Annotated in this window: 93 protein-coding genes, 2 pseudogenes and 2 riboswitches (1 of these 97 running past the window's edge); of the genes and pseudogenes, 37 read left to right on the forward strand and 58 right to left on the reverse strand. The window is 71.8% G+C overall.

The genetic code is table 11. The annotated features are described in order from the left end of the window. The first annotated feature begins 1 nt into the window (after window position 1). A pseudogene (locus Sru02f_RS30355) lies at window positions 2–1242 on the forward strand (PucR family transcriptional regulator). Here the strand turns inward: Sru02f_RS30355 and Sru02f_RS30360 are convergent. Next, window positions 1223–1813 carry a TetR/AcrR family transcriptional regulator gene (locus Sru02f_RS30360; protein WP_109036185.1) on the reverse strand — a complete coding sequence of 197 codons (591 nt, stop codon included), beginning with the start codon at window positions 1811–1813 and terminating at the stop codon, window positions 1223–1225. The pseudogene Sru02f_RS30355 and the gene Sru02f_RS30360 overlap by 20 nt on opposite strands. An 83-nt stretch (window positions 1814–1896) precedes the next feature. Here Sru02f_RS30360 and Sru02f_RS30365 point away from each other — a divergent pair, with 83 nt between their 5' ends. After that, window positions 1897–3459, forward strand: a complete 1563-nt coding sequence (locus Sru02f_RS30365) for an MFS transporter (protein ID WP_174855225.1) — start codon at window positions 1897–1899, stop codon at window positions 3457–3459. Between the two features lie 82 nt (window positions 3460–3541). On the opposite strand, the gene serA is transcribed toward Sru02f_RS30365, so the two are convergent. The 6 genes from serA to Sru02f_RS30395 all read right to left on the reverse strand — a co-directional run bounded on the left by serA (window position 3542) and on the right by Sru02f_RS30395 (window position 13573). After that, window positions 3542–5131 (reverse strand): phosphoglycerate dehydrogenase, encoded by a 1590-nt coding sequence (serA, locus tag Sru02f_RS30370; RefSeq protein WP_109036189.1) that lies wholly within the window; start codon window positions 5129–5131, stop codon window positions 3542–3544. A 218-nt stretch (window positions 5132–5349) separates the two neighbouring features. Then, window positions 5350–6348, reverse strand: a complete 999-nt coding sequence (ilvC, locus tag Sru02f_RS30375; RefSeq protein WP_109036192.1) for a ketol-acid reductoisomerase — start codon at window positions 6346–6348, stop codon at window positions 5350–5352. A gap of 118 nt (window positions 6349–6466) precedes the next feature. Then, window positions 6467–6991 carry an acetolactate synthase small subunit gene (ilvN, locus tag Sru02f_RS30380; protein WP_003973483.1) on the reverse strand — a complete coding sequence of 175 codons (525 nt, stop codon included), beginning with the start codon at window positions 6989–6991 and terminating at the stop codon, window positions 6467–6469. A 21-nt stretch (window positions 6992–7012) separates the two neighbouring features. Next, window positions 7013–8854 (reverse strand): acetolactate synthase large subunit, encoded by a 1842-nt coding sequence (locus tag Sru02f_RS30385; protein WP_109036194.1) that lies wholly within the window; start codon window positions 8852–8854, stop codon window positions 7013–7015. Window positions 8855–9095: 241 nt separating this feature from the next. After that, entirely contained in the window at window positions 9096–12203 is a 3108-nt protein-coding gene (locus Sru02f_RS30390; protein WP_373103616.1) for a putative bifunctional diguanylate cyclase/phosphodiesterase, read from the reverse strand. A gap of 428 nt (window positions 12204–12631) precedes the next feature. Next, the gene (locus Sru02f_RS30395; protein WP_109036198.1) at window positions 12632–13573 is read right to left on the reverse strand and encodes a 2-hydroxyacid dehydrogenase; all 942 of its coding nucleotides are present in this window, start codon (window positions 13571–13573) and stop codon (window positions 12632–12634) included. Between the two features lie 74 nt (window positions 13574–13647). Here Sru02f_RS30395 and Sru02f_RS30400 point away from each other — a divergent pair, with 74 nt between their 5' ends. Next, window positions 13648–14646 carry an aldo/keto reductase gene (locus Sru02f_RS30400; RefSeq protein WP_109036200.1) on the forward strand — a complete coding sequence of 333 codons (999 nt, stop codon included), beginning with the start codon at window positions 13648–13650 and terminating at the stop codon, window positions 14644–14646. 137 nt (window positions 14647–14783) lie between these two features. Beyond that, window positions 14784–15992: a PQQ-dependent sugar dehydrogenase gene (locus Sru02f_RS30405; protein WP_167469826.1), complete on the forward strand. Its 1209-nt coding sequence runs from the start codon at window positions 14784–14786 to the stop codon at window positions 15990–15992. An 8-nt stretch (window positions 15993–16000) separates the two neighbouring features. Here the strand turns inward: Sru02f_RS30405 and Sru02f_RS30410 are convergent, their stop codons facing one another. From Sru02f_RS30410 to Sru02f_RS30490, 17 genes are all read right to left on the reverse strand, one after another. Further along, complete coding sequence (locus Sru02f_RS30410; protein WP_109036202.1) at window positions 16001–16210, reverse strand: DUF6191 domain-containing protein; 210 nt, start codon at window positions 16208–16210, stop codon at window positions 16001–16003. Between the two features lie 38 nt (window positions 16211–16248). After that, window positions 16249–19419: a helix-turn-helix transcriptional regulator gene (locus Sru02f_RS30415; protein WP_174855227.1), complete on the reverse strand. Its 3171-nt coding sequence runs from the start codon at window positions 19417–19419 to the stop codon at window positions 16249–16251. Window positions 19420–19559: 140 nt separating this feature from the next. Next, window positions 19560–19745 (reverse strand): hypothetical protein, encoded by a 186-nt coding sequence (locus Sru02f_RS30420; RefSeq protein ID WP_109036206.1) that lies wholly within the window; start codon window positions 19743–19745, stop codon window positions 19560–19562. Between the two features lie 195 nt (window positions 19746–19940). Then, complete coding sequence (locus tag Sru02f_RS30425) at window positions 19941–20570, reverse strand: hypothetical protein (protein WP_109036208.1); 630 nt, start codon at window positions 20568–20570, stop codon at window positions 19941–19943. Window positions 20571–20605: 35 nt separating this feature from the next. Continuing rightward, window positions 20606–21190, reverse strand: coding sequence for a GNAT family N-acetyltransferase (locus Sru02f_RS30430; protein WP_109036210.1), 585 nt, complete (start codon window positions 21188–21190; stop codon window positions 20606–20608). Then, a complete protein-coding gene (locus Sru02f_RS30435; protein WP_109036212.1) occupies window positions 21168–23414 on the reverse strand; it encodes an MMPL family transporter in 2247 nt (748 codons plus the stop codon). The genes Sru02f_RS30430 and Sru02f_RS30435 overlap by 23 nt, the downstream gene beginning before the upstream one ends. A gap of 240 nt (window positions 23415–23654) precedes the next feature. After that, window positions 23655–25169, reverse strand: a complete 1515-nt coding sequence (gene gatB / locus Sru02f_RS30440) for an Asp-tRNA(Asn)/Glu-tRNA(Gln) amidotransferase subunit GatB (protein ID WP_109036214.1) — start codon at window positions 25167–25169, stop codon at window positions 23655–23657. 15 nt (window positions 25170–25184) lie between these two features. Then, window positions 25185–25424 (reverse strand): hypothetical protein, encoded by a 240-nt coding sequence (locus Sru02f_RS30445; protein WP_030188427.1) that lies wholly within the window; start codon window positions 25422–25424, stop codon window positions 25185–25187. After that, window positions 25421–26914, reverse strand: coding sequence for an Asp-tRNA(Asn)/Glu-tRNA(Gln) amidotransferase subunit GatA (gene gatA / locus Sru02f_RS30450; RefSeq protein ID WP_003973499.1), 1494 nt, complete (start codon window positions 26912–26914; stop codon window positions 25421–25423). The genes Sru02f_RS30445 and gatA overlap by 4 nt, the downstream gene beginning before the upstream one ends. A gap of 3 nt (window positions 26915–26917) precedes the next feature. Continuing rightward, entirely contained in the window at window positions 26918–27214 is a 297-nt protein-coding gene (gatC, locus tag Sru02f_RS30455) for an Asp-tRNA(Asn)/Glu-tRNA(Gln) amidotransferase subunit GatC (protein WP_003973500.1), read from the reverse strand. Window positions 27215–27356: 142 nt separating this feature from the next. Then, window positions 27357–27851 carry a cupin domain-containing protein gene (locus Sru02f_RS30460; protein WP_109036216.1) on the reverse strand — a complete coding sequence of 165 codons (495 nt, stop codon included), beginning with the start codon at window positions 27849–27851 and terminating at the stop codon, window positions 27357–27359. Window positions 27852–27882: 31 nt separating this feature from the next. Next, complete coding sequence (locus Sru02f_RS30465) at window positions 27883–28254, reverse strand: DUF4267 domain-containing protein (protein ID WP_109036218.1); 372 nt, start codon at window positions 28252–28254, stop codon at window positions 27883–27885. Between the two features lie 269 nt (window positions 28255–28523). Then, a complete protein-coding gene (rmdB, locus tag Sru02f_RS30470) occupies window positions 28524–30764 on the reverse strand; it encodes a cyclic Di-GMP phosphodiesterase RmdB (RefSeq protein ID WP_109036221.1) in 2241 nt (746 codons plus the stop codon). A 257-nt stretch (window positions 30765–31021) separates the two neighbouring features. Further along, entirely contained in the window at window positions 31022–33229 is a 2208-nt protein-coding gene (ligA, locus tag Sru02f_RS30475) for an NAD-dependent DNA ligase LigA (RefSeq protein WP_109036223.1), read from the reverse strand. 14 nt (window positions 33230–33243) lie between these two features. Beyond that, window positions 33244–34239, reverse strand: coding sequence for a methionine synthase (locus Sru02f_RS30480; RefSeq protein ID WP_109036225.1), 996 nt, complete (start codon window positions 34237–34239; stop codon window positions 33244–33246). A 64-nt stretch (window positions 34240–34303) separates the two neighbouring features. Continuing rightward, window positions 34304–34993 carry an SDR family oxidoreductase gene (locus tag Sru02f_RS30485; RefSeq protein ID WP_167469827.1) on the reverse strand — a complete coding sequence of 230 codons (690 nt, stop codon included), beginning with the start codon at window positions 34991–34993 and terminating at the stop codon, window positions 34304–34306. 27 nt (window positions 34994–35020) lie between these two features. Beyond that, entirely contained in the window at window positions 35021–35560 is a 540-nt protein-coding gene (locus Sru02f_RS30490; RefSeq protein WP_109036229.1) for an LOG family protein, read from the reverse strand. Window positions 35561–35655: 95 nt separating this feature from the next. Between Sru02f_RS30490 and Sru02f_RS30495 the strand changes: the two genes are divergently transcribed. Then, window positions 35656–35988 (forward strand): DUF427 domain-containing protein, encoded by a 333-nt coding sequence (locus Sru02f_RS30495; RefSeq protein ID WP_109036231.1) that lies wholly within the window; start codon window positions 35656–35658, stop codon window positions 35986–35988. A 37-nt stretch (window positions 35989–36025) separates the two neighbouring features. Further along, window positions 36026–36805 (forward strand): alpha/beta fold hydrolase, encoded by a 780-nt coding sequence (locus Sru02f_RS30500; RefSeq protein WP_109036233.1) that lies wholly within the window; start codon window positions 36026–36028, stop codon window positions 36803–36805. 43 nt (window positions 36806–36848) lie between these two features. Here the strand turns inward: Sru02f_RS30500 and mnmA are convergent, their stop codons facing one another. After that, the gene (gene mnmA, locus Sru02f_RS30505; protein WP_109036235.1) at window positions 36849–37979 is read right to left on the reverse strand and encodes a tRNA 2-thiouridine(34) synthase MnmA; all 1131 of its coding nucleotides are present in this window, start codon (window positions 37977–37979) and stop codon (window positions 36849–36851) included. Window positions 37980–38040: 61 nt separating this feature from the next. Here mnmA and Sru02f_RS30510 point away from each other — a divergent pair, with 61 nt between their 5' ends. Further along, window positions 38041–38769, forward strand: coding sequence for an N-acetylmuramoyl-L-alanine amidase (locus Sru02f_RS30510; protein WP_109036237.1), 729 nt, complete (start codon window positions 38041–38043; stop codon window positions 38767–38769). A 39-nt stretch (window positions 38770–38808) separates the two neighbouring features. Here the strand turns inward: Sru02f_RS30510 and Sru02f_RS30515 are convergent, their stop codons facing one another. The 3 genes from Sru02f_RS30515 to Sru02f_RS30525 form a co-directional block, all read right to left on the reverse strand. Next, a complete protein-coding gene (locus Sru02f_RS30515) occupies window positions 38809–39978 on the reverse strand; it encodes a cysteine desulfurase family protein (protein WP_109036239.1) in 1170 nt (389 codons plus the stop codon). Between the two features lie 90 nt (window positions 39979–40068). Beyond that, window positions 40069–40362, reverse strand: a complete 294-nt coding sequence (locus Sru02f_RS30520; protein ID WP_109036241.1) for a DUF4190 domain-containing protein — start codon at window positions 40360–40362, stop codon at window positions 40069–40071. Window positions 40363–40396: 34 nt separating this feature from the next. Beyond that, window positions 40397–40564: a hypothetical protein gene (locus tag Sru02f_RS30525; RefSeq protein ID WP_109036243.1), complete on the reverse strand. Its 168-nt coding sequence runs from the start codon at window positions 40562–40564 to the stop codon at window positions 40397–40399. Window positions 40565–40691: 127 nt separating this feature from the next. On the opposite strand from Sru02f_RS30525, the gene Sru02f_RS30530 reads away from it, so the two are divergent. Then, window positions 40692–41318 carry a TetR family transcriptional regulator gene (locus Sru02f_RS30530; RefSeq protein ID WP_109036245.1) on the forward strand — a complete coding sequence of 209 codons (627 nt, stop codon included), beginning with the start codon at window positions 40692–40694 and terminating at the stop codon, window positions 41316–41318. Between the two features lie 79 nt (window positions 41319–41397). On the opposite strand, the gene Sru02f_RS30535 is transcribed toward Sru02f_RS30530, so the two are convergent. Then, complete coding sequence (locus Sru02f_RS30535; RefSeq protein WP_109036247.1) at window positions 41398–42258, reverse strand: thioesterase family protein; 861 nt, start codon at window positions 42256–42258, stop codon at window positions 41398–41400. 25 nt (window positions 42259–42283) lie between these two features. Beyond that, a complete protein-coding gene (locus Sru02f_RS30540) occupies window positions 42284–43030 on the reverse strand; it encodes a TioE family transcriptional regulator (RefSeq protein WP_109036249.1) in 747 nt (248 codons plus the stop codon). Between the two features lie 58 nt (window positions 43031–43088). On the opposite strand from Sru02f_RS30540, the gene Sru02f_RS30545 reads away from it, so the two are divergent. Continuing rightward, entirely contained in the window at window positions 43089–44291 is a 1203-nt protein-coding gene (locus Sru02f_RS30545; RefSeq protein ID WP_109036251.1) for an erythromycin esterase family protein, read from the forward strand. 13 nt (window positions 44292–44304) lie between these two features. Here Sru02f_RS30545 and Sru02f_RS30550 read toward each other — a convergent pair whose 3' ends face one another. From Sru02f_RS30550 to Sru02f_RS30590, 9 genes are all read right to left on the reverse strand, one after another. After that, on the reverse strand, window positions 44305–44964 hold the full coding sequence (locus Sru02f_RS30550) for a trimeric intracellular cation channel family protein (RefSeq protein WP_003973517.1): 660 nt from the start codon (window positions 44962–44964) through the stop codon (window positions 44305–44307). A gap of 78 nt (window positions 44965–45042) precedes the next feature. Further along, complete coding sequence (locus Sru02f_RS30555) at window positions 45043–46518, reverse strand: ABC transporter ATP-binding protein (RefSeq protein ID WP_109036253.1); 1476 nt, start codon at window positions 46516–46518, stop codon at window positions 45043–45045. Then, on the reverse strand, window positions 46515–47612 hold the full coding sequence (locus Sru02f_RS30560) for an ABC transporter ATP-binding protein (RefSeq protein WP_003973519.1): 1098 nt from the start codon (window positions 47610–47612) through the stop codon (window positions 46515–46517). The genes Sru02f_RS30555 and Sru02f_RS30560 overlap by 4 nt, the downstream gene beginning before the upstream one ends. Beyond that, window positions 47609–48607 (reverse strand): ABC transporter permease, encoded by a 999-nt coding sequence (locus Sru02f_RS30565; RefSeq protein ID WP_109036255.1) that lies wholly within the window; start codon window positions 48605–48607, stop codon window positions 47609–47611. The genes Sru02f_RS30560 and Sru02f_RS30565 overlap by 4 nt, the downstream gene beginning before the upstream one ends. Before the next feature lie 108 nt (window positions 48608–48715). Next, the gene (locus Sru02f_RS30570; RefSeq protein ID WP_109036257.1) at window positions 48716–50518 is read right to left on the reverse strand and encodes an ABC transporter substrate-binding protein; all 1803 of its coding nucleotides are present in this window, start codon (window positions 50516–50518) and stop codon (window positions 48716–48718) included. A 71-nt stretch (window positions 50519–50589) separates the two neighbouring features. Next, the gene (locus tag Sru02f_RS30575) at window positions 50590–51597 is read right to left on the reverse strand and encodes an ABC transporter permease (RefSeq protein ID WP_109036260.1); all 1008 of its coding nucleotides are present in this window, start codon (window positions 51595–51597) and stop codon (window positions 50590–50592) included. A 314-nt stretch (window positions 51598–51911) separates the two neighbouring features. Next, entirely contained in the window at window positions 51912–52709 is a 798-nt protein-coding gene (locus Sru02f_RS30580) for an enhanced serine sensitivity protein SseB C-terminal domain-containing protein (RefSeq protein ID WP_109036262.1), read from the reverse strand. Window positions 52710–52903: 194 nt separating this feature from the next. Then, window positions 52904–53671 carry an enhanced serine sensitivity protein SseB gene (locus tag Sru02f_RS30585; protein ID WP_109036264.1) on the reverse strand — a complete coding sequence of 256 codons (768 nt, stop codon included), beginning with the start codon at window positions 53669–53671 and terminating at the stop codon, window positions 52904–52906. Window positions 53672–53750: 79 nt separating this feature from the next. Further along, complete coding sequence (locus tag Sru02f_RS30590) at window positions 53751–54419, reverse strand: AAA family ATPase (protein WP_109036266.1); 669 nt, start codon at window positions 54417–54419, stop codon at window positions 53751–53753. Window positions 54420–54596: 177 nt separating this feature from the next. Continuing rightward, a riboswitch (glycine riboswitch) is annotated at window positions 54597–54690 on the forward strand. Next, window positions 54691–54806, forward strand: a riboswitch (glycine riboswitch). It begins immediately after the preceding riboswitch. 39 nt (window positions 54807–54845) lie between these two features. Between Sru02f_RS30590 and gcvT the strand changes: the two genes are divergently transcribed. The 5 genes from gcvT to Sru02f_RS30615 all read left to right on the forward strand — a co-directional run bounded on the left by gcvT (window position 54846) and on the right by Sru02f_RS30615 (window position 60769). Continuing rightward, a complete protein-coding gene (gcvT, locus tag Sru02f_RS30595; protein WP_109036268.1) occupies window positions 54846–55964 on the forward strand; it encodes a glycine cleavage system aminomethyltransferase GcvT in 1119 nt (372 codons plus the stop codon). 147 nt (window positions 55965–56111) lie between these two features. Continuing rightward, window positions 56112–56489: a glycine cleavage system protein GcvH gene (gcvH, locus tag Sru02f_RS30600; RefSeq protein WP_102928483.1), complete on the forward strand. Its 378-nt coding sequence runs from the start codon at window positions 56112–56114 to the stop codon at window positions 56487–56489. A 14-nt stretch (window positions 56490–56503) separates the two neighbouring features. Beyond that, window positions 56504–57766, forward strand: a complete 1263-nt coding sequence (gene glyA, locus Sru02f_RS30605; RefSeq protein WP_109036270.1) for a serine hydroxymethyltransferase — start codon at window positions 56504–56506, stop codon at window positions 57764–57766. A gap of 100 nt (window positions 57767–57866) precedes the next feature. Beyond that, a complete protein-coding gene (locus tag Sru02f_RS30610) occupies window positions 57867–59234 on the forward strand; it encodes an L-serine ammonia-lyase (protein WP_109036272.1) in 1368 nt (455 codons plus the stop codon). A 116-nt stretch (window positions 59235–59350) separates the two neighbouring features. Then, complete coding sequence (locus Sru02f_RS30615; protein ID WP_109036274.1) at window positions 59351–60769, forward strand: MFS transporter; 1419 nt, start codon at window positions 59351–59353, stop codon at window positions 60767–60769. A 42-nt stretch (window positions 60770–60811) separates the two neighbouring features. Here Sru02f_RS30615 and Sru02f_RS30620 read toward each other — a convergent pair whose 3' ends face one another. Continuing rightward, window positions 60812–61546, reverse strand: a complete 735-nt coding sequence (locus tag Sru02f_RS30620; protein WP_016327308.1) for a D-Ala-D-Ala carboxypeptidase family metallohydrolase — start codon at window positions 61544–61546, stop codon at window positions 60812–60814. A 180-nt stretch (window positions 61547–61726) separates the two neighbouring features. On the opposite strand from Sru02f_RS30620, the gene Sru02f_RS30625 reads away from it, so the two are divergent. Beyond that, window positions 61727–62284, forward strand: coding sequence for a glycoside hydrolase family 25 protein (locus Sru02f_RS30625; protein ID WP_109036276.1), 558 nt, complete (start codon window positions 61727–61729; stop codon window positions 62282–62284). Between the two features lie 11 nt (window positions 62285–62295). Here Sru02f_RS30625 and Sru02f_RS30630 read toward each other — a convergent pair. Together Sru02f_RS30630 and Sru02f_RS30635 are read right to left on the reverse strand one after the other, a co-directional pair. Continuing rightward, window positions 62296–62976: pseudogene (locus tag Sru02f_RS30630) on the reverse strand (NADPH-dependent F420 reductase); the annotation flags it as partial. 153 nt (window positions 62977–63129) lie between these two features. Beyond that, entirely contained in the window at window positions 63130–63342 is a 213-nt protein-coding gene (locus Sru02f_RS30635; protein ID WP_109036280.1) for an EF-hand domain-containing protein, read from the reverse strand. 201 nt (window positions 63343–63543) lie between these two features. Between Sru02f_RS30635 and Sru02f_RS30640 the strand changes: the two genes are divergently transcribed. Next, the gene (locus tag Sru02f_RS30640; RefSeq protein ID WP_109036282.1) at window positions 63544–64185 is read left to right on the forward strand and encodes a GNAT family N-acetyltransferase; all 642 of its coding nucleotides are present in this window, start codon (window positions 63544–63546) and stop codon (window positions 64183–64185) included. A gap of 16 nt (window positions 64186–64201) precedes the next feature. Here Sru02f_RS30640 and Sru02f_RS30645 read toward each other — a convergent pair whose 3' ends face one another. The 5 genes from Sru02f_RS30645 to Sru02f_RS30665 all read right to left on the reverse strand — a co-directional run bounded on the left by Sru02f_RS30645 (window position 64202) and on the right by Sru02f_RS30665 (window position 69144). After that, entirely contained in the window at window positions 64202–64816 is a 615-nt protein-coding gene (locus tag Sru02f_RS30645; protein ID WP_109036284.1) for an ADP-ribosyltransferase, read from the reverse strand. A gap of 97 nt (window positions 64817–64913) precedes the next feature. Continuing rightward, window positions 64914–65417 (reverse strand): ATP-binding protein, encoded by a 504-nt coding sequence (locus Sru02f_RS30650; RefSeq protein WP_016327305.1) that lies wholly within the window; start codon window positions 65415–65417, stop codon window positions 64914–64916. Between the two features lie 304 nt (window positions 65418–65721). After that, complete coding sequence (locus Sru02f_RS30655) at window positions 65722–66489, reverse strand: enoyl-CoA hydratase/isomerase family protein (protein WP_109036288.1); 768 nt, start codon at window positions 66487–66489, stop codon at window positions 65722–65724. 45 nt (window positions 66490–66534) lie between these two features. Beyond that, window positions 66535–67737, reverse strand: a complete 1203-nt coding sequence (locus Sru02f_RS30660) for a L,D-transpeptidase (protein WP_109036290.1) — start codon at window positions 67735–67737, stop codon at window positions 66535–66537. 156 nt (window positions 67738–67893) lie between these two features. After that, window positions 67894–69144: a L,D-transpeptidase gene (locus Sru02f_RS30665; RefSeq protein ID WP_109036292.1), complete on the reverse strand. Its 1251-nt coding sequence runs from the start codon at window positions 69142–69144 to the stop codon at window positions 67894–67896. Window positions 69145–69299: 155 nt separating this feature from the next. On the opposite strand from Sru02f_RS30665, the gene glgX reads away from it, so the two are divergent. Continuing rightward, window positions 69300–71558: a glycogen debranching protein GlgX gene (gene glgX, locus Sru02f_RS30670; RefSeq protein WP_109036294.1), complete on the forward strand. Its 2259-nt coding sequence runs from the start codon at window positions 69300–69302 to the stop codon at window positions 71556–71558. A 51-nt stretch (window positions 71559–71609) separates the two neighbouring features. On the opposite strand, the gene Sru02f_RS30675 is transcribed toward glgX, so the two are convergent. The 4 genes from Sru02f_RS30675 to Sru02f_RS30690 form a co-directional block, all read right to left on the reverse strand. Continuing rightward, window positions 71610–72314 carry a response regulator gene (locus tag Sru02f_RS30675; RefSeq protein ID WP_109036296.1) on the reverse strand — a complete coding sequence of 235 codons (705 nt, stop codon included), beginning with the start codon at window positions 72312–72314 and terminating at the stop codon, window positions 71610–71612. Then, the gene (locus tag Sru02f_RS30680) at window positions 72304–73557 is read right to left on the reverse strand and encodes a sensor histidine kinase (protein ID WP_174855231.1); all 1254 of its coding nucleotides are present in this window, start codon (window positions 73555–73557) and stop codon (window positions 72304–72306) included. Before Sru02f_RS30680 ends, Sru02f_RS30675 begins: the two co-directional genes overlap by 11 nt. A 63-nt stretch (window positions 73558–73620) precedes the next feature. Further along, a complete protein-coding gene (locus tag Sru02f_RS30685) occupies window positions 73621–74370 on the reverse strand; it encodes an ABC transporter permease (protein ID WP_109036300.1) in 750 nt (249 codons plus the stop codon). Continuing rightward, the gene (locus Sru02f_RS30690; protein ID WP_167469828.1) at window positions 74367–75269 is read right to left on the reverse strand and encodes an ABC transporter ATP-binding protein; all 903 of its coding nucleotides are present in this window, start codon (window positions 75267–75269) and stop codon (window positions 74367–74369) included. Before Sru02f_RS30690 ends, Sru02f_RS30685 begins: the two co-directional genes overlap by 4 nt. A gap of 193 nt (window positions 75270–75462) precedes the next feature. Between Sru02f_RS30690 and Sru02f_RS30695 the strand changes: the two genes are divergently transcribed. The 7 genes from Sru02f_RS30695 (at window position 75463) to Sru02f_RS30725 (ending at window position 87744) form a co-directional block, all read left to right on the forward strand. Continuing rightward, on the forward strand, window positions 75463–77391 hold the full coding sequence (locus Sru02f_RS30695; RefSeq protein ID WP_109036304.1) for an ABC transporter ATP-binding protein: 1929 nt from the start codon (window positions 75463–75465) through the stop codon (window positions 77389–77391). Further along, complete coding sequence (locus Sru02f_RS30700) at window positions 77388–79271, forward strand: ABC transporter ATP-binding protein (RefSeq protein WP_109036306.1); 1884 nt, start codon at window positions 77388–77390, stop codon at window positions 79269–79271. Before Sru02f_RS30695 ends, Sru02f_RS30700 begins: the two co-directional genes overlap by 4 nt. Then, complete coding sequence (locus Sru02f_RS30705; protein WP_109036308.1) at window positions 79268–81103, forward strand: ABC transporter ATP-binding protein; 1836 nt, start codon at window positions 79268–79270, stop codon at window positions 81101–81103. The genes Sru02f_RS30700 and Sru02f_RS30705 overlap by 4 nt, the downstream gene beginning before the upstream one ends. Next, window positions 81100–82851, forward strand: coding sequence for an ABC transporter ATP-binding protein (locus Sru02f_RS30710; protein ID WP_109036310.1), 1752 nt, complete (start codon window positions 81100–81102; stop codon window positions 82849–82851). Before Sru02f_RS30705 ends, Sru02f_RS30710 begins: the two co-directional genes overlap by 4 nt. A 294-nt stretch (window positions 82852–83145) precedes the next feature. After that, a complete protein-coding gene (locus Sru02f_RS30715; protein ID WP_167469829.1) occupies window positions 83146–85197 on the forward strand; it encodes a M4 family metallopeptidase in 2052 nt (683 codons plus the stop codon). A 326-nt stretch (window positions 85198–85523) separates the two neighbouring features. Then, the gene (locus Sru02f_RS30720; protein ID WP_109036314.1) at window positions 85524–87173 is read left to right on the forward strand and encodes a M4 family metallopeptidase; all 1650 of its coding nucleotides are present in this window, start codon (window positions 85524–85526) and stop codon (window positions 87171–87173) included. A gap of 61 nt (window positions 87174–87234) precedes the next feature. Further along, complete coding sequence (locus Sru02f_RS30725; protein ID WP_109036316.1) at window positions 87235–87744, forward strand: DUF1990 family protein; 510 nt, start codon at window positions 87235–87237, stop codon at window positions 87742–87744. A 46-nt stretch (window positions 87745–87790) separates the two neighbouring features. On the opposite strand, the gene Sru02f_RS30730 is transcribed toward Sru02f_RS30725, so the two are convergent. Next, complete coding sequence (locus Sru02f_RS30730; RefSeq protein ID WP_174855228.1) at window positions 87791–90409, reverse strand: glycosyltransferase family 1 protein; 2619 nt, start codon at window positions 90407–90409, stop codon at window positions 87791–87793. Window positions 90410–90779: 370 nt separating this feature from the next. Between Sru02f_RS30730 and Sru02f_RS30735 the strand changes: the two genes are divergently transcribed. From Sru02f_RS30735 to glgB, 4 genes are read left to right on the forward strand one after another with little or no spacing between them, the layout of a single operon-like run. Next, the gene (locus Sru02f_RS30735; RefSeq protein ID WP_373103619.1) at window positions 90780–92807 is read left to right on the forward strand and encodes an alpha-1,4-glucan--maltose-1-phosphate maltosyltransferase; all 2028 of its coding nucleotides are present in this window, start codon (window positions 90780–90782) and stop codon (window positions 92805–92807) included. Beyond that, the gene (gene treS, locus Sru02f_RS30740) at window positions 92804–94504 is read left to right on the forward strand and encodes a maltose alpha-D-glucosyltransferase (RefSeq protein ID WP_109033494.1); all 1701 of its coding nucleotides are present in this window, start codon (window positions 92804–92806) and stop codon (window positions 94502–94504) included. Before Sru02f_RS30735 ends, treS begins: the two co-directional genes overlap by 4 nt. A gap of 20 nt (window positions 94505–94524) precedes the next feature. After that, window positions 94525–95919, forward strand: coding sequence for a maltokinase N-terminal cap-like domain-containing protein (locus Sru02f_RS30745; protein ID WP_109033493.1), 1395 nt, complete (start codon window positions 94525–94527; stop codon window positions 95917–95919). A gap of 40 nt (window positions 95920–95959) precedes the next feature. Continuing rightward, window positions 95960–98332 carry a 1,4-alpha-glucan branching enzyme gene (glgB, locus tag Sru02f_RS30750; protein ID WP_167469696.1) on the forward strand — a complete coding sequence of 791 codons (2373 nt, stop codon included), beginning with the start codon at window positions 95960–95962 and terminating at the stop codon, window positions 98330–98332. A gap of 16 nt (window positions 98333–98348) precedes the next feature. Here the strand turns inward: glgB and Sru02f_RS30755 are convergent, their stop codons facing one another. The 4 genes from Sru02f_RS30755 to Sru02f_RS30770 all read right to left on the reverse strand — a co-directional run bounded on the left by Sru02f_RS30755 (window position 98349) and on the right by Sru02f_RS30770 (window position 103043). Continuing rightward, a complete protein-coding gene (locus Sru02f_RS30755) occupies window positions 98349–100616 on the reverse strand; it encodes a HelD family protein (RefSeq protein ID WP_109033492.1) in 2268 nt (755 codons plus the stop codon). Window positions 100617–100751: 135 nt separating this feature from the next. After that, window positions 100752–101066, reverse strand: a complete 315-nt coding sequence (locus Sru02f_RS30760; protein WP_109033491.1) for a thioredoxin — start codon at window positions 101064–101066, stop codon at window positions 100752–100754. Window positions 101067–101077: 11 nt separating this feature from the next. Further along, entirely contained in the window at window positions 101078–101476 is a 399-nt protein-coding gene (locus Sru02f_RS30765) for a MerR family transcriptional regulator (RefSeq protein ID WP_003973561.1), read from the reverse strand. Between the two features lie 166 nt (window positions 101477–101642). Further along, window positions 101643–103043 carry a cation:dicarboxylate symporter family transporter gene (locus Sru02f_RS30770; protein WP_109033490.1) on the reverse strand — a complete coding sequence of 467 codons (1401 nt, stop codon included), beginning with the start codon at window positions 103041–103043 and terminating at the stop codon, window positions 101643–101645. Between the two features lie 154 nt (window positions 103044–103197). Here Sru02f_RS30770 and Sru02f_RS30775 point away from each other — a divergent pair, with 154 nt between their 5' ends. After that, window positions 103198–104856, forward strand: a complete 1659-nt coding sequence (locus Sru02f_RS30775) for a sensor histidine kinase (RefSeq protein WP_109033489.1) — start codon at window positions 103198–103200, stop codon at window positions 104854–104856. Continuing rightward, window positions 104853–105545, forward strand: coding sequence for a response regulator (locus tag Sru02f_RS30780; protein ID WP_109033488.1), 693 nt, complete (start codon window positions 104853–104855; stop codon window positions 105543–105545). The genes Sru02f_RS30775 and Sru02f_RS30780 overlap by 4 nt, the downstream gene beginning before the upstream one ends. A gap of 21 nt (window positions 105546–105566) precedes the next feature. On the opposite strand, the gene Sru02f_RS30785 is transcribed toward Sru02f_RS30780, so the two are convergent. Beyond that, on the reverse strand, window positions 105567–106106 hold the full coding sequence (locus Sru02f_RS30785) for a hypothetical protein (RefSeq protein ID WP_109033529.1): 540 nt from the start codon (window positions 106104–106106) through the stop codon (window positions 105567–105569). 170 nt (window positions 106107–106276) lie between these two features. Here Sru02f_RS30785 and Sru02f_RS30790 point away from each other — a divergent pair, with 170 nt between their 5' ends. The 4 genes from Sru02f_RS30790 to Sru02f_RS30805 all read left to right on the forward strand — a co-directional run bounded on the left by Sru02f_RS30790 (window position 106277) and on the right by Sru02f_RS30805 (window position 110273). Further along, window positions 106277–107659: an extracellular solute-binding protein gene (locus Sru02f_RS30790; protein ID WP_167469695.1), complete on the forward strand. Its 1383-nt coding sequence runs from the start codon at window positions 106277–106279 to the stop codon at window positions 107657–107659. Beyond that, on the forward strand, window positions 107656–108597 hold the full coding sequence (locus Sru02f_RS30795) for a carbohydrate ABC transporter permease (RefSeq protein WP_109033487.1): 942 nt from the start codon (window positions 107656–107658) through the stop codon (window positions 108595–108597). Before Sru02f_RS30790 ends, Sru02f_RS30795 begins: the two co-directional genes overlap by 4 nt. Before the next feature lies 1 nt (window position 108598). Continuing rightward, on the forward strand, window positions 108599–109459 hold the full coding sequence (locus Sru02f_RS30800) for a carbohydrate ABC transporter permease (protein WP_109033486.1): 861 nt from the start codon (window positions 108599–108601) through the stop codon (window positions 109457–109459). A 100-nt stretch (window positions 109460–109559) separates the two neighbouring features. Then, window positions 109560–110273, forward strand: a complete 714-nt coding sequence (locus Sru02f_RS30805; protein WP_109033485.1) for a helix-turn-helix domain-containing protein — start codon at window positions 109560–109562, stop codon at window positions 110271–110273. Window positions 110274–110304: 31 nt separating this feature from the next. Here the strand turns inward: Sru02f_RS30805 and Sru02f_RS30810 are convergent, their stop codons facing one another. After that, window positions 110305–111330: an ATP-dependent 6-phosphofructokinase gene (locus Sru02f_RS30810; RefSeq protein ID WP_003973572.1), complete on the reverse strand. Its 1026-nt coding sequence runs from the start codon at window positions 111328–111330 to the stop codon at window positions 110305–110307. Between the two features lie 150 nt (window positions 111331–111480). On the opposite strand from Sru02f_RS30810, the gene pta reads away from it, so the two are divergent. The 3 genes from pta to pyk all read left to right on the forward strand — a co-directional run. Continuing rightward, on the forward strand, window positions 111481–113574 hold the full coding sequence (gene pta / locus Sru02f_RS30815) for a phosphate acetyltransferase (protein ID WP_109033484.1): 2094 nt from the start codon (window positions 111481–111483) through the stop codon (window positions 113572–113574). Continuing rightward, window positions 113571–114794 (forward strand): acetate kinase, encoded by a 1224-nt coding sequence (locus tag Sru02f_RS30820; protein ID WP_109033483.1) that lies wholly within the window; start codon window positions 113571–113573, stop codon window positions 114792–114794. Before pta ends, Sru02f_RS30820 begins: the two co-directional genes overlap by 4 nt. Window positions 114795–114868: 74 nt before the next feature. Continuing rightward, a protein-coding gene (gene pyk / locus Sru02f_RS30825; protein WP_109033482.1) for a pyruvate kinase crosses the window boundary here: on the forward strand, window positions 114869–115343 show its 5' end (the start). 956 nt of this gene lie beyond the right edge of the window; 475 of the gene's 1431 nt are visible here — the first part of the coding sequence; its start codon is at window positions 114869–114871; its stop codon lies beyond the right edge, outside the window.

Genomic DNA, 115343 nt, shown 5'->3' on the forward strand with positions numbered 1-115343 from the left:
TATGCGGCAGAATGCCCGGGTGACGTCCGATTCCAGAGGTTCCGCAGGCACCGGTGGTACGCGTGGTGACTACCAGGAGCTGGTCGACGAGCTGTCCGAGCTGCTGGGCGCCCCCGCCACCCTGGAGAACCGCGACTTCGAGCTGATCGCCTTCGGCGCCTACGACAGCGAGGGCGACCTCGACCCGTCCGCCCTGGACCCGGTGCGCACCCGCTCGATCCTCACCCGGCGCTCCACCGCCGCGGTCCGGGCGTGGTTCGAGAGTTTCGGCATCACCCGCGCGACCGGACCGGTCCGCATCCCGCCGACCCCCGAGGCGGGGGTGTACCGGGGACGCACGTGTCTTCCGGTACGCCATCGGGGTGTGGTCCTCGGCTACGTCTGGCTCCTGGACACCGACCCGGGCCCGACCGAGCGGCAGCTGGCGGCGGCCATGGAGGTCACGGCGCGGATCGGCGCACTGCTCGCCGACGAGGCGCAGCACGGCGCGGACCTGAGCCGGGAGCTGCGGGCGGTGCTGACGGCGGAGCGGGACTGGCAGCGGGACATGGCGGTGGCGGAACTGCGCAGCGCGCTGGGCGCCCGGGCCGAGACCCCGCACGCGGTGGTGTGCGTGGCGCCCTGGCCCTCGGCCGATCCCGACGACGCGCCCTCGGTCCGTACGGTGCCGGGGGCGACGGCACTGTGCACGGTGCCGTGGGGGGTCTCGGCCGTGTCGCTGGCGCTGCTGGTCCGGCTGCGCTCGGCGGAGGTGCAGACCCCGGCGACGTCGGCGGCGGGCCGGCTGCTGGAGCGGGCGGGGACGGCCACGGGCCGGGGCGGCCCGGCGGGGGCGCCGCGGCCGGTGTCTCGGCGCCGCGCACGGGTCTCGCCGACCTGGGGGCGGCCTGGTCGGAGGCGTCGGCGGCGGCCCGGGCGGCGCGGGCGGAGGAGCGGTTCGGGCCGGTCGCGCAGTGGACGTCGATCGGTGCGTTCCGCCTGCTGACCTCGCTGCCCCCGCGCTCCGCCGACGATCCCGCCGTACGCGCCCTGCTCTCCCCCGCCCATCGCGAACTCGCCCGCACGGCGGAGGTGTACCTGGACTGCGCGGGCCAGGCCGGCCGCACCGCCGCCGAGCTGGGCGTGCACCGCCAGACGCTGTACTACCGGCTGTCCCGCGTCGAACAGCTCACGGGCCTGGACCTGGACGACGGCGAGGACCGGCTGCTGCTGCACATGGCGCTCAAGGCGCGTCGCCTGTAGCGGCCCCGATCACCCGGCGCAGGCCCTCGGTCAGCGCGTCGGCGTCGGGTGCGCTCTTCGGGTCGAAGTTCCACTGGGCGATGAGGCCGGTCATCAGGGTGACGTAGAAGGCGCCCAGGGTGTCCGTCGTCTCGTCCGTGACGTCCTCCTCCCTGCCGCCCATGAGCAGGGGGATGATGCCGCGTCCCGCCTCGCGCTGGGCGCGGCCGAGGTGGTCGCGCAGCTCGGGCATCCGGTCGCCCATGACCAGCACTTCCATGCTGAGGCGCCAGACGGAGCCGGGCTCCCGCATGGTGCCGATGATGTTGGACCACACCTGCTGGAACCGCTCGACCGAGCCCGGTTCGGTGCCGTCCAGAGCGGGGCCCTCCCCCTCGAAGGCGCCCCCCATCCCCTCGATCAGCTCGATGTACGCCTGGGCGAGCAGGACGTCCTTCGACCCGTAGTGGTAGCCGATGGACGCCAGGTTGGTCCCCGACTCCTTGACGATGTCCCGCGCGGTCGTGCGCGTGAACCCCTTCTCCAGCAGGCAGCGCTTGGCGCCCTCGAGCAGATCCTCACGGTGTCCCATGCGCCCACCCTACCCGCACCTTCATACGCACGTCTTAAACAATGTTCTAGACAGGCGTATAAGACGTGCGTACAGTCGCCGTCATGACAACGAACCCGCCCCGCGCAGGGCGCCGCGAGTGGATCGCGCTCACCGTGCTGATGCTCCCGCTGCTGCTGGTCTCGATGGACGTCTCCGTCCTGTTCTTCGCGATCCCGGAGATCAGCGCCGATCTGGAACCGAGCGGCACCCAGCAGCTGTGGATCTTCGACATCTACGGCTTCGTACTGGCCGGCCTCCTGATGACGATGGGGTCCCTGGGCGACCGCATCGGCCGTCGCAGGCTGCTCCTCGTCGGCGCGGCGGCCTTCGGCGCGGCCTCCCTGCTCGCGGCCTACGCGCACACCGCCGAGACCCTGATCGCGGCCCGCGCGGTCCTCGGCATCGGCGGCGCCACCCTGATGCCGTCCACGATGGCGCTGGTCCGCACGATGTTCACCGACCCCGCCCAGCGGGCGAAGGCGATCGGGCTGTGGTCCGGGGTGATGACGGCCGGGATCGCGCTCGGCTCGGTGATGAGCGGCGTCCTCGTGGAGCACTTCTGGTGGGGCTCGGTCTTCCTGGTGAACCTGCCCGCGATGGCGCTGCTGCTGATCCTCGGCCCGGTGCTGCTCCCGGAGTCCAAGAACCCCTCACCCGGCCGCTTCGACCTGCTGAGCGTCCCGCTGTCGATGGCGGCGGTCCTGCCCGTGGTCTACGGCCTCAAGGAGCTGCCCTCCGAGGGCTGGAACGTCCGCTACGTCGTCTCGATCACCGTCGGTCTGCTCTTCGCGGCGCTGTTCGTGCACCGCCAGCGCACGGCGGCCTCGCCGATGATCTCGCCCGCCCTCTTCCGCGGGCACGGCTTCACCCCGGCCGTCGTCCTCAACCTGGTGTCGGCCTTCGGGATGATGGGGTCCTCCTACTTCACCACCCAGTACCTCCAGTCCGTGCTGGACAAGAGCGCGCTGGAGGCCGCGCTGTGGGCCCTGCTGCCGTCGGTCTTCATCGGCTTCGCCGCGCCGCTCGCCATGCGGCTGGTCCAGCTGGGTGTGGAGCGGGCGCACGTGGTGGCGGGCGGGTTCGTGGTCGCGGCGTGCGGTTACGCGCTCCTGGCCTGCGCCGGCACCGACTCCCTGTGGCTGGTGCTGGCGGCCTGCGGCGTCATGGCGGGCGGCATTGTCGCGGTGATGTCCCAGCTCACCGACCTGGCGCTCAGCTCCGCCCCGGTGGAGAAGGCGGGCGCGGCGTCCTCCCTGATGGAGACCGGCACCGAGTTCGGCGGCGCGTTGAGCATGGCGGTCCTGGGCTCCGTCGGTACGGCCGTCTACCACCACGAGATGCCGGCCTCGGCACCGGACGCGGCGCAGGAAACCCTGGGCGGCGCGCTGTCGGTCGCCGCACGGCTGCCGGGGTCCGCGGGAGAGGCCCTGGCGACGGCGGCGCGGGAGGCCTTCACCGACGGCATGCGGGGCGCCGCGATCGCGGGCGCGGTGCTGCTGTTGGCGGCGGCGCTCCCGGCGGCGCGCGCACTGCGCGGCATCCGGGTGCGCGAGAACGCGGCCACGGAAAACGCCGGACAGGCTGACTCACTCAGCCCGTCCGGGGGTACCTCCCACGCCCTTTAGGCAGTGGGGGAGTTTGAGGACGAGGCCCGCTCAGGGCCGTGAGCGGGGGTCCCGGGGGCGGCGGCCCCCGGGTACGGCCGCCTCAGACGAGGTTGACAGACCGGGCGGACGTGGCGCCGATCTCCGCCGCGACCTCCGCCAGAACCCCGGAGGGCACCGTGTCGTCGACGGTGAGGACGGCCAGCGCCTCGCCGCCGACCGTCGCGCGGGCGACCTGCATGCCGGCGATGTTGAGACCCGCCTCGCCGATGATCCGGCCTACGGTGCCGACGACGCCGGGACGGTCCTCGTAGCGCAGGACGACCATGTGGTCGGCGAGGGCGAGATCCACGTCGTACTCGCCGATGGCGACGATCTTCTGCAGGTGCTTCGGGCCGGCCAGCGTGCCGGAGACCGACACCTCCTCGCCGTCCGAGAGGGTGCCGCGCACGATGACGACGTTGCGGTGCTCCGGGGACTCCGAGCTGGTGGTCAGCCGGACCTCGACGCCGCGCTCCTGGGCGAACAGCGGGGCGTTGACGTACGACACCGTCTCGTCGACGACGTCCTCGAAGACGCCCTTGAGGGCGGACAGCTCCAGCACCTTCACGTCGTGCTGGGTGATCTCGCCGTAGACCTCGACGTCGAGGCGGACGGCGACCTCACCGGCGAGCGCGGTGAAGATGCGGCCGAGGCGCTCGGCGAGCGGCAGACCCGGCTTGACGTCCTCGGCGATGACGCCGCCCTGGACGTTGACCGCGTCGGGGACCAGCTCACCGGCGAGGGCGAGGCGGACCGACTTGGCGACGGCGATGCCGGCCTTCTCCTGGGCCTCGTCGGTGGAGGCGCCGAGGTGCGGGGTGGCGACGACCTGGTCGAACTCGAACAGCGGCGAGTCGGTGCAGGGCTCCTTGGCGTACACGTCGAGGCCCGCGCCGGCGACGCGGCCCTCCTTGAGCGCCGAGTACAGCGCCTCCTCGTCGACGATGCCGCCGCGCGCGGCGTTGACGATGCGGACGCTCGGCTTGACCTTGCGCAGCGCCTCGTCGCCGATCAGGCCGAGGGTCTCGGGGGTCTTGGGCAGGTGGACGGTGATGAAGTCGGAGACCTCCAGCAGCTCGTCCAGCGACAGCACCTTGACGCCCATCTGCGCGGCCCGCGCGGGCTGCACGTAGGGGTCGTAGGCGACGACCTTCATGCCGAAGGCCGACATGCGCTGCGCGACGAGCGCGCCGATGCGGCCGAGGCCGACGACGCCGAGGGTCTTCTCGGCCAGCTCCACGCCGGTGTACTTGCTGCGCTTCCACTCGCCGTTCTTGAGCGCGGCGTTGGCCTGCGGGATGTTGCGGGCGGTGGCGACGATCAGGCCGCAGGCCAGCTCGGCGGCGGTGACGATGTTGGAGGTCGGGGCGTTGACCACCATCACGCCGGCCTTGGTGGCGGCGGAGACGTCGACGTTGTCCAGGCCGACCCCGGCGCGGGCGACGACCTTGAGCTTCTTGGCGGCGGCCACGGCCTCGGCGTCGACCTTGGTGGCGGAGCGGACCAGGATCGCGTCCACGTCGGCGATGGCGGGGAGCAGTTCGGCCCGGTCCGCGCCGTTGCACTGGCGGATCTCGAAGTCGGGGCCGAGCGCGTCCACGGTCGCGGGCGACAGCTCTTCAGCGATGAGTACGACGGGTTTCGAGCTCACGTGAGTCCTCACAAGTCCAATGCGGACGGCCGTCCCGACGGCCGCATGCGGAGGGTTGCTAGCCGCGTGGAAGACGCACGACGCTGTGGGCCTGACGCGTATGTGTTCAGCAGTCTAGTGGCGTGGCGGGCAGTGTCCTGCGCCGCTGCGGAAGCATCACCCGGAAGTGGATCCCGCGGGGCTGCCCGGCGCGCCGGGCAGCCCCGCGGGGCAAAGACCTACGCCTCTTCGTCGACCCAGCTCATGAGCTTGCGCAGCTCCTTGCCGGTGGTCTCCAGGAGGTGCTCGGAGTCCTGCTTCTTGTACTCGTTGTACTTCTTCAGACCGCCGTGGTACTCGTCCATCCAGTTCTTGGCGAAGGTGCCGTCCTGGATCTCGGCGAGGACCTTCTTCATCTCGGCCTTGGTGGCGTCGGTGATGATCCGCGGGCCGGTGACGTAGTCGCCCCACTCGGCGGTCTCGGAGATCGACCAGCGCATCTTCTCCAGGCCGCCCTCGTACATGAGGTCCACGATCAGCTTCAGCTCGTGCAGGCACTCGAAGTAGGCGATCTCCGGCTGGTAGCCGGCCTCGGTCAGCGTCTCGAAGCCCGCCTTGACCAGCGCGGCGGTGCCACCGCACAGGACGGCCTGCTCGCCGAAGAGGTCGGTCTCGGTCTCCTCGGTGAACGTCGTCTTGATGACGCCGGCCCGGGTGCCGCCGATGCCCTTGGCGTACGACAGGGCCAGCGCGAAGCCGTTGCCCGTGGCGTCCTGCTCGACGGCGGCGATGCAGGGAACGCCGCGGCCCTCCTCGTACTGACGGCGCACCAGGTGGCCCGGGCCCTTGGGGGCGACCATGCAGACGTCCACGCCGGCCGGGGGCTTGATGAAGCCGTAGCGGATGTTCAGGCCGTGGCCGAAGAACAGCGCGTCGCCGTCCTTCAGGTTTTCCTTGATGTCCTTCTCGTAGACCTCGGCCTGGATCGGGTCCGGGACCAGGATCATGATGACGTCGGCCTCGGCGGCGGCCTCGGACGGGCTCACCACGCGCAGGCCCTGCTCCTCGGCCTTGGCCTTGGACTTGGAGCCCTCGTGCAGACCGACGCGCACGTCGACACCGGAGTCGCGCAGCGACAGGGCGTGGGCGTGGCCCTGGCTGCCGTACCCGATGACCGCGACCTTGCGGCCCTGGATGATGGACAGGTCGGCGTCGGCGTCGTAGAACAGCTCGGCCACTGGGTTCTCTCCTTGTGTGCAGGTGTTGCGTCCCACCGTATGCCGGTGGGGGGAGGCGAAGTTTCGGGGTCTCGGAATGCGGGCGGCCGGCGGTGTCCCCGGCCGCCCGTTTCCGTCGTTATGCGGACCGGTCGAGTGCGCGCAGCGAACGGTCCGTGATCGAACGGGCGCCGCGGCCGATGGCGATCGTGCCGGACTGGACGAGTTCCTTGATGCCGTACGGTTCCAGCATCCGGAGCATGGCGGTCAGCTTGTCGCTGCTGCCGGTGGCCTCGATGGTGACGGCCTCCGGGGAGACGTCGACCGTCTTGGCGCGGAACAGCTGGACGATCTCGACGATCTGGGAGCGCGTCTCGTTGTCCGAGCGCACCTTCACCAGAACGAGTTCGCGCTGGACGGCCTGGGTGGGCTCCAGCTCGACGATCTTGAGCACGTTCACCAGCTTGTTGAGCTGCTTGGTGACCTGCTCCAGCGGGAAGTCCTCGACGCTCACCACGATGGTGATGCGGGAGATGTCGGGGTGCTCGGTGACGCCGACGGCGAGCGAGTCGATGTTGAAGCCGCGGCGGGAGAAGAGGGCGGTGATCCGCGCCAGGACGCCGGGGGTGTTCTCCACCAGGACGGAGAGCGTGTGCTTGGACATGGTCTCTTCGGTCTCTCTCGCTCAGTCGTCTTCGTTGTCGCCGAAGTCGGGGCGGACGTCCCGGGCGGCCATGATCTCGTCGTTGGAGGTGCCGGCGGCGACCATCGGCCAGACCATGGCGTCCTCGTGGACGATGAAGTCGACGACGACGGGGCGGTCGTTGATGGAGTTGGCCTCCTCGATCACCTTGTCGAGGTCGGCGGGGTCCTCGCAGCGGATGGCGTAACAGCCCATGGCCTCCGACAGCTTCACGAAGTCCGGGACGCGGGTGCCGCGGGCCTGAGGGTTGACGTCGTCCGGGCCGGAGTGCAGCACCGTGTTGGAGTACCGCTGGTTGTAGAACAGGGTCTGCCACTGGCGGACCATCCCGAGGGCGCCGTTGTTGATGACGGCGACCTTGATCGGGATGTTGTTCAGGGCGCAGGTGGTCAGTTCCTGGTTGGTCATCTGGAAGCAGCCGTCGCCGTCGATCGCCCAGACGGTGCGGTCGGGCATGCCGGCCTGGGCGCCCATGGCGGCCGGGACGGCGTAGCCCATCGTGCCGGCGCCGCCGGAGTTCAGCCAGGTGGCGGGCTTGTCGTACTGCACGAAGTGCGCGGCCCACATCTGGTGCTGGCCGACGCCGGCCGCGAAGATGGTGCCCTCGGGCGCCAGCTGCCCGACTCGCTCGATGACCTGCTGCGGGGAGAGCGAACCGTCCTCTGGCTGGTCGTAGCCGAGGGGGTAGGTGTCGCGCCAGCGGCTCAGGTCCTTCCACCAGGCGCTGTAGTCGCCCTTGTTGCCCTCGTCGTGCTCCTTCTGGACGGCCTGCACGAGGTCGGCGATGACCTCGCGGGCGTCGCCGACGATCGGCACGTCGGCGGCGCGGTTCTTGCCGATCTCGGCCGGGTCGATGTCGGCGTGGACGATCTTGGCGTACGGGGCGAAGCTGTCCAGCTTGCCGGTGACGCGGTCGTCGAAGCGGGCTCCGAGGGCGACGATCAGGTCGGCCTTCTGCAGCGCGGTGACGGCGGTGACCGCACCGTGCATGCCCGGCATTCCCACGTGCAGCGGGTGGCTGTCGGGGAACGCGCCGAGCGCCATCAGGGTGGTGGTGACGGGCGCTCCGGTGAGTTCGGCGAGGACCTTCAGCTCGGCGGTGGCCTTCGCCTTGAGGACGCCGCCGCCGACGTAGAGCACGGGCCGCTTCGCCGCGGAGATCAGCTTGGCCGCCTCGCGGATCTGCTTGGCGTGCGGCTTGGTGACCGGGCGGTAGCCGGGCAGGTCCATGACCGGCGGCCAGGAGAAGGTGGTCTTCTTCTGGAGGATGTCCTTGGGGATGTCGACCAGCACGGGGCCGGGGCGGCCGGTGGAGGCGATGTGGAACGCCTGCGCGATCACCCGGGGGATGTCCTCGGCCTTGGTGACCAGGAAGCTGTGCTTGGTGATCGGCATGGTGATGCCGACGATGTCCGCCTCCTGGAAGGCGTCCGTGCCGATCGCGGAGGAGACCACCTGCCCGGTGATCGCGACCAGCGGCACGGAGTCCAGGTTGGCGTCGGCGATCGGGGTGACCAGGTTGGTGGCACCGGGGCCCGAGGTCGCCATGCAGACGCCGACCTTGCCGGTGGCCTGCGCGTAGCCGGTGGCCGCGTGGCCGGCGCCCTGCTCGTGGCGGACCAGGACGTGGCGCACCCTGGTGGAATCCATCAGCGGGTCGTAGGCCGGAAGGATCGTGCCACCCGGGATGCCGAATACGGTGTCGGCGCCGACCTCCTCGAGAGAGCGAATGAGGGACTGCGCACCCGTGACGTGCTCGGGGGCGGACTGTCCTCCGGATCGGGGCCGGGGCTGCGGGTGAGCCCCGGTGGCCTGCTCGGTCATCGGCGTTCTCTTCTCGATGCTGAGGGTTTTTGCGAGATTCGGGCGATCTGAGCTGCTGCTCGGCAGGTGCCTGTGCAACAAAAAACCCCTCGTGCCGTAAGGCAAGCGAGGGGAGCGCGTCGGTGTGGGTCGCGGGGAGTCCGGGTCGGTACGGACGTCACCAGCTTCAGCCGACGCGCTTTCCAAGTACGAGAATTCGGGTGCGCATGGCACTGACCTTCCCTCCGGCGCGCACTCACTGTCAAGTGGGTGGGACGGGAGTCTCATTATGTGAGCGAAGGGCCGTGCCACCACTCAGAACGGCCGGCAGCCCGGAGGGGACACCGCCCGTCACCTGACCCGGGCCCGGGCCGCCGACGCCCTTGGCGTAGACCCCGGCACCGCCGCCCGCGAAGGCCGGTTCGGCCGGCCCGTGGGGCACCGGGTAGCGACCGGCCGCGAGCGCTCTGCGCAGCCGGTACTCGTCCAGGGCCCCGGAGAACGCCATGCCCTGTCCGTGCGTACAGCCCATCGCGCGCAGGGCGACGATCTGCTCCGGCAGGTCGACACCGTCGGCCACCGACTTCAGCCCGAGGTCGGTGGCGATGCGCAGCAGACCACTGGTGATCTTGTGCAGCCGTGCGGACTCCACGACGCCCTCGACCAGGCCCCGGTCGAGCTTGAGGACGTCCACGGGCAGGCGCCGCAGCGCCGTGATCGCCGCGTAGCCGCTGCCGAAGCCGTCCAGGGCGATCCGGACACCGACCCTGCGCAGGGCGTTCAGCCGGCGGTCCAGCTCGTCGAGGCCGACCCGTGGGTCGATGTCCGACAGCTCGATCACAAGGGAGCCCGGGGGCAGTCCATGGCGGGTCAGCAGGGCCTCCACGGAGCCCAGCGGCATGGAACGGTCCAGCAGGCGGCGGGCGCCGATGCGTATGGCCACGGTCACGGACAGCCCTGCCGCCGCGCGCTCGGCGGCCTGCTCTACGGCCTCGCGCAGCACCCAGCGGTCGAGTTCGGCGGTTCTGTCGCCCTCCTCGGTCACCCGCAGGAACTCGGCGGGGGTGAACAGCACGCCCTGCGAGGAGCGCCAGCGCGCCTGGGCGCACACCGACGTGATCCGGCCGTCCGTCAGCGAGACCACGGGCTGGTGCAGCAGGGCGAACTCCCCGTCGTGCAACGCGGCCCGCAGCCGGGTGGCCAGCTCGGCCTTGCGTACGACGTCCTGCTGCATCTGCGGTCGGTACAGCTCGACGCGCCCCTTGCCGCCCGCCTTGGCCCGGTACATGGCGAGGTCGGCGTTGCGCAGCAACTCACCGGCTCCCAGACCCGGTTCGGCGAAGGCGACGCCGATGGAGGCGTTGACCCTGACTTCGTTGCCGTCGATGAGGTAGGGCTGGGAGAGCGTCAGTCTGAGCCGGTCGGCCAGCTCGCGGATGTGGCCCTCGCGGGCGGCCCGGTCCCGGGCCCCGTCCCCGACGATGAGGGCCGCGAACTCGTCACCGCCCAGCCGGGAGGCGGTGTCGCCCTTGCGGACGGCCTCGTGGAGTCTGCGGGCGGCCTGGACGAGCAGCTCGTCCCCGGCCTGGTGTCCGATGGTGTCGTTGACGCCCTTGAAGCCGTCGAGGTCGATGAAGAGCACCGCCGTCCCGCGCAGGGCGGCACCCCGGTCCGAGGCGCGGCGGCCGGAGAGGGCCTGCTGGACGCGCCGGGTGAACAGGGCGCGGTTGGGCAGGTCGGTGAGCGGGTCGTGTTCGGCGTTGTGCTGGAGCTGCGCCTGGAGGCGCACTCTCTCGGTCACGTCCCGGCTGTTGAAGATGAGGCCGCCGTGGTGCCGGTTGACGGTGGACTCGACGTTGAGCCACCCTCCCCCGCCCCCGGAACGGAAGCGGCACTCGATGCGTGTGGTGGGTTCCTCGGCCGGGTTGGCGGCCAGGAACCGGCGCACCTCGTGCACCACGCAGCCGAGGTCCTCGGGGTGGATGAGCCCGGCCAGTTCGGTGCCCACCAGCTCCTCCGCGGGTCGTCCGTAGACCCCGGCGGCGGCCGGGGAGACGTAGCGGAGGATGCCGTTGGGCGCGGCGATCATGATGACGTCGCTGGAGCCCTGGACCAGGGAGCGGAAGTGGTTCTCCTTCTGGGCCAGTTCCTGGGTGAGGACGATGTTGTCGAGCAGCATGATGCCCTGCCGGACGACGAGCGCGAGCACGACGGTGCCGCCGGTCAGCAGGACCACGCGGTCGACGCTGCGGCCGTTGAGCACGTTGTAGAGGATGCCCAGGGTGCAGACGGCGGCCGCGAGGTACGGCGTGAGCGCGGCCAGGGACCCGGCGATGGGGCGGGCGGCCGGATAGCGGCCCCGTTCGCCGCCCTGCCCGGGTCCCGGCAGGGCGGGTGGCGTGGCGGGCGGTACCGACGGGGGCGTGGCGGGCGGTACCGAGGGGGGCGTGGGCTGGTGACCGCTGCCGCGCTGGCCGGGCACGTGCTCGCGCACCACGCGGGTGTGGCCGCCGGTGCCCGTCCCGTCCGGCGTCGCCCGGCCGCGCCGGGACGCGGCCCAGGGGGCGTACGCGAGCAGCAGGGAGCCGGCGAACCAGCCCGCGTCGAGCAACTGTCCGGAGCGGTAGCTGTTGTGCAGCAGCGGCGAGGTGAACAGGGCGTCGCACACCACGGTCAGGGCGAGCGCGCCGATGGCGGTGTTGACGGCGGATCTGCAGACGGGCGACCGGCGGAAGTGCAACGCCAGCACCATGCTGACGAGGGCGATGTCGAGCAGCGGGTAGGCCACCGAGAGCGCGGCGTGCGCGACGCTCGACCCACCCTCGGCCTTGGCCGCCTGGGCGAGCGCCAGGCTCCAGGCCAGGGTCAGCAGCGAACCGCCGATCAGCCAGGCGTCCAGGCCCAGGCAGATCCAGCCGGCCTTGGTCACCGGCCGCTTGGCCAGCACGAGGAGCCCCACGATGGCGGGCGGGGCGAAGCACAGGAAGAACAGATCCGCGTAACTGGGGCTGGGCACCGGCACCCGCAGCACGACCTCGTACCACCCCCAGACCAGGTTGCCCAGGGACGCCATCGCCGAGGAGAGGGCGAAGAGCAGCCAGGCCGGTCGAAAGCGGACCCGGCGTCCGCGGGCGTAGAGGAAGCAGGAGACGGCGGCGGCGGCCGCGGCGGCGCTCAGCCCGAAGTCGCCCATGATCTTGGCGACGTACTGCGAACCCCAGCCGAGCGCGGCACCGACGGCGTAGGCCGCGCAGACCAGGGCGAGCACGAGCTGGCGGACGAGGGGTGGCCCGCCGGCGGCGGCCGACGGCCGGGGCAGCAGCGGTCCGGGCGCGGCCTGTCCGCGCAGCGCTCCGTCCAGCGTGGGCACGGGGGCGGACTCACCGGAGCCTCCGGGTCCGCACCGCTCCCGCGTCCCGCGCGCACCGGTGGGCCGACCGGACCTGCCTTCTGCGGTCGCCCGGTCGGTGCGGGTGGGGGCAGCGTGGAGCGGGCCTGCCGCCGTGCCGGCCGTGCCGGCCGCGTCGGTGCGCGGTCGTGGTCGTGGCCGTGCGCCAGGGTCGCCGGCGGCGGCTCCGCCGCGTCGGATCGTCGGTCCATAGGCCGTGCATCGCCCGTCGCCCCCCTCCACAGTCTGAGATGTCCATCCCCGGCGCCGTACGGTGCGCGGCGCGTCCCCTGTCGGACGATACACCAGTCTCGTCACTCAGGGACATAGGTTCTCTACGCTCCGTGACGACCAGCGGATATGCGGGCACCCACTGCATCCGGGGAGTCGCGGAGGGTGCCCGAAACGGATTACGACCCCGTCGTCAGGATCACGTTGCGCAGCGGCTCCCGGTTCACGAACCGGGTCAACTGGTCCACCAGCAGCCGCTCGGCGCGCGGCAGGAAGGCGGAGGTCGGACCGCCCGCGTGCGGGCTGACGACTATGCCGGGAGCATGCCACAGGGGGTGGCCCGGCGGCAGCGGTTCGGGGTCGGTCACGTCGAGGGCCGCGGTGAGGCGTCCGCTCTCCAGTTCGGCGAGCAACGCCTTCGTGTCCACGACCGGTCCGCGCGCCACGTTGACGAGCAGGGCGCCGTCCTTCATCCGGGCCAGGAACTCGGCGTCGGCCAGTCCGCGGGTGGCCTCGGTGAGCGGTGTGGACAGGATGACGACGTCGGCCTGCGGGAGCAGACGGGGAAGCTCGGTGAGCGGGTGCACGGGGCCGCGCTCCGTGGCGCGGGCGGAGCGCGCGACGCGCACGACCGGCGCGACCTCGAACGGCACGAGCCGGTCCTCGATCGCGGCGCCGATCGACCCGTACCCGACGATGAGGACCGTCCGGTCCGCGAGCGCGGGCCGGAACCCGCCGAGCCACTCGCCGCGGTCCTGCGCCCGCACGAAGTCCGGGATGCCGCGCAGCGAGGCCAGGATCAGGGCCAGGGTCAGCTCCGCGGTACTGGCCTCGTGCACGCCGCGCGCGTTGCACAGCCGTACGCCGGCGGGCAGGTGCCCGAGGCCGGGTTCGACGTGGTCGATGCCCGCGGAGAGGGTCTGGACGACCTGGACGGAGCGCATCTCGGGCAGCGGGCGTACCCCCACCGTGCTGGGCTTCATGTAGGGCACGACGTAGAAGGCGCAGTCGGCCGGGTCGGCGGGGAAGGTCTCCTCGCCGTCCCAGTGGCGGTAGGCGGGACCTTCGGGAAGGCCCTCGATCTCGTCCGGCGGGATGGGCAGCCACACGTCAGCAGTCATGGTCAGGAGGCTATGTCAGGGGGCGGAGAGGCAAAGGTTAGGTTGGGTGGTCCGACAAGGGAGGGTCACGACCGGTGGAGCGCAGGACGATCGGCGCGACGGCACTCGCGGTGGGGGCCGTCGGACTGGGGTGCATGCCGATGAACTGGGCGTACAGCGCCTCGCGGCAGCGGGGCGACGAGTCGCTCAGGGCCGTGCACCGGGCCCTCGACCTCGGTGTCTCCCTGCTGGACACGGCGGACATGTACGGCCCGTTCACCAACGAGCTGCTGCTGGGGCGGGTGTTGAGGGAGCGGCGGTCCGAGGCCTTGGTGTCGACCAAGGTCGGTCTGCTGGTGGGTGAGCAGCACATCGTGGCCAACGGCCGTCCCGGCTATGTGCGGCGTGCCTGCGACGCGTCCCTGCGCCGGCTCCAGACGGACGTCATCGACCTGTACCAACTGCACCGCGCCGACCCGGAGATACCCGTCGAGGAGACCTGGGGCGCGATGGCGGAGCTGGTGCGGGCCGGGAAGGTGCGGGCGCTCGGCCTCTGCGCGGTCGGGGCGCGCTCGGCCCGGCGACCGGGGGCACGGCTGCACGACGCGACGATCCGCCAACTGGAGCGGGTGCAGCAGGTCTTCCCGGTGAGCGCGGTGGAGGCCGAGCTGTCGGTGTGGTCCCCGGAGGCGTTGCGGACCCTGCTGCCGTGGTGCGTCTCGCGCGGCGTCGGTTTCCTGGCCGCGATGCCGCTGGGCAACGGCTACCTGACCGGCACGCTGACGCCCGGCCAGGGCTTCGAACCGGAGGACCTGCGGGCCCGGCACCCCCGCTTCACCGCCGAGATGATGGCCGCCAACCAGCCGATCGTGGCCGCGCTGCGCCGGATCGCGGCCCGGCACGGCGACGGGGTCACCGCCGCGCAGGTGGCGCTGGCCTGGGTGCTGGCGCAGGGGCGGCACGTGATACCGGTGCCGGGCACCAAGCAGGAGCGCTGGGTGACGCAGAACGCGGGAGCGTCCCGGGTGCGGCTGACCGAGCGGGACCTGGCGGAGGTGCGGGCGCTGCCGCCGGCGCAGGGTTCCTGGGACTGAGGCCCACCGCAGCCGGCCGGCCGCCGCCGGATTCGGGGGTCGGGATTCGCGGTTCGGGGGTCGAGGGTCGGCGTTCGCGGTTCGGCGGTCGAGGTTCGGGATTCGGCGATCGGGAACTTGGGGAGCCCCTGCGGTGTATGACAGGGAAAACCCGCCGCGTCGAAGGGACCAAGATCGTGCAACGTCGAGCCGTGCCGGCCGTGCTGACCGCCGCTCTCCTGCTGACGGCCGGCTGCTCCGCCGACTCCTCCGACGGCGCGGACCCGTCCGGAACGGACCGCGGCGCCTCCCCCGCCAGTACGGCGACGCAGTCCTCGCCCGCCGGATCGCCCACCGAGCAGGCACCGCCCGCGAAGGGCTCGGTCAAGGTGCTCCGCACGGTCGCCACGGGGCTGAACAGCCCCTGGGGCCTGGCCCCGCTGCCGGGCGGCGACCTGCTGGTGTCCTCGCGCGACGAGGCCACGATCACCCGCGTCGACGCGAAGACGGGCAAGAAGACCGAGCTGGGCGAGGTGCCCGGGGTGTCCCCGTCCGGCGAGGGCGGCCTGCTCGGCATCGCGCTCTCCCCCGACTACGCCTCGGACCACATGGTCTACGCGTACTTCACCTCCGCCTCGGACAACCGCGTCGTGCGCATGCTGTACGACGAGAAGAAGCCGTCGGGCGAGCAGCTGGGCGCGCCGGACACGGTCTTCCGGGGCATCCCCAAGGGTGTGATCCACAACGGCGGGCGGATCGCCTTCGGCCCGGACAAGATGCTCTACGCGGGCACGGGCGAGAGCGGTGACACCGGTCTGTCGCAGGACAAGAAGTCCCTCGGCGGCAAGATCCTGCGGATGACCCCGGACGGCGAACCGGCGCCCGGCAACCCCTTCCCCGACTCCCCCGTGTACTCGTTGGGCCACCGGAACGTGCAGGGGCTGGCCTGGGACGGCAAGCAACGGCTGTTCGCCTCGGAGTTCGGTCAGGACACCTGGGACGAGCTGAACGCGATCGAGCCGGGTGGCAACTACGGCTGGCCCGAGGCGGAGGGCAAGGGCGGCGGCTCCGGATTCCGCGACCCCCTCGCGCAGTGGAGCACCGACGAGGCATCCCCCAGCGGCATCGCGTATGCCGAGGGCTCCGTGTGGATGGCGGGGCTGCGCGGTGAGCGGCTGTGGCGGATCCCACTGAAGGGGACACGGGCCGCGGCCGACCCGCAGGCGTTCCTGGAGGGCGAGTACGGCCGGCTGCGTACGGTGGCCCCGGCGGGCGGCGACAAGCTGTGGCTGGTGACCAGCAACACGGACGGCCGCGGCGACGCGAAGGGCGACGACGACCGGATCCTGGAGCTGGAGGTGGAGTAGGCGGCCGGCTACTCGTCTTCCGGGGACGGGGTCCCGGCGTCCTCCGCCTCCTCGTCGGCGCGCGGCCGGTGGACGACGACCTTGCCCGACGTGAGGTCTATGGGGCCGCGGGCGGGGTCGCCGTCGCCCACGTCCTCGCGGGTCAGTTCGAGGCGGTTCTGCTCGTCGTTGGTGTGTTTGCGGCCGGGCGAGAACAGTTCCTCGAATGCGTTGAACATCGGGCCTCCGTCGGTCGGCGTCCCCTACAGCGTATGCCTCACTCCGACGAACGGGACGTGAGCCGTTCGGCGGGGAACAGCGCCAGCCGGTGGGCCACCGCCGCCGCCTCGCCGCGACCGGAGACGCCGAGCTTGGCCAGGATGTTGGAGACGTGGACGCTGGCCGTCTTGGGGGAGATGAAGAGCTCCTCGGCTATCTGCCGGTTGGTGCGGCCGTCGGAGACCAGCCGCAGGACGTCCCGCTCCCGGCCGGTGAGCCCGAGGGCGTCGGCCGGGTCGGCGGGCCCGGCCGCGGGTGCCCGGTCGGCGGCGCGGCCGAGGGTGAGACGGGCACGCCGGCCGAGCACGGCGACCGCGTCGGACAGCGGGCGCGCGCCGAGGTGCTCGGCGACGGTGCGGGCCAGGCGCAGCAGCTCCGTGGCACGGGCGCGCTCGTCGTCGCCGCCGGTGGCCAGGAGGACATCGGCCAGCCGGTACCGGACGCGGGCGAGGTCGTAGGGACGCTCCAGGCATTCGAAGGCGGTGACCGCCTCCGACCAGAGCCGTGGGGTGTCGCGGCCCCGGGCGCGGTGGAGTTCGGCGCGGACCCAGCGCTCGTGGGCGACCCAGACCGGGGCGCCCGTCGTCAGGTGCTTCGCGGCCTCGGCGAGGCGGTCGAGGAGGTCGTCGCGGCCCTCCTCGGCGGCCGGCAGGGCGCGCGCGTCGGCCTCCGCCGCGGCGGCGGACAGCAGCAGGGGCCAGCCGAAGCGCTGGGTGCCGGGCGGGAAGCCCGCGTCCAGGACGCGGACCAGTTCGGCGCGGGCGTCCGGGAGGCGTCCCTCGGCCGCGGCGACGCCGATGGTGAGGGCCGCCAGCGGCAGGCGGTGCTGCGGCATCGGGTCGTGGGTGCCGTAGGCGGCGCGGGCCTCGGCGAGCAGTCCGGCGGCCTCGGCCCGCTCGCCGCGGGCGAGGGCGACGACGGCGCGTTTGAGTGCGGCGCCGCCGCGTGGCGCGGGACTGCGGCCCGGTGCTCCGGCCCGGTCCGCCGCTTCGAGGGCCTCGTCCCAGCGGCCCAGGGAGATGAGCGACTCGGCGAGGTTGCCCCAGACCCAGGCCTCGGACTCCAGCAGCCCCCTGCGCCGGGTGAGGTCGATGCCCTCGCGCAGGATGCCGAGGGCGTCCCGCGAGCGGCCGACGCCTTCCAGGGACGAGGGCAGGTTGACGTGGCTGCGGGCCACCACGGCGGACCGGTCCTGGGCCACCACCAGGTCCCTGACCTGGAACATCTCGGCGAGTCCGGCGTCGATCTGCCCGGCGTCCACCATCAGGCCGCCGAGGGTGAGCCGGGCGTTCAGCTCGATCTCCTCGGCGCCCACCATGCGCGCGTACTCGACGGCCCGTTCGGCCGCCGTCATCGCGTCGGGGCCGGGGCTGTGGAGCATCGACCAGTTGGCGGACATGGCCAGCACCTCGGCGTGCACCTGGGACGGCGGCAGGCCGCGGACCAGTTCCTGGGCGATGCCCAGCTCGCGCCAGCCGTCGCCCCGGCCCTGGGCCTGGACCAGCAGCGAGCGCTGGGTCCAGAACCAGGCCGCGCGCTGCGGGTCGCGGCCGCTCGCCCCCGCCCCGGTGCCCGTGTCCCGTTCGTCCTCCAGGAGGCGCAGCGCCCGCTTGGTGATCTTCATGGCGCGTTCGCGCTCACCGCACAGCCGCCCGGCGACCGCGGCCTCGGCCATCAGGTCCAGGTAGCGCAGGGGCGTGGCGGCGGGGTCGCGGCCGCAGGGAGGGTAGACCTCGGCGCAGTCGACGGGGCGCAGGCTGGCGCGTACGTCGTCGGGGGCGGAGTCCCACAGTTCCATCGCGCGCTCCAGCAGCCGCAGCTGTTCGGAGTAGGCATGCCGGCGGCGGGCCTCGACCGAGGCGTCCAGGACGGCCGGCAGGGCCTTGGCGGGAACGTGGGCGTGGTACCAGTAGCTGGCCAGGCGCATCACGCGCTCGGCGGCGGGCACCAGCGTGGGATCGGCGTCCAGGGCTTCGGCGTAGCGCCGGTTGAGGCGGGAGCGTTCGCCGGGGAGCAGGTCGTCGCCGACGGCCTCGCGGACCAGGGAGTGCCGGAAGCGGTAGCCGTCGCCGTCGGGCGCGGGGAGCAGGATGTTGGCGTTCACCGCGGAGCGCAGCGCCTCGATGAGGTCGTCCTCGGCGAGCCGGGCGACGGCGGCGAGCAGCCGGTACTCGACGGTGGAGCCGCCCTCGGCGACGATCCGGGCGACCCGCTGGGCGCTCTCGGGCAGGGCTTCGACGCGGACCAGGAGCAGGTCGCGCAGGGAGTCGGTGAGGCCGGTGCAGCTGCCCTCGTGGGCGGCGACGGCGAGTTCCTCGACGAAGAAGGCGTTGCCGTCGGAACGTTCGAAGATCTCGTCGACCTGGAGCTGGTCGGGCTCGTGGGCGAGGATCCCGGCGATCTGGCGGCCCACCTCGTCGCGGGTGAAGCGGCCGAGTTCGAGGCGGCGGACGGTGCGCAGCCGGTCGAGTTCGGCGAGCAGGGGGCGCAGCGGGTGGCGGCGGTGGATGTCGTCGGAGCGGTAGGTGGCGAGGACGACGAGGCGGCCGGTGCGCAGGGTGCGGAAGAGGTAGGCGATCAGGTGGCGGGTGGAGGCGTCGGCCCAGTGCAGGTCCTCCAGGACGAGGACTACGGTGTGCCTGGCGGCGACGCGCTCCAGCAGACGGGCGGTGAGTTCGAAGAGCCGGGCCATGCTCTCCTCGTCGTGCCGGCCGCCGCCGGTGACCGGGGTGCCCTCGCCCAGTTCGGGCAGCAGCCGGGCCAGTTCCTCCTCCTGGCCGGCGGCCGCGGCGGCCAGCTCCTCGGGCAGGTGGCGGCGCAGGGCGCGCAGCGCGGTGGAGAAGGGTGCGAAGGGCAGCCCGTCGGCGCCGATCTCCACGCAGCCGCCCAGCGCGACGACGGCGCCGCGCCGGGCCGCCGCGGCGGCGAACTCCTCGACGAGGCGGGTCTTGCCGACGCCGGCCTCGCCGCCGAGCAGCAGTGCCTGCGGCTCTCCGCCGGTGGCTGACGCCCTGGTGGCTGACGCCCCGGTGGCGGTCGCCCCGGCGGCGGTCGCCCCGGCGGCGTCGCTGCCCGTGGCGCGGGCGAGCGCGTCGTTCAACGCGTCCAGTTCGCCGGTGCGGCCGACGAACACGGGACTGACGGACCTGGTCTCCACGGAAGCGAGCATCGCACGCGGGTACGACAGCGGGTCACCGGTTTTCGGCAGGTGGACAACCCCCGGAACGGCGCCCGGATCGACGCCCGGAACGGTGCCGGGAACGACGGCGGGGAGGGAGGCCGTGCGGCCCCCCTCCCCGACTCCCCCGTTCACGCGGTCCGGGCGAACCGGTGCCCGCGTCGGCGCGGTGTATGGCTCTCGGCTACGGCACCGCCGTGCCGGGCCCGGCGGCGGGCGGCGCGGCGGGCCCGGATCACCTCGCGGGCCAGCCGGGCCTCGTCGGCGCGGCGGATCAGTTCGGCGGAGCGGTACTGCTGGAACTCGTACTCGTACATGGTGTGCCCCTCGGCTTCGCTTCGGTTTCGGCTTCGCTCGCTTGCGATGCCTCAACCTTCGTCTCCCAGGGGGGTGGGCCACATCGGGTAAGTTCCGCATCTTCGGCGCCGCGCGGGGCCTTAGACGCGGGTGACGGGTCTTAGGGCGCGCGCCACAGGCGGGCAACCGTCCTAAGACCCCTCGGAAATGCCTGGTCAGCCGGTGGCGGGCAGCCCCAGCAGGACGTCCGTGTACTTCAGGACGGCCAGCAGCAGGCCGATGACGCCGAGGGCGACGCCCGCCCAGGCGACCGACTTGATCCACGGGGCCTGCGGGCGGCCGGGCGCACCGAACGCGGGACGGGCCAGCACGACGACGCCGACGATCAGCGCGACCAGGGCGAAGATGCCGCCCCACATCGCGGTGGCCTGCCAGGCGTTGCCGTAGCCCTTCTCGATCAGCGTGCCGACGTCCGACGACGAGGACGTCTGCAGCTGGCCCATCAGCGACTCGCGCGCGGAGGCCACGGTGCCGACCCAGCTGCCGGTCAGGGAGACGATGCCGAGACCGGCGGAGACCACGGCGCCCGCGCCCTGGCCGACGCCGGTGGGGGCTCCCTCGGTCACTTCGGTGCCGTCCGGGTCGTCGTCCGTGTCCTCGTCCGTCGCCGCGTCGGCGTCCTCGGGGGTGTCGGTCCCGGTCGCCCCAGGGGCCTCGGCCGCCTTGGTGACGTCAATGGACTCGGCGGCCTCGGTCGCCTCGGTCGCCTCGGCCGCGTCGGCCGTCTCGTCCGTCTTGTGCTCGTCGGTCTTCACGCCGGTCTCGTCCACTGTCTTCGTTCCCATGCCTCGCACCGTACGGACGCTGTCTGAGAGGTCCCTTAATGATCCCTTTGAGCGGCACGCGCGCGTGCTTCCCGTGCGGCCCGCCACTCGGGTGCGAGCACCGCCCACACCTCCATGTCCTGGCGCGTGCCCCGGTGGGGAAAGCTTTCGCGCAGCACGCCCTCACGCATCATGCCGAGTCGGCGCGCGGCGTCGACACTCGGGGTGTTCGCCGTCGAGGCGTACCACTCCACGCGGTGCATGCCGCGCTCGTCGACGGCCCAGTCGATCAGTACGCGGGCACCGCGGGTGACCAGGCCGCGGCCGGTTCCGGCGGGCTCCAGCCAGCAGCCGATCTCGCAGACGCCGGTGGCGGCGTCGAAGACGCGGTAGAGCAGACCGCCGACCAGCGTGCCGTCCAGCCACAGCCCGTGCAGGAAGCCGCTGTCGGCGGCGTGCCGGTCGGCGTAGGCCTGGAGCACCTCGCGCGCGGAGTCGACGTCGGTCGCCTTCGCCCCGAAGGGTATGTGCTCGGTGATGAAGTCCCGGCCGCGGTCCAGGTGGGCCAGGAACTCCTCGGCGTGCCAGGTCTCCAAGGGGCGCAGTTCGGCTCCGTCGTCACCCAGTGGTATCGCGTACATCCCGTTGCCGTTCCTCCTCCGCGAGGACGTCCGCCACCTCGGCGTCCGTCGCCGCGGCCAGCCTCTCATGGGCGGCCCGGCACTCGGGCGGCTCGATGCTGATGCGCGGCAGGAGGGCGTCCAGGCGGCGCGGCAGCCACCAGTTGGCGCGGCCGAGCAGGTGCATCAGGGCGGGCACCAGGAGGGTGCGCAGCACGAAGGCGTCCAGGGCGACGGCGGCGGCCAGCGCGATGCCGAACATGGCGATCACCCGGTCGCCGCTGAGGACGAAGGCGAGGAAGACCGAGATCATGATGACGGCGGCGGAGTTGATCACGCGGCCGGTCTCGGCGAGCCCGACCCGGACGGCCCGGCGGTTGTCGCCGGTCTCCAGCCACTCCTCGTACATCCGGCTGACCAGGAAGACCTGGTAGTCCATGGAGAGCCCGAAGAGCACCGAGACCATGATCACGGGAAGGAAGGGTTCGATCGGCCCCGCGCTGCCGAGGCCGAGCAGCTCGCTTCCCCAGCCCCACTGGAAGATCGCCACGACCACGCCGAAGGCGGCGGCCACGGCGGCGACGTTCATGGCAGCGGCCTTGAGGGGGATGCCGACGGACCGGAAGGCCAGCAGGAGCAGCAGGCAGCCGAGGCCGATGACGACGCCGACGAAGAGGGGCAGCTTGCCGACGATGACGTCGGCGAAGTCGTCGTAGCCCGCCGTCACGCCGCCGACGTGCACGTCGAGCGCGGTACCGGCCTCGGCGCGCGGCAGCACCTCGGAGCGCAGCCGCTCGACCAGGTCGCTGGTGTCCTCGGACTGCGGCGCCGACTCGGGTACGACGGTGAGGTACGCGGCGTCGCCACCGGAGTTGTACATCACCGGTGTCACCGAGGAGACGCCCTCGGTGGTGCGCAGGGTGGCGTCCAGGTTGTCCAGGGCGAGGCGGTCCTCGGCGCCGCGGACCTCGGTGACCAGGGTCAGCGGGCCGTTGACGCCGGGGCCGAAGCCGTCGGCGAGGAGGTCGTAGGCCTGGCGGGTGGTGGTGCCCTTGGGGTCGTTGCCCTGGTCGGAGGTGCCGAGGCGCAGCCCGAGGGTGGGCAGGGCGATGACGGTGATGACGACGAGGGCGAGCGCGCCGAGCAGTTTCGGATGGCGCTCGACGAAGGCCGACCAGCGGGCGGCGAACCCGGTCGGCACCTCGGGCTCGGGGCCGTGCTCGGCGAGCCGGCGCCGCTCGCGCCGGCTCAGGGCGCGCGGGCCGATGTACGACAGCAGGGCGGGCAGCAGCGTCACGGAGGCGGCGACGGTCAGGAGCACGGTCAGCGAGGCGGCGACGGCGACGCCGTTGAGGAAGCTCAGCCGGAGGATCAGCATGCCCAGCAGGGCGATGCAGACGGTGGCACCCGCGAACACCACGGCTCGTCCGGTGGTCGCCACGGCGTCGGCGGCGGCGTCCGCCACGGACAGGCCCCGCTTCAGCCCGCGCCGGTGTCTGGTGACGATGAACAGGGCGTAGTCGATGCCGACGCCGAGTCCGACGAGGGTGCCCAGCATGGGCGCGAAGTCGGCGGCGGTCATGGCGTGGCCGAGGAGCGTGATGGCGGCGTAGGCGGTGCCGACGGAGACCAGTGCGGTGGCGATGGGCAGCAGCGCCGCGGCGACGGACCCGAAGGCCACGAAGAGGACGACCGCGGCCACGGCCACGCCGACGGCCTCGGCGAGGTGGCTGCCGCCGGACTCGGTGAGCGCTATGGCGCCGCCGCCCAGTTCGATCCGGAGCCCGTCGGTCTCGGCGGCCTCGGCGGTGTCGACGACGGCCCGTGCCTGGCCCGGGTCGAGGTGCTGGGAGGCGTCCACGAAGGTGACGGTGGCGTACGCGGTGTCGGCGTTCTCGCTGATCAGGGGCGAGTCGGCGTCGTGGTACGGGTTGCTGACCGCGGCCACCCCGGGCAGGTCCGCGATGCGGTCCAGGGTGCGGGTCATGGCCTGTTCGACGTCGGCCGCGCGGACGGTGCCGGACGTGGTGTGCCAGACGATCGTGTCGCTGTCGCCGCCGAGGTCGGGGAAGCGGGATTCGAGCAGCCGGGAGGCGCGGTCGGAGCCGGTGCCGGGGATGCCGTAGTCGTTGGAGTACGCGGAGCCGGCGACCGTGGCTGCCGTGGCGACGCCGCCGAGGGCGAGCAGCCAGAGCAGGACGGTGACGAGACGACGTTGAACACACCAGCGTGCGAGGGCTGCCACGAACGTGCTCCCAGGGTGTCTGATTGTGGATCTTTGACCGGGAACACCCGTGAAGCGGGGAAGACCGGGAATGGCCGTCCATGGTGTGAACAGACCGCAAAGAACGCATGAGCAATGCGGAATCACTCTTGCAGGCAGAAATGATCCTTTGCGGACTTAGTGTCCTTATTCACAACAACGGCCCTGGGGGAACCCGCCGTGTTCGGCGCGTCCCCCCAGGGCTCGTTGGGTGTACGGGTGTCAGCCTTCGGCCACGCCCAGCTTCTCCAGGATCAGCTCCTTGACGCGGGCCGCGTCCGCCTGGCCCCGGGTCGCCTTCATGACCGCGCCGACCAGGGCGCCGGCCGCGGCCACCTTGCCGCCGCGGATCTTGTCCGCGACGCCCGGGTTGCCGGCGATGGCCTCGTCGACGGCGGCGGTCAGCGCACCCTCGTCGGAGACGACCTTCAGGCCGCGCTTGTCGACGACCTCGTCCGGCGTGCCCTCACCTTCGAGGACGCCCAGGATGACCTGGCGGGCCAGCTTGTCGTTCAGCTCGCCCTTGGTCACCAGCTCGGCGACGCGGGCGACCTGGACCGGCGTGATCGCCAGCTCGTCGAGCGCCTTGCCCGACTCGTTGGCGCTGCGGGCCAGCTCGCCCATCCACCACTTGCGGGCGGAGGCCGCGTCGGCACCGGCGTCGATGGTGGCGACGATCGGGTCCAGGGCTCCGGCGTTGAGGATGGACTGCATGTCGTTGCCGGAGATGCCCCACTCCTCGCGGAGCCGGTTGCGGCGCACCAGCGGCAGCTCGGGCAGCCCGGAGCGGATCTCCTCGACCCACTCGCGGGAGGGAGCGACGGGCACCAGGTCGGGCTCCGGGAAGTACCGGTAGTCCTCGGCCTCCTCCTTCACGCGGCCCGAGGTGGTGGACCCCGTGTCCTCGTGGAAGTGGCGGGTCTCCTGGATGATCGTGCCGCCGTCGTTCAGCACGGCGGCGTGCCGCTGGATCTCGAAGCGGGCGGCGCGCTCGACGGAGCGCAGCGAGTTGACGTTCTTGGTCTCGCTGCGGGTGCCGAACTTCTCCCGGCCGTGCGGGCGCAGCGACAGGTTGACGTCGCAGCGCATCTGGCCCATCTCCATGCGGGCCTCGGACACGCCGAGGGCACGGATGAGTTCGCGCAGCTCACGGACGTACGCCCGGGCGACCTCGGGGGCGCGCTCGCCCGCTCCCTCGATCGGCTTGGTGACGATCTCGATGAGCGGGATGCCGGCCCGGTTGTAGTCGAGCAGGGAGTGCGAGGCGCCGTGGATGCGGCCCGTCGCGCCGCCGACGTGCAGCGACTTGCCGGTGTCCTCCTCCATGTGGGCGCGCTCGATCTGGACGCGGAAGGTCTCCCCGTCCTCCAGCTGCACGTCGAGGTAGCCGTCGAAGGCGATGGGCTCGTCGTACTGGGAGGTCTGGAAGTTCTTCGGCATGTCCGGATAGAAGTAGTTCTTCCGGGCGAAGCGGCACCATTCGGCGATCTCGCAGTTCAGCGCGAGGCCGATCCTGATCGCCGACTCGACGCCGGTCGCGTTGACGGCCGGGAGCGCGCCGGGCATGCCGAGGCAGACGGGGCAGGTCTGGGTGTTGGGGTCGGCACCGAGCGCGGTCGAACAGCCGCAGAACATCTTGGTCTTGGTGCCGAGTTCGACATGGACCTCGAGGCCCATGACGGGGTCGTACGACGCGAGTGCGTCCTCGTACGACACCAGGTCGGTCGTGGTGGTCACGGTGAAACTTCCCTCTCAGCCCAGCAGGACGTCGTCGTCGCCGAGGCGCTTCAGCTCGCGGTAGAGGATGGCGAGGTTGGTGACGACCGCGGCGCCGGTCACGACGGCGTCGAGCAGCCGCAGCGTGTCACTCTCGCCACGCGCCTTCTTGATCTGCTTGTAGACCCCCACGGCGCCGAACGCCGAGGTGGCCATCGAGACGTACAGACCGGACTTGGACTTCTTGAAGCCCTTGGCCTTGGACAGTGCGCTCACAGCGACGGTGCCTCCTCGATCAGCGGGTGGCCCCACTTTTCCACGAAGGCGGCCTCGACGGCGGCGCCGACCTTGTAGAGCCGGTCGTCCTTCATGGCGGGGGCGATGATCTGCAGACCCACCGGCAGGTTGTCCTCGGGCGCGAGGCCGCAGGGCAGCGACATGGCCGCGTTGCCCGCCAGGTTGGTGGGGATGGTGCACAGGTCGGCCAGGTACATCGCCATCGGGTCGTCGGCGCGCTCGCCGATCGCGAAGGCGGTGGTCGGGGTCGTCGGGGAGACGATCACGTCGACCTGCTCGAAGGCCCGCTCGAACTCCTGCTTGATGAGGGTGCGGACCTTCTGGGCGCTGCCGTAGTACGCGTCGTAGTACCCGCTCGACAGGGCGTACGTGCCGAGCATGATGCGGCGCTTGACCTCGGGGCCGAAGCCGGCCTCGCGGGTCAGGGAGGTGACCTCCTCGGCGGAGTGCGTGCCGTCGTCGCCGACGCGCGCGCCGTAGCGCAGGCCGTCGAAGCGGGCGAGGTTGGAGGAGCACTCGGACGGGGCGATCAGGTAGTACGCGGAGAGCGCGAGGTCGAAGGACGGGCAGTCCAGCTCGACGATCTCGGCGCCCAGCGACTTCAGCAGCTCGACGGACTCGTCGAAGCGCTGGACGACACCGGCCTGGTAGCCCTCGCCGCGGAACTGCTTGACGACGCCGACGCGCATGCCGTCGACGCTGCCGTTACGGGCGGCCTCGACGACCGCGGGGACGGGGGCGTCGATGGAGGTGGAGTCCATCGGGTCGTGCCCGGCGATCACCTCGTGCAGCAGGGCCGCGTCCAGGACCGTGCGGGCGCAGGGGCCGCCCTGGTCGAGGGAGGAGGAGAAGGCCACCATGCCGTAGCGGGAGACGCCGCCGTACGTCGGCTTGACGCCGACCGTGCCGGTGACGGACGCCGGCTGGCGGATGGAACCGCCGGTGTCGGTACCGATGGCGAGCGGCGCCTGGAAGGCGGCGAGGGCCGCGGAGGAACCGCCGCCGGAGCCGCCGGGGATCTTGGTCAGGTCCCAGGGGTTGCCGGTCGGGCCGTAGGCGCTGTTCTCGGTGGAGGACCCCATGGCGAACTCGTCCATGTTGGTCTTGCCGAGGATGACGACGTCGGCGGCCTTGAGGCGCTTGGTGACGGTCGCGTCGTACGGCGGGATCCAGCCCTCGAGGATCTTGGAGCCGACGGTGGTGGGGATGCCCTCGGTGGTGAAGATGTCCTTGAGCGCGAGGGGGACGCCGGCCAGCGGGCCGAGCTTCTCCCCGCGCTCGCGCTTCTCGTCGACGGCGCGGGCCTGGGCCAGCGCGCCCTCGCGGTCCACGTGCAGGAAGGCGTGCACCTTCTCGTCGACGGCCTCGATGCGGGCCAGGTGGGCCTCGGTGACCTGGACGGCGGTCAGCTCGCCGGAGGCGATCTTCGCGGCGATCTCGGCCGCGGTGAGCTTGATGATGTCGCTCATGGCTTACTCCTCCCCCAGGATCTGCGGCACCTTGAAACGCTGCTGCTCCTGGGCCGGGGCGCCGGAGAGCGCCTGCTCGGGCGTGAGCGACGGACGGACCTCGTCCGGCCGCATGACGTTCGTCAGCGGGAGCGGGTGCGAGGTCGGCGGTACGTCTTGGTCGGCGACCTCGCTGACGCGGGCGACCGCGCCGATGATGTCGTCCAGCTGTCCCGCGAAGTGCTCGAGCTCTTCGGGCTTCAGCTCCAGACGCGCCAGCCGGGCGAGGTGGGCGACCTCCTCGCGCGTGATGCCAGGCATGCAGCGTTCCTCTGGGTGAGTGTGTGGTCGGGGCACTTCGGCCGGGACAAGTCGCTTGTCCCCGTCGATTCGGCCCAATCGGTTTGGCCCAATCCTATGGGGCCGGGCCCCGTGGCCGTTAAACGGTTTCCCCCGGGGCGCCTCACCCGCGCCGCGCGTCCCAGGCCGCACTGCTCAGGAAGTGATTGTCGTACAGCTCCTGGACCTCCAGCAGGCTCTCCCGGGTGGCCTCGCCGAGGGCGATGCGCTGGAGGTGGCGGAAGTACTCGAAGCGTTCGACGCCCGGGGTGAGGACGATGAGCAGGTCGGCGTCGGCGCCCGGCACGGCGGCGAAGGCGTGCGGCTTGCCGGGCGGGACGACGATCAGGTCGCCGGGCCCCGCGGTGACGACCTCGTCGCCGGAGAGGACGTCGGCGGCGCCGTCGATCAGGAAGAACATCTCGGCGGAGTTGTCGTGCCAGTGCGGCTTGGCGCCGTCCGCGCCCGCGGTGAGGGTGACGCGCTGGGTGGACAGGGCGCCGCCGGTGGAGCTGCTGTCGGCCAGCAGGCGCACGGTGGTGGGCGCGCGGCCGACGACCTCGGCCTCGGCCTCGCGGACGACCACGGACTCGTCGAACTTCGGAACGAACAGCGACATTCTCGAACCCCCTGAAGACGATTGGGCGCGCTCAGAGCGCGAAGAGCAGTCCGGCACTGATCAGGACAACGATCGCGGTGGCGAAGTGGATCCCGAAGGCCACCGCCTTCGTACCCCCGTGGCGCAGCACTATGAGCGTGTCGGCGAGCGGGACGAGGGCGACGCAGAGCATGAACCACGCCTCGGGGCGGGCACCGGCGAAGGCCAGCAGCGCCAGCCCCACCACACCGAGCGTGCCGTCCCTGACGCCCTTGATCGTCAGGTAGGCGGCGGCGTCACCGCCGGCGTCGGCCGCCACGCCGTAGCCGGTGGCGGCGGAGGCGGGCTGGAACAGGAAGCGGTACCCCAGGAACAGGCAGAACAGGTTGAGCACGACGGCCAGGGTGTATGCGGTGACGGTCACGGCTTCTCCTTGCTAGCAGCGCTAGGGACAAGAGTGACGCTAACAGAACGACGACAGGATGGCTAGCGTTGCTAGAATCGGGTTGCGACGGTCCACCCGCGCCGGGAGCGCGGTCGGGGTACGGGCTGGTACGGGCTGCGAGGAGCTGCCGGTCGGCCCTGCGGGCGGCTGGGGGCGCGCACGGGATACCGCCGGCGCCCGGCTCACGCGCGCCCGCACGCCGCGGCGGCGTGCGGGGCGGGTCGGGTGGCGCGGTCGTTGCGGTCAGGTCACTCGTCGCTCGCCGCCGCGGGCAGGGCGGCGGCGGCCCGGACCCAGCCGCGGGAGCCTCTGGCGAGCAGCCAGGCGGTGGTCTCCTCCGGCGGCATCGCGGCCGCGACCAGCCAGCCCTGTACGGCGTCGCAGCCGAGGTCCCGCAGGCGCTCCCAGGTCTCGTCGTCCTCCACGCCCTCGGCGACGACCAGCAGGCCGAGCGAGTGGGCGAGGTCGACGGTGCAGCGCACGATCTCGGCGTCCTCGTTGTCGATGGCCAGCCGGGCCACGAAGGAGCGGTCGATCTTCAGCTCGCTGACGGGCAGCCTGCGCAGGTGGACGAGGGAGGAGTAACCGGTGCCGAAGTCGTCCAGGGACATCTTGACGCCGTGTCCGGTCAGCGCGTTGAGGGTGTCGGCCGCGCGCTGCGGGTCCTCCAGGAGGACGTGCTCCGTGATCTCGAGTTGGAGCGCTCCCGCGGGCACTCCGTGCCGGGCGAGCCGGGCGGCCACCGAGCCCGCGAAGCCGGGGGTGTGGACGTCGCGCGGGGAGACGTTGACCGCGACCGGCACGAACAGCCCCTGGGCGCGCCACCGGGCGACCTGGCCGAGCGCCGTCTCCAGTACGTACTCGGTGAGGTGGGGCATCAGCCCGGAGGACTCGGCGATCGCTATGAACTCGTCCGGCGGCACCTTGCCCCGCTCGGGGTGCACCCAGCGCACCAGGGCCTCCAGGCCCGCGACCTGGCCGTCGAAGCGGACCTTGGGCTGGTAGTGCAGCTGGACCTCGTGGGCGTCCAGGGCCCGGCGCAGGTCGCCGAGGAGGCCGAGCCGGTCCGGGGTGTTGGAGTCCCGCTTGGACTCGTAGACCTCCACGCCGGTGCGGTCCCGCTTCGCCTGGTACATCGCCACGTCGGCGCGGCGCAGCAGTCCCTCGGCGTCCAGCGCGTGGTCGGGGAAGACGGCGACGCCCGCGCTGGCCTCCAGGACCAGGGTGAGCCCGTCCAGGTCCATGGGGGAACTGAGGGCGCCCACCAGGCTCCGGGCGATCCGGGTCGCCGACGTGGTGGAGTCGGCGACGGGCAGTAAGACGGCGAACTCGTCACCGCCGAGCCGCGCGGCCTCCGCCCCGCGCGGCAGGGCCTGCCGCAGCCGGTCGGCGGTCTGCAGCAGCAGCCGGTCGCCGGCGAGGTGCCCGAGTGTGTCGTTGACCGACCGGAAACGGTCGAGGTCGATCAGCATCAGGGCGGCGCGGGCGCCGATGCGCTCGGCGTCGTCCAGCGCGGTCCAGGTGCGCTCCAGGAGCCACTGCCGGTTGGGCAGGCCGGTGAGCGGGTCGCGCAACTGCTCCTCGGCGCGGGCGCGGGCGATCCACAGCGTGGAGTCGAGGGCGATGAGCGGGATGGCGAACAGCGGCAGAAGCAGCGGCTTGGCGACGGCGACGACGCAGACCAGCGGGGCGATGCCGAGCAGCGCGACCGCGACCAGTCCCTGTCTGACCAGGGCGGTGCGGGCGACGGTGGGCAGACCGGGGCGCGGGGTCTGGAGGTACCACAGCAGGGCCCGGGTGACGGCGAGGTAGGCGACGGCGACGAGCGCCACCTTGGGGGCCGCGTACACCCCCCAGGTGGCCGGGTCCCAGGGGTGCTCCACGGACGGTACGGAGCCGCAGACGCCGAGGACCAGGGCACCCGCGGCGATGCCGAGGATGTCCACCGCGCCGTGCAGGACACCCTGCCGCCAGCGGCCCCGCCGGGCTATCCCGACCAGGACGACGACGGTGAGGCTGACCATGCCGGCCGGGACCCAGCCGTACAGCAGCAGGACGGCGAGGGTGAGGGCGGCGCCCGAGCCGGTGCCGCCCCACCAGCGGGAGCGGCCGAGCATGACCAGGTGGCCGACGACGATGCCGGCCAGCACGGCCAGGGACCAGCCGACGGTGCCGGACGGGAAGAGGGCGTGTCCGTCGCTGAACGCCCGGTAGAAACCGGCGCCCAGGACGAAGGCGGCGGTCGCGACGACGGCCGCGGGCAACGCGGGCCAGGACAGGTGCCGTTCGCCGTCCGGATCGGCGAGGCCGTGGGGGTGTCCTTGCGGGTGGCCGTGGGGGTGGCCGACGGCCTGCGGCACGCGGGTGCCCGTCGCGGAAGGCGGGGCGCCACCATCGCGTTGCCCGAGCCACCGGCTCACGTGCCACGCGCCCGCCATGCGACGCAGGCGCAGCCGTGAGCCCGCGGCGGCGCTCTCGGTCGGTTCCATTCCCGTCCCTCTCACAGCCGGCGGTGCCCACGCCACGCGGCCCCCGCCTCGACCACCTTCAACGGCTCCGCGTCGGAGACCCCTCCCCCTGTCACTCGGGGCAGGGGGGTGCCCCGACCGCAGCTGGGCACGGCGGGCGCACACCTCAACAGTAGGCCGCGGAAGGCTTCCAGGGGCACTGGTCGTCGACGGTTGCCCGAATGCCACCCGGCCACCCGTATGCATCTGATATGCGCCGATCGGGTGGCCTTCAACCGCTATTCCTCAGCCGAAAGCGCGACATCCGCCGCCGCTTCGGGTCCTTGTTCGAGCAGAACGGCGAAACCGTCCTCGTTCAGAACCGGCACCTTCAGCTGCATCGCCTTGTCGTACTTCGAACCGGGGTTGTCACCGACCACGACGAACGACGTCTTCTTGGACACCGATCCGGTCACTTTCGCGCCCCGGCTCTGGAGGGCTTCCTTGGCGCCGTCCCGGGTGAAGTTCTCCAGGGTGCCGGTGACGACGACGGTGAGTCCTTCGAGCGGGCGCGGACCTTCGTCCTCCCCCGTCGAGCGGTCCTCCAACGGGACCCCGGCCGCCTTCCACTTGCGCACGATCTCGCGGTGCCAGTCCACCGCGAACCACTCCTTGACGGCGGTGGCGATGGTGCCACCCACGCCGTCCGTGCTCGCCAGCTCCTCCTCGGTGGCCTGCTCGATGCGGTCGATGGAGCGGAACTCGCGGGCGAGGGCCTGGGCGGCGACCGGCCCGACGTACCGGATGGAGAGGCCGTTGATGAACCGGGCCAGCGGGCGGGCCTTGGCCTCCTCGATGTGCTGGAGCAGCGCGAGGGTGTTCTTCTTCGGCTCGCCCGCCTTGTTGGCGAAGACCATGGCGGTCTTCTCCTCGCCGGTCTCCGGGTCGCGCTTGGGCAGCCCGCTGTCCGGGTCGAGGACGTACGCCTTGATGGGCAGCAGCTTCTCGACGGTGAGGTCGAAGAGGTCGCCCTCGTCCACCAGCGGCGGCTCGGCCGGCTCCAGCGGCCCGGTCAGCGCGGCCGCCACGACCCCGCCGAAGTGCTCGATGTCCAGGCACTCCCGGCCCGCGAGGTAGGCGACCCGCTCGCGCAACTGGGCGGGGCAGGCGCGGGCGTTGGGGCAGCGGAGGTCGATGTCGCCCTCCTTCATCGCCTTCAGCGGCGTCCCGCACTCGGGGCACTCGGCCGGCATCACGAACTCCCGCTCGCTGCCGTCCCTCAGGTCGGCGACCGGACCGAGGATCTCCGGGATCACGTCACCGGCCTTGCGCAGCACCACGGTGTCGCCGATGAGCACGCCCTTGGCCTTGACGACCTCCTGGTTGTGCAGGGTGGCGAACTCCACCTCGCTGCCGGCCACCGTGACCGGCTCGACCTGCGCGTACGGCGTGACGCGGCCGGTGCGCCCGACGCCCACCTTGATGTCGAGGAGCTTGGTGTTGACCTCCTCCGGCGCGTACTTGTAGGCGATGGCCCAGCGGGGCGCGCGGGCGGTGGAGCCGAGCCGCCCCTGGAGGCGGATCTCGTCGAGCTTGACGACGACGCCGTCGATCTCGTGCGCGACGGAGTGCCGGTTCTCGCCGTAGTACGCGATGAACTCGCGTACGCCGTCCAGGCCGTCGACCACCCGGTTGTGCGGGGAGGTGGGCAGGCCCCAGGTCTTCAGCAGGTCGTACGCCTGTGAGAGGCGGGTCAGACCCGCGTAGCCCTCGAGGATGCCGATGCCGTGGACCACCATGTGCAGCGGACGGGAGGCGGTGACGCGCGGGTCCTTCTGGCGCAGCGAACCGGCCGCGGCGTTGCGCGCGTTGGCGAAGGGCTTGTCCCCCGCCTCGTTCAACCGGGCGTTGAGCTCCTGGAACTTCTCCATCGGGAAGTAGACCTCGCCGCGGATCTCCACCAGGTCGGGGACCTCGTCGCCGGCCAGGCGCTCGGGGATCTCGGCGATGGTGCGGACGTTGGGCGTGATGTCCTCGCCGGTGCGGCCGTCGCCGCGGGTGGCGGCGCGGACGAGGCGCCCGTGCTCGTAGGTGAGGTTGACGGCGAGTCCGTCGACCTTCAGCTCGCACAGGAAGTGGTACTCCTGCTCGCCCAGCTCCCGGGCGATGCGGTCGAACCAGGCGGCCAGCTCGTCGTCGTTGAAGGTGTTGTCCAGGGAGAGCATCCGCGTGGGGTGCTGCACGGCCGTGAACTCGGTCGCGTAGGCGCCGGCGACCTTCTGGGTCGGGGACTCGGGGGTGCGCAGCTCCGGGTGCCGCTCCTCCAGCTCCTCCAGGGTGCGCAGCAGCCGGTCGAACTCGGCGTCGCTGACGACGGGCGCGTCGTTCACGTAGTACCGGAAGCGGTGCTCCTCGATCTGCTCGGCGAGCTGCGCGTGCCGCTCCCGCGCCTCGGCGGGCACGCTCGTCGTCTCCGCCTGCTTGTCGCCCTGCTTGTCGCCGGCCACCGTATGTCCTCCCGTTACTCTGGGTTGTCCGCGAGAGATCTTGCCGCCCGGACGCAGTGGGCGAGCGCGCGCCGGGCGTAGTCCGGGGAGGCACCCGCGAGTCCGCACGCCGGAGTGACGGTGACCGCCTCCGCGAGCAGCTCCGGACGCAGCCCCAGCCTGCGCCACAGCGTTCTGACACCGGAAACGCTACCGGCAGGGTCTGACAATGCGGTGTCCGTGCCCGGCACGACACCGGTGAAGAGCCGGGTGCCGCCCTCGACGGCCTCGCCGATCGCGTCGTCGTCACGCTCGGTGAGGAGCGCGAAGTCGAAGGAGACGCCCGCGACGCCCGCCCGGCGCAGCAGGGCGAACGGCACGTCCGGCGCGCAGGAGTGGACCACGACGGGGCCTCCGTCGTGCACCCCGGCGACCTCGCGGAGGGATGCCTCCACGACCTGGCGGTCGACGGCGCGGTGGGTGCGGTAGCCGCTGGCGGTGCGCACCTGGCCGCGCAGGACGGCGGTGAGGGACGGCTCGTCGAGCTGGAGGACGGGGCGGGCTCCCGGGACGCGGCGCCGGATCTCCGCCAGGTGCAGGCGCAGGCCCTCGGCGAGCGAGGCGGCGAGGTCGCGGCAGGCGCCGGGGTCGGAGAGGACCGCCTCGCCGCCCCGGAGTTCCAGGGCGGCGGCGAGGGTCCACGGGCCGACGGCCTGGACCTTGAGCGGGCCCTCGTAGCCCTGGGTGAACTCCTCCAGGGCGTCGAGGTCCTCCCCGAGCCAGGCCCGGGCGCGTTTGGTGTCCCGGCCCGGACGGTCGCCGAGCCGCCAGCCGCTGGGCTCCACGCGCGCGTACAGCTCGACGAGCATCCCGGCGGTGCGGCCGATCATGTCGGCGCCGGGGCCGCGGGCGGGCAGCTCGGGGAGGAAGGGGAAGTCCTCGAAGCTGCCGGTGGCGGTTTTGGCGGCCTCTCGGGCGTCGTGGCCCGGGAGGCTGCCGATGCCGGTGGCGGGGGCGAAGGTGTCGTTCACGGGGCAAGCGTACGCAGGGGCTCGGGGCTTGATTCCGCCCCCGCCGCCCCCGCCGGCAGGGCGCTCACCTTCCGGGGCGCACCGTCAGGTCGTTGACCTCCGCGTCCCTCGGGAGGTCCAGGGCCATCAGGATCGTGGTGGCGACGGACTCGGGGTCGATCCACTTCGCGGGGTCGTACTCCTTGCCCTCCTGCTGGTGGACCTTGGCCTGCATGGGGCTGGCGGTGCGGCCGGGGTAGACCGAGGTGACGCGGACGCCGTTGGCGTGCTCCTCCTGGCGCAGGGCGTCGGCGAGCGCCTTCAGGCCGTGCTTGGAGGCGCCGTACGCGGCCCAGCCGGCGTGGGCGTTGAGCCCGGAGCCGGAGTTGACGAAGATCACCTGGCCCTGCGCGACGCGGAGCTGTGGCAGCAGGAGGCGGGTCAGCTCGGCGGGGGCGACCAGGTTGACGTTGAGCTGGTTGGTCCAGGTCTTCGGGGTGAGGTCGCCGACCGGGCCGAGGTCGACGACCCCGGCGATGTGCAGCAGCGAGTCCACCCGGTCGGGCAGGCTCTGGTGGGAGAGGGCCCAGGACAGCTTGCCGGGGTCGGACAGATCGCCGACCAGGGTCTTCGCACCGGGGAGCGCGGCGGCCAGTTCCTTGGCGCGGCCCGCGTCGCGCGCGTGCAGCACGACCTCGTCACCGCGTTCGTGCAGGCGGCGGGCGACGGCCGCGCCGATGCCGGAGCCCGCTCCGGTGATCACATGTGTAGCCATGCCCGCCATGCTCGCACCACCGGCGTCCTACTCGATGCCCTGGCTCTCCTCCAGATAGGCGAGCGCGCCCACCGGCTCCTCGGCGAAGAAGACCAGCTCGGTGAGGGGTCGGGGCAGGAAGCCCTCGTCCTCCATGCGGCGGAACTGCTCCTTGAGGCCGTCGTAGAAGCCCGCGGTGTTGAGCAGGACGACCGGCATGTCGGTGTGCCCGTGCTTCTTCAGCTCCAGGATCTCGGTGGCCTCGTCGAGCGTGCCGGTGCCGCCCACCATGATGACCACGGCGTCGGCCTTCTCCAGCAGCAGCCGCTTGCGCTCGGCCAGGTCCTTCGCGATCACCATCTCGTCGGCGCCCTCGCGGGCCTTGGCCGCCAGGAAGTCCACCGAGACCCCGAGCAGCCGTCCGCCGGACTCCTGCACGCCGTCGGCGACCACCTTCATCAGACCGACGTCGGAGCCGCCCCAGACGAGGGTGTGCCCGCCCTTGCCGAGCAGCTCGGCGAACTCCTTCGCGGGGCGCGTGTAGCGCTCGTCGAGGTCGGCGGCGGAGAGGAAGACGCAGATGTTCATGGCCTCCACCGTACGGCCCGGTCCGGAGGGGAAGAACCCGGCCTGCGGAGACGCTGTAGTACGTGACGCAGACCACTGCCACCAGGAGGACGACCGTGACCAAGGGACTCAAGGGACACGTCATCACCGTCGAGCCGAGCGACCGGCACGTGCGCGTGGTGCACGACGGGCAGGTACTGGCGGAGAGCGACGGGGCGTTGGTGCTGCACGAGACGGGCTGTCCCGACCGGTACTACATCCCGCCCCGGGACGTACGCCTGGATCTGCTGTCCCCGTCCGACACGCACACGCACTGCCCCTTCAAGGGCGACGCGTCCTACTGGTCGCTGCCCGGCGCGGCGGACCTGGTGTGGGCGTACCCGGATCCGAAGCCGGAGGTCGCGGAGATCAGGGACCACCTCTGTTTCTACGAAGTCGAGGTGTCCTGAGCGATGAAACACCTGCCGTAGGGCAGTCTGCACAGGCATGGAGATGACGACTGTTTCGCGTGACGGCACCCGCATCGCCTACGAACGCTCCGGGCGCGGACCGGCGGTCGTGCTCGTCAGCGGCGCCATGTCGACCGGCGCCACGATGGCGCCGCTGGCCGCCGAGCTGTCGGGCCGCTTCGACGTCACCGTGTACGACCGCCGGGGGCGCGGCGAGAGCGGCGACACCGCGCCCTACGCGGTGGAACGCGAGATCGAGGACCTGGCGGCGCTGATCGAGGTTCTGGGCGGCGAGGCGTCGTTGTACGGGATGTCGTCGGGCGGCGCGCTGGTGCTCCGGGCGGCGGCGAGCGGTCTGCCGGTGCGCCGGGTCGCCGTGTACGAGGTGCCGTACGCCATGGACGACGCCGCCGCGCGGGCCGCGGCCCAGTACACCGGGCGGCTGACCGAGGCCCTGGGGCAGGGGCGGCGCGGGGACGCGGTGGAGCTGTTCCTCCGCCACACGGGGCTGGGCGAGGAGATGATCCGGGGTGCCCGGCAGTCCCCCATGTGGGCCGGGATGGAGTCGGTGGCGCCGAGCCTCGCGTACGACGACGCCGTGCTGGGCGACAGCCGGGTGCCCCGCTCCGAGATCGCCGCGATCACCGTGCCGCTGCTGGTCCTCGCGGGCGGCGCGAGCGACGCGTGGTGGCACGAGGCGGCCCGGACGATCGCGGAGGCGGCTCCCGAGGGCAGCTACGGCACCGTGGAGCGGCAGACCCACATGGTGGAGCCGGGCGTACTGGCGCCGGTGCTGACGGAGTTCCTCGCGGGCTGAACCGGCGCCGTCGAGGTCGCCCTCGTGGGTCCGGGCGGACGGCTCAGGCGGCTCCGGCCGTCGCGCGCGTGGTGGACGCGATGGTCGCCGAGCCCACCACGCGGGTGCCGTCGTACAGCACGATCGCCTGGCCGGGGGCGACGCCGCGGACCGGCTCGGTGAAGGTGACCTCCAGGGTGCCGTCGACGAGTTCGGCGCGGACCTCGGTCTCGCCGCCGTGGGCGCGGAGCTGGGCGGTGTAGGTGCCGGGGCCGGTGGGGGCGGCGCCGCACCAGCGGGGCTTGATCGCGCGGAGGGCGTCGACGTCGAGGGCCTCGGCCGGGCCGACCGTGACGGTGTTGTTCACCGGGGAGATGTCCAGGACGTAGCGCGGCTTGCCGTCGGGCGCCGGGGTGCCGATCCGGAGGCCCTTGCGCTGGCCGATGGTGTAGCCGTAGGCGCCCTCGTGGGTGCCGAGCCGGTTGCCCGCCTCGTCGACGATGTCACCCTCCGCCCTGCCCAGGCGGTTGGCGAGGAAGCCCTGGGTGTCGCCGTCGGCGATGAAGCAGATGTCGTGCGAGTCGGGCTTCTTGGCCACCGCGAGGCCCCGGCGCTCGGCCTCCGCGCGGATCTCGTCCTTGGTGGTGACCGTGTCGCCGAGCGGGAACATGGCGTGGGCGAGCTGCCGGTCGTCGAGCACCCCGAGGACGTAGCTCTGGTCCTTGGCCATGTCGGAGGCGCGGTGCAGCTCGCGGACGCCGTCCTCGCGCAGGATCACCTGGGCGTAGTGGCCGGTGCAGACGGCGTCGAAGCCGAGCGCGAGGGCCTTGTCCAGGAGGGCCGCGAACTTGATCTTCTCGTTGCAGCGCAGGCACGGGTTGGGGGTGCGCCCCGCCTCGTACTCGGCGACGAAGTCCTCGACCACGTCCTCCCGGAAGCGGTCGGCGAGGTCCCACACGTAGAACGGGATGCCGATGACGTCGGCGGCGCGGCGGGCGTCCCGTGAGTCCTCGATGGTGCAACAGCCGCGGGCGCCCGTGCGGAAGGACTGCGGGTTGGCGGAGAGCGCCAGGTGGACGCCGGTCACGTCGTGCCCCGCCTCGGCCGCGCGGGCGGCGGCGACGGCGGAGTCGACTCCGCCCGACATGGCGGCGAGGACGCGGAGGGGACGGGTGCGCTGCGGGGTCTCAGTCATAACTCCACCAGAGTACGGGGGAAGCGGGAACCGGAGCGCGCGAGTATGCGTTGAAGATCGCATGGGGGCGAAGCAGGGATCCACGAGCGGGTCCACACCGGGCGGGCCGGCCGGCGGCGGGTCCGCGGACGGCGACCGCCGCATCGGCCGCCGGGCGCTGATCGTCGGCGGGGCGGCGGCGGCCGTGGGGACCGGTGTGCTGGCCCGCGACGAGCTGTCCCGGCTGTGGTGGCGGATACCGGGCGTCGAGCGGCCCCGCGAGGACGGCGTGGTCGACTACGCGGGCGCGCGCTGGGTGGCGGCGTCGGACGCGAACTGGCGGCGGGCGGACCGGCCGGACGACTTCGGCATCGACATGGTGATCGTCCATGTCACCCAGGGCAGCTTCGACAGCGCGGTGCGGGCCTTCCAGGACCCGGGGCACAAGGCGGCCGCGCACTACATCGTCGGGCAGGACGGGCGGGTCACCCAGATGATCCGCGAGCTGGACGTGGCCTACCACGCGGGCAACCGCGACTACAACGAACGCAGTGTCGGCATCGAGCACGAGGGCTTCGTGGACCGCCCGCAGGACTTCACCGACGCGATGTACGCCGCCTCCGCGCGGCTGACGGCGGGGATCTGCGCGCGGTACGACATACCCGTGGACCGCAAGCACATCCTGGGCCACGTGGAGGTGCCGGGCACCGACCACACCGACCCGGGGCCGCACTGGGACTGGGACCGGTATCTGAAGCTCGTGCGGCGCGCGGCCACGAGCACGCCGTCGAAGCCGCCGACCAAGGCCTGAGCCCCCGGCAGGCCCGGCCCTCGGCAGGGCGGCCCGGTCTTACGACAGCCCCGCCGCCCGGGCGCGTTCCACCGCCGGACCGATCGCCTTGGCGACCGCCTCCACGTCGGCCTCGGTCGAGGTGTGCCCCAGGGAGAAGCGCAGGGTGCCGCGGGCCAGGTCGGGGTCGGTTCCGGCGGCCAGCAGGACGTGGCTGGGCTGGGCGACGCCCGCGGTGCAGGCGGAGCCGGTGGAGCACTCGATGCCCTGGGCGTCGAGCAGCAGGAGGAGGGAGTCGCCCTCGCAGCCCGGGAAGGTGAAGTGGGCGTTGGCCGGCAGGCGTCCCCCGGGTGACGGGTCGCCGCCGAGGATCGCGTCCGGGACGGCCGCACGGACGGCGTCGACCAGGTGGTCGCGCAGGGCGCCGATCTCGCGGGCGAACCACTCGCGCCGCTCGGCGGCGAGGCGCCCGGCGACCGCGAAGGAGGCGACGGCGGGGACGTCGAGGGTGCCGGAGCGCACGTGGCGTTCCTGGCCGCCGCCGTGCAGGACGGGGACCGGGGTGTACTCCCGGCCGAGCAGCAGCGCGCCGATGCCGTAGGGGCCGCCGATCTTGTGGCCGGAAACGGTCATGGCGGCGAGCCCTGAGTCGGCGAAGCCGATCGGGAGCTGACCGAAGGCCTGGACCGCGTCGGCGTGCAGCGGCACGTCGAACTCGGTGGCCACGTCGGCGAGTTCCCGGACCGGCATGACGGTGCCGATCTCGTTGTTGGCCCACATGACGGTGGCGAGGGCGACGTCCCCGGGGTCGCGGGCGATGGCCTCGCGGAGCGCCTCGGGGTGGACCCGGCCCTGGGCGTCGACCGGCAGGTACTCGACGGTGGCGCCCTCGTGCTCGCCGAGCCAGTGGACGGCGTCGAGGACCGCGTGGTGCTCGACGGGGCTGGCCAGGACCCGGGTGCGGGCCGGGTCGGCGTCGCGTCGGGCCCAGTACAGGCCCTTGACGGCGAGGTTGTCGGCCTCGGTGCCGCCGGAGGTGAGGACCACCTCGCTGGGGCGGGCGCCGAGCGCCTCGGCGAGGGTCTCGCGGGCCTCCTCGACGGTGCGCCGCGCCCGGCGGCCGGACGCGTGCAGGGAGGAGGCGTTGCCGGTGGCGCTCAGGTGCGCGGTGAGCGCCTCGACCGCCTCGGGAAGCATCGGGGTGGTCGCGGCGTGGTCGAGGTAAGCCATGGTGCGGCCGATTCTACGGGGCGGTTCCGCCCGGTCTCAGACCAAGGTTGGCCTCGTCGGGCAGCGGCCGGGACGAGACGGTGAGGTGGTTCACAGGCTCCAGGACATGGTGCTGTCGGCGGCCATGAAGGCGACCAGGACCAGCAGGTCGGCGACGCCCAGGGCGAGACCGAGGAGGGCCCGGCCGCGGCGGGCGGTGCCGCGCCACAGGGCGATGCCGGCCAGGGCGATGGCGACCGGGCCGAGGAAGACGTTGAGGACCAGCAGTCCGAGGAGTCCGAGGACGAAGGAGGCGACGGCCATGCCGTCGGTGTCGTGGATGCCGGTACGACGGGTGGTGCGGGGGCTCTCGGTGGTGCGGTCGGCCGGTGCGGTGAGCTGCATGGTGTTCTCCCTGCCGTGCGTCGGTGGAGGTGGGTCAGTGGGCGGAGGTGCTCCGCCGGCGGCCGTGCCGCTCACGGACCGCGAAGATGCCGAGCCAGAGGGCGATGACCAGGCCGGCCGCGACGGAGACGGTCAGCGGTGCGTGGGCGACGGCGCCCAGGACCACTCCGAGGAGCAGAAGTGCGACGACGAGAAACAGCATGGAACGGGTCCCCCAACCTTGTGCGGACGCTTCGGTGAACGGTTGTGGTTACAGTTGTTCACTGACTTCCCAGTCTAGCGCGCCGTACTGCTTTTCAATTCCGGAGAACAGTTGTTAACTGCATGGCATGAGTCACACGCCCGGCGTTCGGCAGGCGCAGAAGCAGAAGACCCGGCAGGCGCTCCTGGACGCGGCGCTCGGCCTGCTGGAGGAGCAGAGCCTGAGCAGCCTGGGGCTGCGCGAGGTCACCCGTGCCGTGGGGGTCGCTCCGACCGCCTTCTACCGGCACTTCCAGTCCACGGCGGATCTCGGCGTGGCGCTGGTCGAGGAGGCGCTGGGCAGCCTGCACCCGATGATCCGGACCACCATGTCACCGGCCGAGGACGACGACGAACGCATCGCCCGCGCGGTCGAGTTGATCGCCGGTCATGTGGCCGCACACCCGGCCCACGTCCGTTTCGTCGCGCGGGAGCGGCACGGCGGCGTGCAGCCGGTGCGCCGGGCGATACGCGAGCAGTTGGCGCGGTTCGCCGAGGAGGTGCGGGCCGAGCTGGCCACGGACGCGTCGGCGGCGGGCTGGAGCGAGACCGACCTGCGCATGCTGGCGGGCCTCTACGTCGACCAGATGCTGATCACGGCCTCCCTCTTCCTGGAGACTCTGGACGCCCCGGAAGAGGAGCGCCGCCGGGCCGTCGAGACGGCACGGCGGCAACTGCGGCTGATCAGCGTCGGCCGCAGGCACTGGCTGGACTGAGTACTGGCTGGACCGAGTACTGGCTGGACTGAGTGCTGGCTGGACTGCCGAGTACTGGCCGGCCCGAGGAGCCGCCGGGTCAGCCGAGCCGGACCCGGGCCAGCTGGCGGGACTGGGCGACCAGGCGGTCGGCGCTGTCCCAGACCTCGGCGTCCTCCTCCAGGAAGCCGCCGGCGAGGTTGCGGGTGGTGATGGAGACCCGCAGCGGGCCCGGCGCGGGGCGGCACCGCACGTGCGCGGTCAGCTCGACCGTCGGCACCCAGCCCTTGAGACCCAGCTCGAAGGCGGTCGGCGGCAGCGCGTCCACCGCGAGGAGCAGCGACAGCGGGTCGGCGTCGCGGCCGTCGGCGAGGCCGAACCAGGCCCGCATCTCCCCGCGGCCCGAGGGCTGCCCCAGCGCCCAGCCCAGGGTGGCGGGGTCCAGTTTGAGCATCAGCCGGTCGGCGATGGCCGAGCTGCCCTCGACCGGGGCGGGGCCGTCCTCCGGGCCGAAGCACTGGTCCATCGACGGCATCGCGGGCGGCTTCGCCGAGGTGCGGACGTCGTCCGGCAGTGCGTCGAGGTCGCCGTAGGTGGCGAGGACGCGGATGCGCTCGACCTCGTTGCCCTCGTCGTCGTACTGGAGGAGGGAGGCCTGGCCGGTGGAGAGGGAGCGCCCCGTGCGGACGGTCTCGGTGCGCACGACCGCCGGGCCCGGCTGGGAGGCGGTGAGGTAGTGCGCCGAGATGGTGAAGGGGTCGGGGTGCGGGAGCGCGTCGCCGAGGGCCCGGCCCAGGACGGCCAGCAGATAGCCGCCGTTGACGGCGTTGATGATCGTCCAGCCGGCCGACAGGTCGATGTCGTAGACGCCGGGGGCGCGTCGGGTGACGGCGGTGTCCCGGTCGAACTCGCTGTCGCCGATGGTGGCCCGTACGGCCGCTGCGGAGGCTGCTTCTGGCATGACTGCACGGTACAACAGGGCGCTACTAAGCGGTAGCTTTCTCTTCGTCGCGCTCCCGCGCCCGCAGATACGTCTCCAGCTCCGCCGCCCCGGCCACCATCGCCCGGCCACGGGCCGACACCCGGTCGTGCCACTCGCGCAGGGCGGCCTCCAACGGCTCCACTCCCCCGGCCGAACGCACCTGGGCGATCACGGACGCGATCCGCTCCAGCGGGTAGCCGCCGCGCCTGAGCTGGTGGGCGAGGCGGGCGTCCCGGACGTCGGCCTCGTCGTAGCGGCGGTACCCGGTCACCGGGTCGCGCCGTGGGCGCACCAGGCCGGCCCGCTCCCACTTGCGCAGGGTCGCGGGCCGGATCCCCAGTTCCGCCGCGAGCGCCCCGACGAACCCACCCGTCGGTCCCGGCGGACCCTCGGGGGGCTCGGGCACCAGGTCCCGCAGCGCACCCGTCACGGCCTCCAGCGTCCGCCGGTCGTCGAGCAACTGGGCGTGGCTCTCGTCGATCAGCCGGAACGCCTCGTCGAGCGCACCCTCGTCCACTCTTCGCATCACCGCGGCCGCCGTCCCGTGGCCGTGGCCCGCCACCAGGGCGAGGAACGCGGCCAGGGCCCGCGCGTGCAGCGGGGTGTAGACGCGGTAGCCACTGGCCGTCCGGGCGGCGGGCGGGAGGATGCCGGCCGCCTCGTAGTTCCTGACCGCCTGCGCCGACAGGCCGTGCGCACGTGCCAGGTCGACGGGCCTGAGCCCGCCCCTGCTTTGAGGGTTTACGGCCATCTCTCCCATGCTCCCGCAGCAAATTTTCAACCGAAAGTTCAACGATACCGTTGAAGCCATGGCTGAACGCATCCAGGACATCGCCCTGCCCCTCGACGCCGCCGCAGTCATGCGGCTGTTCCCCGCCCCGCCCCGGCTGCTCGCCCTGGGCGAGCCCACCCACGGCGAGGACCTCTTGCTCGACGTGCGCAACGACGTCTTCCGCCAACTCGTCGAGCGGCACGGCTACCGGACGATCACGATCGAGAGCGACTGCCTGAAAGGGCTGGCCGTGGACGACTACGTCACCTGGGGCACCGGCACCCTCGACGAGGTGATGGCGCACGGGTTCAGCCACGGTTTCGGCGCCAGTGCGGCCAACCGGGAGCTGGTGCGCTGGATGCGCGCGTACAACGAGGACCGGCCCGCGCACGAGCGGATCCGCTTCGCCGGTTTCGACGGCCCGCTGGAGATCACCGGTGCCGCGAGCCCCCGGCAGGCCCTCACCGCCCTGTACGGGTACCTCTCGTCCGCGGTGGACCCGGCCCTGCTCCCCTGCACCACCGAGACACTCGACCGTCTGCTCGGCGCCGACGACCGGTGGACCGAGCCCGCGGCGATGACGGACGCCGCGCGGTCCGTGGGGCGGTCGGCCGAGGCCGGGGAGCTGCGGACGCTCGCCGCCGACCTGGTGTCGCTGCTGGACGAGCAGACGCCCCACCTGCTCGCCTCCTCCGCACGGGAAGACTGGGAGCGGGCGCGACTGTACGGACGTACCGCCACCGGACTGCTGACCTACCACTACTGGATGGCCGAGGCCTCCCCGGCCCGCATGACCCGGATGCTGGGCGTGCGGGACCGGATGATGGCCGCCAATCTCCTCGCACTCGCCGAGCGGGGGCCGGCCTTCGTGCACGCCCACAACTCCCACCTCCAGCGCGAGAAGAGCTCGATGCGGATGTGGCAGGGCCGGCTGGAGTGGTGGAGCGCGGGTGCCCTGGTCGGCGCCCGGCTCGGCGAGGAGTACGCCTTCGTGGCCACGGCGCTCGGCACCATCCGGCACGAGGGGGTGGACACCCCGCCGCCGGACACCGTCGAGGGGCTGCTGTACGACCTCCCGGACGACCCCTGCGTCCTCGACCCCGCGCTGCTGGCCGGCGCCCTCGGCGACCCGCGGCCCGCGCCCCGGGTGTCGCCCTGGTTCGGCTACGCCCCGCTCGACCCCGGCCACCTGGACTCGGTCGACGGCCTCGTCTTCGTCAGGGACATGCCGCACCCGTGAGCGGAGCCGGCGGTCAGTCCCCCTCCACCACCGTCGACCGGCGGTTCCAGGCGCGCGGCGCCCGCCAGTGGAAGCGCAGGGCGAGCAGCCGCAGGACGAAGGCCGTGACGACCGCGAGCCCGCTGGTGAACGGGGTGAGCGCCTCGTAGCGGATGCACAGGGCGACCATCGCGGAGCCGACGATCGCCGGGACGGCGTACAGGTCGCGGTCCCAGCGCAGCAGTGAGGGCACCTCGTTGGCGAGCACGTCGCGCAGGACGCCGCCGCCCACCGCGGTGGTCAGGCCCAGACAGGCGGAGGCGGTCAGACCGAGGCCGTAGTCGTACGCCTTGGTGGTGCCGGCGACGCAGAACAGGCCGAGCCCGGCCGCGTCGAAGATGTTCACGCCGGTCTGGAGGCGCTCCACGTGGGGGTGGAGGAAGAAGACCAGCAGCGTCGCCAGCAGCGGCGTGAGGAAGTACCCGAGGTCGGTGAAGGCGGCGGGCGGCACCGCGCCGATCACCAGGTCCCGGAACAGCCCGCCGCCCAGCGCGGTGACCTCGGCGAGGACGGCGATGCCGAAGACGTCGAAGTTCTTGCGTACGGCCAGCAGCGCGCCGGAGATGGCGAAGACGAAGATGCCGACCAGGTCGAGGGTGTGCTGGACGGTGGGGCTGAAGAGTTGCTCGTACACCCTTCCATTCTTACCTGCCGAAGAGCCCCCGCCTTACAAACAAAGGCGGGGGCTCTGGGCAGGGCACAGTGAACGAGGTCACTTCTCCTTGGCGGGAGGCTCCTCGTCGGTGCTCCCGGCGCTCTCGGCGGCGGGCTCGTCGCCGTCCGACGCGGCATCGTCCGAGGCGGCATCGCTCGACGCGGCATCGTCCGAGGCGGCATCGTCCGAGGCGGCATCGTCCGAGGCGGCATCGTCCGAGGCGGCATCGTCCGAAGCCACTTCCTTCGACGCGGCACCGTCCGACGCGGCGTCCTCCGACGCGGTCTCCTCCGAAGCGGTCTCCCCCGAAGCGGTCTCCCCCGCGGCCTCGACCTCCGCGGCCACCGCCGCCGAGGTCGCCGCCGACTCGGCCAGCGCGTCCTCCGACACCAGCTCCGCCGCCTCCTTGGCGGCGGTGAGCAGGACGACGTCCTGCGGGGCCTGGTCCTCGAAGTTCTCCGGGTGGTGGCAGGCCACCCGCTGGCCCGGCCGCAGCTCCTTGAGCGGGGGCTCGGTGGTCGTGCAGATCTGCGTCGCCTTCCAGCACCGGGTGTGGAAGCGGCAGCCGCTCGGCGGGGCGATCGGCGAGGGCACGTCGCCCTTGAGCAGGATGCGCTCGCTCTTCGCGCCGCGCCGCGCCGGGTCCGGGATCGGGACGGCCGACATCAGCGCCTTGGTGTACGGGTGCATCGGCGACTTGTAGAGCAGGTCGCGGTCGGCCAGCTCCATGATCTTGCCGAGGTACATCACCGCGATGCGGTCCGAGACGTGCCGGACCACCGAGAGGTCGTGCGCGATGATCACGTACGTCAGGCCCAGCTCCTGCTGGAGGTCGTCGAGCAGGTTGACGACCTGGGCCTGGATCGACACGTCGAGCGCGGAGACCGGCTCGTCGGCCACGACCAGCCTCGGGTTGAGCGCGAGCGCGCGGGCGATGCCGATGCGCTGGCGCTGTCCGCCGGAGAACTCGTGCGGGTAGCGGTTGTAGTGCTCGGGGTTGAGTCCGACCACCGACAGCAGCCGCTGGACCTCCTTCTTGACCCCGCCCTCGGGCTGGACGCCCTGGAGCTTGAAGGGGGCGCTGACGATCGTGCCGATGGTGTGGCGCGGGTTCAGCGAGGAGTACGGGTCCTGGAAGATCATCTGCACGTCGCGGCGCAGCGGACGCATGCCGCCGACCCCGAGGTGGGTGATGTCCTTGCCCTGGAACTCGACCTTGCCGGCGGTCGGTTCGAGGAGTCGGGTGATCAGCCGGCCCATGGTCGACTTGCCGCAGCCGGACTCGCCCACGACGCCGAGGGTTTCCCCCGAGCGGACCTCGAAGTCGATGCCGTCGACGGCGCGGACGGCGCCGACCTGGCGCTGCAGCAGGCCCTTCTTGATGGGGAAGTGCTTCTGCAGCCCGGTCACCTTGAGCAGGGTTTCGCCGGGGGCCGCACCCTTGGTGAGGGTGGCGGTCCCGACGGACTTGCCCTCGGTGCCGTCGCTCTGCGCGGGGATGGCCACCGCTTCGTCCTTGGCTTCGTCGCTCACAGCTTCGGCGCAATCTCTTCGGTCCAGATACGCTCCCGCTGCTCCTGCGACATGTGGCAGGCGGCCCAGTGCTTGCTGCCGACCTCGGTCAGCTCGGGGCGGACCGTGCGGGTGACGTCGTCCTTGGGCACGTCGGCGTACGGGCAGCGCGGGTTGAAGGCGCAGCCGGACGGGAGGTTGATGAGGGAGGGCGGCGAGCCCTTGACCGGGATGAGGCGTTCCTGCTGGTCGCGGTCGAGCCGCGGCATCGAGCCGAGCAGGCCCCAGGTGTAGGGGTGCCGGGGCTCGTAGAACACCTTCTCGGCCGGACCGCGCTCCACGCACCGGCCGCCGTACATCACCAGGAGGTCGTCGGCCAGCTCGGCGACGACGCCCAGGTCGTGGGTGATGACGATGACCGCGGAGCCGAACTCCTTCTGCAGGTCCCGGATCAGGTCCAGGATCTGTGCCTGGACGGTGACGTCCAGGGCGGTGGTCGGCTCGTCCGCGATGAGCAGCTCGGGGTTGTTCACCAGCGACATCGCGATCATCGCGCGCTGGCGCATACCGCCGGAGAACTCGTGCGGGTAGCTGTCCACCCGCTTGTCCGGCTGCGGGATGCCGACCCGGTCGAGCATCTCGACCGCGCGCCGCTTGGCGGTCTTCTTGTCCACCTTGTGGTGGATGCGGTAGGCCTCCACGATCTGCTGGCCGATCGTGTAGTACGGGTGCAGCGCGGACAGCGGATCCTGGAAGATCATCGCCATCTCGCGGCCGCGCAGCTTGCGCACGTGGTCGGGGTCGGCGGACAGCAGCTCGGTGCCGTCCAGCCAGATCTCGCCCGAGATCCGCGCCTTGCGCTTGCCGTACTGGCCGGCGGTGTGCAGGCCCATGATGCCGAGCGAGGTCACCGACTTGCCGGAGCCGGACTCGCCCACGATGCCGAGGGTCTTGCCCTTCTCCAGCTGGAAGGAGAGCCCGTCCACGGACTTGACCAGGCCGTCGTCGGTCGGGAAGTGGACCTTCAGGTCGCGTACTTCCAGGAAGGCGGTCGGCGCGGGCGAGCTGCCGGTGGGCTCGCCCACCGCTGCCCCGCTCTTGCTCAGTTCGGTCATGCGAGCCTCACTCGGGGGTCGATCACGGCGTACAGGATGTCCACCACGAGGTTGGCGATCAGCACCGCGAGAGAAGTGATCAGGACGACGCCCAGGATGAAGGGCAGGTCGTGGTTCTTGATCGCGTCCAGCACCTTCTGGCCGAGGCCGGGGAGGCTGAACGTGGTCTCGGTCAGGATGGCGCCGCCCATCAGGGCGCCGAGGTCCATGCCGAGCATGGTGAGCAGGGGGGTCAGGGTAGACCGCATCGCGTGCTTGCTGATGACGACCTGTTCCTTGAGTCCCTTGGCCCGCGCGGTGCGGATGTAGTCCTCGCCGAGGATCTCCAGCATGGTGGCGCGGGTGATCCGGGCGTACATCGCGGCGTACAGGAAGGCCAGGGTGATCCAGGGCAGGATCATGCCGCCGAGCCATCCGGTGAGGCTGTCCTCGAGCGGTACGAACTCGCCGTCGATCCAGCCGAGGCCGTAGGAGAAGATCGCCAGGCTCAGCAGACCGGTGAAGTAGATGGGGAGGGAGACACCCGCCAGGGCGACGACCATGGCGCCGCGGTCCCACAGCGTGCCGCGCTTGAGGGCGGAGAGCACACCGGCGGCCACGCCGAAGATCAGCCACAGCACGGCGGCACCGAGCGCGAGAGCCAGGGTCACCGGGAAACGCTCGGTCAGCACCGGCCAGACCGACTGCTCGGTCTTGAAGGAGTAGCCGAAGCAGGGCGCGGCGCATTGGGTCACGTCGCCGCCGGCCGCGTAGGTGCGACCCGCGAAGATGCCCTTGAAGAACTCCCAGGCCTGGACGAAGACCGGGTCGCCCAGACCCAGCTTCTCCCGCACACCCTCGACGGCGGCGGGGTCCGCCTGCTTGCCGACGAAGTTCAGGGCGATGTCGACCCCGGCCCACTTGGGGACGAGGAAGAAGATGCAGAAGACCACCAGGATGATGACCACGAGCATCACTGCGGCGGCGAACAGCCGCCTGATGAGGTAAGCGAGCACGGGTTGCGGCCCGCTGCGTCCCGCGGGCCGCCGGAGGTCGTCCGACGGCCCGCGGTCACGCCGCGCCGGCCTTCACCTGCCTTTCGTGCCGTACGGCGGGTGTACCGGTTACTTCTTGGGGTTCTTCAGACCGATGTTCACGAAGTCGTACATACCGCTGTAGGCGTCGGTGGTGTACACGTTCGCGATGTTGCTGGAGCGCCAGTTGATGAACTTCTCGAAGACGAAGGGCAGGTAGTACGCGCCCTCCATCACCTTGTGGTTGATCTCCGTGGCGATCTGCTTCTTGCCCGCGTCGTCCTTGGCCGTCAGGTAGTCGGCGAAGAGACCGTCGATCTTCGGGTCGTCGATCATCGCGAAGTTGTTGTTCGCGCTGTCGAGGATGTAGTCGCTGTGCCACAGCGGCAGACCGTAGCCCTGCACGGACGGGAAGTCCGGGCCCCAGCCCATGATGATGATGCCGTAGCCCTTCTTCTGCACGTTCGAGGGGCTGCCGATGACGCTGGCGTACTGCGAGCCGTCGTACTGGTCGATCTCGACGTCGATGCCGACCTTCTTCAGCGAGGCCTGGAGGGACTCGGCGGTGGCGACCTCGACCGGCTTGTTGTTGCGGACCGCGATGGTGGTCTTGAAGCCGTTCGGCTGGTTGCAGGCCTTCAGCTCTTCCTTGGCCTTCTCGACGTTGCCCTTCTTGTTGGCACCGGACATCTCGTACGGGTCGTACTTCTGACCCTCGGAGCCCGGGACGGCGGGCGGCAGCATGTTGGTGCCGATGTCACCGCCGGCGACCGGGCCGCCGCGCGCGGTCTGCAGGGAGACGTGGTCGGCCCCGTAGAGCACGGCCTTGCGGCAGTGGATGTTGTCGAACGGCTTCACGTTCTGCGGGAACGCCGCGTACCGGATGTAACCCGAGACCGGGTTGTCCAGGTTGGCCTTGTGCTCCTTCAGGGCGGTGGTGCGGCCCTGCGGGGACAGACCGGTCTGCGCCAGGTCGATGTCGTAGTCGCCGGCGATGAGGCGGGCGTCCATGTCGTTGGCGTTGGTGAAGAACTTGATCGTGATCTTGTCCGGGTACGCCTTGCGGACCGGGTCCGACGCCTGCTTCCACTCGGTGTTGCGGACCAGGGTCAGGTCCTTGCCGGGGTTGTAGGACTCGAACTTGTACGGGCCCGAGGAGAACGGGTGCAGGCCGTACTTGGACTTGGTGTCCTTGTCCTGGCGGACCGGGGACGCCGAGGTCAGCGCGAGCATCTCCTCGAAGTCCGAGTTGGCCTGCGGCAGGTGGAAGACGATGGTCTTGTCGTCCGGCGTCTCGATCGCCTTCAGACCGAGCTTGTCCTTGGACGTGTCCTTGTACGGGCCCTGGTACTCGCCCTTGGGGTCGAGCACCTCCTTGAGGTACGTCGGGCCGCCGGACAGCACGTCCTGCGCCCAGACGCGCTCGATGCCGTACTTGACGTCCTTGGAGGTGATCGGCTTGCCGTCCTCCCAGGTGACGCCGTCACGCAGGGTGTACGTGTAGGTCTTGCCGTCGGCCGAGACCTTGGCGACGTCGGTGGCGAGGTCGGGGGTGGTCTCGGCGCCGGCGGCACCCGGCTCGGTCTTGTTCGTGACCAGCTGGCGGCTGTAGTAGCGGGAGAAGTCCCACATGAAGCCGTAGTAGCCGCGCGTGGTGTCCCACGAGTCGGCGTCCTGGGTGCTGGCGAACTTCAGCGTGCCGCCCTTCTTGGCCTCGGAGGCCTGGGCGACCTTGTTGTTGGCCGCGTCGTAGCCGGCCGCGCCGTTCTTCGAACCGCCGCCGCTGTCGTCGTCGCCGCCTCCGCCGCACGCCGCCGTGGTCAGCAGCGCGGCGACCACTGCGGCAGCGGCCAAAGCCTGCTTGCGCCGCCCTGAGGTGCGTTGGGTAGTCACGATCTCGGATCCTCCGGATTAGATGAGAGACCCCGTGCAGGTGCCACGGGTCGCTTTGCGGTACGGCAGGGTCAGCGGGACCCCTTCGGGTCCAGCGCGTCGCGCACGCCGTCACCGAAGAGGTTGAAGGCAAGAACGGTGATGAAGATCGCCACACCGGGGACCACCATGTACATGGGGTCCGACTTGTAGTAGTCGATCGCGCTCGAGAGCATCTGCCCCCACGACGACGTGGGCGGCTTGACGCCCACACCCAGGAAGCTGAGCGCCGCCTCGGTGAGGATGTTGGTGGGGATCATCATCGTCGTGTACACGATGATCGGCGCCACCAGGTTGGGCAGCAGTTCCTTGAAGAGGATGTAGAACCGTCCGGCCCCCAGCGACCTGGCCGCCTCGACGTACTCCCGTTCACGCATCGAGAGTGTCTGACCGCGGACCACGCGACCGATGTAGGGCCAGCCGAAGAAGCCGATGACCACGATCATCATGAGCAGGCGCACGCCCGTGCCGCTCAGTCCGAGCATGTTGTCCGGCATGACGGAGACCAGGGCGATGATGAAGAGCAGCTGCGGGAAGGCCAGCAGGCCGTCCATGATGCGGCAGATGAGGGAGTCGACCCAGCCGCCGAAGAAGCCCGCGAGGACACCGAGGACGGTGCCGAGGACCACGGCGACCATCGCGGACAGGAAGCCGACCAGCAGCGAGATCCGGGCGCCGTGGACGATGCGGGCGAAGATGTCGCGGCCGTTGACCGGCTCCACGCCGAGCCAGTGCTCGCCGCCGAGGCCGCCCAGGGAACCCGTGGGGGTACCGAACAGCGGGTCGATCATGTCCTCGTTGTACGCGTTGGGGTCCTGCCCGTAGAGCGAGGTGATCAAGGGCGCGAACACGGCGACCACGACGAGGACCAGCACGACGATGCCGCCCGCGAGGGCCAGCTTGTCCCGCTTCAGGCGCTCCCAGGCGATCCGGCCCAGGGAGCGCCCTTGTACCGACTTGGCCTCGGCGCCGGCGACCGCCGCTTCCTCTGCCGCACTCGGGGCCGCTTCCGCGGTCGGCTCGTGCAATGGTGCCGTCATCTGGCAGGGACCCCTCTCAACCGGCGGTAGCCGGCCCGCACTTGCCGCTGTAGCGGCGTGATCAGTCCGTCGTACAAAGAGGCGAGCATCCACCCCTTGTTGCGGGAGTCTTCAACGCTTTGGCGATCTGTAGCCAGACTTGACGGGGAATGGATGCGCAACCGTGATGCTGTTTGAGGTGTTCCGTTATCCGGACAGTGGGTAACGGGGGCCGGACGCGGGCGAGTTGGGACATCGGGGACAAGGCGGCGCTTTGCGTCGTCATCTACGCGCGAAGATCGCCTCTTCCGACGGGGCGAAGGACCCCGTCGCCGTCAGTACCGGCTACCGGCCGGAGGGTATCCGTACCCGCCCGCCGGCGCCTGGGCGGGGGCCGGCGCGTGGGCCTCGCGGTCGTAGAACGGGCGCACGTTGGCGCGCAGCCACAGGGCGACCGGGTCGTGGGCGTCGGTCATCGCCACCGTCGACACCGGCAGCCCGTCCGGCACCGCGCCGACGGACTGCTGCATCATGGCGCGCACCGCGTCGACGGCCGGCGGGGAGGTGTCGTACACGTCCAGGCCGATGGCGAGGTACGGCGCCCCCAGCGCCGGCTGCACCCAGGCGCGGCGCAGCGCGCGGACCGCCGGGGTGCGGTGGGCGTTCTGTGCGAGCAGGGCGTAGAACTGGGGGATCTCGATGGCCGGTTCGGACAGCCGCAGGGGCCCGGCGGGCTGGCGGTCCAGGCCGGAGGCGATGCGGCGCAGGTCGAGCCAGGGGATGCCGACGCCGCCGCCGGGGGCGTGCGGGTTGAGCCACAGGCCGTAGTGGTCCGGGTACAGGGCGCGGGCCGCCTCCAGGCCGTCGACCACTTCGTACGACCGGTTCCAGCCGCTGGCCGAGAGCTCCTGGGCGGAGGTCACGCAGGGCGCGTAGCCGTAGCCCTCGACCTCCATGTTCCCGTACTGGGCGTCCGGGGAGCCGGCCTGGCCGTGCCACAGCAGCATCCAGACCTGGCCGGAAGTGGGGGTGGCGAGGGCGCGCAGCAGGGCCTCGTAGGCGTCGTAGCGCCCGGGCGTCACCTGGCGCAGCATGTGCTCGACCTGTCCGGTCGTGGTGCCGCTGGCGCTCACGCGTATCGCCCCTTCGAGAAGTTCCCCCGGTGTGGGGACCAGCTTAAGGCTCCGCGGGGTGCGGGGTGCCTAGGAGCTCGGGGCTCCTTGCCGTCCGGCGGGTGCGGGTTTCGTCGTGGTTGATCGCGCCCACGCGGCGGAGCCGCACATGTCACAGCCCCGGGCCCCTTCAGGGCGTTGTCCTTGCCCGGCGCCTACAAGTCCCGGTCGTAGAACGGCCTGACCCTCTCCCGCATCCAGTCGCAGACCGGGTCCTGGGCCGCTTCCAGGAGGACCAGGTTGACCTGGTACTTCAGGGGGGACTTGGTGAGGGCCCGGCCCAGGGCGTCCAGCGGGAGGGTTCGGGCGTCGCCCTCCCAGTGGGTGAGTTCGACGCCGACGAACAGGACCGGGTCGGCGGTCTCGACGGCGGCCATGCAGCGGCGCGCGCTGCGTACGACGCCGGTGGCGGCGAACTCGGCGGAGGCCGCGGCCAGGAAGTCCACCGGGTCGTCCTGCCAGTCCGGCTCGAAGAGACGGACCCGGCCGCCGGAGGAGGGCCCGTCCAGCGGGGTGCGCCCGGCCCGGCACAGCTCGGCCACGGCGGGCGGCGGCAGCGGGATGCCGACCACGCCCTCCGGGTTCACCGCGATGCCGACCTGCGGGGGCAGGCCGCGGGCGAACTCCGCGGCGGGGGCGATGGTGTACGCCATGTGCGCGCCCGCGACCTGGCGGAGCTGCTCCTCCGAGCTGAACACCGGCACGTAGGCCTGGCCGTCGATCTCCAGCGAGGGCAGGTCGAGGGGGCCGCTGTGCGGGCCGCCGCCGTTCGGCAGGGGTATCCACAGGAAGCTGCGGCCGAGGACCTCCACGATCCGGCCGCCGGCCGACGGGATGCCGAGGGAGGCCGACAGCACCTCCTCCAGCTCGTTGCCTGGCCACCCGCCGTGCGGGTGGGGGTGCGCCTGTGCCGGGAAGTCCATCTGCCTACCTACCGCCTGCCTGGTACCGCCGTTCGTGGCTGAAAGGCTAACCCGTTCGGCCCCGGAGCCCTACCGTGCGTCACCCCGTGAAGGCGATCCGGCGCAGGGTGTCGGCTGCCGCCCGGTCGAGGACGACCGCCGAGGAGCAGCCCGCGGGCAGGGTGCCCTCGGTCACCGCGCGCAGCAGGCGGGAGTTGGCCGTGCGGTGCCGCAGGAACGCGTACCGCGAGACGCCCCGGCCGCGCTCGCGCTGGCCGGCCAGGGCCTCGCCGGGAGCGACGTCGAGGAGCAGCAGGTGCAGGGTGCCGTCCCGGCGGCGGGCCTCGCGGGCCAGCCAGCCGCGCACCCAGGCCTGGGTGCCGCAGTCGTGCACGACGACGCCCTCGCCGGAGCGCAGCGCGCGGCGCAGTCCGGCGTAGTGGGCGAGGCGGACGAGGGGCCGGTAGAGCGTGTAGGGCAGGAGGCGCGGCATGCGGCGGTCCCAGCGGTCGCGGGTGTCCTGGGAGTCGATGCGGCCGCCGCGCACGGTGCGCCGCATCAGCGTGGACTTGCCGCTGCCGGGCAGGCCGGTGATCACCACCAGGTCCCGGGGTCCGAAGAGCAGGGCGTGCGGGCTGCGGCCGTCGCGGTCCCTCAGGTCGCGGACGACGGGTGCGGTCAGTGGGGCGCATGCCTCGGGGGCCGGGGCGGCCGGCTGCTTGGGCAGCGCGAGTCCCGAGGTGGTGGCGTACGCCGTGGTCCTGTTCACCGTGATCGTCCTCCCCTGGGGCGGTACACGAGTACCTCCCCGTCGAGTGTAAAGAGAAGGTAATGCGCGGGTCTCGCGTTTTCGTTCGCTTACTGCCACAAGCCGGTTACAGATCACGGTCTGCCACGGATCGCCCGGGCGTGCAATGATGGCGGCGCCAACTGCATACCGGCCGTTTGAATCCGCGCGGGAGAGTCCCCGGCCGCGCCGGGGCGCCGAAGGAGCAAGTCCCTCCCTTGAATCTCTCAGGCCCCGTTACCGCGCGGGCGAGGCACATCTGAAAAGCGGACCGCCCCCGACGGCGGTCCCACCCAAGGTGCAAGCCCTGTTCGCCGTACTCCGGTGGCCGTGGCGAACCTCTCAGGTTCCGATGACAGATGGGGAGGACCGACCTCGCCACGTCCTGTCCTGGGAGACGACCGACCGATGAGCAGTACCGAACTGCGCCGTACCGCGCTCGATGCCACGCATCGCGCGCTGGGCGCGACGATGACCGACTTCGCCGGCTGGGACATGCCGCTTCGCTACGGCTCCGAGCGCGAGGAGCACGTCGCGGTGCGCACCCGCGCCGGTCTCTTCGACCTGTCGCACATGGGTGAGATCACCGTCACCGGGCCGCAGGCGGCCGAGCTGCTGAACTTCGCGCTGGTCGGCAACATCGGCACCGTGAAGCCGGGCCGGGCGCGCTACACCATGATCTGCCGCGAGGACGGCGGCATCCTGGACGACCTGATCGTCTACCGGCTCGAAGAGGCCGAGTACATGGTCGTCGCCAACGCCTCCAACGCCCAGGTCGTCCTGGACGCGCTGACCGAGCGGGCGGCCGGGTTCGACGCCGAGGTGCGCGACGACCGCGACGCCTACGCGCTGCTCGCCGTGCAGGGCCCGGAGTCCCCGGGCATCCTCGCGTCGCTCACCGACGCCGACCTGGACGGCCTGAAGTACTACGCCGGGCTGCCCGGCACGGTCGCGGGCGTCCCGGCGCTGATCGCGCGCACCGGCTACACCGGCGAGGACGGCTTCGAGCTGTTCGTGAAGCCGGAGCACGCCGTCGGGCTGTGGCAGGCGCTGACCAAGGCGGGCGAGGGCGCGGGGCTGATCCCGTGCGGCCTGTCCTGCCGGGACACGCTCCGCCTGGAGGCGGGCATGCCGCTGTACGGCAACGAGCTGTCGACCGCGCTGACGCCGTTCGACGCCGGTCTGGGCCGGGTGGTGAAGTTCGAGAAGGAGGGCGACTTCGTCGGGCGCGCCGCGCTGACCGAGGCCGCCGAGCGCGCCGCTTCCCGGCCGCCCCGCGTCCTGGTCGGCCTGGTCGCCGAGGGCCGCCGGGTCCCGCGCTCCGGGTACCAGGTCGTCGCGGGCGGCGAGGTGATCGGCGAGGTCACCTCCGGCGCTCCGTCCCCGACGCTGGGCAAGCCGATCGCCATGGCGTACGTCGACCCCGCGCACGCGGCTCCGGGCACCGAGGGCGTGGGCGTGGACATCCGGGGCAGCCACGAGCCGTACGAGGTCGTGGCGCTGCCGTTCTACAAGCGCCAGAAGTAGACAGAAGCAGACAGAAGCAGCCAGCGGACACGGGGTGCCGCCCCTCCGCGGCTGCCCCCCTGAGTCACCCTTGTCACTCAGCGCTCCCTCGTCACCCCCTTCACCCCCTTCACCAGCCACTTCCTCGCGTACAGGAGAATTCAGGCCATGAGCAACCCCCAGCAGCTGCGCTACAGCAAGGAGCACGAGTGGCTGTCGGGCGCCGAGGACGGCGTCTCGACGGTCGGCATCACGGAGCACGCGGCCAACGCGCTCGGTGACGTCGTCTTCGTCCAGCTCCCCGAGGTCGGCGACTCGGTGACCGCGGGCGAGACCTGCGGCGAACTGGAGTCGACCAAGTCCGTCTCCGACCTGTACTCCCCCGTCTCCGGTGAGATCGCCGAGGTCAACGAGGACGTCGTCAACGACCCGTCGCTGGTGAACAGCGCCCCCTTCGAGGGCGGCTGGCTGTTCAAGGTGAAGGTCACGGACGAGCCCGCCGACCTGCTCTCCGCCGACGAGTACACCGCCTTCGCCGGCGCCTGAGGAGTCACGATCGCATGTCGCTTCTGAACACACCCCTGCACGAGCTGGACCCGGACGTCGCCGCCGCCGTCGACGCCGAGCTGGACCGCCAGCAGTCCACCCTCGAGATGATCGCGTCGGAGAACTTCGCGCCGGTCGCGGTCATGGAGGCCCAGGGCTCGGTCCTCACCAACAAGTACGCCGAGGGCTACCCGGGCCGCCGCTACTACGGCGGCTGCGAGCACGTCGACGTGGTCGAGCAGATCGCCATCGACCGGGTCAAGGCCCTCTTCGGCGCCGAGCACGCCAACGTGCAGCCGCACTCGGGCGCCCAGGCCAACGCGGCCGCGATGTTCGCGCTGCTCAAGCCCGGCGACACGATCATGGGTCTGAACCTCGCCCACGGCGGGCACCTGACCCACGGCATGAAGATCAACTTCTCCGGCAAGCTCTACAACGTGGTCCCCTACCACGTCGGCGACGACGGCCAGGTCGACATGGCCGAGGTGGAGCGCCTGGCCAAGGAGACCAAGCCGAAGCTGATCGTGGCGGGCTGGTCGGCCTACCCGCGTCAGCTGGACTTCGCCGCGTTCCGCAAGGTCGCGGACGAGGTCGGCGCGTACCTGATGGTCGACATGGCGCACTTCGCCGGTCTGGTCGCGGCGGGCCTGCACCCGAACCCGGTGCCGCACGCCCACGTCGTCACCACGACCACCCACAAGACGCTGGGCGGCCCGCGCGGCGGTGTGATCCTCTCCACGGCCGAGCTGGCCAAGAAGATCAACTCCGCCGTCTTCCCCGGTCAGCAGGGTGGCCCGCTGGAGCACGTGGTGGCCGCCAAGGCCGTCGCCTTCAAGGTCGCCGCGAGCGAGGACTTCAAGGAGCGCCAGGGCCGTACGCTGGAGGGTGCCCGCATCCTGGCCGAGCGCCTGGTGCGGGACGACGCGAAGGCCGCGGGCGTCTCCGTCCTGACCGGCGGCACGGACGTCCACCTGGTCCTGGTCGACCTGCGCGACTCCGAGCTGGACGGGCAGCAGGCCGAGGACCGCCTCCACGAGGTCGGCATCACGGTCAACCGCAACGCCGTCCCGAACGACCCGCGCCCGCCGATGGTGACCTCCGGTCTGCGCATCGGTACGCCGGCCCTGGCGACCCGCGGCTTCACCGCCGAGGACTTCGCCGAGGTCGCGGACGTGATCGCCGAGGCGCTGAAGCCGTCCTACGACGCCCAGGCCCTCAAGGCCCGGGTGAAGACCCTGGCCGACAAGCACCCGCTGTACCCGGGTCTGAACAAGTAGACACCGCACCCGAGGGGTGGGACGCCGCATCCGCCACAAGCGGCCGGGCGCCCCGCCCCTCGGCACCCCCTCCGCACCACCCCCGTTCTGAGGAGTCCCCGTGGCCATCTCGGTCTTCGACCTGTTCTCGATCGGCATCGGCCCGTCGAGCTCGCACACGGTCGGCCCGATGCGCGCGGCCCGCATGTTCGCCCGCCGCCTGCGCAACGAGGAGCTGCTGGACTCCGTCGCCTCGGTCCGCGCCGAGCTGTACGGCTCGCTCGGCGCCACCGGACACGGCCACGGCACCCCCAAGGCGGTGCTGCTCGGCCTGGAGGGCGACTCACCGCGCACGGTGGACGTGGAGACGGCCGACGACCGCGTCGAGAAGATCAAGTCCTCCGGCCGCATCAGCCTCCTCGGCGAGCACGAGATCGCCTTCGCCTACGACGACGACATGGTCCTGCACCGCCGCAAGGCCCTCCCCTACCACGCCAACGGCATGACGCTGTGGGCGTACGACGCCGAGGGCGCCGAAGTGCTGACCAAGACCTACTACTCGGTCGGCGGCGGCTTCGTCGTCGACGAGGACGCGGTGGGCGCGGACCGCATAGTCCTGGACGACACCGTCCTGAAGTACCCCTTCCGCACCGGCGACGAGCTGCTGCGCCTGGCCCGCGAGACGGGCCTGTCCATCTCCGCGCTGATGCTGGAGAACGAGCGGGCCTGGCGCGACGAGGACGAGATCCGCGAGGGCCTGCTGGAGATCTGGCGCGTGATGCGGGCGTGCGTGGACCGCGGCATGACCCGCGAGGGCATCCTGCCGGGCGGCCTGAAGGTCCGCCGCCGCGCCGCGAACACCGCGCGCAAGCTGCGCTCCGAGGGCGACCCGCAGGCCCTGGCGATGGAGTGGATCACGCTCTACGCGATGGCCGTGAACGAGGAGAACGCGGCCGGCGGCCGGGTCGTCACCGCCCCCACCAACGGCGCGGCCGGAATCATCCCGGCGGTACTGCACTACTACGTGAACTTCGTCCCCGGCGCCGACGAGGACGGCGTGGTCCGCTTCCTCCTCGCGGCCGGCGCCATCGGCATGCTCTTCAAGGAGAACGCCTCCATCTCCGGCGCCGAGGTCGGCTGCCAGGGCGAGGTCGGCTCGGCCTGCTCGATGGCGGCCGGCGCCCTCGCCGAGGTGCTCGGCGGCTCCCCGGAGCAGGTGGAGAACGCCGCCGAGATCGGCATGGAGCACAACCTCGGCCTCACCTGCGACCCGGTCGGCGGCCTGGTCCAGATCCCCTGCATCGAGCGCAACGGCATGGCCGCGGTCAAGGCGGTCACCGCGGCCCGGATGGCGATGCGCGGCGACGGCTCGCACAAGGTCTCCCTCGACAAGGTCATCAAGACCATGAAGGAAACCGGCGCCGACATGTCGGTCAAGTACAAGGAGACGGCGCGCGGCGGGCTCGCGGTGAACATCATCGAGTGCTGAGCGGCGCCCCGGGTCGGAGAGGAGGCGGGCGTCTCACATCGTGACACCCGCTTTCCGAAAAACAAGACGGCTGAGATCGTTGCGGAATACATGTTTCGCACGTGAAAGATCCAGCCATGCCCGCACCAGCTTCCGTCCCCGCACCGCAGACGCCGGTCAATCCCCGGTCGCGGGTCCTCGTCGCCAGCCTCATGGGGACGACGATCGAGTTCTACGACTTCTACATCTACGCGACCGCCGCCGTCCTCGTCTTCCCGAAGCTCTTCTTCCCGAGCAGCGACCCCACCACCGCGCTGCTGTCGTCGTTCGCGGTCTTCGGCGCCGCGATGGTCGCCCGGCCGATCGGCGCCGTCTTCTTCGGGCATCTCGGTGACCGGCTCGGCCGCAAGAAGACGCTGGTCGTCTCGCTCCTCACCATGGGCATCGCCACCTTCCTCATCGGCGCGCTGCCCACCTACGCGCAGGCCGGCTGGGTCGCCACCGCGCTGCTCGTGCTGATGCGGCTCGCCCAGGGCTTCGCGCTCGGCGGCGAGTGGAGCGGGGCCGCGCTGGTCGCGACCGAGAACGCGCCCCGCGGCAAGCGGGCCCTGTGGGGGACCTTCCCCCAACTCGGCGCGCCGCTCGGCTTCATCATCGGCAACGGCCTGTTCCTGATCATCGGGGCGCTGCTGCCCTCCGAGGGCGGCGCCGACCCCACGCAGCCGTCCGAGGCCTTCGCGAGCTGGGGCTGGCGCATCCCGTTCCTGTTCTCCGCCGTGATGGTCGCGATCGGCCTGTGGGTGCGCTCCCGGCTCGTCGAGTCGACGGTGTTCACCCAGACCCGCGAGGCCGGGAAGGTGCGGAAGCTGCCGCTGGCCACCGTGGTCCAGGGGCACTGGAAGCAGCTGGTCCTGGGCACGTTCATCATGCTGGCGACGTACGTGCTCTTCTACCTCATGACCACGTTCTCGCTGAGCTACGGGCGCGCCGCGAAGGACGCCGACGTGCCGGGACTCGGGTACAGCTACACCACGTTCGTCCTGATGATGATCTTCGGGGTGCTGTTCTTCGCCGTGTTCACCCTGGTCTCCGGCCCGCTCGCCGACCGGTACGGACGCCGCGCCACCCTGCTCTGGATCACCGTCGCCATCGTGGTCTTCGGTCTGGTCTGGGTGCCGCTGATCGACATGGGCACGCTCGGCGTGGTGCTGTGGCTGGTGCTCGGCTTCACACTGATGGGCATGACCTTCGGCCCGATGGGCGCCCTGCTGCCGGAGCTGTTCCCGACGAGTGTGCGCTACACCGGATCCGGCATCTCGTACAACGTCAGCTCGATCCTCGGCGCGGCCGTCGCCCCCTTCATAGCGGTGGCCCTGTGGGAGGCCGGTGACGGGTCGCCGCGGCTGGTCGGCGTGTACCTCTCGGCGATGGCCGTGCTGACGCTGGCCGCCCTCCTGCTCTCCAAGGAGACCAAGGACGTCTCCCTGGAGGAGCAGGGGTCCGCACCCGCCGGCGAGGACCCCCGGACGGCCCCGGCGGCGTCGTCCGCGTCCTGATCCGGGGCCGCACGGGGTCCGCGCAGGACTGGCTCCGGCGGCTCAGATGCCGCAGTTGGGGGCCGACCAGTACGGCGACGGGTCGAAGGCCACGTGGGTGTGGTCGTTGTGGCCGGGGTAGCCCGGGCCGAGGATCTCCGAGAAGCCGTGGGTCCTGGCCTGCTGGGCGAGCCGGCAGAAGCTGGGCGAGCCGGTGAGGTCGGCGGCGTCGCCGTAGAGGTGGCGGCTGGTGGACGAGCCGCCGACCGCGCTGTTGCAGGCCCGGGAGCGGAAGCCGCTGGAGATGGTGATCGGCACGTCGCCGAGGGCGTGCCGCATGGCCTCCAGCTTCCACATGGTCTTCAGCGCGTTCGACTTGGCGGTGGCGGCGGAGACCGCGCCGCCCGACCAGTCCGAGTTGCACTTGTTGAGCTCGGCGTAGGTGAAGTGGACGGGCGTGCAGTCCGCGTCCTGGAGCGCGTAGATCTTGCTGAAGGTCGCCGGGCCCGCGACGCCGTCCGCGCCCAGGCCGTAGGCGGCCTGGAACTTCTTGACCGCGGCGGCGGTCCGGGCGCCGTACTGGCCGTCGTAGGAGAGCCGTTCGCCGGAGGTGACCCAGCCCGCGACGCGGATCTGGAGCTGGGTCACGTCGCTGCCGGAGGATCCCTGGGAGAGGGTGCGGTTCCAGGTGTAGCAGGAGTCGGCGTGGGCGGCGCCGGCGGTGGCGCCCACCCCGACCACCGCTCCGGCCATGAGCATGACAAATGAGAGAAGGAGACGTGACACGCGTCTGAACATCCCGGCCTCCCGACCGTCGAGTCGTCCTTCGAACCGGAGCCCAGCGTGCGGCACCGCGCTACGCGCGTCAATGGCGCCCCGGCGAAGGGAAGTCGACGTTTCCGCCTCCGACGCGGATCACCCGTGCCATCGTGGGGAATAACCAACTCCCGTCCCCCCACAGCCTTTCAGGGAGGCCCCATGCTGCGTGGCATCGACGTCAGCGCCTACCAGTCCTCCAGCTACGACACGGACGGCCTCTCCTTCGTCTTCGTGAAGGCGACGGAGGGCCGTTCGTACGTCAACCCCAAGCTCTCGGCCCAGACGAAGCGGGCCCGCGACGCCGGACTCGTCGTCGGCTTCTACCACTTCCTGTGGCCGGGCAACCTGGCCGCCCAGGCCGAGTACTTCGTCTCCAAGGCCCCGGACCGCAAGGGCGACGTCCTCGCCGTCGACTGGGAGACGAACGGCGAGGGCACCCACCCGAGCAACGCGGAGAAGGACAGCTTCATCCGGAGACTGAAGACGCTGCGGCCGGACAACCGGGTCGTCCTCTACTGCAACCGGAACTTCTGGCTGAACGTCGACACCACCTCGTACGCCGGTGACGGGCTCTGGATCGCCGACTACGTCTCGGCGGGCAAGCCGCGCATCCAGGCCAAGTGGCGCTTCCACCAGTACACCGACGACCCGGTCGACACCAACGTGGCGGACTTCGCGAGCAAGGCCGCGCTGAAGGAGTGGGCCCAGGGCGCCTGAGGGCGGGGTCGTCAGCCCCGGAAGGCCGCGGGCCGCTCCGGGGACGCCTCCGCCAACGCCTTGGTCACACCGTCGACGCCCTCGCGCAGACCGTAGACCGGGGTCTCCGGCTGCTGGCGCCAGGAGTCGTCGATGCCGCCGGCGTCGACGGTGTCGAAGCCCAGCTCGTCGATCAGGGTGCGGACCTTCGCCTTGGCCGCCTCGTCGTCGCCGGCCACCGGGAGCGCCAGGCGGTCGGGAGCGCCGGCCGGACGGGGCCGGTCGAGGATGTCCTGGGCGTAGGTGCCGTTGAAGGCCTTGATCACCGGGTGACCGAGGTGGCGTTCGGTCCAGCGGCTCTCGGTGAGGCCCTCGTCCTCGATGCCCGCGATCCTGCCGTCCCGCTGCTGCGGGTAGTAGTTGCCGGTGTCGACGACCGCGACGCCCTCGGCCGCGCCGTCCAGGACGCCGGACGGCAGGTCCGGGACCCGCTTCAGCGGGATGGTGACGACCACGATCTCGGCGCCCCGCGCCGCCTCCTCCACCGGTACGGGGGTGGCGCCGGTCTCCTCGGCCAGTGCGCCGAGCGTGTGCGGCCCGCGCGAGTTCGCGACGGAGACGTCGTGTCCGAGTGCGGTGAGCCTCCGGGTGAGGTTGCCGCCGATTTCGCCCGCGCCGATGATGCCGATCTTCATGATGCCGACTCGCCTGGCCCTTCGGAGGTCGTGTCCTGCCGTTGAGCACCAGCAACCTCCGAGCCCGGCAGGCTATTCCGCCGTCGCCCCGCTTTCACTCGCCCGCAGCAATGTGCCCGGACGGCGAAGGGGCGCCCGCCGGGTGACCGCCGGGCGCCCCTCACCGTGTCGTCACTTGTTCAGGTGGGCCCAGAACTCGTCGAACGACAGCTGCTTGTCGCCGTCGACGTCGCGGCCGGCGATGATCGCCTCGGCCACCGACTCGGTGACGTTCCAGTCGCCGCCCTGGGCGAGCGCGGTCTTGAACTCGGCCGCGGTGATGAGGCCGTCACCGTCCGTGTCGATCCGCTCGAACTGCTTGCGTGCTTCCTCGATGTCGGCCACCGGTCCGCCCCTCGTTCCGTGCATTGGGTCCATCTGACGCAGGTCAGATTAACCGGCCGTCCGAGAGCCCGGCGCGGCGACCACCCACAGCGGTCAGGCGTTGGCGGACGGCGGCCGGACCGGCGTCGCGGACCGGCGCACCGTGGGGGCCGGTGGTGGGAGTGTGTGCCTTCCAGTGGCTGGAGACTCGAGGAGCGCGGTGTGGCGGAGAGCCTGCGGGACATTCTGGACGCGGCGGCGCGGGGGGTGTTCCCCGCGGCGGACGGCGGCACGAGCGTCGTGCCGCAGTTCGGCGACCGGGACGCGGGGGTCATCGCCTTCACCGCCCACTCGGTGGTCTTCACCGACGAGGCGGACGAGGGCTGGGTGCGGGGGACCTTGGCGTCGCTGGGCTGCGATCCGCTCGCCGCGACGATGAACTCCCGGTTCCTGGCGGCGTTCGCGGAGCGCACGGGCCGGGCGACGGACACGATCGACGTGCTGCTGACCGGGGCGCCGCTGCCCGGGCGCCCCGACCTGGCGCTGGAGGAGGTCGCCGATCCCGGGCACCCCCGGGTGGTCGCCGCCCGGCGGCGGCGCGACGGGGTGCGGGTGTGGGCGGCGGACGGCGGGGTGCTGGTGCTGGGCCGCGGGGTCGGCGGGCGGCTCGAGGTGGCCGTGGAGGTGGCGGAGGGCGCCCGGCACCGGGGGCTCGGGCGGCTGCTGGTGACGGCGGCGCGGCAGCTGGCCGGGGGTGAGGTGGTCTGGGCGCAGGTTTCGGCGGGGAACGCCCGCAGTCTGCGGGCGTTCCAGGCGGCGGGTTACCGGCCGGTGGGCTCGGAGGCGCTGTTCCTGCGCCCCTGAGCCGGGGCGGCCGGTGTCAGTGCCAGGGCTGGTAGTGCGGGTTGCTCTCGCAGTCGCTCATGATCTCGGTCTTGGTCTGCCGGTCGACCGGACAGACGCCGATGATGTACTTCCGCTGGATGCCGCCGGGGAAGGCGACCTCGACCTGGTCGGCCCACTTGTGGGTGTCGCCGATGGTCTTGTTGACGTCGATGCCGCCGGGGGCGTCGATGTAGTAGTTGTAGCCGGACTTGTACCAGGTCTTGTAGAGGTCGTGGTCGTAGCTCGTCGAGACGTACGGCGAGGGCTGGTTGACCAGGACGTACTTCTCGACGTCGTACTGCCCGTTCTGGACGTCCTTGGCGTGGAAGCCCTCTTCGAAGACGACCTGCGGGCCGCGGCTGTCACTGCGGTAGAGGGTGCCGCAGGTGGTGCGCCAGACCGGCTCGGGCGTGATGCGGTCGACGTCGACGCCGCGGTCGGCGGCGGCCTTGGTCCTGTCGTCGAACTGGGGGCAGGCCGGGGCGGCCTTGGCGGGGGCCGCCGCCGGGACCGTGGCGGCACCGGGGGCGGTGGCCGCGGTGGTGGCGAGGACGGCGGAGATCGACAGGACCGCGGCGGCGGTCCGGCGGCGCAGACGAGTGGTGATCATGCGGATACGATCCCGGCTGCGGAGCGACGCGTTCCGGATTCTCACCCGTAGGTGGCGTGTCCGGTGAACGGGGTTGCTTTCCGGGGCAGATGGGCTCTCAGCGGTCCAGGACCCGCATCTCGAACCAGGTGGTCTTCCCGCGCGGCAGCAGATCGACGCCCCACCGGTCGGAGAGCTTGTCGACGAGGAAGAGGCCGCGCCCGCTGATGTCCGTCTCCTGCACCGGCATCAGACAGGGCAGCCCCCGGGAGGGGTCTCGGACCTCGACCCGGATCCAGCCGGGGCGGCGCCGCATGCGGAGGCCGAAGACCCGGGCACCGGTGTGGCGTACGGCGTTGCCGACCAGTTCGGAGACGAGGAGGACGGCGTCCTCCGTGACCTTGGGGCCGAGCTGCCACTGACGCAGGGCGACGACCTGGGCCAGCCGGCGGGCGGTGGCGGCGGACTCGGGCCGGGAGGGTAACGGAACTTCGTGCTCCGTGGGGTTGCCGAACAGGTCCAGCGCCTTGAGCGCCCGCTCGTCCTCGACCGCCGGCGACCAGCGCGCCGCGGTCGCACGTCCGGCTCCCCGCGGCTGTTCCGTACCATCCAGCCCCGCCATGCCCCCATCATGGCCGCCCTCGGGGGCCTCCGGGGCCGTTCCCGGGGAATACGCCTCCGCCGGAGCCCGGTCGGACGACGGTCGATCGGCATATGCCACAGGCAGTTCGGGGCCGGAAACAGCCCCGGTGACCTGCGCGAACGGCTCGGCCGGAGACAAGCGACGGACTCCCTCGACAAGGCGCGCTTAATGGTGCGTTAAGGCTGCCATAAACCGCCCCATCGAGGGACGCGGATCAGACATCGCGTCAATTGCAAGTGGTACAACGTGACTTCGGATGAAACTTGTACTTCTTGCGGGGTCTTCAGAGGAACTTGGCCTTGCCCGGGCCCTCTTCCACGAAGCTGCGGATCCCGCGCTCGCGGTCCTCGGTGGCGAACAGCCCCGCGAACCAGTTGCGCTCGACGGCGAGGCCGGTCTCGATGTCCGTCTCCAGGCCCGTGTCGATCGCCTCCTTCGCCGCGCGCAGTGCGATGGCCGGGCCCTTGGCGAGCCGCGCGGCCCAGGCGTGCGCCTGCTCGTAGACCTCGGCGGCCGGGACCACCCGGTCCACCAGGCCGAGCGCCAGGGCCTCGTCGGCCTTCACCTGACGGCCGGTGAAGATCAGGTCCTTGGCCTTGGAGGGGCCGATCAGCCGGGACAGCCGCTGGGTGCCGCCCGCGCCGGGGATCAGGCCGAGCAGGATCTCGGGCTGGCCGAGCTTGGCGTTCTCCCCCGCGATGCGGAAGTCGGCGCACAGGGCGAGTTCGCAGCCGCCGCCCAGCGCGTAGCCGGTCACCGCCGCGACCACCGGCTTGGGGATGCGGGCCACCGCGGTGAAGGAGTCCTGCAGGGCACGGGACCGCGCGATCATCGCCGCGTGGTCCATCACCTGCATCTCCTTGATGTCCGCGCCCGCCGCGAACACCTTCTCGCCGCCGTGGATCACCACGGCGCGCACGTCCTCGCGCCGGGTGATCTCCTCGGCCAGCTCCTTCAACCGGTCCTGGGTGGCGACGTCCAACGCGTTCATCGGCGGACGGTCCAGGCGCAGCGTTCCGACGCCTTCGGCGACTTCGAGATGTACGGTCATGCTCCGCAGGTTAGCGGGCGTTCACCCGCCGCGGCAGCCGCCCCCTCAGGCCTTCCACTTCTCCCAGGACATGTTCCAGCCGTTGAGGCCGTTGTCGGGGGCGATGGTGGCGTCCTCGGAGTTCTTGACCACGACCACGTCGCCGATGATCGAGTTCTCGAAGAACCAGCGGGCCGGCGCACCCTTGTCCCAGCCGCCGCGTACGTCGCGCAGGCCGATGCAGCCGTGGCTGGAGTTGCGGTTGCCGAAGGCGTCGCCGCCCCAGTAGTTGCCGTGGATGAAGGTGCCTGAGGTGGACAGGCGCATGGCGTGCGGGACGTCCTTGATGTCGTACTCGCCGCCGTAGCCGACGGTCTCGCCGTTCATGCGGGTCACCGCGAGCCGCTCGGTGATGACCATCTGGCCGTTCCAGGTCTCGTAGCCGGGCGCGCCGGTGGTGACGGGAATGGTCTTGACGGTCTTGCCGTCCCGCACGACCTCCATCGTGTGCTTCTTGGCGTCCACGACGGAGACCTGGCTGCGGCCGACGGTGAAGGAGACGGTCTTGGCCTGCTTGCCGTAGACGTCGTCGCGGCCCTCGACGCCGTCGAGGTTGAGGTCGACGGTGACCTTGGTGCCGGCCTTCCAGTACTTCTCCGGCCGGAAGTCGAGGCGGTCGTTGCCGAACCAGTGGCCCTCGACCTCGACGGCCGGCTCGGTCTTGACGGTGATGGCCTTCTCGACGTCCTCCGGGTTGGTGATGCCCCGGGTGAAGCGGACCGAGAACGGCATGCCGACGCCGACCTTCGAGCCGTCCTCCGGTGTGAAGGTGCCGACGAAGGTGTTCTTCGGCGTCAGGGTGGTGAAGCGGGAGTCCTCGGCGGCCGTGCGGCCCTCGGAGTCCTTGGCCACCGCGTGCACGCTGTACGTGGTGGAGGCGGCCAGGTGGGTGGACGGCGTCCAGGTGGCGCCGTCCCCGGTTATCTTCCCGTCGACCTTCGTGCCCTTGCCGTCCTTGACGACGACCTCGGTGAGCCTGCCCTTCGCGGCGGCCACCTTCAGGGCGCCGCTGGTGTCGACGGCCTTGGCCCCGTTGGCGGGAGCGATGGTGACGACGGCCTCGGACTGTTCGCTCTGTGCCGCGGTGGCGTCCTTGGCCTTGTCCCCCTTGCCGTCCCCGGCCCCCGAGCCCGAGCCGCCCCCACCGCATGCGGTGACGGTCAGCATCAGCAGCCCGAGTACCGCCCCCGCTATCGGACGCACGTTCACCTTGTTCTCCCCTCGCCGGGCCTGGTCGGGCCCGCGCCCCAGTGCGCCCGCGCGCGCACCGGCGCATCGTAACCGCAGGCCAGGGGGTTGAGGGACAGGTGAATTGTCACCGTTCCGTACCGAGTTGGTGGCCGGGTGCCGGAGGACGTCCCGGCGTCACTTCACCGCGCTGCCCGCCTTCCACTCCTTCCACTTCATGTTCCAGCCACCCAGCCCGTTGTCGGGGGCCACGGTCCTGTCCTTGCTGTGGACCACCTCGACGACGTCGCCGATGAGGCTGCGGTCGAAGAACCAGCCCGCCGGGGTGTCGGAGCCGCCGCCCTTGTCGTCGCGCAGTCCGACGCAGCCGTGGCTGACGTTGGCCCGGCCGAAGGTGTCGGCGGGCGCCCAGTAGTTGCCGTGCAGGAAGGTGCCCGAGCTGGTCAGCCGGATGGCGTGCGGGACGTCGGGGATGTCGTACTCGCCGCCGAAGCCGACCGTGCGGCTGTTCATGCGGGTGACCTCGAGCATCTCGGTGATCACCATCCGGCCGTTGTAGGTGGGGGTCGTCGGCGCCCCCGCGGTGATCGGCACGGTGGCCAGCAGGGTGCCGTCCCGGCGCACCTGCATGGTCCGCTCGACGGCGTCTACACGGGAGACCTGGCTGCGGCCGACGGTGAAGGCGACCTTCTTGTGCTGGAGCCCGTAGACCCCCTTCGCGCCCTCCACGTCCCGCAGGCGCAGGTCGACGGTGACCTCGGTGCCGGGCTTCCAGTACTCCTTCGGGCGGAAGTCGAGGCGGTCCTTGCCGAACCAGTGGGGGCGGATCTCGGTGGCGGGCTCCGCGGTGACCGTCACGGCGCGTTCGACGGCGGCGCGGTCGGTGATCTCCCGGTTGAACTCCAGTGAAACGATCATGCCGGTGCCGACGACCGAGCGGTTCTCGGGGGCGACGTAGGCGATGAAGCGCTCCTCGGGGACCTGCGTGGTGAACGTGGTGTGCCGGGCCGAGCGGTGTCCGCCGCCGTCCAGGGCGACGGCGTCGACGGTGTACTTGGCGGCGAGGGCGAGCCGGCCGTCGTCGGGCCGCCAGGACAGGCCGTCCTCGGAGATCCGGCCGGGCACCGGGGTGTCCTGCGCGTCCTGCGACCGGACGACCTTCACCGACTCCAGGCGCCCGTCGGGCACCCGCACCGACAGCTTCCCGTCCGGCCGGACGGCCTTGCTCCCGTCGTCGGGGGTGACGCGGATGACGTCCTCGGCGGCGGGTTGCTTGCCGAACATCTCGCCGATGCCCGAGCCGATGCCGGAACCGACGCCGCCGCCGTCCGAGGTGCATCCGGTGGCCCCGGCCAGCAGTCCTGCCCATGTCAGAAGGGCGGCCAGAGCGGCGCCCGCGCGCGGTGCGCGCTCGTGTACGTGCCTCACATCCACCCGTAACGACCGGTCGGCCCTGGGGAAACGTGAGTGCGAGCCACCCGGTGGGCAGAACTGTGGGGAGGACGACGCGACGGGGAGCAGCGGCCGGGACGCCGTGCGCCCTCCTGCCGGACGTCGTTCCACGAGCCGTGGGAGGCTGACAGGTGTCCAGCGCAGCCGAGCGGGAGGCGGTGCCCGGGGAGCGGGCCGCCGCGGACGGGCGCCCCGCCGTCGTGGTCAATGGCACGCGGCGCGCCGCTCCGCCGCCCGCCGTGCCGGCCCGGCCGGGCACCCCGGTGCCGCTGGGCGCCCGGTTCCGGACCGGTCCGGACCAGGTGGCGGGGACCAACTTCGCGCTGTGGGCGGGCGGGGCGGAGGCGGTCGAGCTGTGCCTGTTCGACGGGCCGGGCCCCGGTGCCAGGGAGAGCCGGGTGCGGCTGGCCGAGCTGACGCACGAGATCTGGCACGGTTTCGTGCCGGGTGTCCGGCCCGGGCAGCGCTACGGCTACCGGGTGCACGGCCGCTGGGACCCGTGGACCGGCGCCCGCTGGAACCCGGCGAAGCTGCTCCTCGACCCCTACGCCCGCGCCGTGGACGGCGACTTCGGCCTGCCGCCCGAGGTGTACGGCCACGTGCGGGACTGGCCGGAGCAGCGGGTCGCGGACACCGTGCGCGACGACCGCGACTCGGCGCCGCACGTCCCCAAGGGCATCGTGGTCCACGACGACGACGACTGGTCGGACGACCGGCGGCCCAAGACGCCGTGGGCGGACTCGGTCATCTACGAGCTGCACGTGCGCGGCTTCACCAAGCTCCACCCGGAGATCCCGCCCGAGCTGCGCGGCACCTACGCGGGCCTCGCCCACCCGGCGGCGATCGCGCACCTGACGCGGCTGGGCGTGACGGCGGTGGAACTGCTGCCGGTGCACCAGTTCGCGCACGAGAGCCATCTGCTGGACCGCGGCCTGAGGAACTACTGGGGCTACAACTCGGTCGGCTACTTCGCCCCGCACGCCGCCTACGCCGCCTCCGGCACCACCGGCGAGCAGGTCGGCGAGTTCAAGCGGATGGTGCGCGCGCTGCACGCGGCCGGCATCGAGGTGATCCTCGACGTGGTCTACAACCACACGGCGGAGGCGGGCGAGCTGGGCCCGACGCTCTCCCTGAAGGGCATCGACAACCGCGGCTACTACCGTCTCCAGCCCGACGCCCGCCGGTACGCCGACTACACCGGCTGCGGCAACACCCTGCACGTGGTCCAGCCGCACGTGCTGCGCCTGATCACCGACTCGCTGCGGTACTGGGTCACCGAGATGGGCGTGGACGGGTTCCGCTTCGACCTGGCGGCGGCGCTGGCCCGGTCGATGCACGACGTCGACATGCTCTCCCCGTTCCTCGCGGTGATCGCGCAGGACCCGGTGCTGCGCCGGGTGAAGCTGATCGCCGAGCCGTGGGACGTGGGCTCGGGCGGCTACCAGGTCGGCGCCTTCCCGCCGCTGTGGACGGAGTGGAACGACCGCTACCGGGGCGCGGTCCGGGACTTCTGGCGGCACGCGCTGCCGGACGTCCGGGAGATGGGCTACCGCCTGTCGGGCTCCAGCGACCTGTACGCGTGGGGCGGACGCAGGCCCTACGCCTCGGTCAACTTCGTCACCGCGCACGACGGCTTCACGCTGCGCGACCTGGTGTCGTACGAGCGCAAGCACAACGAGGCCAACGGCGAGGGCAACCGGGACGGCACGGACGACAACCGGTCCTGGAACTGCGGCACGGAGGGCGAGACGGACGACGCGGAGGTCCGCGCGCTGCGGCGGCGCCAGCTCCGCAACCTGCTGACCACGCTGCTGCTGTCGACTGGGGTGCCGATGCTGGTGGCGGGCGACGAGATGGGGCGCACCCAGCGCGGCAGCAACAACGCCTACTGCCAGGACAACGAGACCGGCTGGGTGGACTGGAGCCTGCGGGACGACCCGGAGTGGGCCCCCCTGTTCGCGCTGGCCTCCCGGCTGATCGGCCTGCGCCACCGGCACCCGGTGCTGCGCCGCCGGGCCTTCTTCTCCGGCCGCGCGCACTCCGCGGACGGCCTGCGCGACCTGGCCTGGTTCACCGCGGGCGGCACGGAGATGACGGAGCGGGACTGGTACGCCCCCGCCGCCACTCTCGGCATGTACCTGTCCGGGCGGGACATCCCGGGCCGCGACGAGCACGGCGACCCGGTCGTCGACGACAGCTTCCTGGCCGTGCTGCACGCGGGCGGGGAGCCGGCCGGCTTCGTCCTGCCGGGCGCCCCGTGGGCGGAGCGGTACGAGGTGGTCGTCGACACCGGGCAGGAGGAACAGGGCGAGGCACCGGGCACCGCACACCCCGCGGGAGCGGAGATCACGGTCCCGGCGCGGACGGTGCTGCTGCTGAGGGCGGGGTGAGGGCGCGGGCCCGGCCGGCCGGGGCGGGTCGGCCGCCGCGGCGCGGGCCCTTCAGCCGAGGATGCCCCGGTCGTACGCCGTCGCGACGGCCGCCGCCCGGTCGTTGACGCCCAGCTTGGCGTAGAGGTGGGTGAGGTGGGTCTTCACGGTCGCCTCGCTGATGAACAGCTCCCGGGCGATCTCCTTGTTGGAGGTGCCGCGCGCCACCAGGGCGAGCACCTCGCGCTCCCGGGCGGAGAGGGGCTCGGCACCGGGGGTCTTCGGGGCGCGGACGGCGGAGACCAGGCGGGAGGCGACCGCCGGGGACAGCACCGTGCGGCCCTGGGCCGCCGCGCGGACCGCGGTGAACAGGTCGTCGCGGGGCGCGTCCTTGAGGAGGTAGCCGGTCGCGCCGGCCTCGATCGCGGGCAGGGTGTCGGAGTCGGTGTCGTACGTGGTGAGCACGAGCACCCTCGCGCGGGCGCCGCGCCTCGTCAGCTCCCGGATGGCGTCCACGCCCGAACCGCCCGGCATCCGCAGGTCCATGAGGATCACGTCGGGGTCGAGCGCGGCGGCCCGTTCCACCGCCTCGGCGCCGCCCGCAGCCTCGCCGAGGACGCGGAAGCCGGGCGCCGACTCGAACATGCCGCGCAGGCCGTCGCGGACCACGGGGTGGTCGTCGACGACGAGCAGGGAGATCACGGCGTCATCGGTCACGGCGTCATCCGTCACGGGGTCGTCGGCCACCGCGGCGGCGGTCACTTCGTCATCGGTCATGGCGGACCAACGGTACGCGAGCCGAGACGGCGGTGCCGTGCCCCGGTTCCGCCTCGACGGTGAGCGAACCGGCGATGCGCTCGGCGCGGGCCCGCATGCCGTCGAGACCGAAACCGCCGCCGGGGGTGCGCTCCCGCGCGGTCAGCGGGTCGAAGCCCCGGCCGTCGTCGCGGATGTCGAGGGTGACCTCGTCGCCCATGTAGGAGAGGGTGACGCCCACCCGGTCGGCGGCCGCGTGCCGTGCCGTGTTGGACAGGGCCTCCTGGGCGATGCGCAGCAGCGTGGCGGCGACCTCGTCGTGGAGGTGCTCGGCGGTGCCGGTGACGGTGAACCGGGCCTGGACGCCGGTGCGTCCGCCCCACTCCGTCACCGTCTTCTTCAGCGCGTCCGGCAGTCCGTCGTCGGCCAGCGCGACCGGCGAGAGGTTGTGCACGGAGCGGCGGGCCTCGCCCAGGCTGTGCCGGGCCAGGGCGAGGGCCCGGTCCAGGTGCTCCCGGCCCAGCGCCGGTTCCGGGGCGGCCGCCACGACCTGGAGCTGGGCGATGATGCCGGTCAGGCCCTGGGCCAGGGTGTCGTGGATCTCGGCGGCCAGCCGCCTGCGCTCGTCGGCGACCCCGGCCTCGCGGGCCTGCACCAGGAGCTGGGCGTGCAGGGCGGCGTTCTCGTCGAGGGCCTGCTGGAGGGCGGCGTTGGTGCGCTCCAGTTCGGCGATGGTCTCGACGCGGGCGCGGCTGCGGGCCTCCTCCAGCGCGGCGAAGTGCGCGAAGAGGGCCACCAGCATGCTGTTGACGGTGAGGATCGCGCCGAAGAGCACCCAGCCCATGACCCCGTTCGGCGGCAGCCCGCCGGACTGCGAACCCGCGAGGGTGACGGCGGTGGCGAACAGTCCGGCCCGGCACAGCCTGCGGGGCAGCAGGTACTGGGCGCCGAAGTAGCCGACGACCGCGTAGAAGGCGAACAGCGGGTTCAGCCAGGTGAGGGCGAAGCCGATGGCCCAGCGGACGGCGTAGTAGCAGGTGCCGGCCCGGGACGGCTCGGGGCGGGTGCGCGCCGCCCGGTTCCACCACAGTTGCAGCACGACGGCCGCACCGATCAGTGCGCCGCTCGCCCGCCGCTCGCCGGTCGTCATGCCGATGGCGTCGGCGGCCGACCAGGCGACCAGCGTCCCGACGGCCAGCAGCGCGTACGGGCCCCAGCGGTGGAACGCCGCCCACCGCTCGTCGACCGCCGCCGTCCGCGTCATGGCGTCATTGTCGGACACGCGGCCGCCTTCCTCGCCCACTCCCCCTCACCGCGGTCACTCCGGTCACTCCCAGCGGAACCAGCGCGCGGCCGCCGCGGTGAGCAGCACCGTCCAGCCCACCAGGACCGCCAGGTGGGACCAGTCCGGCCAGTCGCCCGCCGCGGCCTCGTTGAGGGCCTGGGCGGCCGCGCCGAACGGGGTCCAGCCCACGATCCGGGCCAGCAGGTCCGGCATGGCCTGGACCGGCAGCCACACGCCCGCGCAGAACATCGCCGGGAACAGCGCGGCCGACCCGATCGCACCGGCGATCTTCGTGGTGCGGGAGAGCGCCGAGAGCACGGCGCCCAGGGAGAGCGCGGCCGGCACGGCGAGCAGCAGCGCCAGGAGGTAGCCGAGGGGCTGCTCGGGCAGGCTCACGTCGAAGGCGAGCCGTCCGACGGCGAGCGCGAGCAGCGCCGAGACCAGGGCGGCTCCGCCGCACACCACCATCTGTGCGGACAGCAGCGCCGCCGGGCGCACGGGGGTGGCGGACATCCGGCGCAGGATGCCCCGCTCGCGGTAGCCGGTGAGGACCTGCGGCATGCCCTGGAGGCCGCCGACGGTCAGGCCGAGCAGCACGGCCACCGGCACGTAGGCGTCGACCGGGCGCAGTCCGCCGAAGGAGGGGTCGGCCTCGCGGAAGGACGGGATGGAACCGAGGATCGCCAGCAGCAGGGTCGGGAACACCAGCATCCAGAACAGGGCGCCGGGTTCGCGCCGGAACAGGCGCAGCTCGGTCCTCAGTACGGCGGTGTCGAAGACGTCGGTGGTCATGCGGTGGCCTCCGTCAGGTCCAGGAAGGCGTCGTCCAGCGTGGTGTCGGTGACCCGGAGCTGGTGCGCGGTGACGCGGGTGCGGGCGAGCAGGGTGATGACGGCGTTGACCGTCTCGTCCGTGCCGGACAGGGTGACGCGGCCGTCCCTGAACTCGGCGGAGGCCAGCTCCGGCAGCGCGCGCAGGTCCGCCTCGTCCAGCGGCGCGGACGGGGTGAAGCTGATGACGGTGGCGCCGGTCGAGCGCCGGATCAGTCCGGCAGGGGTGTCCAGCGCGGCGATACGGCCCCGGTCGATCACCGCGATCCGGTCGCACAGCCGCTGGGCCTCCTCCATGAAGTGCGTGACCAGCAGGACGGTGACGCCGCCAGCGCGGATGTCCTCGATGAGCTGCCAGGTCTCCCGGCGGGCGCGCGGGTCGAGACCGGTGGTCAGCTCGTCCAGGACGACGACGCGCGGGTCGCCGACCAGGGCCAGCGCGATGAACAGGCGCTGCTTCTGACCGCCGGAGAGCTTGGCGAACCGGGTGTCCAGCATCGGGACGAGGTCGAGCCGCTCGGCGAGCGGGCGCCAGTCGGCGGGCTTCGGGTAGAAGGCGGCGTACAGCTCCAGGGCCTCGCGGACGGTGAGTTTGGGCTGGAGTTCGCTCTGCTGGAGCTGGGCGCCGAGGACCTCGGCGACCCGCCGGTGGTCGGCGACGGGGTCGAGCCCGGTGACCCGGACCCGGCCGGCGTCGGGGACGCGCAGTCCCTCGACGCACTCGACGGTGGTGGTCTTGCCGGCGCCGTTGGGGCCGAGGACGCCGAAGATCTCACCCTCCTCGACGGTGAAGGACACACCGTCGACGACGGGGCGGCCGCCGTAGGACTTGCGCAGGTCGGTGACTTCGATGACGGGCATGGCACCAGCGTCCCGGCGGACCGGGGTCCGGCACATCGGCCGACGCGCTCGAAGGCGCATCAGCCGATCGGTTGATGCGCCGGTACGACCCCCGCGGGGCTCCCGCACGACCCCGGCGAGGCTTCCGTACGACCCCGGTCGGGCCCGAAAACTCGGTGGGCAGTGTCAGTGGCAAACCGTAGGCTCGCTGCTGATGCCCACGAAACCTGCCCCCGCCACGGATCTCGCCCCGGACGCCGCCCCGGACGCCGCCGAGAAGCGTTCCACCGTACGTGCCCTGCTGCGGCTGTGGCCCTATGTACGACCGGTGCGCGCGCGGTTGGGCGCGGCCGCGGTGATAGCGATCCTCGCCTCCTGCGTGGGGCTGGTGATCCCGCTGGTCCTGAAGTGGATGGTGGACGGGCCGGTGGCCGACGGTGATCCGGCGGGCGTGTGGCTCGGGGCGCTGTACCTGCTGCTCCTCGGGCTGGCGGAGGCGCTGCTGTTCGGTCTGCGGCGGTGGCTGGTGGCCAGGCCGCTGGCGGGTGTCGAGGCGGGCATGCGGGCGGATCTCTACCGGCGTCTGCAGCGCCTGCCGGTGGCCTTCCACGACCGCTGGGCCTCGGGGCAGTTGCTGTCACGCGGGACGACCGATCTGATGCTGCTCCGCATGTTCCTCGCCTTCCCGCTGACGTTCCTGCTGGTCAACGGCGTGACGATCCTGGTCGGCGTGGGCATCATGCTGGTCCAGGACTGGACGCTCGGGCTGGTCATCCTGGGCCCCGCCATCCCGGTGATGATCACCTGCGGGATCTTCGAGAAGAAGTACTCCGCGGTGGCGCGGCGCGCGCAGGACCAGGTCGGGGATCTGACGACCGTGGTCGAGGAGAGCGTGCTCGGCATCCGGATCATCAAGGGCTTCGGCCGGCACCGCAGCCAGGCCCGCGCCTTCCACGAGCTGTCGCACACCCTGCGGGGCACCGAGCTGCGCAAGGCGCGGCTGCTCGCGGCCATCTGGGCGGTCATCGTGACGCTGCCCGAGGTGGCGATCGGGGCGGCGCTGGTGGTCGGGGCGGTCCAGGTGGCGGACGGGGCGCTGTCGGCGGGGACGCTGGTGGCGTTCCTGTCCACGGCGCTGGCGCTGCGGTGGCCGGTGGAGTCCATCGGCTTCCTGCTGGCGATGAGTCAGGAGGCGGCGACGGCCACGGACCGCTACTTCGAGGTGATGGACGCGGAAGTCGAGTCTCCGGGGGGTGCTGGTGGCCCTGCGTCGGTGCCGCGGGGTGGGGAGCGCGGCCCGGCGTTGGGGGGTGCCTCCCAGGCCGTTCAGGCACTGGGGGAGGCACGACTGCCCGCAGCGGCGGGGGCCGACGGCCTCCGGTTCGAGCACGTCCTGTTCCGTTATCCCGACGCCGCCCCCGACTCCCCGCCCCTCCTGACGGACGTCGACCTGCACATCCGCCCCGGCGAGTCCATGGCCCTGGTCGGTGCCACCGGCAGTGGCAAGACGACGCTGACCGCGCTCGTCCCGCGCCTGCACGAGGTGACCGGGGGTCGGATCACGCTGGACGGCGAGGACATCACCGCCCTGTCCCGCGAGGAGCTGCGCTCGATGGTCGCCGTGGCCTTCGAGGAGCCCACCCTCTTCTCGGCCACCGTCGGGGAGAACGTGCTGATGGGTGCGGGTGAGGGCGCCGACGACGAGGCGCTGGACCGCGCGCTCGCCGTCGCGCAGGCCGACTTCGCGCACGCGCTGCCCCAGGGCACCGGCACCCAGGTCGGTGAGCAGGGACTCAGCCTCTCCGGCGGCCAGCGTCAGCGCCTCGCGCTCGCGCGCGCCGTGGTGGGCAGACCGAGGTTCCTGGTCCTGGACGACCCGCTGTCCGCGCTGGACGTGCACACGGAGGCCGCCGTCGAGGCCGCCCTGCGGCGGGTCCTCGCGGACACCACCGCGCTGATCGTGGCCCACCGCCCCTCCACCGTCCTGCTCGCCGACCGCGTCGCCCTGCTGTCCGAGGGCCGCATCGCCGCCGTCGGTACCCATCACGAACTGCTGCGCACCAGCCCCGAGTACGCCCATCTGATGTCCGGGCCCGACGGGCACGAGAGCGACGAGGGACCCCAGGAAGGAGACGGCCGATGACCGCGCCCACGGCCACCGCGCCGGACCGGGAACAGCCGGAGGGCCCCGAGCCCGGGGACCCGGCCGAGAAGAGGACCGACACCGCCGCCGCCGACGCCTTCGACGAGGACGTCCTGCCCAGCCCGCCGGGTGCGACCGGCGCCCTGCTGCGCTCCCTGCTGATGCCCATGAAGGCCCGGGTCGCCGTCACCGTCCTCCTGCTGCTGCTCCAGCAGGCGGCCGTGCAGGCGGGGCCGCTGCTGGTGGCGTACGCCATCGACCACGCCGTGCCGGCCCTGCGGGACGACGACCACGGTCCGCTGATCGCGGTGGGCGCCGGCTACCTGCTGTGCTCGCTGGCGGCGGGCGGTCTCCAGTACGCCTTCGTCGCGGCGGCGGCCCGCGTCAGCCAGGACGTGCTGCTCGACCTGCGCGGGCGCATCTTCCGGCACGCACAGGCGCTGAGCGTCGACTTCCACGAGCGCTACACCTCGGGCCGCCTCATCTCGCGCTCCACCACGGACGTGGAGTCCCTGCGCGAACTGCTCGACGAGGGGCTCCAGGAGCTGGTGACGGTCATCCTGTCCTTCGTCTACATCGCCGCGCTGCTGCTCTGGCTGGACCTGGGCCTCGGCGCCGTGGCGGTGGCGTCGTTCGTGCCGCTGTACGCGCTGGTGCGGCTCTACCAGCGGCGCGCGGGGCGGGTGTACCGGCAGCGGTCCACGGCGATCGCGGCGGTGATCGTGAAGTTCGTGGAGACGATGAACGGCATCCGGCCGGTGCGCGCCTTCCGCCGGGAGGCCGTCAACGACGCCGACTTCGCGGTGCTGAACCACCGCCACGAACGGACCAACGGCGACGCGCTGCTGGAGATGGCCCGTTACGTGGTGGGTTCCCGCCTGGTGGCGAACACGGCCGTCGCGGGGATCGTGCTGTGGGGCGCCTACCGGGTCGCGGACGGCACGCTGGCGCTCGGTGTGCTGGCGGCGGCGGTGCTGTACCTGCGCCGCCTGTACGACCCGATCGACCGGCTGGGCATGTTCCTGAACTCGTACCAGTCGGCGGCCGCCTCGCTGGAGAAGATCGCCGGGCTGCTGGCCCAGACGCCGTCGGTGCCGGAGCCGACCGCGCCGAAGGAGCTGCCGCCGTTGGAGTCGGAGCACCCCGGCCGCGAGGTCGTCTTCGACTCGGTGAGCTTCGGCTACCGCACCGGCGGTGAGGTCCTGCCGCGCTTCGAACTGACGCTCCCGGCCGGTCAGACGGTCGCCGTCGTGGGCTCGACCGGCGCCGGCAAGTCGACGCTGGCCAAGCTGCTCGCCCGGTTCTACGACCCCTCCGCCGGGCGGGTCCTGCTGGACGGCACCGACCTGCGCGACCTGGCCGTGCCCGAACTGCGGCGCGGGGTGGTGATGGTGACGCAGGAGGCGTTCCTGTTCTCCGGCACGGTCGCCGACAACATCGCCATCGGCCGTCCGGAGGCTACGCGGGAGGAGATCGAGCGGGCCGCGAAGGCGATCGGCGCCCACGACTTCATCGCCGCGCTGCCGGACGGCTACGACACCGACGTGCGCAAGCGGGGCGGCCGTATCTCCGCCGGTCAGCGGCAGCTCGTGGCCTTCGCGCGGGCGCTGCTCGCCGACCCGGCGGTGCTGATCCTGGACGAGGCGACCAGTTCGCTGGACATCCCCGGGGAACGGGCGGTGCAGCGGGCGATGACGACGGTGCTGAAGGGCCGTACGGCGGTCGTGATCGCGCACCGGCTCTCCACCGTGGAGATCGCCGACCGGGTGCTGGTGATGGAGCACGGCCGGATCGTCGAGGACGGCGCGCCGGACGAACTCATCGCCGGTACGGGCCGGTTCGCGGATCTGCACCGGGCCTGGCGGGACAGTCTGGCGTGAGGATCGACGCGTACGAGGACCCGGGCACCCCGGGTCGCGGGGGCGGCTGGCGGTACCTGGGCTGGCTGGTCGGGCGGCAGTGGCCCCGGTGCCTGGCGGGGGCGGTGCTCGCCAGTGTCTGGATGGTGCTGCTGGCGGCGACGCCGTACCTGATGGCCCGGGCCGTCGACCAGGGCCTGGAGCCCGGTGACATGGGCGCGCTGGCGGGCTGGACGGGCGCCATGGTCGCCGTCGGCGGGGTCAACGCGTGGCTGGGCATGATGCGGCACCGCACGATGACGAAGGTGCGGATGGACGCCAACTTCCGCACGGTCAAGGTGGTCGTCGGGCACGCCACGCGGCTCGGCGCGGCGCTGCGCGGACAGGTGGGGACCGGCGAGGTCGTCACCATCGGGGTGGGCGACGTGCAGACCATCAGCACGTCCCTGACGGCCGTGGGGCCGGGCGTCGGCGCGGTCGTCGCCTACGCGGCGGTCGGCGGACTGATGCTGTCGGTGTCGGCCCGGCTGGCCCTGGTGGTGCTGCTCGGGGTCCCGGCGCTCGGGGTGCTCCTCGGTCCGCTCATGGGACGGCTTCAGGGCAGGGAGGCGGAGTACCGGGAGCGGCAGTCCGTGCTGACCGCGCGGATCGGCGACCTCGCGGGCGGGCTGCGGGTGCTGAACGGGCTGGGCGGCAAGGGCCTGGTCGCGGACGCCTTCCGGCAGGACTCGGGCCGGCTGCGCGAGCAGGGCTACCGGGTCGGCGCGGTGACCAGCTGGATCCAGGCCCTCGGGGTGGGGCTGCCGATGCTGTTCCTGGCCCTGGTGACCTGGCTGGGCGCCCGGCAGGCCGCGCAGGGGCACATCAGTGTGGGCGAACTGGTGTCGGTGTACGGCTACGTCGTCGCGCTGGGCTGGCCGGTGGCGTTCCTCATCGAGATGGGCCACCAGCTCAGCCGCGGCGTGGTGGCCGCCCGCCGCGTCGTCGCCTTCCTGGACCTGGAACCGGCCCCGGACGAAGGCAGCCGGGACGCCCCCGCGGAACCCTCGGCGCTCCACGACCCGGCCTCGGGCGTCCGGATCGCCCCCGGCCGCCTGACCGCCCTGGTCACGGCCCACCCGTCCGACGCCACCGACATCCTGGACCGCCTGGGCCGCTACACCCCGTCGGACGCGACCTGGGGAGGCGTCCCCCTGACCGAGATCCCGCTGACACAGGTACGGGCGCGCATCCTGGTCGCCGACCCGGAAGCCGACCTCTTCGCAGGCCCCCTGAGCACTGTAGTTGGCGCTCAGGACATGCCGAGCGGGGGCGCGGGCAGTGTCGATCTGCGGCTCCGCCGCGTGGGCGCGACAAGCCACGACGAATCCGCAGACGCGAAACAACGGCCCGGGGCAGACGAGACCGCGCGACTGACCGCAGCCCTCCACGCCGCCTCCGCCGAAGACATCGTCCGCGCTCTCCCCGACGGCCTGAAGACCCAGGTCGCGGCCCAGGCCCGAGACCTGTCCGGAGGACAACGCCAACGCATCCGCCTCGCCCGCGCCCTCCTGACCGACCCCGAAGTCCTCCTCGCCGCGGAACCCACCTCCGCCCTGGACGCCCACACGGAGGCCACCGTGGCCGACCGCCTCAAGCACGCCCGCCGGGGCCGCACCACCGTCCTCGCCGCCACCTCACCCCTGCTCCTCGACCGCGCGGACGTCGTGCACCACCTGGTCGACGGCAAGGTCGCGGCCACCGGCACGCACCGCGAACTCCTGGACTCCGAACCGGCGTACCGCGCCCTGGTCGCACGGGACGCCGAGGGCGCCGAGGGCGCCGAGGAAGAGGAAGGGGAACCGGCCCGATGACACAGCTGCCCGTCGCCGAGCGCACCGACGTCCGCCGCGCGGCGGCCGGCCTGGTGCGCGCCGACCGGAGGTCCTTCGCGGTCGTCCTATGTCTCAACGCGCTGGCCGCGCTGGCCGGCCTCGCCGGTCCGTGGCTGCTGGGCCGGATCGTCGACGAGGTCCGCGGCGGGGGCGGGGTCGGCGCCGTGGACCGGATGGCCCTCGCCATCCTGCTGTGCTCGCTGGCGCAGTTGCTGCTGGCCCGCTGGGCGCGGTACGTGGGGCACCGGTTCGGGGAGCGGACGCTCGCCCGGGTGCGGGAGCGGTACGTGGAACGGGCGCTGGCGCTGCCCGCGTCGGTCGTGGAACGGGCGGGGTCCGGGGACCTGACGACGCGCGGCACCGCCGACGTGACCGCCGTCGGCACGACGCTGCGCGACGCCGGTCCCGAGCTGCTGGTCAACGCGGTGCAGGCGCTGTTCCTCACCGCCGCGGTGTTCGTGCTCGACCCGCTGCTCGGCCTGGTCGGGGTGCTGGGGCTGACACCGGCCTGGCTCGCGCTGCGCTGGTACCTGCGCCGGGCGCGGGCGGCCTACCTCGCCGAGGGCGCGGCCAACTCCGACGTCGCGGAGAGCCTGGCGGCCACCGTGGCGGGGGCCCGCACGGTCGAGGCGTTCGGGCTGGCCGAGCGGCGCGTCGCGACCAACCGCGGGGCGCTGGAGGTCTCGCTGCGCACCCGGTTGCGGACGCTGTTCCTGCGCAGTGTGTTCTTCCCGGCGGTGGACATCTCCTACGTCCTTCCCGTGGCGGGCGTGCTGCTGCTCGGCGGGGTGCTGCACGCGCACGGGTCGGCGAGCCTCGGCGCGGTGGTGTCCTGCGCCGTGTATCTCCAGCAGTTGGCGGGGCCGCTCGACGAGGTGCTGATGCGGGTCGAGCAACTGCAGGCCGGTGCCGCCTCGTTCGCCCGGGTGGAGGGGCTGGCGCGGGCCCCGCGGGCGACGGCGGACGAGTCGGCGGTGCCGGACGGCGACCGTATCGACGTGTCCGGGGTGCGGTACGCCTACGACCGGGGCGGGGAGGTGCTGCGCGGGGTGGACCTCACCGTGCGGCCGGGCGAGCGGCTGGCGGTCGTCGGGCCGTCGGGGGCGGGCAAGACGACGCTGAGCCGGCTCCTGGCGGGCGTCGACGCGCCGACGGAGGGTTCGGTGACGGTGGGCGGGGTGCCCGTGGTCGCCCTGGGCCCGGAGCGGCTGCGCCGTCAGGTGGTGCTGGTCACCCAGGAGCACCACGTGTTCCTGGGGACGGTCCGCGACAATCTCCTGATCGCCGAACCGGCGGCCGCCGACGAGGAGTTGTGGTCCGCGCTCGCCGCGGTGGGCGCCGAGGGCTGGGTGCGGGAGCTGCCCGGGGGCCTCGGCGCCGAGCTGGGCGCGAAGGGGCACTCCACGGACGGCTCGCAGGCCCAGCAACTCGCCCTGGCCCGGGTGGTGCTGGCCGACCCGCACACCCTGATCCTGGACGAGGCCACGGCCCTGCTGGACCCGACCACGGCCCGGCACACGGAGCAGGCGCTGGCCGCCGTACTGAAGGGCCGTACGGTCATCGCCATCGCACACCGCCTGCACACCGCGCACGACGCCGACCGGGTGGCGGTGATGGAGGACGGTCTGCTGACCGAGCTGGGCACGCACGGCGAGCTGGTGGCGGCGGGCGGGGCGTACGCGGCCCTGTGGGGCTCCTGGCACGGCGAGCCGTCCGCCGGTTACTGACTGACCGGACAGTAACCGGGCCCCGACAGCAACGATTCCGTTTATCGAACGTGAACGCCCGGTCAACGAACCATTTCCAGCCAACTTACTGACGCGCTCCTGACAAGTAGCGCTTTCTCCTGCCACTCTTCCGTCGGCCCCTTCACAGTGCCCCCACAGCTTCCCCACGAGCGCTGTGCCGCGGCCAGCTCCTAGCACCAGGTTTCTGCGTACCGCACAGTTCCGCCCGGCCGGCCACCCGCCGACCGGTCTCCCCTGGCCGCGCAACCCGTGGCCACGCAGAAGGAGTCAGTGTTGAGCAGCAGCACTCCCCACAGACGCACCTCCCACACCACCTCCCACACCTCGCGCCGTACCGCGCACCGTCGTGCCGCGGCCGTCGCGCTGGCCGGTGTCGCCGCGCTGATCGCCACGGCGGTCCAGTCCGGCACCGCCACCGCGGCCCCCGACCCGTCGCCCGCGAAGGGCAACGAGCTGGTCAAGCTCAGCCCGGCCCAGCGCGCCGAGCTGATCCGCGACGCCGACGCCGCCAAGGCGAAGACCGCCGACGAGCTGGGTCTGGGCGCCAAGGAGAAGCTGGTCGTCCGGGACGTGGCCAAGGACCGCGACGGCACCCTGCACACCCGCTACGAGCGCACCTACGACGGCCTGCCCGTCCTCGGCGGCGACCTCGTGGTGGCCACCGACGCGGGGAAGACCGAGCAGGTCGTGAAGGCCACGGCGAAGGCGCTCAGGCCGGCCACCGTGACGCCGAAGATCTCCGCCGCCAAGGCGGAGTCCCAGGCGGTGTCGGCCGCGAAGGCCGCCGGTGCCGAGCGGCCGGACGCGAACCGTGCCCCGCGCAAGGTGATCTGGGCGGCGAACGGCACTCCGGTCCTGGCGTACGAGACGGTCGTGGGCGGCCTCCAGGAGGACGGCACCCCGAACGAGCTGCACGTCATCACCGACGCCGCCACCGGCGCCAAGCTGTACGAGTACCAGGGCGTCGAGAACGGCACCGGCAACACCCTCTACAGCGGCACGGTCACGCTGGGCACCGCGCAGTCGGGTTCGTCGTACACGCTGACCGACACGGCCCGCGGCAACCACAAGACGTACAACCTCAACCGCGGCACCTCCGGCACCGGGACGCTCTTCTCCGGCTCCGACGACGTGTGGGGCAACGGCAGTGCCTCCAACGCGGAGACCGCCGCCGCCGACGCCCACTACGGCGCCGCGCTGACCTGGGACTACTACAAGAACGTGCACGGCCGCTCGGGCATCCGCGGCGACGGTGTGGGCGCCTACTCCCGGGTCCACTACGGCAACAACTACGTCAACGCCTTCTGGCAGGACAGCTGCTTCTGCATGACGTACGGCGACGGCTCCGGCAACGCCAACCCGCTGACGTCCATCGACGTGGCCGCGCACGAGATGAGCCACGGCGTCACCTCCGTCACCGCGGGGCTCAACTACAGCGGCGAGTCCGGCGGTCTGAACGAGGCCACGTCCGACATCTTCGCGACCGCGGTCGAGTTCTACGCCAACAACTCCTCCGACGTCGGTGACTACCTCATCGGCGAGGAGATCGACATCAACGGCGACGGCACCCCGCTGCGCTACATGGACAAGCCGAGCAAGGACGGCGCGTCCAAGGACTACTGGTACTCGGGGATCGGCGGGGTGGACGTCCACTACTCGTCCGGCCCGGCCAACCACTTCTTCTACCTGCTGAGCGAGGGCAGCGGCACCAAGACCATCAACGGTGTCACCTACAACTCGCCCACCTCGGACGGCCTCCCGGTCACCGGCATCGGCCGCGCCAAGGCGGAGAAGATCTGGTTCCGCGCGCTGACCACCAAGTTCACCTCGACCACCAACTACGCGGGCGCCCGCACCGGCACCCTCGCGGCCGCCGGTGAGCTGTACGGCACCGACAGCGCCGAGTACACCGCGGTGGCGAACGCGTGGGCGGGCATCAACGTCGGCGCCCGGCCCGGTGGCGGCGACCCCGGGGACGGCACCACGTTCGAGAGCAGCACGAACGTGAACATCCCCGACTACGGCTCCGCGGTCACCTCGTCCCTCACGGTCTCCGGACGCACCGGCAACGCGCCGAGCAACCTCCAGGTGGGCGTGGACATCGTGCACAGCTGGCGCGGTGACCTCCAGATCGACCTGGTCGCGCCCGACGGGTCGACGTACCGCCTGAAGAACAGCGGCTACGACCCGGCGGCGGACGTGCACGAGACGTACACGGTGAACGCCTCCTCCGAATCGGCCAACGGCACCTGGAAGCTGCGTGTCCAGGACCAGGGCCCGGCGGACACCGGCTACATCGACGGCTGGCGGCTCACCTTCCCGTAGGCCGGCCGGCCCGCGGACGCACCACCCCCAAGTCAGGGCGTCGCCTCGGAGGTTCGAATCCTCCGGGGCGGCGCCCTCTCCACGTCCGCCCCGACTGCCGGTTTTTGCCAAGCACTTACGCCGGCCTTGTTGCCACTTGACCGAGGTCACACGGCCTTCACATTCCCGCAACAGGCACCCAGCCGTCGGTTTTCGGCCAACATCATCGCGCCCTCCTGACATGTACGCGCCTTCGGTGTCAGTCTTCCGTCACCCACAGCACAACTTCGCAGTAACCGGCCGGACACCCCACGCCGTCCGGAGATCCCCCCACCGAAGGAGCTTGTGTGTCTTCCCTCTTCGCGTGCCACAAGCGCACCACTCTGGCCCTCGCCACCGCGGTCGCCGCCGGAGCGATGCTCACCACCGGCCTGACCGCGGGCAACGCCGCCGCCGACAGCGCCGCGCCGTCGGCACTCCCGGGCGCGCCCGTCCTGCTGTCGGGCAGCGCCCGCAGCGCGCTCATACAGGAGCAGCAGGCCGGCGCGGCCGGTACGGCCCGGGCGATGGGCCTCGGCGCCAAGGAGAAGCTGGTCGTCAAGGACGTGGTGAAGGACCGCGACGGCTCCGTGCACACCCGCTACGAGCGCACCTACGACGGTCTGCCCGTCCTCGGCGGCGACCTCGTCGTGCACCAGTCCGAGTCCGGCGCCACCAGAGGCGTCACCAAGGCGACCGAGGCCGCCGTCGAGGTCGCCACCGTCACCCCGAAGGTGAAGGCGGCCAAGGCCGAGCAGCAGGCGCTGTCCGCCGCCAAGGACGCCGGGTCGTCGAGGACCGCGGCCGACTCCGCGCCCCGCAAGGTGGTCTGGGCCGCCCAGGGCAAGCCCGTGCTCGCCTACGAGACCGTGGTCGGCGGCCTCCAGGACGACGGCACCCCGAACGAGCTGCACGTCATCACCGACGCCGCCACCGGCGCCAAGCTGTACGAGTACCAGGGCATCCAGACCGGCTCCGGCAAGAGCCTCTACTCGGGCACGGTCGAACTCGGCACCACCAAGTCGGGCTCGTCGTACCAGCTGTACGACACCGGGCGCGGCGGCCACAAGACGTACAACCTGGCCCGCAAGACCTCCGGCACCGGCACGCTGTTCACCGACGCCGACGACACCTGGGGCACCGGCGCCGCCTCCAGCGACCCGCAGGACCAGACCGCCGCCGTCGACGCCGCCTACGGCGCCCAGGTCACCTGGGACTTCTACAAGGAGAGCTTCGGCCGCAGCGGCATCAAGAACGACGGCAAGGCGGCCTACTCCCGCGTCCACTACGGCAGCAACTACGTCAACGCCTTCTGGTCGGACAGCTGCTTCTGCATGACCTACGGCGACGGCACGGGCAACACCAACCCGCTGACCTCCCTGGACGTGGCCGGGCACGAGATGAGCCACGGCGTCACCTCCAACACCGCGGGCCTCGAGTACAGCGGCGAGTCCGGCGGCCTCAACGAGGCGACCAGCGACATCTTCGGCACCGGCGTGGAGTACTTCGCGAACAGCTCGACCGACAAGGGCGACTACCTCATCGGCGAGGCCATCGACATCAACGGCGACGGCACCCCGCTGCGCTACATGGACAAGCCCAGCAAGGACGGCGCGTCCAAGGACTACTGGGACTCCGGTCTCGGCGGCGTCGACGTGCACTACTCGTCGGGTCCGGCCAACCACTTCTTCTTCCTGCTGTCGGAGGGCAGCGGGGCGCGCACGGTCGACGGGGTGGACTACGACTCCCCGACCTCCGACGGCTCCACGGTCACCGGCATCGGCCGCGACAAGGCCCTGCAGATCTGGTACAAGGCGCTGACCGAGTACATGACGTCGACGACCGACTACGCCGACGCCCGCACGGCCACCCTGAGCGCGGCGTCCGACCTGTACGGCGCCGACAGCACGGAGTACAAGACGGTGGGCGCGGCCTGGACCGCGATCAACGTGAACTGACCGACACGACCGCGGCACCCGGAACCAGTGGTTCCCGGGTGCCGCCCTAGTCTTGGTGCCCATGTCCTTCACGTACGACGACGTCGGCGCCACCCGCGAGCAGGGCGCCTGCCCGCCCGGCTTCCGCCCCATGCACGTACGCACCCGCCTCGGGGAGGGCGAACCGGTGTTCCGGCGGGCGGTCGAGGCCGTGCTCACCTGGGAGATGCACCGGGAGATGGGCGTCGGCATCGAGGCGGGCGCGGAGCGCGCCGCGCCCGGCGTCGACGTCACCGTCACCCTCGCCGGCCTGATCAAGGCGCCCTGCCGGGTGGTGTGGACCCTGGAGGAGCCGCGCCGGGCCGGCTGGGCCTACGGCACGCTGCCCGGCCACCCGGAGTCCGGCGAGGAGGCCTTCGTGGTGGACCGCACGGGTGACGGGACGGTCTGGCTGACCGTGCACGCCTTCAGCCGCCCGGCCAAGTGGTACGCCAAGGCCGGCGGACCGGCGGCCCGCGCCTTCCAGCACGCCTACGCCCGCCGCTGCGGCACCGTCCTCAGGCGGCTGAGCGGTGGCGACGAGGAGGACTGAGCCCTCCTCGTCGCCACCGCCCGCCGCCGCCCGGCTGCTCCGGGGGTCACCGCATCAGCAGGCCCGCCGCCTCCACCAGGTCGCCCGAGGGCACCGCGACCAGGCCGGTCTCCACTCCGGACGCCAGCAGCCGGTGCGCGGGCAGGACCCGGACCGTGTAGCCGAAGGGGCCGGTGCGGTCCAGGGCGAGCGGGCCCTCGTAGGCCCAGCGGCCCTCCAGGTCGGGTCCGCCCACCGGTTTCAGCGGTGTCCTCGCCGCGTCGGTGATCCGGTCCTCGGAGTCCACCCGGCCGGAGACCGCCTGCACCTCCACGTCCTCCGGCGCGAGGTCGCCGAGCTTCACCCGCACCCGCAGCGCGAGCGTGGTGCCGAGTTCGGCACTGGCGGACGCGGCGGAGGTCTCCACGTGGTCGACGCTCACCCCGGGCCAGGCCGCCCGCACCCGCGCCTTCCACTCGGCGAGCCCCCGCGCGGAGTCCGGGTCCATCGCGCGGTGCGCCTCGGCGGCGGGGGTGTAGAGCCGCTCGACGTACTCGCGGACCATGCGGCCGGCCAGCACCTTCGGGCCGAGCAGGCTGAGGGTCCTGCGCACCATCTCCAGCCACCGGTCGGGCAGCCCGCTCGCGCCCCGCTCGTAGAAGCGCGGGGTGATCCGCTGCTCCAGCAGGTCGTAGAGGGCGTCGGCCTCTATGGCGTCGCGCCGGTCCGGGTCGGTGCCGACACCGTCGGCGGTGGGGATCGCCCAGCCGAAGTCGGGCTGGTACCACTCGTCCCACCAGCCGTCGAGGACCGACAGGTTGAGGCAGCCGTTGAGCGCCGCCTTCATGCCGGAGGTGCCGCAGGCCTCCAGTGGCCGCAGCGGGTTGTTCAGCCAGATGTCGCAGCCCGGGTAGAGCTTCTGCGCCATCGCCATGCCGTAGTCCGGCAGGAACACGATGCGGTGCCGCACCCGTGCGTCGTCCGCGAACCGCACCAGCTCCTGCACCAGCCGCTTGCCGCCGTCGTCCGCCGGGTGCGCCTTGCCCGCGACGACGATCTGGATCGGCCGCTCGGGATGCAGCAGCAGCTCCGTCAGCCGCTCCCGGTCCCGCAGCATCAGCGTGAGGCGCTTGTACGACGGGACGCGCCGCGCGAAGCCGATGGTGAGCACGTCCGGGTCGAGGGCGTCGTCGATCCAGCCCAGCTCGGCCGTCCCGGCGCCGCGCTGCCGCCAGGAGGCCCGCAGCCGCTCGCGCACCTCCTCCACGAGCTGGGCGCGCAGGGTGCGGCGCAGCTCCCAGATGTCCTGGTCGGGGATGTCGGCGACCGAGTCCCAGCGGTCCGAACCGCCGACGGCCAGCGCGTCCTCGGCCCGCTGCACGCCGATCTGCCGGGCGCCGAGCCGGAACACCTCGGGGGCCACCCAGGTCGGTGCGTGCACGCCGTTGGTGACGGAGGTGATCGGCACCTCGTCGGCGTCGAAGCCCGGCCACAGCCCGGCGAACATGCCCCGGCTGACCCCGCCGTGCAGCACGGAGACGCCGTTGGCGCGCTGGGCGAGCCGCAGACCCATCACGGCCATGTTGAACAGGTTCGGCTCGCCGCCCGGGTAGGTCTCCATGCCGAGCCTGAGGACGCGTTCGACGTCGATGCGCGGGAGTTCGGCGTCGGGGCCGAAGTGGCGGGCGACCAGCTCGCGGTCGAAGCGGTCGATGCCGGCCGGGACCGGGGTGTGCGTGGTGAAGACGGTGCCGGCCCGCACCGCCTCCAGCGCCGAGCCGAAGTCCGACCCCGCGTCGCACAGTTCGGCGATGCGCTCAAGGCCGAGGAAGCCGGCGTGGCCCTCGTTGGTGTGGAACACCTCCGGCGCGGCGTGCCCGGTGAGCCGGCAGTACGTCCGTACCGCCCGGACACCTCCTATGCCGAGCAGCATCTCCTGGAGGAGCCGGTGCTCACTGCCGCCGCCGTAGAGCCGGTCGGTGACGCCGCGTTCGCCGGGGTCGTTCTCCTCGACGTCGGAGTCGAGCAGCAGCAGCGGCACCCGGCCGACCTGGGCCAGCCAGACGCGGGCCCGCAGCTCCCGGCCGCCGGGCAGCGCGAGGGCGACGTGCGCCGGGGTGCCGTCGCGCTCCTTCAGGGGCGCGAGGGGCAACTCGTGGGGGTCGAGGACGGGATAGTGCTCCTGCTGCCAGCCGTCCCGGGAGAGGGACTGGCGGAAGTAGCCGTGCCGGTACAGCAGGCCCACGCCGACGAGCGGCACCCCCAGGTCGCTGGCCGCCTTGAGGTGGTCGCCGGCGAGGATGCCGAGACCGCCGGAGTACTGGGGCAGGGCGGCGGTGATGCCGAACTCGGGCGAGAAGTAGGCCACGGCGGCGGGGAGTCGGCCGGACTGGGCCTGGTACCAGCGGTCGCCGCTCATGTAGTGGTCGAGGTCGTCGGCCACCGCAGTCAGCCGGCGCAGGAAGCGCCGGTCCTCGGCCAGCTCCGCGAGGCGCGCGGGCGGCACGGTGCCGAGCAGCCGTACCGGGTCGCGGCCGGACGCGGTCCAGCACTCGGGATCGACGGACTGGAAGAGGTCGCGGGTCTCCGGGTGCCAGGACCAGCGCAGATTGCGGGCCAGATCACTGAGCGGCCGGAGGGGGTCGGGGAGAACGGGACGGACGGTCAGTCGACGGATCGCCTTCACCCTCACGACGTTACCGCGCGATGTGTCCCTTGTTGGGGCCTTCGCCCTGATGCGCCGGACGGGAACTGACGCGCACGGCGTGTCGATATGGCCGGATCTTTCCCCCTCGGCCTTCTTGTGGCGCTTCGGCCCGCAAGGAAAGCTGCACATGTCGCGACGAACGCTGATTGCGGGAGCGGCATCCGGGAAAGCGACGGTCAGATCGCGCGGTGTGTCGTGATGTCGACATACGCGCGAGTAGTTAACAAAGTGCCGGATTGCCCACCGGAAGAGTGTGGGAAGGCTCCTGCGGTACGCCCCGCACGCACCTCGCAGGACCCACCTCCCCAGCAGTCATCCGCCCACCCAGTTGACGCGGACAGGAGCGGTCATGCCCGCCACGCACCACTCGTCAGCCACCTCCGCGAAGCGCGCCACGGTCGTCGGGCGCATCCCCGTCCTGGACGTCCGTCCGGTCGTCCAGCGGGGGCGCAGGCCGGCCAAGGCCGTCACCGGTGAGTCGTTCGAGGTCTCCGCCACCGTGTTCCGGGAAGGGCACGACGCGGTGGGGGCCAACGTCGTCCTGCGAGATCCGCGGGGCCGGCCGGGCCCCTGGACGCCGATGCGGGAACTGGCCCCGGGCAGCGACCGCTGGGGCGCCACCGTCACCGCGGGCGAGACCGGGATGTGGTCGTACACCGTGGAGGCGTGGGGCGATCCGGTCACCACCTGGCGGCACCACGCCCGGATCAAGATCCCGGCCGGCATGGACACGGACCTGGTCCTGGAGGAGGGCGCCCGGCTGTACGAGCGGGCCGCAGCCGACGTGCCCGGACGCGAGGACCGGCGTGAACTGCTGGCCGCCGTGGAAGCGCTGCGGGACGAGAGCAGGCCGGCCGCGTCCAGGCTGGCGGCGGCGTTGACGCCTCAGGTGGACGCGGTCCTGGCCCGCCACCCGCTGCGCGACCTGGTCACCTCCTCCGACCCCCTCCCCCTGCTCGTCGAGCGCGAACGCGCCCTGTACGGCGCCTGGTACGAGTTCTTCCCCCGCTCCGAAGGCACCCCCGACACCCCCCACGGCACCTTCCGCACCGCCGCCCGCCGCCTGCCCGCCATCGCCGCCATGGGCTTCGACGTCGTCTACCTCCCCCCGATCCACCCCATCGGCACCACCCACCGCAAAGGCCGCAACAACACCCTCTCCGCCACCCGTGACGACGTCGGCGTCCCCTGGGCCATCGGCTCCCCCGAAGGCGGCCACGACACCGTCCACCCCGCCCTGGGCACCCTCGACGACTTCGACCACTTCGTGAGCGAAGCCACCCGCCTCGGCCTGGAAATCGCCCTGGACTTCGCCCTCCAGTGCTCCCCCGACCACCCCTGGGTCCACAAACACCCCGAGTGGTTCCACCACCGCCCCGACGGCACCATCGCCCACGCCGAGAACCCGCCCAAGAAATACCAGGACATCTACCCCATCGCCTTCGACGCCGACCCCGACGGACTCACCACCGAAACCGTCCGCGTCCTGCGGCACTGGATGGACCACGGCGTCCGCATCTTCCGCGTCGACAACCCCCACACCAAACCCGTCGCCTTCTGGGAACGCGTCATCGCCGACATCAACACCACCGACCCCGACGTCATCTTCCTCGCCGAGGCCTTCACCCGCCCCGCCATGATGGCCACCCTCGCCCAGATCGGCTTCCAGCAGTCCTACACCTACTTCACCTGGCGCAACACCAAACAGGAACTCACCGAATACCTGGAGGAACTGTCCGGCGAGGCGGCCTCCTACATGCGGCCCAACCTCTTCGCCAACACCCCCGACATCCTGCACGCCTACCTCCAGCACGGCGGCCGCCCCGCCTTCGAGGTCCGCGCCGTCCTCGCCGCCACCCTCTCCCCCACCTGGGGCATCTACAGCGGCTACGAACTCTGCGAGAACACCCCCCTGCGCGAGGGCAGCGAGGAATACCTCGACAGCGAGAAGTACCAGCTCACCCCCCGCGACTGGACCCGCGCCGCCCGCGAGGGCACCACCATCGCCCCCCTCGTCACCCGCCTCAACACCATCCGGCGCGAGAACCCGGCCCTCCGCCAACTGCGTGATCTGCACTTCCACCCCACGGACAAGGAAGAGGTGATCGCCTACTCGAAGCGGCAGGGGTCGAACACGGTTCTGGTGGTCGTGAACCTCGACCCCCGCCACACCCAGGAGGCGACGGTCTCGTTGGACATGCCGCAACTCGGCCTGGACTGGCACGAGTCGGTGCCGGTACGCGACGAGCTGACCGGCGAGACCTACCACTGGGGCAGGGCCAACTATGTGCGCCTGGAGCCGGGCCGTACGCCCGCGCACGTCTGCACGGTTCTGCGACCGTCCCACCCGCAGATCGGAGGGTCACACACCACATGATCGTCAACGAGCCCGTGCCGGACACCTTCGAGGACACCCCCGCCAAGGACCGGGACCCGGACTGGTTCAAACGAGCCGTCTTCTACGAGGTCCTCGTCCGCTCCTTCCAGGACAGCAACGGCGACGGCATCGGTGACCTCAAGGGCCTGACCGCCAAGCTGGACTACCTGCAATGGCTGGGCGTGGACTGCCTGTGGCTCCCGCCCTTCTTCAAGTCGCCGCTGCGCGACGGCGGTTACGACGTCTCCGACTACACCGCCGTCCTGCCGGAGTTCGGCGACCTGGCCGACTTCGTGGAGTTCGTGGACGCGGCCCACCAGCGCGGCATGCGCGTGATCATCGACTTCGTCATGAACCACACCAGCGACCAGCACCCGTGGTTCCAGGAGTCCCGCAGGAACCCGGACGGGCCCTACGGCGACTACTACGTCTGGGCCGACGACGACAAGCAGTTCCAGGACGCGCGGATCATCTTCGTCGACACCGAGGCGTCCAACTGGACCTACGACCCGGTGCGCAAGCAGTACTACTGGCACCGGTTCTTCTCCCACCAGCCGGACCTCAACTACGAGAACCCGGTCGTGCAGGAGGAGATGATCTCCGCGCTGAAGTTCTGGCTGGACCTGGGCATCGACGGGTTCCGGCTGGACGCGGTGCCGTACCTCTACCAGGAGGAGGGCACCAACTGCGAGAACCTCCCGCGCACGCACGACTTCCTGAAGCGGGTGCGCAAGGAGATCGACGCGCAGTACCCGGACACGGTGGTACTGGCCGAGGCCAACCAGTGGCCGGAGGACGTGGTCGACTACTTCGGCGACTACGCGGCGGGCGGCGACGAGTGCCACATGGCCTTCCACTTCCCCGTCATGCCCCGCATCTTCATGGCGGTCAGAAGGGAGTCCCGCTACCCGGTCTCCGAAATCCTCGCCAAGACCCCCGCCATCCCGTCCGGCTGCCAGTGGGGCATCTTCCTGCGCAACCACGACGAGCTGACCCTGGAGATGGTCACCGACGAGGAACGCGACTACATGTACGCGGAGTACGCCAAGGACCCGCGCATGCGCGCCAACATCGGCATCCGGCGCAGGCTCGCCCCGCTCCTCGACAACGACCGCAACCAGATCGAGCTGTTCACGGCCCTGCTGCTCTCCCTGCCCGGCTCGCCGATCCTCTACTACGGCGACGAGATCGGCATGGGCGACAACATCTGGCTCGGCGACCGCGACGCCGTGCGCACGCCCATGCAGTGGACGCCCGACCGCAACGCCGGCTTCTCGTCGTCCGACCCGGGCCGCCTGTTCCTGCCCACGATCATGGACCCGGTCCACGGTTACCAGGTGACGAACGTCGAGGCGTCCATGGCCTCGCCGTCCTCCCTGCTGCACTGGACCCGCCGCATGATCGAGATCCGCAAGCAGAACCCGGCCTTCGGCCTCGGCACCTACACCGAACTGCCGTCATCCAACCCGGCCGTCCTGGCCTTCCTGCGCGAACACGAGGACGACCTGGTGCTGTGCGTCCACAACTTCTCCCGGTTCGCGCAGCCGACGGAGCTGGACCTCAGCGCCTTCGACGGACGCCATCCGGTCGAGCTGTTCGGCGGGGTCCGCTTCCCGGCGGTCGGTGACCTGCCGTACCTGCTGACCCTGGGCGGTCACGGCTTCTACTGGTTCCGCCTGCGCAAGGACGCCGCCTGAGGGAAAGGACGCGACACGCCATGCCGGAAGCCGTCATACGCACCGACACCAGCCCGCCGGGACTCCTCGCGTCCCTCGATCCCCTGTTGCGGGAGTGGCTGCCGCGGCAACGCTGGTTCGCCGGCAAGGGTCGCCCGGTCACCGGCTTCTCCCTGGTCGCCGCGACCGAACTGCTCCCCGCCGACTCCCGCCTCGGCCTCCACCACATGCTGGTCCGCGCCCACCAGCGGCACACCCCGGCCGGAGGCGGGGCTCGGGAACCGGGCGACTGCTACCAGCTCCTGATCGGCACCCGCGAGGCGCTGCCGCCCCGGCTCGCCCCCGCCCTGATCGGTCATGTGACCGAGGGCCCGGCGGCCGGACGCACCGCCTACGACGCCCTGTACGACACCCGTCCCGCCGAGGTGCTGCTCGAGGCGCTGCGCACGCGGGCCCGCATCGGCGGGCTGCGCTTCGAGCGGGCACCGGACGACGGCATACGCGCGGGGCTGGTGCCGCGGCTGATGACCGCCGAGCAGTCGAACTCGTCGGTCGTGTACGGAGATACGTTCATCCTGAAGTTGCTGCGGCGGATCGTGCCCGGCGTCAACCCCGACCTGGAACTGCCGCTGGCCCTGGCCCGCGAGGGCTGCCCCCGGGTGCCCGCACCGGCGGGGTGGATGGTGGCGGACCTGGCCGGCCGGTCCTGGGTGCTGGGCGTGCTCCAGCCCTATCTGCAGGGCGCGACCGACGGCTGGGAGCTGGCGCTGCGCGAGCTGGCCAAGGGCGAGGACTTCGCCGCCGAGGCCCGGGCGCTCGGGCGGGCCACCGCCGAGGTGCACACCGCGCTGGCCCGCGCGCTGCCGACCGTCACCCTCGGCCACGCCCAGGCGCGGCAGCTCGCCGACGGCATGATCGAGCGGCTGGAGGCGGCGGCGCGGGCGGTGCCCCTGCTCCGGTCGTACGCGCCCGGGTTGCGGACGGCGTTCACGGCGTTGGCGGACCTGGCTTCGGAGGGCCGTACCTGGTCGGCGCAGCGCGTCCACGGCGACCTGCACCTCGGCCAGTGCCTGCGCTCCCCCGACGGGGAGTGGTCCCTGATCGACTTCGAGGGGGAACCGGCGAAGCCCCTGGCCGAGCGCCGGCTGCCGCAGCCCGCGGTGCGGGACGTCGCGGGGATGCTGCGCTCCTTCGACTACGCCGCGCACTCGGCCGACGTACGTGTACCGGGCTGGGCCGAGTCCTGCCGGGCCGCGTACTGCACCGGGTACGCGGAGGCGGGCGGCCACGACCCGCGCACCGACCCGGTGCTGCTGCGCGCCTACGAGACGGACAAGGCGGTCTACGAGGTCCTGTACGAGGCCCGGCACCGTCCCGACTGGCTCGAGGTGCCCCTGGCGGCGGTGCGCCGCCTGTCCGTGCCCGAGCCGGCCTGACGTCCCCGTCCGCTCCCACCGTGCCCAGGAGGCCCCACCCGTGACCCCCCGCCCCTCGTCCAGCGGCCCCGACCCGAAGAAGACGACCGGGAAGAAGCCTGCCGGGAAGACGCCGACCGGGAAGAAGCCGGCCAAGGCCGCGAAGAAGAAGGCCCCCCGGAAGACCACCGCCTCCGCCGCCCCCACCGGCACCCCCTCCGACACCGTCCCCGGGGCAGAGGTCGCCGTCTCCCCCGCCCCGGACGCCGCCGACCGGGAGCGGCTGCTCGCCGGCACGCACCACGATCCGCACGCGGTGCTCGGCGCCCACCGGGTGCCCGGCGGGGTCGCGTTCCGGGTGTTCCGGCCGTACGCACTTGCCGTGACCGTGCTGTCCGGGGAGCTGCGGGTCGGGCTGCACGACGACGGGGACGGTTTCTTCTCCGGCCTGGTGCCGCTGAAGGAGGTCCCGGCCCACCGGCTCCTCGTGGCGTACGAGGGGACGGAACAGGAGGTCGAGGACCCGTACCGCTTCCTGCCCACCCTGGGCGAGCTGGACCTGCACCTGCTCGGCGAGGGGCGGCACGAGCAGCTGTGGCGGGCGCTCGGCGCGCACCCGACGACGCACGACGGGGTGGCGGGCACCCGGTTCGCGGTGTGGGCGCCGAACGCGCGCGGGGTCCGGGTGGCCGGCGGCTTCAACTTCTGGGACGGCACCGGGCACCCGATGCGCTCGCTCGGCTCGACCGGGGTGTGGGAGCTGTTCCTGCCGGGCGTCGGCGCGGGCGAGCTGTACAAGTTCGAGATCACCCGGCCCGACGGATCGCGCACCTTCCGCGCCGACCCGCTGGCCCGGCGTACGGAGGTGCCGCCCGCCACGTCCTCCGTCGTGCACGCCTCGGACTACACGTGGGGCGACGAGGAGTGGCTGGCCCACCGCGCGGACGCGCCCGCGCACGAGGCTCCGATGTCGGTGTACGAGGTCCACCTGCCCTCCTGGCGCCCCGGCCTGACCTACCGGGACCTGGCCGAGCAGCTCCCCGCCTACGTCGCGGACCTCGGCTTCACCCACGTCGAGCTGATGCCGGTCGCCGAGCATCCCTTCGGCGGCTCCTGGGGGTACCAGGTCACCGGCTTCTACGCGCCCACGGCCCGGCTCGGCGACCCCGACGACTTCAAGTACCTGGTCGACCGGCTGCACCGGGCCGGGATCGGCGTGCTGATGGACTGGGTACCGGCGCACTTCCCGCGCGACGACTGGGCGCTGGCCGAGTTCGACGGGCGCCCGCTGTACGAGCACTCCGATCCGCTGCGGGCCGCGCATCCGGACTGGGGGACGCTGGAGTTCGACTTCGGGCGCCGGGAGGTGCGCAACTTCCTGGTCGCCAACGCCGTGTACTGGTGCGAGGAGTTCCACATCGACGGGCTGCGCGTGGACGCGGTCGCCTCGATGCTGTACCTGGACTACTCGCGCGAGCCGGGCCGGTGGACGCCGAACGAGCACGGCGGCCGGGAGAACCTGGACGCGGTCGCGTTCCTCCAGGAGATGAACGCGACGCTGTACCGGCGGGTGCCCGGCGTCGTGACGGTGGCGGAGGAGTCGACGGCCTGGGACGGGGTCACGCGGGCCACGCACCACGAGGGGCCGAGCGGCTTCGGCGGGCTCGGCTTCGGGCTCAAGTGGAACATGGGCTGGATGCACGACTCGCTCGACTACATGAGCCACGAGCCGGTGCACCGCAAGCACCACCACGGGGAGCTGACCTTCTCCATGGTGTACGCGTACAGCGAGAACTACGTGCTGCCGATATCCCACGACGAGGTGGTGCACGGCAAGAGGTCCCTGGTGTCGAAGATGCCCGGCGACTGGTGGCAGCAGCGCGCCAACGAGCGGGCGTACCTGGGCTTCATGTGGGCGCACCCCGGCAAGCAGCTGCTGTTCATGGGGCAGGAGTTCGCGCAGGGCGCGGAGTGGTCGGAGGCGCACGGCCCCGACTGGTGGCTGCTCGACCCGGAGTACGGGGCGTCGGCGGACCACCGGGGCGTGCGCGACCTGGTGCGGGACCTGAACACCGTCTACCGGGCGACGCCCGCGCTGTGGCGGCGCGACACCCACCCTTCCGGCTTCTCGTGGGTGGTCGGCGACGCGGCCGAGGACAACGTCCTGGCGTTCCTGCGGCTGGACGCCGACGGCACTCCGCTGCTCGCGGTGTCGAACTTCGCCCCGGTGGTCCGCTCCGGCTACCGCCTCGGCGTGCCCGACGAGGTCCCGGCCTGGCACGAGGTGCTCAACACCGACGCGGCCCGGTACGGCGGCGGCGACGTGGTCAACCCGGACCCGGTCAAGCCGGAGCCGCAGGGGTGGCACGGCCGCCCGGCGAGCATCCGGCTGACCCTGCCGCCCCTGGCGACGGTGTGGCTGCGTCCGGCCTGACCGGGCGGCCCGTCCGTCAGTCCGCGTCCACCAGCCCCTTCGGCAGCGGCTCGCTGTGCAGGACGCCGAGGTGCTGGGTGGCGCGGGTGAGGGCAACGTACAGGTCGCTGGTGCCGTAGCGGCCGGGCTCGACGACCAGGACGGAGTCGAATTCCAGGCCCTTGGACTGGCGCGGGTCGAGCAGGACGACGCGGTGGGTGAGGTCGGGCTCGGCGTCCGCCGTCACGCCGTCCAGGCGGGCCGCCAGGACCCGGTGCAGATCGCGCGGGGCGATGACGGCGAGGCGGCCCTCCTCGGGGGTCAGCTCCCGGACCGCCTCGGCCACGGCGGCCGGGAGGTCGCCGGTCGCGCGGACCCAGGGGCGTACGCCGGTCGAGCGAACCGAACTGGGCGGCGTGAACTCCGGGTCCTCGGCGCGGACCACGGCCGCCGCGAGGTCCATGATCTCGGCCGGGGTGCGGTAGTTGACGCCGAGACGGGTGTGCTCCCAGCGGTCCTCGACGTACGGGGCGAGGATCTTCGACCAGGAGCCGACGCCGGCCGCCTCCGCGGTCTGCGCCGGGTCGCCCACCAGGGTCATCGACCGGGTGGGGCAGCGGCGCATCAGCAGCCGCCAGGCCATCGGGGACAGCTCCTGCGCCTCGTCCACGATGATGTGCCCGAAGGCCCAGGTGCGGTCGGCCGCGGCGCGTTCGGCGGCGCTGCGGTGGTCGTCCTCCTCCTGGCGTTCGGCGAAGCGCTCGGCGTCGATGATGTCGTGCGCGGACAGGACCTCGGCGTCCTCCTCGTCCTTGTCCTCGAACTCGTAGGTCCGCGACGCGTACGACACGTCGAGCACGCCCTGCGCGTAGGCGATCTGCTCCTCGCGCTCGCGTTCGGCGCGGGAGCGGGCCACCCGGTCGTCGACGCCGAGCAGTTCGGCGGCCTCGTCCAGCAGGGGCACGTCGGCGACGGTCCAGCGCCGGGTGACCGGGCGGCGGACGGCGGCGGCGTCCTCGGCGGGCAGGAAGGCCTCGGGGGCGGCGAGCAGGTCGGCGACCAGGCGCTGCGGGGTGAGCCGGGGCCACAGCTGGTCGACGGCGGCCCAGACCTCGGGGTTCTCGGCGAGTTCGTCGCGGATCTGGGTGATGTCGCTGGGGTCGAGGAGGTTGCCGCCGTCGTAGGGATCGGTGCCGATGCGCTCGGCGACCATGTCGGTGAGGGTGTTGAGGATGTGGCCCTCGAAGTGCTCGCGGGCCGCGTTGTGCGGCAGCTTGGCGGCGCGGGTGCGCTCGCGGGCGACGTTGACCAGGTCGTCGTCGAGCATGAGGATGTCGCGGTCGTGCTCGATCGCGATCACCGGGTCGGGCAGTGCCTGCCGGTCGCGGACCGCCTCGGCGAGCACGTCGGCCATCTCGGCCCGGCCCTTCACGGCCGCCGCCTCGGGGGTGTCCGCCGCCGTGGCCTTCACGCCGGGGAACAGCTCGCCGACGGTGGCGAGGAGCACGCCGGTCTCGCCCAGCGAGGGCAGCACCTCGCCGATGTAGCCGAGGAAGGCCGGGTTGGGGCCGACGATGAGGACGGCGCGCTTGGCGAGCAGTTCGCGGTGCTCGTAGAGGAGGTAGGCGGCGCGGTGCAGGGCGACGGCGGTCTTGCCGGTGCCGGGGCCGCCCTCGACGACCAGGACGCCGCGGTGCGGGGCGCGGATGATGCGGTCCTGGTCGGCCTGGATGGTCTGCACGATGTCGCCCATGCGGCCGGTGCGCGCGGAGTTCAGCGCGGCGAGCAGCACGGCGTCGCCGGAGGGGTCCTCGTGGCCGGTGCGGGTCTCGTCGCCGAGGTCGAGGATCTCGTCGTGCAGCGCGGTGACCGTGCGGCCCTCGCTGGTGATGTGCCGGCGGCGGCGCAGCCCCATCGGGGTGTGGCCGGTGGCCAGGTAGAAGGGGCGGGCGACACCGGCCCGCCAGTCGATGAGGACGGGGGTGCGTTCGGCGTCGTCGGCGCGCAGGCCGATGCGGCCGATGTGGTGGCCCTCCCCGGAGGTGAGGTCGATCCGGCCGAAGCAGAGGGAGCCGTCCACCGCGTTGAGCGCGGCGAGCAGCCCGGAGCGCTCGGCGACCAGGATGTCCCGCTCCAGGCGGGCCTGCTGGGGGGTGTTGCCCTGCGCGAGCGCGTCGGTCACGGAGTCCTCGGCGTCGCCGCGCAGCGCGTCCACGCGCGCGTACAGTCCGTCGATGAATTCCTGCTCGTGCAGCAATTCATCGTCCGGAAATTCGGTGTTTGACAATTCCACTCCCGGCCGCATATACTGTGCCTACTGAACTTCTTCGCGACCTCATTCTTGTGAAGTCACGAATCAACGAATATACGCAGAGAAATCCCCCGAGCGCAATTGCTCGGGGGATTTTTTCTGCGTCGGCCAGTCCGGGTGCCGGGCCGGTCAGACCACGTCGGCCAGCTCCTCCAGCAACCGCCGCTTGGGCCGGGAGCCGACCATCGACTTCACCGGCTCACCGCCGCGGAACACCATGAACGTCGGCATCGACAGCACCTTGTACGCGTTCGTCGTCGCCGGGTTCTGGTCGACGTTCAGCTGCACCACACGGAGCCGGTCGCCCTCTTCCTCGGCGAGGGCGCTGAGCACCGGTGCCATCTGCCGGCACGGCGGGCACCAGTCGGCGGTGAACTCCACCAGTACGGGCAGCTCGGAGCCGATCACCTCCGCCGCGAAGTCCGCGTCCGTCACCTCGGGCACCCCATGGGAACTCATCCGTGTCCTCCCAGTTCGCACTTGGGCTCCGGACCCCCCGGAGCCGCCGCCTCGGCCCGCGTCAGCTGCGCGGCGACCTGCGCGCGCACCGACGTGAGCTGCTCGATCAGCGTGTCCAGCTCGGCCAGCTTGCGCCGGTAGACCACGAGCGACGCCGGGCAGGAGTCGCCCTCGGGGTGCCCGGCGCGCAGGCACTCCACGAAGGGGCGGGTCTCCTCCAGGTCGAACCCGAAGTCCTGGAGGGTCCTGATCTGCCGCAGCAGCTTCAGGTCGTCCTCGTCGTAGGTCCGGTAGCCGTTGCCGCCCCGCCGGGCGGGCAGCAGGCCCCGCGACTCGTAGTACCGCAGCGTCCGCGTGGTGGTCCCGGCCCGTGCGGCCAGCTCGCCGATTCGCATGGGGACGAACGTAAGCCTTGACGCGGACGTCAAGGCAAGAAGCCCCGCGCCGGGGGAGGGCGCGGGGCTTCTTCGGGGGGCCGGGCGGCTGAGCAACGGGGGGAGCACCTCAGCCGCCCGGGGTGTGCGGGAGCCGCCCCGGCACGCGGGGGGCGCCGTACGGCCGTCAGGCCTTCGCCAGCTCCTTCTCGCCGCCCTGCTCGGGCAGGTCCGGAGCGCCGGCGCCGTCATCGTCGGCGGCGCCGTGACCGTCGTCCAGGAGGGTCTTCTCGTCGAACGGGGCCCGGCCGGCCAGCACCTCGTTCACCCGGTCCTTGTCGATCTCCTTGGTCCAGGTGCCGATGAGGACGGTGGCGACGGCGTTGCCGCCGAAGTTGGTCAGCGCGCGGGCCTCGCTCATGAAGCGGTCGATGCCGACGATCAGGCCGATGCCGTCCACCAGGGCGGGCTTGTGCGACTGGAGGCCGCCGGCCAGCGTGGCGAGACCGGCGCCGGAGACACCGGCGGCGCCCTTGGAGGCCACCAGCAGGAAGAGCAGCAGCGGGATCTGCTCGCCGATCGACATCGGTGTGCCCATGGCGTCCGAGATGAACAGCGAGGCCATGGTCATGTAGATCATGGTGCCGTCGAGGTTGAACGAGTAGCCGGTCGGGACGGTGATGCCGACCACCGGCTTGCTGACGCCCAGGTGCTCCATCTTCGCGATGAGGCGCGGCAGCGCCGACTCGGAGGAGGAGGTGGACAGGATCAGCAGGAACTCGCGGCCCAGGTACTTGAAGAGCGAGAAGACGTTGATCCCGGCGACGACGCGCAGCACCGTGCCGAGCACCACGAAGAGGAAGAGGACGCAGGTCACGTAGAAGCCGAGCATCAGCACGGCGAGGCTCTTGAGGGCGTCGACGCCCGCGGAGCCGGTGACGGCGGCGATGGCGCCGAAGGCACCGACCGGGGCGGCCCACATGATCATCGCCAGGACGCGGAAGACCAGCCGCTGGATGTGCTCGATGCCGCGCAGGACGGGCTGCCCGGCGGAACCCATGGCCTGCAGCGCGAAGCCGCAGAGCAGGGCGATGAGCAGGGTCTGGAGCACCTCGCCCGCGGTGAAGGCGGAGACGATGGTGGTCGGGATGATGCCCATCAGGAAGTCGACGGTGCCCTTGGCCTCCGCGTCGACCTGCGCCTGGCCGGTCTCCTTGACGGCGTCGGTGACCGCGAGGCCCGTGCCCGGGTCCAGGATGTTGCCGACGATCAGGCCGATGGCGAGCGCCACCAGCGACATCACCAGGAAGTAGCCCAGGGCGATGCCGCCGACCGCGCCGACCTTGGCGGCCTTGCGGACCGAGCCGATGCCCAGCACGATCGTGCAGAAGATGATCGGGGAGATCATCATCTTGATCAGGTTCACGAAGCCGGTGCCGAGCGGCTTCAGCTCGGTGGCGAAGTCGGGGGCGGCCAGACCGACGGCGATACCGAGGGCGACCGCGATGATCACGGCGATGTAGAGATAGTGCGTGCGGTCGCGCTTGGCTTTGGGTGCGGCAGGTGCCGTAGCGGCTTCGCTGGTCACGGCGGCCCTCCTTGACGACGTCGTCGGCATCACCGGCGTGCGGCTCACGTCCGGGGGTGTGTAGCGGGGACTGGGTGACTATCTCCCGGCGTGTGAGCGCGGTCACCCTTGCGTTCATTTAGTTCACAATCCAGCCACGAGGGAGACTGGCGGCATGCACCTCCGCGTCCCGAGACCCCGCAGCCTGGCGGGGCAGCTCTTCGCCATGCAGGCCGTCCTGATAGCGGTCGTCGTGGTCGGGTACGCGCTGTTCAGCTACATCAGCGACCGGGGGCAGGCGGAGGAGGCGGCCGGGCGCCAGGCCAGGGCGGTGTCGCTGGCGATCGCCGACTCGCCGTCCGTGGCGGAGGCCATCCGCACCCCGGACCCCACGGCGCGCCTCCAGCCGTACGCGGTGCGGGTCATGCGGGACACGGACGTGGACTTCGTGACGATCATGAATCCGGAGGGCATCCGCTGGACCCACCCCGAGCCGACGGAAATCGGCCACCTCTTCCAGGGCCACATCGAGCGTGCGCAGCGGGGCCAGACCTTCACCGAGACCTACACGGGCACGCTCGGCCCCTCCGTGCGGGCGGTCACACCGATCGTGGACGACGGCCGGATCGTCGGCCTGGTCAGTGCCGGGATCAAGGTCGAGGAGATCAGCAAGCGGGCGCAGGAGCAGCTCACGGCCCTGTCGGGGGTGGCGGCCGGGGCGCTGCTGCTCGGCGCGGTCGGGACGTACGTGATCAACGCGCGGCTGCGCCGGCACACGCACGGCATGAACGCCGACGAGCTGAGCCGGATGCACGACTACCATCAGGCGGCGCTGCACGCGGTGCGGGAGGGACTGCTGATGCTGGACGGGCAGTACCGTGTCGCGCTCATCAACGACGGCGGACGGGAGCTGCTCGGCGTGCGCGGTGACGTGGTCGGCGCCTCGGTGGCGGACCTGGGGCTGCCCTCGCAGCTGACCGGGGCGCTGCTGGCCTCGGAGCCCCGGGTGGACGAGGTGCACCTGGCGGCGGAGCGGGTGCTGGTGGTGAACACCTCACAGGTCTCCGGCGGTGAGCGCCGGGGCACGGTGGTGACGCTGCGGGACGTGACCGAGTTGCAGTCGCTGACGGGCGAGCTGAACTCGGAGCGCGGATTCACGCAGGCGCTGCGCTCGCAGGCGCACGAGGCGGCGAACCGGCTGCACACGGTCGTCTCGCTGATCGAGCTGGGGCGGGCGGAGGAGGCCGTGGAGTTCGCGACGGCCGAGCTGGAACTGGCGCAGGCCCTCACCGACCAGGTGGTGGCGGCGGTGAGCGAGCCGGTGCTCGCGGCGCTGCTGCTGGGCAAGACGGCGCAGGCCAACGAGCGGGGAGTGGAGCTGGTGGTGTCGCAGGACAGCCGACTGGACGACGGACTGCTGCCGCCGTCGCTGCCCGCCCGGGACCTGGTGACGATCCTGGGCAACCTGGTGGACAACGCGGTGGACGCGACGCAGGGGGCGGTGCCGTCGCGGGTGACGGTGGCGGCGTACACGGAGGCTTCCGGCGCCGGAGGCTCCGAGCTGGTGCTGCGCGTGTCGGACACCGGCGCCGGGGTCGATCCGGCCCACGCCGACCTGGTCTTCCAGCGGGGCTACTCGACCAAGCCGGCCGGCGAGGGCGGACGCGGCCTGGGCCTGGCCCTGGTCCGGCAGGCGGTACGACGGCACGGCGGCACCCTGACCGTGACGGAGGCGGAGGGCGGCGGCGCCCGCTTCGAGGCCCGGCTGCCGCTGGGCGACGGAGCGGCAGCGGCCACCGCGGCGGGCAGACCGGGCGCCGGGGGTGCGCTGTGAGCACCGCCGACTCGCAGCCCATCCGGGTCCTGGTCGTCGAGGACGACCCGGTCGCCGCCGACGCGCACGTGATGTACGTGGGCCGGGTGCCGGGGTTCGTCGCGGTCGGCAAGGCGCACACGGGTGCGGAGGCCCGCCGCATGCTGGACCGCACGCCGGTCGACCTGCTCCTGCTCGACCTGCACCTGCCGGACGTGCACGGACTCCAGCTGGCCCGTTCGCTGCGCGCGGCCGGACACCACACCGACGTGATAGCGGTGACGTCGGCGCGGGACCTGACGATGGTGCGCGAGGGGGTGTCGCTGGGCGTCGTCCAATACGTCCTGAAGCCCTTCACCTTCGCCACGCTGCGCGACCGCCTGGTGCGCTACGCCGAGTTCCGGGGCACCGCCGGGGAGGCCAGCGGCCAGGACGAGGTGGACCGCGCCCTGGCCACCCTCCGCGCCCCCGGCCCGGCGGCCCTGCCCAAGGGCCTGAGCGGCCCGACCCTGGAACGCGTGACGGGCGCCCTGCGCGGCTCCTCCGAGGGCCTCACGGCGGCCGGGGTCGCGGAAGCGGTGGGCATCTCCCGCATCACGGCCCGGCGTTACCTGGAGCACCTGGTGGACGCGGGGCGGGCGGGCCGGAGCCCGCAGTACGGTCAGGTGGGGCGGCCGGAGTTGGTGTACCGGTGGGTGCGGGGCCGGTGAGCCGTACACCGAGGGGACCGCTCACGCCGCCTTCGTGTACCAGACGATCTGTGCGGCGAGCCCCGCCACGACAAGCGCCTCCAGGACCGAGAGCCCGATGAGCAGGCCACCGGCGTCCCCGTCCGACCAGAAGACGATCAGGGCCGCCAGTGGTACGACGCAGAACGCGGTGAGGTCGATGACGGTCTGGACCGCCTTGCGGGACCGGCGCCGCGTGTCCCTGCGGTGGTACGCCTCCCACCCGAAGGTCGTGAACCCGCCGCCGCCTCCCGCGAGCTCGGCCAGCCGGGGCCCCAGGTCGTCCCGGACGTAGAGCCCGATCGCCGAGATCTTCTCGTCGTTGACGAGGTACGTCCACCCCAGCACGACACACACCGGCGGCAACGCCAGCAGCATCGACGGCTGCTTCGCCTGCGCCGTGGCGGCGACGACGGCGGCCACGACGGCCAGCGTCACGTAGAGGAGATTGTCCCGGAACCCGATCCTCGCCTTCTGCTCACCCTTCACGCTCTCGTACTCGGCGAGCAGCAACTGCCCGACGGTGACGTCCTGTTCCGGCACGTGGTTCCCCTTCTCCCGGTGGTCGTCCATGACTATGCAGGAGTCCCAGGTCACCCGTCCCCCGGCTCCCCCGAATCCCCACTCGCAGGGGCATTGACCTGACTAGACCACTCCTCTTACGTTCGCCACGCAGCCGTCCAGGCCACAGTGTCGTGTGCCCGTAGGAGGTCATGCCCGTGCGTCCCACCGTCCGGTTCACCGCCCTGTTCTCCCTCACCGCGCTCGCCGCCACCTCGCTCGCCGCCTGCTCGAGCGGCTCCGGCAGCGATCCGGACACGGTGAAGGTCTCCTTCAAGCAGTCGACGGACAACTCCATCAAGGTGATGGACACCTACCTCGGCGACATCAAGAAGCAGTTCGAGAAGGCCAACCCGGGGAAGAAGGTCGAGCTGGTGCCGATCAAGGCGCCGGACTCGGAGTACTACACCAAGCTCCAGCAGATGCTCCGCTCCCCCAAGACCGCCCCCGACCTGGTCTACGAGGACACCTTCCTCATCAACTCCGACATCACCAGCGGGTACCTGAAGCCGCTCGACGACTATCTCGCCGGCTGGAAGGACTGGGACCAGTTCATCGACACGGCGAAGGCGGCCGCCAAGGGCGAGGACGGCAAGACGTACGGCGTGCCGGACGGCACCGACACCCGGGGGCTGTGGTTCAGCAAGGACGTGTTCGCCAAGGCGGGGCTGCCCGCCGACTGGCAGCCGAAGACCTGGGCCGAGGTGCTCGACGCCGCCCGCGCCATCAAGGAGAAGGTCCCCGGCGTCACCCCGATCAACGTCTACACCGGCAAGCCCGCCGGCGAGGCCGCGACCATGCAGGGCTTCGAGATGCTGCTGTACGGCACGGGCACGGGGAGCGGCGGCTCCGACCCGCTCTACGACAAGGGCAGCAAGAAGTGGATCACGGCGGGGCAGGGGTTCGAGGACTCCCTCTCCTTCGTCGAGACCGTGTACAAGGAGAAGCTCGGCCCCGAGGTCTCCGACGCGCTCGACCCCAACTTCGGCACCAAGGTGCGCGGTGAGCTGCTGCCGCAGGGCAAGCTCGGGATCGCGCTCGACGGCTCCTGGCTGCCGCAGGACTGGCTGGAGGGCAGCGGGCACGAGTGGCCCGAGTGGTCGAAGGAGCTGGGGCTCGCCGCCATGCCGACCCAGAACGGGCAGGCCCCGGGCCGGGTGAGCATGTCGGGCGGCTGGACCTGGGCCGTTCCGGCCAAGGCGGGCAACCCCGACCTGGCCTTCGAGTTCATCAAGACGATGCAGACCAAGGCGAACGCCCAGAAGTGGTACGTCGCCAACTCCGGCATCTCCGTCCGCGAGGACGTCGCCGACGACCCCGCCTACGTCGACGCCCAGCCCGGCATCAAGTTCTTCACCGATCTCGTCGCCGACACCCACTACCGGCCCGCCTACCCGGCGTACCCGAAGGTGTCCGTCGCCATCCAGGAGGCCATGGAGGGCGTGACGACCGGTGACAAGTCGGTCGAGGAGGCGGCGCGCGGCTACGACGAGGCGCTCAAGGAGGCCACCGACAACCAGGTGGTGAGCAAGTGACGGCCACCGCGCCGGAGCACGCCGGGCCGGAGGTCCGCGAGGTGCCCGCGTCTCCGCCCTCCGGCACCCGGCCCGGCACCGTCCGGCGCTCCCTCTTCCGCGCCCTGCCCGTCTCCCCCGCCGTCGTCCTGCTGCTGCTCTTCCTCGCCGGTCCGATCGTCTACTGCGTCGTCATCGCCTTCACCGACCTCCAGCTCACCGGGCAGGCCCAGGAGTCCTTCGTCGGGTTCGACAACTTCACCCGCGCCTTCAAGGACGAGGCGTTCCTCAACGCCGTATGGCTGACCCTGGTGTTCACCGTGCTGTCCTCGCTGATCGGGCAGAACACGCTGGGGCTGGCGCTGGCCTCGCTGATGCAGCGGGCGTCGAAGCCGGTCCGCACGCTCACCGGTGGCATCGTTGTCACGGCCTGGGTGCTGCCGGAGGTGGTGGCGGGCTTCCTGCTCTACGCCTTCTTCCGGCGCGAGGGCACCCTCAACGCCATCCTGGACTGGCTCCACCTGCCCTCCCAGAACTGGCTGTTCACACTGCCGATCCTGGCGGTGTCCTTCGCCAACGTGTGGCGCGGCACAGCGTTCTCGATGCTGGTGTACTCGGCCGCGCTGAACGAGATCCCCAAGGAGGTCACCGAGGCCGCCGAGGTCGACGGCGCGAGCGGCTGGCGCCGGATGTGGCACATCACGCTGCCGATGATCCGGCGCTCCATCGGCACCAACCTGATGCTCAACACGCTCCAGACCCTGTCGGTCTTCGGGCTGATCTGGGTGATGACGCGGGGCGGGCCGAGCGGCAAGAGCCAGACGCTGCCGCTGTTCATGTACGAGCAGGCCTTCCAGAACAGCCTGATCGGGTACGGCACGGCGGTGGCGCTGCTGCTGTTGCTGATCGGCTCGCTGTTCTCGGTCGTGTACCTGCGCCTGCTGCGGACGGAGGTCTGAGATGACGGACACGCTCACGCCCCGCCGCACGACCCACGCCTCCCGGCGCAACCGGCGCCGCACCGCCGCCGACGCCGGGCTGCTGGTGGCGGCCGCGGCCTTCGTGCTGCCGCTGGCCTGGGTGGTGCTGTCCGCCCTCGACCCGCACGCGAGCCTGCGGGTCAAGGTCCCCGACGGGGTGACGCTGGACAACTTCGACGCGATCCTCACCCCGGAGATCACCTTCACCCCGCTGCTGAACAGCCTGATCCTGTGCGGCGGGGCGACACTGCTGACGGTGGTGTGCGCGGTGCTCGCGGCGTATCCGCTCTCCCGCTTCCGGTCGCGGCTGAACCGGCCCTTCCTGCTCACCATCCTGTTCGCGACCAGCCTGCCGATCACGGCGATCATGGTGCCCGTCTACGCCCTGTTCGTGCGGGTGAACATGATCGACACCATGCAGGGGACGATCTTCTTCTTCGCCGCCTCGCAACTTCCCTTCGCGATCTGGCTGATGAAGAACTTCATGGACGGGGTGCCGAAGGAGCTGGAGGAGGCGGCGTGGACGGACGGGGCGTCGTCCTTCCAGTCGCTGCTGCGGATCGTGCTGCCGCTGATGGGGCCGGGGGTGGCGGTGGTGACGGTGTTCTCGTTCGTGATGATGTGGGGGAACTTCTTCGTCCCCTTCATGCTGCTGCTCTCCCCGGACCAGATGCCCGCCTCGGTCAGCATCAACGACTTCTTCGGCAACCGGGGCATGGTGGCGTACGGACAACTGGCGGCGTTCTCGATCGTCTACTCCACGCCGGTCGTGCTGCTGTACGTGCTGATCTCCCGGCGGCTGGGCGGCGGCTTCGCGCTGGGCGGGGCGGTGAAGGGGTGAGCGACGGGGGTGCGCCCTGAGTCCACGCGCCCCCGTACGTTCCTACAATCCGTATCGCTGGCCGAACAGCCCGTAGTCAGCATCGCCGCGGACCCCTACGGTGTGGCGCGTGCGCCGACCCTCACCCGGCCCGAGCCAGTCGGGCCCTCCGTTCAACGCCCTCGCCGCCCGCCGGCTGCGTGCCGCCCTCAGCATGGGACCCGAGCACGTCGCCCACGGCATACGGGTCTCGTACGGGCTGCCGTACGTCTCCCCCGACCTCGTCATCGCCTGGGAGCGGGGGACCGCCCTGCCCGAGGGGCCGGAGCTGACCGCGCTCGCCGGGGTGCTGTGGTGCTCGCCCGGTGAGCTGATCGGGCGGCCGCAGTCCCTGCGCGAGCACCGCGTCGCCCGCGGTCTGGCACCCGAGGACGTGGCACGGGCGGTCGGGCTCGGGCTCCCGGCCTACCTGCGGATGGAGGAGGCGGACGACTGGCGCGGCACCGACCGCCAGTCGGCCCAGCTCGCCGACGTGCTCGGCCTCACGCTGCCCGACTTCGTGACCGTCACGGGGCGCGAGGAGAAGCTGGCCGACCTGCTGACCAGCGCGGTGACCACCCGCTGGCAGGGTTGTGTGCGCCCGATCGCCAAGCTGGCGCCGCTGGACCGGCGCGTCCTGGAGAACGTCCTCCAGGTGCTGCACCAGGACTACCAGGGGCGGATGGCCGCCACCCTCAGCTGGGGCGGCGGCGCCCCCGACTCGAGCGCCGGGGGCCGGGACTTCCTCGACCGGATCGTGGACCACTTCTGGACGGCGGTCGAGAAGCACCCCTAGCGGAGACCCCTGGCGGAGACCCCGGAGAGGCCTAGAAGACCGACTCCGCCTCGTCCATCCGGTCCTTCGGGACCGTCTTCAGCTCGGTGACCGCCTCCGCCAGCGGCACCATCACCACGTCGGTGCCGCGCAGCGCCGTCATCCGGCCGAAGTCGCCCCGGTGCGCGGCCTCCACCGCGTGCCAGCCGAAGCGGGTGGCGAGGACACGGTCGTACGCGGTCGGTACGCCGCCGCGCTGGACGTGGCCGAGGATGACCGGCTTGGCCTCCTTGCCGAGCCTGCGCTCCAGCTCGAAGGCGAGCGCGGTGCCGATGCCCTGGAAGCGCTCGTGGCCGAACTTGTCGATCGCGCCCTTGCCGTAGTCCATGGAGCCCTCGGCGGGGTGGGCGCCCTCGGCGACGCAGACGACGGCGAACTTCTTGCCGCGGGAGAAGCGCTCCTCGACCATCTTGACCAGGTCGGCGGGGTCGAAGGGGCGCTCGGGCAGGCAGATGCCGTGGGCACCGGCGGCCATGCCGGACTCCAGGGCGATCCAGCCGGCGTGCCGGCCCATGACCTCGACGACCATCACGCGCTGGTGGGACTCGGCGGTGGTCTTGAGGCGGTCCATCGCCTCGGTCGCGACACCGACGGCGGTGTCGAAGCCGAAGGTGCGGTCGGTGGAGGAGATGTCGTTGTCGATGGTCTTCGGCACGCCGACCACCGGGAGCCCTGCGTCGGACAGCATCCGGGCGGCCGTGAGGGTGCCCTCGCCGCCGATCGGGATCAGGGCGTCGATGCCGAAGTTCTGGATCATGTCGCCCGCGTTCTCGCAGGCCTCGCGGAGCCGGTCGCGCTCCAGGCGGGAGGAGCCGAGGATGGTGCCGCCGCGGGCGAGGATGCCGCTGACCGCGTTGAGGTCGAGGGCGCGGTAACGGCCGTCCAGCAGCCCCGCGTAGCCGTCCTCGAAGCCGATGACCTCGTCGCCGTAGTTGTCCACCGCTCGGTGCACGACCGACCGGATCACTGCGTTCAGGCCGGGGCAGTCGCCGCCTGCGGTGAGAACTCCGATACGCATCGTGCTGTGTCTCCTGCTCGCTGTTGACACCGGTGAGCCGATCCAATTGTTCCACGGCCCGGGCGGCGGTGGACGCTGACGGGCGCCTTAACCATCGCCGGGGGTACTGTCAAGAGGATTCCGCTCACCCCTACGAAACGGAGAGCACGCGTGACGCGCAGCGTGTACGTGACCGGTATCGACCGCGGCGACGGCCGCCAGGTCGTCGAGCTGGGGGTCATGGAACTCCTGACCCGGCAGGTCGACCGGGTCGGCGTCTTCCGTCCCCTGGTGCACGACGGGCCGGACCGGCTCTTCGAACTGCTGCGCGCCCGCTACCGGCTCTCGCAGGACCCCGCGACGGTCTACGGCATGGACTACCAGGAGGCCTCCCTCCTCCAGGCCGAACAGGGCGTGGACGAGCTGGTGTCCGCGCTGGTCGACCGCTTCCACCTGGTCGCGCGGGACTACGACGTCGTCCTGGTCCTGGGCACCGACTACGCCGACACCCAGTTCCCGGACGAGCTGTCGCTGAACGCGCGGCTCGCCAACGAGTTCGGCGCCTCCGTCCTCCCCGTCGTCGGCGGCCGCAGGCAGAGCGCCGAGTCGGTGCTCGCGGAGACCCACAACGCCTTCCGCGCCTACGACGGCCTCGGCTGCGACGTCCTCGCCATGGTGACCAACCGGGTCGCGCGCGAGGACCGGGACGAGATCGCCGAGCGGCTCGCGCACCGGCTGCCGGTGCCGTGCTGGGTGGTGCCGGACGAGCCCGCCCTGTCGGCGCCGACGGTCTCCCAGATCGCGCACGCCCTGGGCGCCGAGATCGTCCTCGGTGACGACTCCGGGCTCGCCCGCGACGCGCTGGACTTCGTCTTCGGCGGGGCCATGCTGCCCAACCTGCTGGCCGCGCTGACCCCGGGCTGCCTGGTCATCACGCCCGGCGACCGCGCCGACCTGGTGATCGGCACGCTGGCCGCGCACAGCGCCGGCACCCCGCCGATAGCCGGGGTGCTGCTGACGCTGAACGAGGTGCCCGGCGAGGGCATCCTCACCCTCGCCGCCCGGCTGGCCCCGGGCACGCCGGTGCTCTCGGTGACGGGCACCAGCTTTCCCACCGCGGAGCGGCTCTTCTCGCTGGAGGGCAAGCTGGGCGCGGCCACCCCGCGCAAGGCGGAAACTGCCCTCGGCCTCTTCGAGCGGTACGTCGACACCGCCGAGCTGAACAAGCGGGTCTCCGCGCCCAGCAGCGACCGCGTCACGCCGATGATGTTCGAGCACAAGCTGCTGGAGCAGGCCCGCTCCGACCTGCGCCGGGTGGTCCTGCCGGAGGGCACCGAGGAGCGGGTGCTGCACGCGGCGGAGGTGCTGCTGCGCCGGGGCGTGTGCGAGCTGACGCTGCTCGGTCCGGTCGAGCAGATCCGCAAGAAGGCCGCCGACCTCGGCATCGACCTGGCCGGTGCCGAGCTGATCGACCCGGCCGCCAGCGAGCTGCGCGACTCCTTCGCCGAGAAGTACGCGGCCCTGCGCGCCCACAAGGGCGTGACCGTGGAGCTGGCGTACGACGTGGTCTCGGACGTGAACTACTTCGGCACGCTGATGGTGCAGGAAGGGTTCGCCGACGGCATGGTGTCGGGGTCGGTGCACTCGACGGCGGCCACCATCCGGCCCGCCTTCGAGATCATCAAGACCAAGCCGGACGCGGCCATCGTCTCCTCCGTCTTCTTCATGTGCCTGGCCGACAAGGTGCTGGTCTACGGCGACTGCGCGGTCAACCCGGACCCGGACGCGGAGCAGCTCGCCGACATCGCCGCGCAGTCGGCGTCGACGGCGGCGCGGTTCGGGGTGGAGCCGCGGATCGCGATGCTGTCGTACTCGACCGGCACGTCCGGGTCCGGCGCGGACGTCGACAAGGTGCGCGAGGCCACCGAGCTGGTCCGCTCGCGCCGCCCGGACCTCAGCATCGAGGGGCCGATCCAGTACGACGCGGCGGTCGAGCCGTCGGTCGCCGCGACCAAGCTGCCCGGCTCCGCGGTCGCCGGGCAGGCCAGCGTGCTGATCTTCCCCGACCTGAACACCGGCAACAACACCTACAAGGCGGTGCAGCGCTCGGCCGGCGCCATCGCGGTGGGCCCGGTGCTCCAGGGTCTGCGCAAGCCGGTCAACGACCTGTCCCGGGGCGCGCTCGTGCAGGACATCGTCAACACCGTCGCCATCACGGCGATCCAGGCCCAGCAGTCCCCGACCGAGAAGGCGTCCGCCCAGTGAGCTCCACGCGTGTCCTCGTCCTCAACTCCGGCTCCTCGTCGGTGAAGTACCAGCTGATCGACATGCGCGACGGGCAGCGGCTGGCGGCCGGGCTGGTCGAGCGCATCGGCGAGCGGACGTCGCGGCTGATCCACACCCACGTGGCCGCCGGCGACACCCGGGAGCAGGAGGGCCCGATCGCCGACCACGAGGCCGCCCTGAAGGCGGTCGCCGCCGAGCTGGGCCGGGACGGTCTGGGCCTGGACTCCCCGGAGCTGGCCGCGATCGGGCACCGGGTGGTGCACGGCGGCGAGTTCTTCAGCGAGCCCACCCTGATCGACGAGAACGTGCTCACGGAGATCGAGCGGCTGATCCCGGTCGCGCCGCTGCACAACCCGGCCAACCTCACCGGCATCCGCACCGCGCAGGCGCTCCGTCCCGACCTGCCGCAGGTGGCGGTCTTCGACACCGCGTTCCACACCACGATGCCGGAGTCCGCGGCGCGCTACGCGATCGACCCGAAGATCGCCGACCGGTACCGCATCCGCCGCTACGGCTTCCACGGCACCTCGCACGCGTACGTCTCCCGCGAGACCGCGCGGCTGCTGGGCAGGGCGCCGGGCGACGTGAACGTGATCGTGCTGCACCTGGGCAACGGGGCGTCCGCCTCGGCCGTGCGGGGCGGCCGGTGCGTGGACACCTCCATGGGGCTGACCCCCTTGGAGGGACTCGTGATGGGTACGCGCTCGGGAGACATGGACCCGGCCGTCATCTTCCATTTGATGCGCGTTGGCGGAATGTCCGCCGACGAGATCGACACTCTTCTCAACAAGAGGAGCGGTCTGTTCGGTCTGTGCGGTGACAACGACATGCGGGAGATCCGCCGCCGGGTGGACGAGGGCGACGAGCAGGCGGGGCTGGCCTTCGACATCTACATTCACCGGCTCAAGAAGTACATCGGCGCCTATTACGCCGTTCTCGGACGCGTGGACGCGGTGGCGTTCACGGCGGGGGTCGGGGAGAACTCGGCGCCGGTGCGCGAGGCGGCCGTGGCCGGACTGGAGGGGCTCGGCCTGGCGGTCGACGGCGGGCTGAACGCCGTACGCGGCGACGGAGCCCGGCTGATCTCGCCCGCGGGGGCGCGGGTGGCGGTGGCGGTGGTACCGACGGACGAGGAAATGGAGATCGCGACACAGACCTACGCGCTGGTAATTGAATCGGGGAATCCCAATCTCACCTGAGCGGCATCCCGCCCTTTTGTATTTTCCGCCAGACGGAATATTCCGCGCCGAAACAAACCGATAGGATGGCACCCATGCGCCGTTCGAAAATCGTCTGTACTCTCGGCCCCGCGGTCGACTCCCACGAGCAGCTCGTCACGCTGATCGAAGCCGGCATGAACGTGGCCCGCTTCAACTTCAGCCATGGCACCCACGCCGAGCACCAGGGCCGTTACGACCGGGTCCGGGCCGCCGCCAAGGAGACCGGCCGGGCCATCGGTGTCCTCGCCGACCTCCAGGGCCCGAAGATCCGCCTGGAGACCTTCGCGGAGGGTCCCGTCGAGCTGGTGCGCGGTGACGAGTTCACCATCACCGCCGAGGACGTCCCGGGCGACAGGACGATCTGCGGCACGACCTACAAGGGCCTGCCCGGTGACGTCACCAAGGGCGACCAGGTGCTCATCAACGACGGCAACGTCGAGCTGAAGGTCACCGAGGTCGAGGGCCCCCGGGTGAAGACGATCGTCATCGAGGGCGGCGTCATCTCCGACCACAAGGGCATCAACCTGC

Origin of the sequence: Streptomyces rubrogriseus (assembly GCF_027947575.1) — a bacterium.
In the GTDB taxonomy this organism is placed as follows: domain Bacteria; phylum Actinomycetota; class Actinomycetes; order Streptomycetales; family Streptomycetaceae; genus Streptomyces; species Streptomyces rubrogriseus.

Bases quoted from the DNA above. Each gene is read 5' to 3' on its own strand.
- Sru02f_RS30360 (WP_109036185.1), bottom strand. From the start codon at position 1,813: ATGGGACACCGTGAGGATCTGCTCGAGGGCGCCAAGCGCTGCCTGCTG.
- Sru02f_RS30365 (WP_174855225.1), top strand. From the start codon at position 1,897: ATGACAACGAACCCGCCCCGCGCAGGGCGCCGCGAGTGGATCGCGCTC.
- ilvN (WP_003973483.1), bottom strand. From the start codon at position 6,991: ATGTCCAAGCACACGCTCTCCGTCCTGGTGGAGAACACCCCCGGCGTC.
- Sru02f_RS30385 (WP_109036194.1), bottom strand. From the start codon at position 8,854: ATGACCGAGCAGGCCACCGGGGCTCACCCGCAGCCCCGGCCCCGATCC.
- Sru02f_RS30395 (WP_109036198.1), bottom strand. From the start codon at position 13,573: ATGACTGCTGACGTGTGGCTGCCCATCCCGCCGGACGAGATCGAGGGC.
- Sru02f_RS30405 (WP_167469826.1), top strand. From the start codon at position 14,784: ATGACAGGGAAAACCCGCCGCGTCGAAGGGACCAAGATCGTGCAACGT.
- Sru02f_RS30410 (WP_109036202.1), bottom strand. From the start codon at position 16,210: ATGTTCAACGCATTCGAGGAACTGTTCTCGCCCGGCCGCAAACACACC.
- Sru02f_RS30415 (WP_174855227.1), bottom strand. From the start codon at position 19,419: ATGCTCGCTTCCGTGGAGACCAGGTCCGTCAGTCCCGTGTTCGTCGGC.
- Sru02f_RS30420 (WP_109036206.1), bottom strand. From the start codon at position 19,745: ATGTACGAGTACGAGTTCCAGCAGTACCGCTCCGCCGAACTGATCCGC.
- Sru02f_RS30425 (WP_109036208.1), bottom strand. From the start codon at position 20,570: ATGGGAACGAAGACAGTGGACGAGACCGGCGTGAAGACCGACGAGCAC.
- Sru02f_RS30430 (WP_109036210.1), bottom strand. From the start codon at position 21,190: ATGTACGCGATACCACTGGGTGACGACGGAGCCGAACTGCGCCCCTTG.
- gatA (WP_003973499.1), bottom strand. From the start codon at position 26,914: ATGAGCGACATCATCAAGCTCACCGCGGCCGAGATCGCCGCGAAGATC.
- gatC (WP_003973500.1), bottom strand. From the start codon at position 27,214: ATGCCTGGCATCACGCGCGAGGAGGTCGCCCACCTCGCCCGGCTGGCG.
- Sru02f_RS30460 (WP_109036216.1), bottom strand. From the start codon at position 27,851: ATGTCGCTGTTCGTTCCGAAGTTCGACGAGTCCGTGGTCGTCCGCGAG.
- rmdB (WP_109036221.1), bottom strand. From the start codon at position 30,764: ATGGAACCGACCGAGAGCGCCGCCGCGGGCTCACGGCTGCGCCTGCGT.
- Sru02f_RS30485 (WP_167469827.1), bottom strand. From the start codon at position 34,993: ATGGCTACACATGTGATCACCGGAGCGGGCTCCGGCATCGGCGCGGCC.
- Sru02f_RS30490 (WP_109036229.1), bottom strand. From the start codon at position 35,560: ATGAACATCTGCGTCTTCCTCTCCGCCGCCGACCTCGACGAGCGCTAC.
- Sru02f_RS30500 (WP_109036233.1), top strand. From the start codon at position 36,026: ATGGAGATGACGACTGTTTCGCGTGACGGCACCCGCATCGCCTACGAA.
- mnmA (WP_109036235.1), bottom strand. From the start codon at position 37,979: ATGACTGAGACCCCGCAGCGCACCCGTCCCCTCCGCGTCCTCGCCGCC.
- Sru02f_RS30510 (WP_109036237.1), top strand. From the start codon at position 38,041: ATGGGGGCGAAGCAGGGATCCACGAGCGGGTCCACACCGGGCGGGCCG.
- Sru02f_RS30515 (WP_109036239.1), bottom strand. From the start codon at position 39,978: ATGGCTTACCTCGACCACGCCGCGACCACCCCGATGCTTCCCGAGGCG.
- Sru02f_RS30520 (WP_109036241.1), bottom strand. From the start codon at position 40,362: ATGCAGCTCACCGCACCGGCCGACCGCACCACCGAGAGCCCCCGCACC.
- Sru02f_RS30525 (WP_109036243.1), bottom strand. From the start codon at position 40,564: ATGCTGTTTCTCGTCGTCGCACTTCTGCTCCTCGGAGTGGTCCTGGGC.
- Sru02f_RS30530 (WP_109036245.1), top strand. From the start codon at position 40,692: ATGAGTCACACGCCCGGCGTTCGGCAGGCGCAGAAGCAGAAGACCCGG.
- Sru02f_RS30535 (WP_109036247.1), bottom strand. From the start codon at position 42,258: ATGCCAGAAGCAGCCTCCGCAGCGGCCGTACGGGCCACCATCGGCGAC.
- Sru02f_RS30540 (WP_109036249.1), bottom strand. From the start codon at position 43,030: ATGGCCGTAAACCCTCAAAGCAGGGGCGGGCTCAGGCCCGTCGACCTG.
- Sru02f_RS30545 (WP_109036251.1), top strand. From the start codon at position 43,089: ATGGCTGAACGCATCCAGGACATCGCCCTGCCCCTCGACGCCGCCGCA.
- Sru02f_RS30560 (WP_003973519.1), bottom strand. From the start codon at position 47,612: ATGACCGAACTGAGCAAGAGCGGGGCAGCGGTGGGCGAGCCCACCGGC.
- Sru02f_RS30575 (WP_109036260.1), bottom strand. From the start codon at position 51,597: ATGACGGCACCATTGCACGAGCCGACCGCGGAAGCGGCCCCGAGTGCG.
- Sru02f_RS30585 (WP_109036264.1), bottom strand. From the start codon at position 53,671: ATGGACTTCCCGGCACAGGCGCACCCCCACCCGCACGGCGGGTGGCCA.
- gcvT (WP_109036268.1), top strand. From the start codon at position 54,846: ATGAGCAGTACCGAACTGCGCCGTACCGCGCTCGATGCCACGCATCGC.
- gcvH (WP_102928483.1), top strand. From the start codon at position 56,112: ATGAGCAACCCCCAGCAGCTGCGCTACAGCAAGGAGCACGAGTGGCTG.
- glyA (WP_109036270.1), top strand. From the start codon at position 56,504: ATGTCGCTTCTGAACACACCCCTGCACGAGCTGGACCCGGACGTCGCC.
- Sru02f_RS30615 (WP_109036274.1), top strand. From the start codon at position 59,351: ATGCCCGCACCAGCTTCCGTCCCCGCACCGCAGACGCCGGTCAATCCC.
- Sru02f_RS30620 (WP_016327308.1), bottom strand. From the start codon at position 61,546: ATGTTCAGACGCGTGTCACGTCTCCTTCTCTCATTTGTCATGCTCATG.
- Sru02f_RS30625 (WP_109036276.1), top strand. From the start codon at position 61,727: ATGCTGCGTGGCATCGACGTCAGCGCCTACCAGTCCTCCAGCTACGAC.
- Sru02f_RS30645 (WP_109036284.1), bottom strand. From the start codon at position 64,816: ATGATCACCACTCGTCTGCGCCGCCGGACCGCCGCCGCGGTCCTGTCG.
- Sru02f_RS30650 (WP_016327305.1), bottom strand. From the start codon at position 65,417: ATGGCGGGGCTGGATGGTACGGAACAGCCGCGGGGAGCCGGACGTGCG.
- Sru02f_RS30655 (WP_109036288.1), bottom strand. From the start codon at position 66,489: ATGACCGTACATCTCGAAGTCGCCGAAGGCGTCGGAACGCTGCGCCTG.
- Sru02f_RS30675 (WP_109036296.1), bottom strand. From the start codon at position 72,314: ATGACCGATGACGAAGTGACCGCCGCCGCGGTGGCCGACGACCCCGTG.
- Sru02f_RS30680 (WP_174855231.1), bottom strand. From the start codon at position 73,557: ATGACGCGGACGGCGGCGGTCGACGAGCGGTGGGCGGCGTTCCACCGC.
- Sru02f_RS30685 (WP_109036300.1), bottom strand. From the start codon at position 74,370: ATGACCACCGACGTCTTCGACACCGCCGTACTGAGGACCGAGCTGCGC.
- Sru02f_RS30690 (WP_167469828.1), bottom strand. From the start codon at position 75,269: ATGCCCGTCATCGAAGTCACCGACCTGCGCAAGTCCTACGGCGGCCGC.
- Sru02f_RS30695 (WP_109036304.1), top strand. From the start codon at position 75,463: ATGCCCACGAAACCTGCCCCCGCCACGGATCTCGCCCCGGACGCCGCC.
- Sru02f_RS30700 (WP_109036306.1), top strand. From the start codon at position 77,388: ATGACCGCGCCCACGGCCACCGCGCCGGACCGGGAACAGCCGGAGGGC.
- Sru02f_RS30710 (WP_109036310.1), top strand. From the start codon at position 81,100: ATGACACAGCTGCCCGTCGCCGAGCGCACCGACGTCCGCCGCGCGGCG.
- Sru02f_RS30725 (WP_109036316.1), top strand. From the start codon at position 87,235: ATGTCCTTCACGTACGACGACGTCGGCGCCACCCGCGAGCAGGGCGCC.
- Sru02f_RS30735 (WP_373103619.1), top strand. From the start codon at position 90,780: ATGCCCGCCACGCACCACTCGTCAGCCACCTCCGCGAAGCGCGCCACG.
- treS (WP_109033494.1), top strand. From the start codon at position 92,804: ATGATCGTCAACGAGCCCGTGCCGGACACCTTCGAGGACACCCCCGCC.
- Sru02f_RS30745 (WP_109033493.1), top strand. From the start codon at position 94,525: ATGCCGGAAGCCGTCATACGCACCGACACCAGCCCGCCGGGACTCCTC.
- Sru02f_RS30755 (WP_109033492.1), bottom strand. From the start codon at position 100,616: ATGCGGCCGGGAGTGGAATTGTCAAACACCGAATTTCCGGACGATGAA.
- Sru02f_RS30765 (WP_003973561.1), bottom strand. From the start codon at position 101,476: ATGCGAATCGGCGAGCTGGCCGCACGGGCCGGGACCACCACGCGGACG.
- Sru02f_RS30775 (WP_109033489.1), top strand. From the start codon at position 103,198: ATGCACCTCCGCGTCCCGAGACCCCGCAGCCTGGCGGGGCAGCTCTTC.
- Sru02f_RS30790 (WP_167469695.1), top strand. From the start codon at position 106,277: ATGCCCGTGCGTCCCACCGTCCGGTTCACCGCCCTGTTCTCCCTCACC.
- Sru02f_RS30800 (WP_109033486.1), top strand. From the start codon at position 108,599: ATGACGGACACGCTCACGCCCCGCCGCACGACCCACGCCTCCCGGCGC.
- Sru02f_RS30810 (WP_003973572.1), bottom strand. From the start codon at position 111,330: ATGCGTATCGGAGTTCTCACCGCAGGCGGCGACTGCCCCGGCCTGAAC.